Annotated in this window: 92 protein-coding genes (2 of these 92 cut by a window edge); 54 read left to right on the top strand and 38 right to left on the bottom strand. The window is 60.7% G+C overall.

Features of this window, described 5'->3' with window-relative positions; all coding sequences use genetic code 11:
• Window positions 1–190, bottom strand: the start of a protein-coding gene (locus ACFVTD_RS18540) for a LacI family DNA-binding transcriptional regulator (RefSeq protein ID WP_387565775.1). 806 nt of this gene lie to the left of the window's left edge; the window shows 190 of its 996 coding nt (coding positions 1–190); the start codon lies at window positions 188–190; its stop codon lies off the left edge, out of view.
• Window positions 191–1,447: 1,257 nt separating this feature from the next.
• Between ACFVTD_RS18540 and ACFVTD_RS18535 the strand changes: the two genes are divergently transcribed.
• The gene (locus ACFVTD_RS18535) at window positions 1,448–1,651 is read left to right on the top strand and encodes a hypothetical protein (RefSeq protein WP_387565772.1); all 204 of its coding nucleotides are present in this window, start codon (window positions 1,448–1,450) and stop codon (window positions 1,649–1,651) included.
• Window positions 1,648–3,330, top strand: coding sequence for an MDR family MFS transporter (locus tag ACFVTD_RS18530; RefSeq protein WP_387565769.1), 1,683 nt, complete (start codon window positions 1,648–1,650; stop codon window positions 3,328–3,330). Before ACFVTD_RS18535 ends, ACFVTD_RS18530 begins: the two co-directional genes overlap by 4 nt.
• 792 nt (window positions 3,331–4,122) lie before the next feature.
• Here the strand turns inward: ACFVTD_RS18530 and ACFVTD_RS18525 are convergent.
• On the bottom strand, window positions 4,123–4,887 hold the full coding sequence (locus tag ACFVTD_RS18525) for an SDR family oxidoreductase (RefSeq protein WP_387565879.1): 765 nt from the start codon (window positions 4,885–4,887) through the stop codon (window positions 4,123–4,125).
• A gap of 72 nt (window positions 4,888–4,959) precedes the next feature.
• On the bottom strand, window positions 4,960–7,251 hold the full coding sequence (locus ACFVTD_RS18520) for a beta-glucosidase (RefSeq protein WP_387565766.1): 2,292 nt from the start codon (window positions 7,249–7,251) through the stop codon (window positions 4,960–4,962).
• A 550-nt stretch (window positions 7,252–7,801) separates the two neighbouring features.
• Here ACFVTD_RS18520 and ACFVTD_RS18515 point away from each other — a divergent pair.
• The 4 genes from ACFVTD_RS18515 (at window position 7,802) to ACFVTD_RS18500 (ending at window position 15,146) form a co-directional block, all read left to right on the top strand.
• Window positions 7,802–9,226 (top strand): MFS transporter, encoded by a 1,425-nt coding sequence (locus ACFVTD_RS18515; RefSeq protein ID WP_387565763.1) that lies wholly within the window; start codon window positions 7,802–7,804, stop codon window positions 9,224–9,226.
• Between the two features lie 199 nt (window positions 9,227–9,425).
• Window positions 9,426–10,949, top strand: coding sequence for a family 43 glycosylhydrolase (locus ACFVTD_RS18510; protein ID WP_387565760.1), 1,524 nt, complete (start codon window positions 9,426–9,428; stop codon window positions 10,947–10,949).
• Between the two features lie 380 nt (window positions 10,950–11,329).
• Window positions 11,330–12,622, top strand: a complete 1,293-nt coding sequence (locus ACFVTD_RS18505) for an MFS transporter (protein ID WP_387565757.1) — start codon at window positions 11,330–11,332, stop codon at window positions 12,620–12,622.
• Window positions 12,623–12,668: 46 nt separating this feature from the next.
• Entirely contained in the window at window positions 12,669–15,146 is a 2,478-nt protein-coding gene (locus tag ACFVTD_RS18500; protein WP_387565754.1) for a family 78 glycoside hydrolase catalytic domain, read from the top strand.
• A gap of 678 nt (window positions 15,147–15,824) precedes the next feature.
• Here the strand turns inward: ACFVTD_RS18500 and ACFVTD_RS18495 are convergent.
• The 5 genes from ACFVTD_RS18495 to ACFVTD_RS18475 are packed head-to-tail and all read right to left on the bottom strand — an operon-like array spanning window position 15,825 to window position 20,136.
• Window positions 15,825–16,565, bottom strand: a complete 741-nt coding sequence (locus ACFVTD_RS18495; RefSeq protein WP_387565751.1) for an SDR family NAD(P)-dependent oxidoreductase — start codon at window positions 16,563–16,565, stop codon at window positions 15,825–15,827.
• A 13-nt stretch (window positions 16,566–16,578) separates the two neighbouring features.
• Window positions 16,579–17,586, bottom strand: a complete 1,008-nt coding sequence (locus ACFVTD_RS18490) for a zinc-binding dehydrogenase (RefSeq protein WP_387565748.1) — start codon at window positions 17,584–17,586, stop codon at window positions 16,579–16,581.
• Complete coding sequence (locus ACFVTD_RS18485) at window positions 17,583–18,443, bottom strand: fumarylacetoacetate hydrolase family protein (RefSeq protein ID WP_387565746.1); 861 nt, start codon at window positions 18,441–18,443, stop codon at window positions 17,583–17,585. Before ACFVTD_RS18485 ends, ACFVTD_RS18490 begins: the two co-directional genes overlap by 4 nt.
• Complete coding sequence (locus tag ACFVTD_RS18480) at window positions 18,440–19,348, bottom strand: SMP-30/gluconolactonase/LRE family protein (protein ID WP_387565743.1); 909 nt, start codon at window positions 19,346–19,348, stop codon at window positions 18,440–18,442. The genes ACFVTD_RS18485 and ACFVTD_RS18480 overlap by 4 nt, the downstream gene beginning before the upstream one ends.
• Window positions 19,345–20,136 carry an IclR family transcriptional regulator gene (locus ACFVTD_RS18475; protein WP_387565740.1) on the bottom strand — a complete coding sequence of 264 codons (792 nt, stop codon included), beginning with the start codon at window positions 20,134–20,136 and terminating at the stop codon, window positions 19,345–19,347. Before ACFVTD_RS18475 ends, ACFVTD_RS18480 begins: the two co-directional genes overlap by 4 nt.
• A gap of 84 nt (window positions 20,137–20,220) precedes the next feature.
• Between ACFVTD_RS18475 and ACFVTD_RS18470 the strand changes: the two genes are divergently transcribed.
• Together ACFVTD_RS18470 and ACFVTD_RS18465 are read left to right on the top strand one after the other, a co-directional pair.
• A complete protein-coding gene (locus ACFVTD_RS18470) occupies window positions 20,221–21,939 on the top strand; it encodes an IlvD/Edd family dehydratase (RefSeq protein WP_387565876.1) in 1,719 nt (572 codons plus the stop codon).
• Window positions 21,926–24,766, top strand: coding sequence for an FAD-binding and (Fe-S)-binding domain-containing protein (locus ACFVTD_RS18465; RefSeq protein WP_387565738.1), 2,841 nt, complete (start codon window positions 21,926–21,928; stop codon window positions 24,764–24,766). The genes ACFVTD_RS18470 and ACFVTD_RS18465 overlap by 14 nt, the downstream gene beginning before the upstream one ends.
• 494 nt (window positions 24,767–25,260) lie before the next feature.
• On the opposite strand, the gene ACFVTD_RS18460 is transcribed toward ACFVTD_RS18465, so the two are convergent.
• A complete protein-coding gene (locus ACFVTD_RS18460; protein ID WP_387565735.1) occupies window positions 25,261–26,436 on the bottom strand; it encodes an acyl-CoA dehydrogenase family protein in 1,176 nt (391 codons plus the stop codon).
• A 163-nt stretch (window positions 26,437–26,599) separates the two neighbouring features.
• Here ACFVTD_RS18460 and ACFVTD_RS18455 point away from each other — a divergent pair, with 163 nt between their 5' ends.
• The 4 genes from ACFVTD_RS18455 (at window position 26,600) to ACFVTD_RS18440 (ending at window position 29,946) form a co-directional block, all read left to right on the top strand.
• Window positions 26,600–27,172: a MaoC family dehydratase gene (locus ACFVTD_RS18455; RefSeq protein ID WP_387565732.1), complete on the top strand. Its 573-nt coding sequence runs from the start codon at window positions 26,600–26,602 to the stop codon at window positions 27,170–27,172.
• The gene (locus ACFVTD_RS18450) at window positions 27,169–28,041 is read left to right on the top strand and encodes an HpcH/HpaI aldolase/citrate lyase family protein (RefSeq protein WP_387565729.1); all 873 of its coding nucleotides are present in this window, start codon (window positions 27,169–27,171) and stop codon (window positions 28,039–28,041) included. Before ACFVTD_RS18455 ends, ACFVTD_RS18450 begins: the two co-directional genes overlap by 4 nt.
• Window positions 28,038–29,195 (top strand): CaiB/BaiF CoA transferase family protein, encoded by a 1,158-nt coding sequence (locus ACFVTD_RS18445; protein WP_387565726.1) that lies wholly within the window; start codon window positions 28,038–28,040, stop codon window positions 29,193–29,195. Before ACFVTD_RS18450 ends, ACFVTD_RS18445 begins: the two co-directional genes overlap by 4 nt.
• Window positions 29,196–29,256: 61 nt before the next feature.
• Window positions 29,257–29,946 (top strand): GntR family transcriptional regulator, encoded by a 690-nt coding sequence (locus ACFVTD_RS18440; protein ID WP_387565723.1) that lies wholly within the window; start codon window positions 29,257–29,259, stop codon window positions 29,944–29,946.
• Between the two features lie 704 nt (window positions 29,947–30,650).
• Here ACFVTD_RS18440 and ACFVTD_RS18435 read toward each other — a convergent pair.
• Window positions 30,651–32,330 (bottom strand): thiamine pyrophosphate-binding protein, encoded by a 1,680-nt coding sequence (locus ACFVTD_RS18435; protein WP_387565720.1) that lies wholly within the window; start codon window positions 32,328–32,330, stop codon window positions 30,651–30,653.
• A gap of 77 nt (window positions 32,331–32,407) precedes the next feature.
• Window positions 32,408–33,757 (bottom strand): MFS transporter, encoded by a 1,350-nt coding sequence (locus ACFVTD_RS18430; RefSeq protein WP_387565717.1) that lies wholly within the window; start codon window positions 33,755–33,757, stop codon window positions 32,408–32,410.
• Between the two features lie 299 nt (window positions 33,758–34,056).
• Here ACFVTD_RS18430 and ACFVTD_RS18425 point away from each other — a divergent pair, with 299 nt between their 5' ends.
• From ACFVTD_RS18425 to ACFVTD_RS18410, 4 genes are all read left to right on the top strand, one after another.
• Complete coding sequence (locus ACFVTD_RS18425) at window positions 34,057–35,145, top strand: zinc-binding dehydrogenase (protein WP_387565714.1); 1,089 nt, start codon at window positions 34,057–34,059, stop codon at window positions 35,143–35,145.
• Between the two features lie 22 nt (window positions 35,146–35,167).
• Window positions 35,168–36,583 (top strand): aldehyde dehydrogenase family protein, encoded by a 1,416-nt coding sequence (locus ACFVTD_RS18420; RefSeq protein WP_387565711.1) that lies wholly within the window; start codon window positions 35,168–35,170, stop codon window positions 36,581–36,583.
• Window positions 36,584–36,592: 9 nt separating this feature from the next.
• A complete protein-coding gene (locus ACFVTD_RS18415) occupies window positions 36,593–38,008 on the top strand; it encodes an MmgE/PrpD family protein (RefSeq protein ID WP_387565708.1) in 1,416 nt (471 codons plus the stop codon).
• A 503-nt stretch (window positions 38,009–38,511) separates the two neighbouring features.
• Window positions 38,512–39,735, top strand: coding sequence for a pyridoxal phosphate-dependent aminotransferase (locus ACFVTD_RS18410; protein ID WP_387565705.1), 1,224 nt, complete (start codon window positions 38,512–38,514; stop codon window positions 39,733–39,735).
• A 127-nt stretch (window positions 39,736–39,862) separates the two neighbouring features.
• Here ACFVTD_RS18410 and ACFVTD_RS18405 read toward each other — a convergent pair whose 3' ends face one another.
• From ACFVTD_RS18405 to ACFVTD_RS18380, 6 genes are all read right to left on the bottom strand, one after another.
• Window positions 39,863–40,399, bottom strand: a complete 537-nt coding sequence (locus ACFVTD_RS18405; protein WP_387565873.1) for a helix-turn-helix domain-containing protein — start codon at window positions 40,397–40,399, stop codon at window positions 39,863–39,865.
• A gap of 236 nt (window positions 40,400–40,635) precedes the next feature.
• Entirely contained in the window at window positions 40,636–41,850 is a 1,215-nt protein-coding gene (locus ACFVTD_RS18400; RefSeq protein ID WP_387565702.1) for an alpha-hydroxy acid oxidase, read from the bottom strand.
• 34 nt (window positions 41,851–41,884) lie between these two features.
• Window positions 41,885–43,564 (bottom strand): thiamine pyrophosphate-binding protein, encoded by a 1,680-nt coding sequence (locus ACFVTD_RS18395; protein WP_387565699.1) that lies wholly within the window; start codon window positions 43,562–43,564, stop codon window positions 41,885–41,887.
• A gap of 77 nt (window positions 43,565–43,641) precedes the next feature.
• Window positions 43,642–44,991, bottom strand: coding sequence for an MFS transporter (locus ACFVTD_RS18390; protein WP_387565696.1), 1,350 nt, complete (start codon window positions 44,989–44,991; stop codon window positions 43,642–43,644).
• A gap of 623 nt (window positions 44,992–45,614) precedes the next feature.
• Window positions 45,615–47,813, bottom strand: a complete 2,199-nt coding sequence (locus tag ACFVTD_RS18385) for a P-loop NTPase fold protein (RefSeq protein ID WP_387565693.1) — start codon at window positions 47,811–47,813, stop codon at window positions 45,615–45,617.
• Window positions 47,814–48,454: 641 nt separating this feature from the next.
• Window positions 48,455–49,024, bottom strand: coding sequence for a recombinase family protein (locus ACFVTD_RS18380; RefSeq protein ID WP_387565690.1), 570 nt, complete (start codon window positions 49,022–49,024; stop codon window positions 48,455–48,457).
• Window positions 49,025–49,212: 188 nt separating this feature from the next.
• On the opposite strand from ACFVTD_RS18380, the gene ACFVTD_RS18375 reads away from it, so the two are divergent.
• The 10 genes from ACFVTD_RS18375 (at window position 49,213) to ACFVTD_RS18330 (ending at window position 61,401) form a co-directional block, all read left to right on the top strand.
• Window positions 49,213–51,117 (top strand): ATP-dependent endonuclease, encoded by a 1,905-nt coding sequence (locus ACFVTD_RS18375; RefSeq protein WP_387565688.1) that lies wholly within the window; start codon window positions 49,213–49,215, stop codon window positions 51,115–51,117.
• A gap of 577 nt (window positions 51,118–51,694) precedes the next feature.
• A complete protein-coding gene (gene istA, locus ACFVTD_RS18370) occupies window positions 51,695–53,257 on the top strand; it encodes an IS21 family transposase (protein ID WP_387565685.1) in 1,563 nt (520 codons plus the stop codon).
• A complete protein-coding gene (locus tag ACFVTD_RS18365) occupies window positions 53,254–54,000 on the top strand; it encodes an ATP-binding protein (protein WP_387565683.1) in 747 nt (248 codons plus the stop codon). The genes istA and ACFVTD_RS18365 overlap by 4 nt, the downstream gene beginning before the upstream one ends.
• Window positions 54,001–54,363: 363 nt before the next feature.
• On the top strand, window positions 54,364–55,494 hold the full coding sequence (locus ACFVTD_RS18360) for a tyrosine-type recombinase/integrase (RefSeq protein ID WP_387565681.1): 1,131 nt from the start codon (window positions 54,364–54,366) through the stop codon (window positions 55,492–55,494).
• Window positions 55,487–55,840, top strand: a complete 354-nt coding sequence (locus tag ACFVTD_RS18355; protein WP_201433288.1) for a helix-turn-helix transcriptional regulator — start codon at window positions 55,487–55,489, stop codon at window positions 55,838–55,840. Before ACFVTD_RS18360 ends, ACFVTD_RS18355 begins: the two co-directional genes overlap by 8 nt.
• Entirely contained in the window at window positions 55,833–57,299 is a 1,467-nt protein-coding gene (locus ACFVTD_RS18350) for a Fis family transcriptional regulator (RefSeq protein WP_387565677.1), read from the top strand. The genes ACFVTD_RS18355 and ACFVTD_RS18350 overlap by 8 nt, the downstream gene beginning before the upstream one ends.
• 139 nt (window positions 57,300–57,438) lie before the next feature.
• The gene (locus tag ACFVTD_RS18345; protein WP_387565675.1) at window positions 57,439–57,630 is read left to right on the top strand and encodes a hypothetical protein; all 192 of its coding nucleotides are present in this window, start codon (window positions 57,439–57,441) and stop codon (window positions 57,628–57,630) included.
• A gap of 669 nt (window positions 57,631–58,299) precedes the next feature.
• Window positions 58,300–59,556, top strand: coding sequence for an ABC transporter substrate-binding protein (locus tag ACFVTD_RS18340; RefSeq protein ID WP_387565672.1), 1,257 nt, complete (start codon window positions 58,300–58,302; stop codon window positions 59,554–59,556).
• Between the two features lie 145 nt (window positions 59,557–59,701).
• Entirely contained in the window at window positions 59,702–60,544 is an 843-nt protein-coding gene (locus ACFVTD_RS18335) for a carbohydrate ABC transporter permease (RefSeq protein ID WP_387565669.1), read from the top strand.
• Window positions 60,541–61,401: a carbohydrate ABC transporter permease gene (locus ACFVTD_RS18330; RefSeq protein ID WP_387565667.1), complete on the top strand. Its 861-nt coding sequence runs from the start codon at window positions 60,541–60,543 to the stop codon at window positions 61,399–61,401. Before ACFVTD_RS18335 ends, ACFVTD_RS18330 begins: the two co-directional genes overlap by 4 nt.
• An 802-nt stretch (window positions 61,402–62,203) precedes the next feature.
• Here ACFVTD_RS18330 and ACFVTD_RS18325 read toward each other — a convergent pair.
• The 9 genes from ACFVTD_RS18325 to ACFVTD_RS18285 form a co-directional block, all read right to left on the bottom strand.
• On the bottom strand, window positions 62,204–62,656 hold the full coding sequence (locus tag ACFVTD_RS18325; protein ID WP_387565664.1) for a VOC family protein: 453 nt from the start codon (window positions 62,654–62,656) through the stop codon (window positions 62,204–62,206).
• A 132-nt stretch (window positions 62,657–62,788) separates the two neighbouring features.
• Window positions 62,789–63,538, bottom strand: coding sequence for an SDR family NAD(P)-dependent oxidoreductase (locus ACFVTD_RS18320; RefSeq protein ID WP_387565661.1), 750 nt, complete (start codon window positions 63,536–63,538; stop codon window positions 62,789–62,791).
• A gap of 130 nt (window positions 63,539–63,668) precedes the next feature.
• Window positions 63,669–64,442, bottom strand: a complete 774-nt coding sequence (locus ACFVTD_RS18315) for a Gfo/Idh/MocA family protein (protein WP_387565658.1) — start codon at window positions 64,440–64,442, stop codon at window positions 63,669–63,671.
• A gap of 346 nt (window positions 64,443–64,788) precedes the next feature.
• The gene (locus ACFVTD_RS18310) at window positions 64,789–65,976 is read right to left on the bottom strand and encodes an MFS transporter (protein WP_387565870.1); all 1,188 of its coding nucleotides are present in this window, start codon (window positions 65,974–65,976) and stop codon (window positions 64,789–64,791) included.
• A 124-nt stretch (window positions 65,977–66,100) separates the two neighbouring features.
• Window positions 66,101–67,093 (bottom strand): Gfo/Idh/MocA family protein, encoded by a 993-nt coding sequence (locus tag ACFVTD_RS18305; RefSeq protein ID WP_387565655.1) that lies wholly within the window; start codon window positions 67,091–67,093, stop codon window positions 66,101–66,103.
• The gene (locus ACFVTD_RS18300; protein ID WP_387565652.1) at window positions 67,093–67,992 is read right to left on the bottom strand and encodes a sugar phosphate isomerase/epimerase family protein; all 900 of its coding nucleotides are present in this window, start codon (window positions 67,990–67,992) and stop codon (window positions 67,093–67,095) included. The genes ACFVTD_RS18305 and ACFVTD_RS18300 overlap by 1 nt, the downstream gene beginning before the upstream one ends.
• Window positions 67,993–67,994: 2 nt before the next feature.
• Window positions 67,995–68,561, bottom strand: coding sequence for a VOC family protein (locus tag ACFVTD_RS18295; protein WP_387565649.1), 567 nt, complete (start codon window positions 68,559–68,561; stop codon window positions 67,995–67,997).
• Between the two features lie 8 nt (window positions 68,562–68,569).
• On the bottom strand, window positions 68,570–69,565 hold the full coding sequence (locus ACFVTD_RS18290; RefSeq protein ID WP_387565647.1) for a LacI family DNA-binding transcriptional regulator: 996 nt from the start codon (window positions 69,563–69,565) through the stop codon (window positions 68,570–68,572).
• Complete coding sequence (locus ACFVTD_RS18285; protein ID WP_387565646.1) at window positions 69,558–70,544, bottom strand: Gfo/Idh/MocA family protein; 987 nt, start codon at window positions 70,542–70,544, stop codon at window positions 69,558–69,560. The genes ACFVTD_RS18290 and ACFVTD_RS18285 overlap by 8 nt, the downstream gene beginning before the upstream one ends.
• A 146-nt stretch (window positions 70,545–70,690) precedes the next feature.
• Here ACFVTD_RS18285 and ACFVTD_RS18280 point away from each other — a divergent pair, with 146 nt between their 5' ends.
• The 7 genes from ACFVTD_RS18280 (at window position 70,691) to ACFVTD_RS18250 (ending at window position 78,346) form a co-directional block, all read left to right on the top strand.
• Window positions 70,691–71,338: a bifunctional 4-hydroxy-2-oxoglutarate aldolase/2-dehydro-3-deoxy-phosphogluconate aldolase gene (locus ACFVTD_RS18280; RefSeq protein ID WP_387565643.1), complete on the top strand. Its 648-nt coding sequence runs from the start codon at window positions 70,691–70,693 to the stop codon at window positions 71,336–71,338.
• The gene (locus ACFVTD_RS18275) at window positions 71,335–71,877 is read left to right on the top strand and encodes an AAA family ATPase (protein ID WP_387565640.1); all 543 of its coding nucleotides are present in this window, start codon (window positions 71,335–71,337) and stop codon (window positions 71,875–71,877) included. Before ACFVTD_RS18280 ends, ACFVTD_RS18275 begins: the two co-directional genes overlap by 4 nt.
• Window positions 71,878–72,241: 364 nt before the next feature.
• Window positions 72,242–73,651 (top strand): MFS transporter, encoded by a 1,410-nt coding sequence (locus tag ACFVTD_RS18270; protein ID WP_387565638.1) that lies wholly within the window; start codon window positions 72,242–72,244, stop codon window positions 73,649–73,651.
• Between the two features lie 155 nt (window positions 73,652–73,806).
• Window positions 73,807–74,628, top strand: a complete 822-nt coding sequence (locus ACFVTD_RS18265; protein ID WP_387565636.1) for a sugar phosphate isomerase/epimerase family protein — start codon at window positions 73,807–73,809, stop codon at window positions 74,626–74,628.
• Between the two features lie 154 nt (window positions 74,629–74,782).
• Window positions 74,783–75,583, top strand: coding sequence for an SDR family NAD(P)-dependent oxidoreductase (locus ACFVTD_RS18260; protein WP_387565867.1), 801 nt, complete (start codon window positions 74,783–74,785; stop codon window positions 75,581–75,583).
• A 443-nt stretch (window positions 75,584–76,026) separates the two neighbouring features.
• Window positions 76,027–76,845 (top strand): DeoR/GlpR family DNA-binding transcription regulator, encoded by an 819-nt coding sequence (locus tag ACFVTD_RS18255; RefSeq protein ID WP_387565634.1) that lies wholly within the window; start codon window positions 76,027–76,029, stop codon window positions 76,843–76,845.
• Window positions 76,846–77,242: 397 nt separating this feature from the next.
• Window positions 77,243–78,346, top strand: coding sequence for an ATP-binding protein (locus tag ACFVTD_RS18250; RefSeq protein ID WP_387565631.1), 1,104 nt, complete (start codon window positions 77,243–77,245; stop codon window positions 78,344–78,346).
• Window positions 78,347–78,443: 97 nt separating this feature from the next.
• Here the strand turns inward: ACFVTD_RS18250 and ACFVTD_RS18245 are convergent, their stop codons facing one another.
• From ACFVTD_RS18245 to ACFVTD_RS18235, 3 genes are all read right to left on the bottom strand, one after another.
• Complete coding sequence (locus tag ACFVTD_RS18245; protein ID WP_387565628.1) at window positions 78,444–78,881, bottom strand: PaaI family thioesterase; 438 nt, start codon at window positions 78,879–78,881, stop codon at window positions 78,444–78,446.
• Between the two features lie 420 nt (window positions 78,882–79,301).
• On the bottom strand, window positions 79,302–79,910 hold the full coding sequence (locus ACFVTD_RS18240; RefSeq protein ID WP_387565626.1) for a cysteine hydrolase family protein: 609 nt from the start codon (window positions 79,908–79,910) through the stop codon (window positions 79,302–79,304).
• 11 nt (window positions 79,911–79,921) lie between these two features.
• A complete protein-coding gene (locus ACFVTD_RS18235; protein ID WP_387565623.1) occupies window positions 79,922–81,034 on the bottom strand; it encodes an alcohol dehydrogenase catalytic domain-containing protein in 1,113 nt (370 codons plus the stop codon).
• Window positions 81,035–81,232: 198 nt separating this feature from the next.
• Between ACFVTD_RS18235 and ACFVTD_RS18230 the strand changes: the two genes are divergently transcribed.
• From ACFVTD_RS18230 to ACFVTD_RS18160, 15 genes are all read left to right on the top strand, one after another.
• Window positions 81,233–82,588 (top strand): MFS transporter, encoded by a 1,356-nt coding sequence (locus ACFVTD_RS18230; RefSeq protein ID WP_387565620.1) that lies wholly within the window; start codon window positions 81,233–81,235, stop codon window positions 82,586–82,588.
• 56 nt (window positions 82,589–82,644) lie between these two features.
• On the top strand, window positions 82,645–83,352 hold the full coding sequence (locus tag ACFVTD_RS18225; protein WP_387565617.1) for a GntR family transcriptional regulator: 708 nt from the start codon (window positions 82,645–82,647) through the stop codon (window positions 83,350–83,352).
• A 160-nt stretch (window positions 83,353–83,512) separates the two neighbouring features.
• Window positions 83,513–84,286 (top strand): IclR family transcriptional regulator, encoded by a 774-nt coding sequence (locus ACFVTD_RS18220; protein ID WP_387565614.1) that lies wholly within the window; start codon window positions 83,513–83,515, stop codon window positions 84,284–84,286.
• A gap of 152 nt (window positions 84,287–84,438) precedes the next feature.
• Complete coding sequence (locus ACFVTD_RS18215) at window positions 84,439–85,554, top strand: alcohol dehydrogenase catalytic domain-containing protein (protein ID WP_387565611.1); 1,116 nt, start codon at window positions 84,439–84,441, stop codon at window positions 85,552–85,554.
• Between the two features lie 14 nt (window positions 85,555–85,568).
• Window positions 85,569–86,186: a cysteine hydrolase family protein gene (locus tag ACFVTD_RS18210; RefSeq protein WP_387565608.1), complete on the top strand. Its 618-nt coding sequence runs from the start codon at window positions 85,569–85,571 to the stop codon at window positions 86,184–86,186.
• Window positions 86,187–86,345: 159 nt separating this feature from the next.
• Window positions 86,346–88,181 (top strand): FAD-dependent monooxygenase, encoded by a 1,836-nt coding sequence (locus ACFVTD_RS18205; protein ID WP_387565605.1) that lies wholly within the window; start codon window positions 86,346–86,348, stop codon window positions 88,179–88,181.
• A 30-nt stretch (window positions 88,182–88,211) separates the two neighbouring features.
• Complete coding sequence (locus tag ACFVTD_RS18200; protein WP_387565603.1) at window positions 88,212–89,075, top strand: alpha/beta fold hydrolase; 864 nt, start codon at window positions 88,212–88,214, stop codon at window positions 89,073–89,075.
• A 26-nt stretch (window positions 89,076–89,101) separates the two neighbouring features.
• Window positions 89,102–90,049, top strand: coding sequence for a 3-carboxyethylcatechol 2,3-dioxygenase (locus ACFVTD_RS18195; protein ID WP_387565601.1), 948 nt, complete (start codon window positions 89,102–89,104; stop codon window positions 90,047–90,049).
• A gap of 30 nt (window positions 90,050–90,079) precedes the next feature.
• Complete coding sequence (locus ACFVTD_RS18190) at window positions 90,080–90,868, top strand: 2-keto-4-pentenoate hydratase (protein ID WP_387565600.1); 789 nt, start codon at window positions 90,080–90,082, stop codon at window positions 90,866–90,868.
• Window positions 90,865–91,809 carry an acetaldehyde dehydrogenase (acetylating) gene (locus ACFVTD_RS18185; RefSeq protein ID WP_387565597.1) on the top strand — a complete coding sequence of 315 codons (945 nt, stop codon included), beginning with the start codon at window positions 90,865–90,867 and terminating at the stop codon, window positions 91,807–91,809. Before ACFVTD_RS18190 ends, ACFVTD_RS18185 begins: the two co-directional genes overlap by 4 nt.
• Window positions 91,806–92,849, top strand: coding sequence for a 4-hydroxy-2-oxovalerate aldolase (dmpG, locus tag ACFVTD_RS18180; RefSeq protein ID WP_387565594.1), 1,044 nt, complete (start codon window positions 91,806–91,808; stop codon window positions 92,847–92,849). Before ACFVTD_RS18185 ends, dmpG begins: the two co-directional genes overlap by 4 nt.
• Window positions 92,850–93,007: 158 nt before the next feature.
• Window positions 93,008–94,693: a thiamine pyrophosphate-dependent enzyme gene (locus tag ACFVTD_RS18175; protein ID WP_387565591.1), complete on the top strand. Its 1,686-nt coding sequence runs from the start codon at window positions 93,008–93,010 to the stop codon at window positions 94,691–94,693.
• A 56-nt stretch (window positions 94,694–94,749) separates the two neighbouring features.
• A complete protein-coding gene (locus ACFVTD_RS18170) occupies window positions 94,750–96,252 on the top strand; it encodes an NAD-dependent succinate-semialdehyde dehydrogenase (RefSeq protein ID WP_387565589.1) in 1,503 nt (500 codons plus the stop codon).
• A gap of 137 nt (window positions 96,253–96,389) precedes the next feature.
• Window positions 96,390–97,217, top strand: coding sequence for a fumarylacetoacetate hydrolase family protein (locus ACFVTD_RS18165; protein ID WP_387565586.1), 828 nt, complete (start codon window positions 96,390–96,392; stop codon window positions 97,215–97,217).
• A 139-nt stretch (window positions 97,218–97,356) separates the two neighbouring features.
• Window positions 97,357–98,589, top strand: a complete 1,233-nt coding sequence (locus tag ACFVTD_RS18160) for a TetR/AcrR family transcriptional regulator (protein ID WP_387565583.1) — start codon at window positions 97,357–97,359, stop codon at window positions 98,587–98,589.
• A 71-nt stretch (window positions 98,590–98,660) separates the two neighbouring features.
• Here ACFVTD_RS18160 and ACFVTD_RS18155 read toward each other — a convergent pair whose 3' ends face one another.
• From ACFVTD_RS18155 to ACFVTD_RS18135, 5 genes are all read right to left on the bottom strand, one after another.
• Window positions 98,661–101,573, bottom strand: coding sequence for a beta-glucosidase (locus tag ACFVTD_RS18155; protein ID WP_387565581.1), 2,913 nt, complete (start codon window positions 101,571–101,573; stop codon window positions 98,661–98,663).
• A 221-nt stretch (window positions 101,574–101,794) separates the two neighbouring features.
• Complete coding sequence (locus ACFVTD_RS18150) at window positions 101,795–102,442, bottom strand: ABC transporter permease (RefSeq protein ID WP_387565578.1); 648 nt, start codon at window positions 102,440–102,442, stop codon at window positions 101,795–101,797.
• Between the two features lie 125 nt (window positions 102,443–102,567).
• Window positions 102,568–103,383 carry an ABC transporter permease gene (locus tag ACFVTD_RS18145; protein ID WP_387565575.1) on the bottom strand — a complete coding sequence of 272 codons (816 nt, stop codon included), beginning with the start codon at window positions 103,381–103,383 and terminating at the stop codon, window positions 102,568–102,570.
• Window positions 103,380–104,228, bottom strand: a complete 849-nt coding sequence (locus ACFVTD_RS18140; protein WP_387565573.1) for an ABC transporter ATP-binding protein — start codon at window positions 104,226–104,228, stop codon at window positions 103,380–103,382. Before ACFVTD_RS18140 ends, ACFVTD_RS18145 begins: the two co-directional genes overlap by 4 nt.
• A gap of 25 nt (window positions 104,229–104,253) precedes the next feature.
• Window positions 104,254–105,333 carry an ABC transporter substrate-binding protein gene (locus ACFVTD_RS18135; protein WP_387565570.1) on the bottom strand — a complete coding sequence of 360 codons (1,080 nt, stop codon included), beginning with the start codon at window positions 105,331–105,333 and terminating at the stop codon, window positions 104,254–104,256.
• A 292-nt stretch (window positions 105,334–105,625) separates the two neighbouring features.
• Here ACFVTD_RS18135 and ACFVTD_RS18130 point away from each other — a divergent pair, with 292 nt between their 5' ends.
• From ACFVTD_RS18130 to ACFVTD_RS18120, 3 genes are read left to right on the top strand one after another with little or no spacing between them, the layout of a single operon-like run.
• The gene (locus tag ACFVTD_RS18130) at window positions 105,626–106,540 is read left to right on the top strand and encodes a PaaX family transcriptional regulator C-terminal domain-containing protein (RefSeq protein ID WP_387565567.1); all 915 of its coding nucleotides are present in this window, start codon (window positions 105,626–105,628) and stop codon (window positions 106,538–106,540) included.
• 29 nt (window positions 106,541–106,569) lie between these two features.
• Entirely contained in the window at window positions 106,570–107,727 is a 1,158-nt protein-coding gene (locus ACFVTD_RS18125; RefSeq protein WP_387565564.1) for a CapA family protein, read from the top strand.
• Between the two features lie 20 nt (window positions 107,728–107,747).
• Entirely contained in the window at window positions 107,748–109,145 is a 1,398-nt protein-coding gene (locus ACFVTD_RS18120; protein WP_387565561.1) for an MmgE/PrpD family protein, read from the top strand.
• A gap of 62 nt (window positions 109,146–109,207) precedes the next feature.
• Here the strand turns inward: ACFVTD_RS18120 and ACFVTD_RS18115 are convergent, their stop codons facing one another.
• Window positions 109,208–110,398, bottom strand: a complete 1,191-nt coding sequence (locus ACFVTD_RS18115; RefSeq protein ID WP_387565558.1) for a cytochrome P450 — start codon at window positions 110,396–110,398, stop codon at window positions 109,208–109,210.
• A 146-nt stretch (window positions 110,399–110,544) separates the two neighbouring features.
• Here ACFVTD_RS18115 and ACFVTD_RS18110 point away from each other — a divergent pair, with 146 nt between their 5' ends.
• Window positions 110,545–111,483, top strand: coding sequence for a PaaX family transcriptional regulator C-terminal domain-containing protein (locus tag ACFVTD_RS18110; RefSeq protein ID WP_387565556.1), 939 nt, complete (start codon window positions 110,545–110,547; stop codon window positions 111,481–111,483).
• A 113-nt stretch (window positions 111,484–111,596) separates the two neighbouring features.
• Here ACFVTD_RS18110 and ACFVTD_RS18105 read toward each other — a convergent pair whose 3' ends face one another.
• Window positions 111,597–112,097, bottom strand: a complete 501-nt coding sequence (locus tag ACFVTD_RS18105) for a MarR family winged helix-turn-helix transcriptional regulator (protein ID WP_387565553.1) — start codon at window positions 112,095–112,097, stop codon at window positions 111,597–111,599.
• A 284-nt stretch (window positions 112,098–112,381) separates the two neighbouring features.
• Between ACFVTD_RS18105 and ACFVTD_RS18100 the strand changes: the two genes are divergently transcribed.
• Both ACFVTD_RS18100 and ACFVTD_RS18095 read left to right on the top strand, forming a co-directional pair.
• A complete protein-coding gene (locus ACFVTD_RS18100; RefSeq protein ID WP_387565550.1) occupies window positions 112,382–113,224 on the top strand; it encodes an FUSC family protein in 843 nt (280 codons plus the stop codon).
• Window positions 113,225–114,274: 1,050 nt separating this feature from the next.
• Window positions 114,275–114,604, top strand: coding sequence for an Lsr2 family protein (locus ACFVTD_RS18095; protein WP_387565547.1), 330 nt, complete (start codon window positions 114,275–114,277; stop codon window positions 114,602–114,604).
• A 93-nt stretch (window positions 114,605–114,697) separates the two neighbouring features.
• Here the strand turns inward: ACFVTD_RS18095 and ACFVTD_RS18090 are convergent, their stop codons facing one another.
• Entirely contained in the window at window positions 114,698–115,138 is a 441-nt protein-coding gene (locus ACFVTD_RS18090; RefSeq protein WP_387565544.1) for a DUF4913 domain-containing protein, read from the bottom strand.
• Window positions 115,139–115,148: 10 nt separating this feature from the next.
• On the bottom strand, window positions 115,149–115,343 hold the final stretch of the coding sequence (locus ACFVTD_RS18085; protein WP_387565541.1) for a type IV secretory system conjugative DNA transfer family protein. It continues 1,575 nt past the right edge of the window; the window shows 195 of its 1,770 coding nt (coding positions 1,576–1,770); its start codon lies beyond the right edge, outside the window; it ends in the stop codon at window positions 115,149–115,151.

Here is a 115,343-nt window from a genome sequence, read left to right as displayed (position 1 = left end):
GGATCTGCGCCGAGGCGTTGGGCACGTAGCCGAGGCGTATCGCGGCTTCCAGTACTCGATCCCTTGTGTGGTCGGGGATGGTCTGACCAGGTGTGCTGTTCAAGACGAAGCTGACCGTGGACTGCGAGACACCGCTGGCAAGTGCGACGTCGCGCGCCGTTACCCGTTTGGATCTGCTGGAGACCTTCATAGCGCAAGTCTTCCATGAAGTCGTTCGACAAAGATAAAGCTGGACAATCGCTAATGCGCATTAGTAATATTGGCACTTGATTCACTCGTTCCGGACGCGGGCACCCTCGACTGGCCGGCGCCAACATGATCCTCACCGCGCTGTTGCGGCGAGCTTAGGGAGAATTTCAATGAATCCACTTAGCCTCTCCGGCACAACATCCATGACTTGGCAACCGGTAGACGACTGGATTACACTGCCGGGCTCCTACGTTGAGGTTCACTGTCGCGGACAGCTGGTAGACCTTGGGACCGTGGACTCCGTTACGCACGACGGCAATCTTCTATGGCTGCAACAGCACGGGGCGGACCCGCGCCGCATCATCCACAGAGGGCCCGACATCTTCGTTCTCCGCGCCAACGCAGAACCGCAGATTCCGAAGCTAAAACTCCACGGCGGCAGCGAAACTACCGAAAATCCATGACTGCCTAATTGCGCTATTAACTACCCCGAGCCGGATAAAACCGGTCCGCGCCCTGAGCGCACGGCGCAGCGTGCTCCTTGGTCGCGTGAGTCCGTCAAGCATCGCCCATAAACCCGCGTCCGGGGCACCATCAGCAGAAACGGCAACCGTTGTGGCCGCGAAAGCGGACCGGGGCGATGGAAGCGGGTGCTAACACCGCGACGACAGCATCTCCTGAGGCTGCCAGCTTGCGGGTTGAGACGCATCCTTTCTTCACCTGCAATACCCTTGACCGCGCGAACCTAGCGCACCCATAGGGATTAAGCAGCTAGCCGGAATGGGCCCGAGCAAAGCAGAATTAAGACAGAAACGCGAGAGCAAATATGATGCACACGACTACCACCATCCGGCGCGTTACCACTAGGGACGCGTCTCAGATAGATGCCCTTCTCAACTCAACAGTTGAACGACTCATTCCAGATGCACTGGCATCTAACAAAGGCATCAAGGTAACCAGAGTTGGACCCGGAGAATACACTGTGGAAACTTCCCCGGACGTTTCATGCGGCTATACAGTTTACGAGCACTGAACTAACACGGGCCGTCCACCGGTCAAGCGCCACGCCGCAGTCATGGCTAACTGAAACCCAAGCTCGTCGAGAAATAGAGATTCGTAAAACTCGGATTTACTTGCCGCGGATTGGCACCCGGCGACGCCTCGCCTGGTTAATCTTGGTCCCGTGCCGCCTGATTATTGGCGGTTCGCCAGTCGGGAATCCACGGGACCAAGCTTAGAGCAGCCGTCATCGCGAGCCATGCACCTACCTCTGACGTCGACACGCCTGCAGACAAACTCCCGCGCTTCTGCCCGGCGTCTGGAGGTTGGCACTGCCTACTTCTCCGACGGCAACACCCGCAGCTACTCGGACCTGCTGCTGGAAAACATCTCCGCAGCAAGCCTCCTCTTCTCCCAACCACTCGACAGCACGGCCACCGCCGCAGCAGAAGGAAACGCATGAGTACCGCAACCGCCAAGGCGCCGGCAGGGCCACTCCTGCTGACCCAAAAACGCATCTGGATCATTTTCTCGGCCCTGATCGCCGGGATGCTGCTGTCCAGCCTTGACCAGACAATTGTCTCCACGGCCATGCCCACCATCGTGGGCAAGCTGGGAGGCGTGGAGCACCAGGCCTGGATCACCACCGCCTACCTGCTGGCCACCACCATCGTGATGCCCATCTACGGAAAGTTCGGCGACATCCTGGGCCGGCGCAACCTGTTCCTCGTGGCCATCGCCCTGTTCACGCTTGCCTCGGTGGGCTGCGCCCTTGCCACCGATTTCTGGGGCTTCGTGATCTTCCGTGCCATCCAGGGCCTGGGCGGCGGCGGCTTGATGATCCTCTCCCAGGCCATCATCGCCGACATCGTCCCCGCCAACGAGCGCGGCAAGTACATGGGCCCGCTCGGCGCCATCTTTGGCCTCTCCGCCGTGGCCGGTCCCCTGCTGGGCGGCTTCTTCGTGGACCACCTCACCTGGGAATGGGCCTTCTACATCAACATCCCCATCGGCATCGCCGCCTTCGCCATCGCCTGGTTCACCCTGACGCTGCCGAACAAAAAGGCCGAAAAGCGGATCGACGTCCTCGGTGTCGTCCTGCTGTCAGCCGCCACCACCTGCCTCATCTTCTTCACCGACTTCGGCGGCAAGAAAGACGAAGGCTGGGACTCGCCGCTCACCTGGGCCTTCGGCGCCGGACTGCTGGTTTCCGCCGTTGCGTTCGTTATGGTGGAGCGCCGCGCCGAGGACCCGATCATCCCGCTGAGCCTGTTCCGCAACCGGATCTTCATCAACGCCACGGCCATCGGCTTCACCCTGGGCCTGGGCATGTTCTCCGCCATCGCCTTCGTGCCCACGTTCCTGCAGATGTCCTCCGGCACCTCAGCCGCTGAATCCGGGCTGCTGATGCTGCCCATGATGGCGGGGCTTATGGGCACGTCCATCTACTCCGGCGTCCGGATCTCCAAGACCGGCAAGTACAAGATGTACCCCATCCTCGGGGCCGCGCTGACCATGGCGGCCATGCTGTGGATGACCACCCTCGCCGCCAGCACGCCCATCTGGGTCATCTGCGTCCAGCTGTTCGTGTTCGGCGCCGGGCTCGGCCTGATCATGCAGGTAGTGGTCCTGGTGGTCCAGAACTCCGTTCCCGCAGACCAGATCGGTACCGCCACCAGCACCAACAACTACTTCCGCGAGGTAGGCGCAGCAATGGGTGTGGCGATCTTCGGCTCCCTCTTCACCACCCGGCTCTCGGAATCCCTCACCAGTGCCTTCACCGGAGCGGGCGCCTCGGCCGAGCAGGCGTCCCAGTCCACCAGCACACTGGATCCGCAGGCCCTCAACCAGCTTCCGGACCAGCTCCGTGATGCCATCGTCAACGCCTACGCCGACTCGCTGGCACCGGTGTTCTGGTACCTGCTCCCCTTCATCGCCGTAGCGCTGCTGCTGGCCATCACGCTGAAGCAGATCCCGTTGTCCGATACTGCCGGCATGGTGGCCCGCGGCGAAGCCATCGGCGGCGAAGAAGCCGAGCGGATGGCCGCCGGCCTGCCCGCAACCGGCGCTGCCGTGGACGGCGGCCCAGACCAGGACGGCGTGAAGGACGGCGACAACGAACTGGTCGCCCCGGGCAACTGACATGGCTGAAATGCTGGGCAGGGTGGCTTGATCGGCTGTGGGTTCAGCTGCGGTTCCATTCAAAGAACGCTAACCACAACGGCTACACGGGGGATTTAGGACCGAGGCGGACCGCAAGGAGCCGCACGAGCATTTTGCGGTACAACACCGAATAGAAATGGACGGCCAGCTTGTTTTTCGGCATAGCTGCCTCGCCGATTCGAAACACTGAGTCAGAGGAGCCGCGGCCGCAAAACTTGGTCGTCACCACATACTCTGAGCCCGTTGGGGAGTTCGAGTCCACCTCAAAGATTGCGAAGATGTCGCCGACCTTGTTGACCTATGGCCTCTGCTGGCCGCGATGTCAATGAGGCGGGGCAGGGCCCGATCTATAGCCGCGGTCTAAGTTTTAGCCGGCTCTCCGGAAGGTTCGTAGCCCGGAACGAGGTAGCGGCGACTGCTTCCCGTTGGCGTCCACTACGCCGATTGACTCCGGACTGCTTGGGCGCTAGCAGATACGTTCACGACATTGTAGTCGAGCTGCTTTGCGGCAAGTGTAGATTTCCGTCGCCGAGGATCACGTATCTACTTGGATGTTGTTTGCTGGCGGTGTGGTGATCAACAAGGCGAAACCGAGGCCCTCCTGCTACCGGATCTGCATCGAGTACGGCCGGTCCGCAGGGTGGGGGAGTGTCATGAGATTAGCGGGGACGCCCCTGCCCCGCTTCGTTCCAGCGCATTGGGCGCCCACCATGCGATTGCGTAGCCCTTTGTGTGTGGGATGCCCGCTTTGCGGGCATCCCACACACCGGTTTAGAAGACCACTCCTGCGGTGGTCCCTCCGTCAGCGATGAACTCTGCTCCTGTGGAGAACGACGATTCATCGCTCGCTAGAAAGAGCACCAGAGCAGTGATCTCTGACGGGTCGGCGGCACGTGTCAGAGAGGATTTTTCACGAGCTCTTAGATCATCGGAAGAAACCCCGGCGGCGGCCGCATAACCTTGGGTCATTGGGGTATTCACGTTGCCAGGGTGAACCGAGTTCACTCGGATCCCCTGCCCGGCAAGTTCCAGTGCAGCCGACTTTGTGAAGCCTCGAACTGCAAACTTACTTGCAGTGTATGCGTGCATGCCCGCGATGCCCTGCAGGCCGGCACCAGACGAGATGTTGACCACTGAAGAAGGTTGGGCACGGCGAAGGGCGTTAAGACTGGCTTTGAGTCCGAGAAAGCAGCTTTTCGCATTAATCGCCATCGCGAGGTCCCACTGCTCGGGAGTGAACTCATCGAGTGTTCCGCCACTGAGGATGCCGGCGTTGTTGACCAGCACGTTCATCTTGCCGAAGGAGCGTTCTGCGATTTCCACTGCGGCGCTCCAATCAGCAGGGTTTGTCACGTCGAGGTGCGTGAAGACGGCGGCATCCCCCAGTTCCGCCGCCAGGGCGGCGCCAGCATCATCAGCGATGTCACCGATCACTACCTTCGCGCCTTGTGCGACAAAGCCCCGCGCGTGCGAGGCTCCCATTCCTGAGGATCCCCCCGTGATTAGGGCTACCTTTCCCTCAAGTCGACCCGACATATCCGTCCCTTCTGTTGTCGATCCGGTTTTGCACGTATCTGCGGCTGCGTCCGCGTTGGCGATCTTCAAGGATCAGCGCGAGGCCGGTAGGGCGGCTCCGGCCTCCGCTACAGCTCGCTCCAATGCCGTGACTACGCCGTCCTGGTCGCCCCCGCCAAACGAGACGAAGGTGGAGAGCGTCACGTCTGCCGCCAACTTGAACACGTCATCCGTTGCGGGGACCGCCGATCCCTCCATTGCTACCGCGAGCATTTCCTTCATAAGAGGTGATCCGACAGGGTCGGCCAGCCATTCGGCAATTGTCGAGTCTCCCGTCAGAGGGTCCCGCAGGAGCGGAACGTCGAGGGTGACGACCTCAGTCAGCGGGAGCGAACGCGAAGAGGGGCCCACTTCGATGGTGTAATCACCCGGGTCGACTGTCCAGCCTTGCTTCCCCCAGTACGCGAAATCGCGATCGGAAAGTTCAAGTTCAACGACCTTATGCTGTCCAGCGGGAATCATGACCTTCTCGAACCCCCGAAGTTCACGAACGGGGCGGTCGACGCGTCCAGAGTGGGGTGCTACATAAAGCTGGACGACTTCCGAGCCGTCGCGCTTACCGGTGTTCGTGACCGTAACGCGGACAGTGACGTGCGGACTTTGCGGGTCGGGTACGACAACCTGGAGATCGGAGTACTCGAAGGTTGTGTAGCTAAGTCCGTGCCCGAACGGGAACCTTACATCCATCTCGCGCGCGTCATACCATCGGTATCCGATGTACGCCCGCTCCCCGTAGAGTACGGAGTCGTCGCCAGGCCAGTTCAAGTGTGCAGGGTTATCGGCAAGCTTGTTTGGGATCGTCTCTGCCAAACGTCCACCCGGCTCAGCGATACCAAAGAGTACGTCTGCCGCCGCTGAACCGGAGGCCTGGCCGCCCAGCCACAGCTCCAGAATCGCTGATGCCTTGTCAACGACTGGACCAAGATCTACGACTCCACCGTTGCTGAGGACGACGACGATGGGGGTGTCTGTGGTTGCGAGCTCGGCCGCAAGCTCGAGCTGCGCATACGGCAGGTCGATATGCTCACGATCGAATCCCTCAGACTCATCGCCATCCGGCAGCCCCAGGAAAAGTACGACTACCGAGGCGCCCTCCGCGACGCGGAGAGCCTCCGTGACGAGATCGCGATCCGTCCTGCCATCCAGATGGTAGCCCGCTGCGAAAGTAACTGGCCGAGTTGTCGAGGCGTTGATCGCGTCGATTGCGGAGTCCAACCGCGTGGGGTGAATGTGAGAGCTACCCGCGCCCTGATACCGGGGCGTTCGAGCAAGCTCGCCGATCACCGCAATTGCATCTGCGGAGTCGCGTTCCAGCGGGAGGATGTTGTCGTTGGTAAGGAGCACGCTACTAGCGCTGGCTGCTCGCCGGGCAAGCGCGTGGTGGGCATCGAGATCAGGCTTCTTCACAGGACCCCGGTGGGCGCGTAGTCGATCGTGAACCGTGAGGATCCGTGAGACCGCCTGTTCGAGCGCGGATTCAGTCAACAAGCCATCGTCTATCGCCTTGAGCAACGCCGGCTCACTACCGTTGCCGAGAGGCGGCATCTCCAAGTCAAGGCCCGCCGCCAGTGCGGCGGCGGGATCCTGCACGGCCGCCCAGTCCGAAACAACGTAACCCGCGAAGCCCCAGTCGCCTCGGAGAACATCGGTAAGGAGCCACTTGTTTTGCGAGGACAGCACTCCGTTGATGCGATTGTAGGAGCACATGACCGTCGCTGGATCGGCTTCTGTTACGATACGCTCGAATGCCGGAAAGTAGATTTCCCGAAGGGTGCGTTCGTCGACCTCTGCGCTCACCGTCATTCGTTTGGTTTCCTGATTATTCGCGGCGAAGTGCTTTACCGACGCTCCCACACCCTGTGTTTGAATCCCTCTCACCCACGCAGCACCAAGGACGCCCGCGTGTCGAGGGTCTTCAGAAAAGTACTCGAAGTTGCGGCCGCACAAGGGTGACCGCTTCATATTCACCCCTGGTCCGAGCAGGATGTCGACGCCGAGGTAGCGCGCTTCCACGCCTAGAGCGGTGCCGATTTCCTCCAATAGCGACACGTCCCAACTCGAGCCGAGGGCGGATCCGGTCGGAAAGGCCGTGGCGGGCGCGCTGTCAGCGATTCCGAGGTGGTCTTCTCCACTGTCCGAACCCTGTAAGCGGATGCCGTGAGGCCCATCAGTCAGCATCGCACCCTCAATGCCCGCGTGCTCTATAGTCGTCGTTCTCCAGAAGGATTCACCTGAGACAAGGCTGGCCTTCTCCAGGGGAGTGAGATTGCTGATAGCTGGATGAGTCATGTGCGACTGCTCCTCGATAGTGGTAGAGGCCGTCATTAGACGTCCTTGGTGGGAAATGAGAGTGAAGGTGCCGAGGATGAAGGCGGCAAGATGCGACAAAGAGAGCGCCTTGACAAGTCGGCTTCGCCGAGAAAAAGGAAGGTGCGTATCAGGCGTGAGAGCCTGCAGCAAGGCATTGTCCGCGGCAATTTCCATCTGCGTTGATCTATCGACGCAGGCGCCGATGGCGATTCCTTGTGATGACTCCACGAGGAACCTGACCACACGACTTGGACAAACAAAACCACTCCTTTGTGCTGTGCACTAATGCGCATTAGTGCATAACACTACAGTCTGCGGCCAGCCGATGGAAGACTTATGCGTCGAGAACTGGGGTGTACTATTGATAACTAATGCGCTTTAGCTACTCAAGTCTGCCGTACGGTACCCCAAACCGATACCGCCTCAGGGTGTCCCCGCGACATCAATATGCGATCGATAGGGAGGGCTTGGGAGGTATCACCACAAACGGCCGCCCGGCCCGCTCCACCAAGCGGCACATCGGGGCCATACGCCTGAGCAAATTGGCAAGCAAAGGAGCCTGACAATGTCCACCATCCCCCAAGATCTAGCGGGAGCATCCGACACCTCCGTGTCGGTCCGCTACGCGGCTAAGACCAAGAATTTCCGGCGATACACTGGCTTGTATTCACTGGCCTACCTCGGCGTCATGCTGCTGTGGGGCGGGATCATAGGCATCATCCTCCCGTTGCACGTCCAACAGATCGAATTCGCCAATTTCTTCACTGGGGCTGACACTGGCGTCAACCTGCAGCAACTGACCGCGCTCAAAGCGGAGGTCGCCGCGGGGACCATCACCCCCTCGACTGACCAATCCAGGCTTTTAGGGCTGCTGGCAAACTATGAAACCGCAAAAGCAACAAGCCTCTCCCTAGTGACGGCCATCGGTGCCGTCATCACCATGCTGATTCAGCCAATCGTTGGCGTACTGTCGGACCGTACGCGGTCCCGATGGGGCCGCCGTAGCCCCTGGATCGCAGCCGGCGCTGTCGGAGGCGGCGCACTTGCGGCGCTCATGCCCAGTGTGCCGAACCTTGCCGTAATGATCGTTATATGGTCACTCGCTCAGCTCGTGGTCAACATCGCTCAGGGGCCCGTTCTAACTACTGTGGCAGACCGCGTTCCAGACAACAGGATCGGCATTCTCTCAGCGATCTCCGGCCTCGTTGCCTACCTTGCCGCGATCATTTCCGCGGTGTTGGCCGGCATTTTGTTCAACGTCATCGGACTGGCAGCGTACTACCCGTTCGCAATCGTGTTTGCCCTCACGTGTCTTGCGTTCGCACTGTTCAGCCCTGACAAGTCATCAAGAAATATGTCAGTACCGCCGCTAAAGTGGATGATCTTCTTCACCTCATTCATCGCGGGTCTGCGAGACCGCGACTACAGGTGGGCCTGGATCTCGAAGGTGATCCTGTTCACCGGCTATGGCCTCTCGACCGTCTATGCAATCTACATGCTGCAGAGCTATATCACCCCCGCTCTCAGCGCCGAGGCGGCGGCCGCCACTGCTCCCTTACTCCTCCTCGTCGGTGCTCCCTTTGCACTGATCGCGATGTGGATCGTCGGCCGGTGGTCGGACAGGATCCAGCGCCGAAAGCCTTTCGTGATCGCCGCCGCACTGATCATGGCGTTCAGCCTGCTCATCCCTTTCTTCTCGCCGACCCTACCGGCCATGTTCATCCAAAGCGCACTTACGGCGGTCGGGTTGGCAGTGTTCACCGTCATTGATCAGGCGCTGTTCATCGATGTGCTGCCCGACAAGGCATTCGCTGGCCGTGACCTCGGCATGTCGGCGCTCGGACAGAACCTCGGGCAGGCTCTGGGCCCCATCATCGCAGGCGCGGTGGTCACACTTTTCGCCGGATCCTACGGACCCGTTTGGCCTGCCGGATTCGTCCTTGTGGCACTGGGGGCTTTTGCCGTCATCCCGATCAAACGCGCACGCTGAACACCCCAATGCAAGGAGAAATCACCACCATGTCCACCCAAGCCCAGAAAATCAACGGGGGAGGCGCCAGCGAGCTGCACGGCCGGCCCGGGAGTCACGATTGCCTCCGCAACAGTCGCGCTGAAGGACGAGCCGAGAGTAGCGACTTCGCAACGTACTCCTGCTTCGGCGGCGGCCGCATCTCCGGGTGGGAACGAGCATGAAATCTCAACAGCAGAGACCTGCGGTCGCCATGAACCCGTTGCTTCCAATTGACAGATACGTGCCAGACGGTGAGCCACACGTGTTCGGTGACCGTGTGTACCTGTTCGGTTCGCAGGACCGCGAGGGCGGGGACACATACTGCCAACTCGACTACGAGTTCTTCTCGGCTCCGGTCGACGACTTGTCGTCCTGGTCCAGTCGCGGCGTGAACTATCGAGCTGTTCAGGATCCGCACTACAGCGAGGACGCACCCCATCTCTATGCGCCAGATGTGGTGAAGGGCAATGACGGCCGCTTCTACCTCTATTACTGCCTCGGAGGGAAGAAACCTGCGCCTGGCTGGCGAGGGGACATTGGAGTCGCTGTCGCCAACGAACCAGACGGCGTATATGAATTCCTGGGCCATGTTCGCAACTCTGATGGATCGCTCCTGCGCGGTTATGTGCGATTCGACCCCGCCGTCATCAATGACGACGGAGTGATTCGTCTGTACTACGGAGCTGCCCTGCCGCTCGATGACGCTGCAGCTCCCCTCCAGCCAATTGTCCGGGCCTTGCAGAGACGCCTTTTCAGACTAAGCCGCGCCGAATTGCATGCCCTTGGAGGCACCGCTCAAGGCTTGGTGGGAACAGAACTGGACTCAGATATGCTCACCGTGCGACGGCCGCCTCGGCGGGTGATCCCACCACGGGTGAAGGGCACCTCATTTGAAGGGCATGCCTTTTTCGAGGGTGCGTCAATTCGCCGGATCGACGACCTCTATTACCTCATCTACTCCTCCGCAAATTCGCACGAGCTCTGCTATGCCACCAGCCGACACCCCGACCGGGACTTCACATACGGCGGCGTCATCATCTCAAACGGTGACATCGGGTTCGAGGGACGTGGGCCTGCCCAGCGGACCAACCGAACCGGCAACAACCACGGCGGCATCGAGAAAATAGGCGACCAGTGGTACGTCTTCTATCACCGCCCCACTCACGCGCGGGGAGTGAGCCGGCAAGCATGCGCGGAACCAATCGAGATCCTCCCGAACGGTGCCATCCCGCAGGTGCGGGTAACTAGTTCAGGGCTCCACGCCGCGGGCCTGCCGAGTGCCGGCGTGTACCCCGCAATCATTGCAAGCTCCATCAGAGGTGCGAAACTGCCACGTCTGAGCTTCTCCTCGCATGGAATGCCCTACGTAGCGCACGACGCTCACGACCGTTTCATCAGTGGGCTCACGAACTCGTCCACCCTGGAATACCGGTCGATCCACTTTGACGGACCGACGGCGTTTGCCCTCGACTACCGCAGCCCTTCCACCGTGCACGTCAGCGTTCTCGCTGACGGCGTCGCCATCGGAGCTATTTCGCTCATGCCTAGCAGCGCGTGGTACACCTCTGAACCTCTTTATATTGAACTTCACGGCGACTACACAATCACTCTAAAATTCTCGAGCAAGTCGACCGTCGAGCTCCGCTCCCTTGCGTTCCATCCCCCCGAACCCGCGATCCCCCATCACAGGCCGGGCGTTTAAGCTCATTGGGGGGACTCGCTGGGAGCAAATGCGTGCCAGCCAAATTAATGGCGCGCGTAGTAGAGGTTTGAGCGGTTTCTGGGCACCGGCGCTGCTGCAATCGCTGTCGCCCTGATCCCGAACAGATGACCTGTTCATGACCCGGGCAGTCGCGCCTGTTGTTGTCGTCGAACTCGGGATCGTCCTGCGCGGAGCGGCCGCATTTTTAGAATGCTTGTAGGACAGCATTTACCCACGCACGATTTCCCTCTATGCTTACGTAGCAACTAATGCGGATTAGTTGCTTCAATCGGAAGATTCGGACCTGACGACTGCCCCAGCGGGCAGAGCAGGGAACCGACTATTCGGGATCCCTTATCACAGTTTTCAAAGGAGAAGCAGTGACTGATGCAACTAAAACTCGCGCGGTACGACCCTGGTGGGTAGCCGTCGTTTCTGGGATGGCGTCGTATATCGATGCCGTGGCCATCGTGACTTTCGGCACAGCGATGGTGCTGTATCAGGGTGTCATCGGTCTTTCGCCTAGTGAAATAGGCCTGGCATCCGGTGGTCTGACGTTCGGTATCGCAGTAGGGGCCATGGTCGGCGGTAGGCTCGGCGACCGGTTCGGGCGTCGTCCAATCTTCATCGCGACGATGATGATCATCGTCGCGTCGGCCGCGGCTCTGGCTGTGGCGGACTCGTTCATGCCGATCATGGCTTGCGCGCTGCTGCTTGGATTTGCGACCGGCGCGGATTTGCCGGTCTCGCTCGCTTCCATCTCGGAAGCGGCAACGGATGCGAATCGCGGCAAGCTCATCGGCTTTTCCCAGGTTCTATGGTCGGCAGGTTTCATTGTAGGTTCGTTTCTCACGGCCGGAATCGCAAACCTGGGCCGCCTCGGCGCACAAATCCTGTTCATCCACATCGCCGTCGTGGCGTTGCTCGTCCTCCTCGGCCGGTTCACCATTCCCGAGTCTGCCGCTTGGACCCAGGCGCGCAACGAGCGGCGCCAGGGCATCAAGACCGTTCGTGCCGATCACGTCGCCCTGCTGGACCTGGTGCGAGGCTCCTACAGGGTCCCGTTTCTCGCACTTCTCGGCTTCTACGCTCTCACCAACCTTGCTGCCAATACCGGCGGACAGTTCGGTTCGTATCTGCTGGTGAACGTGGGCGGCGTGGATTTGCAGACAGCGGCATTGATCGGGCTCCCGCTCATTCCGCTGGGTATCTTCGCGGCAATCTGGTTTATGAAGATCGCTGACAGCCCCAAGCGCTTCAACTACTTTGTCATCGGCGCGGTTTGCTGGGTCATCGCTCAGCTCGTATATGCGGTCTTCGGGATCAGCCTCATTACTGCCGTAGTCTCCAGCCTGTTTGGCCTTATCGGCACCACGTTCGCGTTCGAGCCGATCATGAAGGTGTGGACGCAGGAGCAGTTCCCAGCGTTGTTGCGCAGCACGGCTCAAGGGACGATCATCGCGGTCGCCCGGCTGCTTGCCGCCGTACTGGCCATCTTCACGCCTCTGCTTATGCAGCTCAGCGCGAACGTGTTCTACCTTTTCCTGGCCATCGTCATCGCGGCTGGCTGCGGCATCGCATGGTACGCCTTCCGCACACGCGATCAGCATTCCAAGATTGACATCGAGGCTCAGGCCGAGATCGCCGTTGACGAACGCGCCGCTACGGCGTAATCGGGACGCGGCACGTTCAGCTCCACCTATTGTTGACAGGAAATTCATGACCACGACACGCCACGCTCCGCTTATTACCGCAGACGCACCTGACACGGGGCACGCCCCATACTTTCGGCGCCAGTTCATCGCTCGCGCCGGCATCGTCTCTGCGGTGCTGTCAGTTACCGGGCTGGGCGTCGTGGAGACGTATCTGAACGGTCACCGCATCGGCGACGAAATGCTTGCGCCGGGTTGGACCCCCTACGACCATCGGCTGCTCGTGAGTGACCATGACGTTACCGCGTTGCTGGCCCCTGGGGCGAACGCGGTCGGCGCGATCGTCGGAGAGGGCTGGGCGGTGGGCCGGCTCGGCTGGGAGGGCGGCCGCAATCTTTACACGAAGCGACCCGCTCTCTCGCTGCGCCTACGCATCGAGTACGACTCCGGCGACGTCCAGATCATCGATACCAGCGAGCAGTTCGCCGCCGGCACCGGGGCGGTACTTGAGCACAGCCTCTACGACGGAGAGACCTACGACGCAACGCTTGAGCCGGTCGGGTGGAGCCTGCCCGGCTTCGATGACTCAGGCTGGCAGGGAACGCTCGTCTTGCCGTGGAATGAAGATGCATTCCAGCCACCTAGTGGCCCACCGATCCGTCGGATCGAAGAACTCCCGACTGCGGAGATCTTAACGACCCCGTCGGGTCGCACTATTGTCGATTTCGGCCAGAACATCTCCGGGTGGGTGCGCCTTACCGTCACTGGTGAGCGCGGACGCACGCTGACTCTACGCCACGCCGAGCTCCTCACCCCCGAGGGTGAGCTTGAAATCGAGTCGAACCGCAGCGCGCGGGCAACCGACCGGTATACGCTCCGCGGCGAGGGACCGGAGACGTGGGAGCCTCGCTTCACCTTCCACGGTTTCCGCTACGTCGAAGTCGACGGCTGGCCCGGTGCACTACGTCCAGAGGACATCAGCGCCGTCGTCGTGCACACCGACATGCGTCGCACTGGTTGGTTCGAAACCTCCGACCCTCTCATTACCCAGCTGCACAAAAACGTAGTGTGGTCAATGCGCGACAATTTCGTCGGCGTCCCGAGCGACTGCCCCCAACGGGACGAACGTCTGGGATGGACCGGTGACATCAATGTATTCGGGCCCACCGCGGCGTTCCTTTTCGACGTGCGGGGCATCCTCGGGTCCTGGCTGGAAGACCTTGCCATCGAGCAACGCGCGAGGGGTCTCGTGCCCTGGGCCGTGCCTGACGTGCTTCGCAACGCCGTATCTCCGGCAGCATTATGGAGTGATGTTGCCGTTAGTCTCCCCTGGGCGCTGTACCAGGAATACGGTGAGCTCGAACTCTTGCGCCGCAGCTACGAGTCGATGAACGCGCATGCACGCCAGGTCGAGGGGCTTCTGGACGATTCCGGACTATGGAGCACCGGTTTCCAATACGGCGACTGGCTCGACCCCGACGCTCCGGCCAACAGCCCAGCCAGCGGCAAAACCGATAGTCGCCTCGTCGCTGCCGCCTGGGTATACCGCATTATGCACGAGATGCAGCAGACCGCGAAGCTCCTCGAAATCGACGACGACCTGGAGCATTACAGCGCCCTGGCCGCACGGGTACGAGCTGCATTCCGGAACGAGTACGTCACGGGTAGCGGTCGTGTCCTCCAGGAGTCCGCCACCGCATACGCGCTTGCGATCACGTTCGATCTGCTGGAGCCGGAGCAAGAAATTAAGGCTGGTCAGCGGCTCGCGAAAATTGTCGCGGAGCGCGGCTTCACCATCTCGACCGGCTTCGCGGGCACCCCTCTGGTCACCGATGCCCTGACCCGCACCGGGCATCTTGAGGAGGCTTATCTCCTTCTGACGGAGAAATCCTGTCCATCATTCCTCTACCCCGTCACTATGGGCGCCACCACCATCTGGGAGCGATGGGATTCTGTGCTGCCTGACGGCACCCTTAACTCCACAGGTATGACCTCCCTGAATCATTACGCGCTTGGTTCGGTCGCAGACTGGATGCATCGAACAATCGGTGGTCTGCAACGCCTCACGCCCGGCTACGGGCGTGTGCGCATCGCCCCCCAGCCGGGAGGAGGCCTTACGTCGGCGAAAGTTGCTCACGACACCGTCCATGGCCGCATCGAAGTCGCCTGGTCCATCGAGGCTGCCGGCCTGGTGCTGGAAGCAACCGTACCCGAAGGCATTGAAGCTGAAGTGATCCTCCCGTTGCAAGAGGTAGAGGAGACAATCGTCGTTGGCGCTGGAAGCCACCGTTGGCAGCGTGCCCTGCCTGCTGGATATGGACGCACCGCGATGACTCTCGACACCCGTTTGAATCAGATCGCCGCCGAGCCTCAAGCATGGGACGCGGTCTGCACAGTGATCACCAAGCACATACCCGCGATGCCAATGACAGAGACTTTGCCGACGATGGGTCACTTGTCGCTCAGCGCCCTGATAGAGCTCCTTCCTGCCGATCCTGGAGCGCTTACGGACGACCTCATGGTCGCTCTCGCCTTGGACGTATGAGCGCATCGAAATGCGTACCCGCCAGGTGTGGTCGCGCAGGTTCGCAAGCGGCTATGGCGTAATGGCGGGTCCGGTCCGGTGATTTTTCACTAAAGGCAACCCACAGCAGGCGGGGGGGCTCTCAGCCCCTCGCACTTCAACGGTCCGAAAGAATCGGCAAAGGTACGCCACGTAAAGGAGTCAGGGGCTGGAACTTTTAGTTCCAGCCCCTGACTCCTTTATTGGTTCTCGGAAGCTGCCTTGTTGGTTCTGCAAAATTTCGTCGTGGACGTTCCATGCTGTTGACCTGGAGACCGTACCCAGCCGCTCACAGTACGGATCGAAATGGGGCCCGGGCCGCCTTGCTCTGGAAATGATCCAGCGCTGGCAGCGCAGATTCGTTGATCCTCCCTGCCCCGCTAGGATGCAATCCGAAGAATCGGACGTGACCAAGCGAGGCCTTCGGAGCACCAGAAGATGTCGAAAATGCGGTTGACGTAAGTCCTGAATCCACAAATACCGTGCAGGACGGCTTGACTGATTTCCCTTCCGGGTCGCCTACGCCTCATGCCGCCGGCCCGCCTTGGAGCCTGCCGGGTATCTGACAATTTATGAGAAAAGGGGGGGCCGTTCGTCAGGCTCTCAAAAGCGATATAGCGGCCCTCAACGCCGACGTATCGCAGTGATGGACCAGAAGCCTCAGATGCGTACGGATGACATACCGCCATCCACGCGAAGCATAGTAGCGGTCGTTGATGCGGCGAGAGGAGTGGCGAGGGAAGCGATCGCGACCGCCACCTCCTCGGCCGTCACGAGCCGGCCGATGGGCTGTCGACGGCGGAGGGCGTCAGCCGCCTCTTGAGGCGCTTCAGTCGCCGCAAGAATACGGCCGACCCACGGCGTGTCGGCAGTGCCAGGGGCGACGGAATTGACGCGGATGCCTTCGCCGACGTAGTCGGCCGCCATTGCGAGGGTTAATGCTGCGATGGCACCCTTGGATGCCGAGTAGAGTGCACGATCCGCGACCCCGATGAACGCGACCGCCGAGCAGGTGTTCACAATTGCCGCATGCCGCGACGCCCGAAGCCAGGGGAGGGCGGCGCGGGTGACGCGGGCGATGGATACCACGTTCACATCGAGGACCCGATGCCACTCCTCATCGGAGTTCGCGGCGATGTCGCCGCTGGCGCCGATGCCAGCGTTGTTTACGAGCACATCGATGCCGCCGAGTTCCTCGGCGACCTGGGCGATTGCGGCGACGACGGCTGAGGCGTCTGTCAGGTCGGCGACGATGGAAAGGGTTCCCTCTGGAGCGCCGGTGGTGTCGCGGTCGAGCACCGCGACACGGGCGCCGCGGCCCAAGAGTTCGCGGGCAGTGGCGGCGCCGATGCCACTGGCGCCGCCCGTGATAACGGCGACGAGGCCGGTGAAGTCAGTCATGTGGTTCTCCAGTTCAGATGACGGCGTGGAATTTGGGCCCTGCGCCGGCACCGGCAGGGCGGATGCCGGACAGCACCGGAGCGAGGTGGTCCAGATCGACCTCGGCGGCGATAAGCGGGCGGGGGTCGACGGCACCGCTTGCGTATGCGTCGATGGTGCCTTTGAGGCCGCCGGAGGCGCTTAGCACGCCGACCGTGGTGACGTCCTTAAGGGCAATGAGGCGGGTGTCTACGAGGCTCGGGCTCCCGGCTAGGCCGACATACACAACCCGCTTGCCGGGCTCGACAAGGTCAACGGCACGGGCTGGCAGCGCGGGGTCGTTCGATGCGTCGATCACGGCGTCCCAGGGATGGTCAGGGAGCTCGTCGGCAGTCACCGCGTACTCGAAACCGAGTGTCCTGGCGAAGTCGAGGGATCGGGCGCTGCGACCGACGATGTGGACGTCTGCGCCTTCGGCGCGCGCGAACATTGCGACGAGCAGGCCGATTGTTCCAGCGCCGAGCACTAGTGCCCGGTCACCTGGGCGGATCCCTGCGCCACGAACCGCGCGGAGGGCGTTGCCGCCCGGCTCGACCATCGCACCCATGGCATCATCAACCGCGTCGGGCAACTCATGCAGGGCACGTGCTGGAATCGAGACGTTCTCGGCGAGAGCGCCATGACGACCACCACGGATTCCGAGTTCGGTACGGAACTCGCACACGTGCTGGCGCCCGTCACGGCACCGGCCGCAGACACCGCAACCGAGCATGGTGTCGCCGGTGACACGCCGGCCGATCCAACTCCGGTCAACGCCCTCACCTGCGGCGGTCACAATTCCGGCCCATTCGTGGCCGATCCGCATCGGAAACGCGGCATGGCCTTCATGGAGGTACTGCATCTCGCCAGTGAAGAACTCTATGTCGGTGCCGCACACGCCAGCGCGGGCGACGTCTACGACGACCTCACCTGGGCCTGCGACGGGCGGTGCGACATGCTCCACCCCTGCGTCACCGGGACCGCGGATGACGAACGCCCTCATCGCGGTCCCAGAACACGCTGGCGCTGGCGGCCGAGGCCGTCGATGCCTAGTTCCATAATGTCGCCGGGCTGGAGCCACACCTGCGGTGAGAAGCCCATGCCAACGCCGGGCGGGGTACCGGTGTTGATGAGATCGCCAGGTTCGAGCACCATGAACTGGCTAAGGTGGTGAACTATGAAATACGGGTCGAAAATCATCGTCGACGTCGACCCGGTCTGACGGCGGGTGCCGGAAACATCCAGCCACATTCCGAGGTCGAGGACGTCGGGGACCTCGTCGGTGGTAACGAGCCACGGACCGGCCGGGTTGAACGTCTCGGCCGACTTACCCTTGGCCCACTGGCCACCGCGCTCCATCTGAAACGCTCGTTCCGAAACATCATTGACGACGACCCACCCCGCAATGACATCCTTGGCATCGTCGACATTCGCGAGGTAGCTGGTGCGCTTCCCGATCACGATGCCGAGTTCGACCTCCCAGTCCGGCTTGGTCGACCCGCGAGGGATGCGAACATCGTCGTGCGGGCCGATCAAGGTGTTCGGCGACTTGGTGAACAGAATCGGTTCGGTAGGTACCGCCTGGCCAGTCTCAGCAGCATGGTCACTGTAATTTAATCCGATACAGAGGATCTGATGGGGGCGCGCGATGGGAGCGCCGATGCGCACGTCCCCCAGCGGCTGCAGTTCGCCGGCGGCGATGCGTTCGGCCACGATCGGCCGAATTCGCTCGAGGCCGTCAGCGCCGAAGAATGCCTCGTCAAAGTCGGCGACAACGTCGGAAAGATCGATGTAGTGCGCATCGTCAGCGAGGGCGGCGGGCTTCTCGGACCCAGCGGGTCCGACGCGGAGGAGTTTCATGAGGTCCTTTCGGTGGCATGGGGGATTCGTCCCGACCAGAGCGGTTGCGGTGCGCCGACAACGCCCGGCCGGATCGTGAACAGACGGCCGGCATTGGGATACGCGGTTCGGCCGGCCTCGTCGTGGTCGCGGTACGAAGTCGTGATCACGAGCGTGGCGAGATCGGCGCCGGCGAACCCGACGCTCGATGTGAACGGGGCAGGGACGTTGATCACCCGGACGAGCTCGCCTGCGGGAGAATAGCGGTGCACCTGGCCGAGGCCCCAGACCGCTATCCATAGGTGGCCCTCCGCATCAATCGTCATTCCGTCGGGGTACCCGTCGGCGAAATGGATGTGTGCTTCGCGAGTACCGGCTTCGCCAGATGCGACGTCCCAGAAACGCCGGAACACGGTCCGCCGCTCGGTGTCAACGCTGTAAAAGGTAGCCCCATCGGTCGACCAGGCGAGTCCGTTCGACAGGCTGAGGTCCTCGTCGATGATTTGCACACCGTGTTCGTCAACAACCCAGAGGTGCTCGGTGTCAGATGCGCCGTCCATCCGCAGCGACCCGACGAGGAAGCGGCCATGCGGGTCTGGCTTGCCGTCGTTGAGGCGGCGGCCGCTGCCCGCCGGGACGAGGTCGGGCCCAGGTTCGATCAGCCCGTCCGGTCGGCGACGGACCAGTGCGCCATCGAGGGCAATAATCCAGTCGCCAGGTTCGGAGGCTGCGACGGCGCCGACCTTGCCGTCGAATGAGATACTCTCCGCGACAGTGATGGTGCCGTCTTCGGCGAGCGTCCCCGCGAGTACAAGCCCGGCCTCGACGTCGATCCAGAGCAGTCGTTCGCGGGGGGCATCCCAGAACGGGCCTTCGGCGAGGACGTAGGGGTCCTCGGTAGCGACGAGCAGTTCGGTGGTGGTCATGCTCGGGCGGCCTCCACTCTCGTGTTGCGGTTGATGATCGTGTAGACCTCGTCGACCGCGTCGACGAGGTCTGTAAGCGGGGTGCGGTGCACGAGAGCACTGATGCTGACCGCGCCTCTCGGCTCACCCCCCGGTCCGGAGTAGAGAGGGACCGCGAGGCAATTGACGAGGTCCTCGTTTTCACGGTCGTCGACGGCGTACCCGACCTGCCGGATTCTCTCGAGTTCGGTGTGCAAGCCCGCCGCAGTCGTTATGGTCTGGGCGGTCCGCCGTTCGAGTTTTTCGGCCTGAACCCACTGCTCGACGGACAAGCGATCGTGAAGCCGGTGAGCGAGCAGCAGCTTGCCGACGCCCGTGCAGTGCGCCGGGTTGCGGCCGCCGATGGTCGAGGTCAGACGCACGGCGCCGGCAGGAGCGTCGAGCTTAGCGCGGTAGACGATGTCACGGCCGTCGAGGACGGCATAATGCACCGTTTCGCCAAACCGATCGGCCAAGGCGCGCAGGATCGGCTGAATGCGCGGGTCCTCGGGCCGGGCCTCGTGGTGCGAAAACGCGAGCCGCAGGAACTCGTCACCGAGGATGTAGTGTCCGCGCGCGTCATTTGTGGCAAGCCGGGCGCGACCCAGGGTTCCCAGCGCGTGGTGCACGGTCGCCTTGTTCTGACCGAGACGTCCAGCAATCTCGTCGAGCGTGCCACCCGTGGGCATCGACGCGAGCTCGACCAGTACGGCCAGCACACGATCCGCCCCGACCAGCCTGCGGGGTGTGCCGCCCTCGATGTCGTTCATGTTCCGGTACTTGCCTTTCTTGCCTGAGAACATATGCTTATCACAATTTCAGTTGTTAATACTATATTTCGAGAGTTGAAAAAGATGGCTCAAGACCTGCGAAGCTCAGAGTGGTACACGGGTGACGACCGTAACGCCTACATCCATCGAGCGTGGATGCGTCGTGGCGTCCCGGACAGTGCGTTTCAGGGTCGTCCGCAGATCGCGATTGCGAACACGGCGTCCGACCTGACGCCGTGCAATGCGCACCTAAACGAGGTTGCTCAGTCGGTGAAGAACGGCATCTACGAGGCAGGCGGGATCCCCCTTGAGCTCCCGGTCGTGTCCCTTGGCGAGACCCAAGTGCGCCCTACCGCAATGCTGTGGCGGAATATGGCGGCGATGTCGACCGAGGAAATGCTCCGCGCGAATCCGATCGACGGCGTGGTTCTCCTCGGCGGGTGCGACAAGACGATCCCGTCCCTGCTGATGGCCGCCGCTTCCGTCGACCTGCCCGCCGTCGTCGTGCCTGGCGGCCCGATGCTGACCGGGCACTTCCGCGGCGAGGCGCTCGGTTGCGGCACCGACGTCTGGCGCCTCAGCGAGGAGGTCCGCGCCGGCACGCTTAGCCAGGAAGATTTTCTGAGGTCCGAGTCCGCGACGATCCGATCCAAGGGGCATTGCAACACGATGGGTACGGCGTCGACGATGGCTCTCGTTGCCGAGGCGCTCGGGACGGTCCTTCCGGGACTGGCAGGCACACCGGCACCTGACGCCCGCCTTCTCGAGGCGGCACACGAGACCGGCCGGTTCTCCGTCGAGCTCATCAAGGCTGATCGTCGACCGTCAACGTTCCTCACGAAGGGGAGCTTCCACAACGCGATCGTCGCGCTTGCGGCGATCGGAGGCTCCACTAACGCGGTCGTGCACCTACTCGCGATCGCGGGGCGCTTGGGCATCGACCTGACTCTGGACGACTTTGATCGCATCGGCGCAGAAGTTCCGCTGTTGGTAAATCTGCGTCCATCGGGCGCTTTCCTGATGGACGACCTGCACCGGGCCGGCGGTTTTCTCGCTGTGCTCCGCGAGGTGCGGGACCTACTCGACCCTGACGCACTCACGATTACGGGCAAGCCACTCGTGCAGTATCTCGATGCGGCCCAGATCTGGGATCCGGAGGTCATCACCCCGCGGGATGCCCCACTCCAGCCAGCTGCCGGAATCAGCGTGCTGCGGGGGACTCTTGCACCGGGCGGGGCAATCATCAAGCCGTCCGCGGCATCCCCGCACCTGCTGAAGCACCGGGGCAGGGCGATCGTGTTCGACTCGATTGAGGACTTCCATGCGCGCATCGACGACCCCGACCTCGACATCGATGCCGACAGCGTGATGGTGCTCAGGGGTTGCGGGCCGAAGGGCTACCCTGGCATGCCGGAGGTTTCGAACATGCCGTTACCCAAGAAACTCCTCGAACAAGGCGTGCGCGACATGGTCCGCATCTGCGACGGCCGGATGTCCGGCACCGCCTACGGCACCGTCGTGCTCCACGTGACCCCGGAGGCAGCAGCAGGTGGCCCTCTCGCACTGGTACAGACCGGCGACTGGATCACTCTCGACGTGAGCGCCAGAAAACTCGACCTTGAAGTGCCCGCCGACGAAATCGCGGCCCGCAGCACGAACCAGGCGACCCTCGACGGATTCGCCAAGCCACGTCGTGGGTGGGAACGCCTCTACGTCGACCACGTACGTCAGGCCGACACCGGAGCCGACCTCGACTTCCTCGTCGGCGGCAGCGGATCGAAGGTCACCCGTGAGTCGCACTGAACCCGACACGCTGGCCGCGCCCGAAAGCGCGCTCCTCGCTGCGCTCCGGGATGCCGTCGGCAATGTCGGCGCCCGCGCCACAGACCGGCTGGCCTCAGCTCACGACGCTTCGCATTACCTACTTACCCCGCAGGCAGTAGTCACGCCGTCGAGCATCGAGGAAGTCGCCGCTGTACTCGCAGCGACCCGCCGGTTCGGTGTGCCGGTAACGTTCCGCTCCGGAGGGACCAGTCTTAGTGGACAGGCGGGAACAGACGGAATCCTTGTTGACACCCGCAAGCACTTCCGTTCCGTTCAGCCGCTCAGCGACGGCGAACGGGTCAGATCCGGACCCGGCGCGACCGTCCGCCAAGTCAACACTCGGCTGCTGCGCTATAAGCGCAAGCTCGGCCCCGATCCGGCCAGCGAGATCGCGTGCACGATCGGGGGCGTGGTAGCGAACAACTCCAGTGGCATGTGCTGCGGCATCGAGCAAAACACCTACCGCACCCTTGACAGCGCGATCCTTGTGCTGCCGTCCGGCACCGTCGTGGACACTTCGCTGACTGACGCGGACGACCTGCTTCAGCTCGCCGAACCCGGGCTGCATGCCGGACTGCTCGAACTCCGCGACCGAATCCGCGCGAACCCGGATTCGGTGGAACGCATAAACGCGCTCTACCGGATCAAGAACACGATGGGCTACGGGCTGAATACGTTCCTTGACCACGACCGCGCAATCGACCTCCTCGAACACCTCGTGATTGGCAGCGAGGGCACGCTGGCGTTCGTGGCCGAGGCAACGTTCCGCACTGTTCCCTTGAAGACCCACCTCGCGACCGGCCTGTTAGTCTTCCGCAACCTCGCCCTCGCTACCAGCGCGCTACCAGCGCTCGTGGCCGCAGGATTCGCGGCGATCGAGCTGATGGACGCGACGAGCCTGCGTGTCGCACAGCGAGACCCGGAGGCAACCAGTGACCTACTCGCTCTAGATGTGGTCAATCATGCCGCATTGCTCGTTGAGTACCAGGAGGAAACGGCCGAGGACCTTGCACTTCGCCTCGCCCACGCACCCGAGGTGTTCCGGGAGTTGCCGCTGCTCAACCCAGGTGAGCTCAGCGTCGACCCGTCCCGCCGCGCCGCCCTGTGGCATATCCGCAAAGGTCTGTTTACCCTTGTCGCCGGCAACCGACCGTCAGGGACGACCGCGCTGCTCGAGGACATCGCCGTACCAGTCGCGAACCTGCTGCCGACCTGCACAGAGCTGGTCCAACTATTCGACCGGTACGGGTACGAGGATAGCGTCATCTTCGGTCACGCCAAGGACGGCAACATCCACTTCATGCTCAACGAACGGTTCGACGACCCGGCATCGCTCGAACGGTACGAAGCATTCACCGAAGAGATGGTCGCGCTCGTGCTTGGGCAAGGCGGCACCCTCAAAGCCGAGCATGGAACTGGCCGCATCATGGCACCATTCGTGCGACGTCAGTTTGGGGACGAGCTCCACGACGTAATGCGCTCGGTGAAAAAGCTATTCGACCCGGCAGGGCTCCTCAACCCGGGCGTTATTCTTACTGACGACCCAAACGAGCACGTGCGAAATCTGAAGTCCGCTCCTACCGTCGAAACCGAAGTGGACCGGTGTGTCGAATGCGGGTACTGCGAGCCCGCGTGTCCATCAAAGGACATAACCCTGACCCCACGCGAGCGGATCGTACTTCGCCGAGAGCTCGAGCGAGCCAAGGCTGCCGGGGACACGGCACTTGTCGCCGAGTTGGAACGTGAATACCGTTACGACGGCGTCGAGACGTGCGCGGTCGATGGGATGTGCCAGACCGCGTGTCCGGTGCTGATCAACACCGGGGATTTAGTGCGCCGGCTCCGAGCCGAGGGCCAAAGTGGACTGGCGCAGGCAGGGTGGAGTGCGGCCGCTAAGCACTGGGATCTGGTCACCAGGGTTGGCGGCCTCGCTCTCAGCGTGACCGATCGAATGCCTGCCGCGTTGCCGGCTGCAGCTACGGCGGTCGGGCGCGCAGTGCTAGGCAAGGACATAGTGCCCAGCTACACCGCGGAGTTGCCACCGGGAGGTACTCGTCGCCGGGTGTTCGCGAACAACGACGCCGCAGCCGTCTACTTCTCAAGCTGTACCACGACGATGTTCGGCCCGGCCGGTGACAGCGACGGCGTCGCCGAATCATTCCTTCGGCTCTGCAGCCGCGCCGGAATCCAGCTCACGACGCCCGATGACCTGCCCTCGTTGTGCTGCGGCACTCCGTGGAAATCGAAAGGGCTTACGCAGGGCTACGCCGAAATGAAGGACCGAGTCGCGGCATCCCTGGCACGCGCGACTCTCGGCGGCGTCCTGCCGGTTGTCTGCGACGCGTCCTCCTGCACTGAAGGACTTGAGGTGCTCCTGGAATCCGCTGGTGAACTCGGTATCCACGTCATCGACGCCGTCTCATTCGTCGATGAATACGTGCTTCCATCACTGCCCGCAGGATCGCCCAAAATTGAGTCGCTCACCGTCCACCCGACGTGCTCCTCAACCAGGCTCGGGGTGAACCCAGCTCTCCTAAGAGTCGCATCCGCAGCGGCCGTCGAAGTAGTCGTCCCTGACGATTGGGGCTGCTGTGCCTTCGCAGGCGACCGTGGCATGCTCCACCCCGAGCTCACCGAATCGGCGACCGCCCCCGAGATAGCAGACGTCCAACGTGTTGCTTCAGTCGAACACGCCTCGCTGAATCGTACATGCGAACTCGGAATGACCCGTGCCGCAGGCGTGCCCTACCGGCACGTCCTGGAAGTGCTCGACGGTGTCAGCGGCCCGACCGGCAACCCTGCTTGAGCCAACCTCGCCACCACCGGCCACAAAGCCGCCCTCGTCGTATTTGATGCCGCCCCTTCTCGATGATGGCGCCCTGCTGGAACGCTCATAGCCGCACCCGGCAGCCCCGCAGAAGCTGAAAGGATAATGGGCGAAATCAGGTTGGGCGCGGCAGCCGGCAGCTATATCGCCGGCCCATTCAGTGCTAACCATCGACGTCAAAGTCCAGAACCGAGGTACAAGGCTGAAGAAGGAAGAGGTGCACTTGCGCTGGCTGCCTCATGGTTGCCGGAGCAGTGACTGCGGAGTGAGCGCGTGATGCTGAATTGTGCAGACGATGGCTCCTGCACAATTCAGCATCATCACCATGGTGACGACCCCCGCGCCTACCTTCCGCAACAGTCGCAACGCAATACGCACAGTTCGTTGTGTATAGCGACACCATCTCGACTGCGGCCTGACTCGGCTTTAGAAAGGTGCCGGTCGAAAGACGTCCGCATACTCATCAGCTGATGTCAGTACGAACGGGGGAGTCCCAGTACCTTGGTTGCGACGAATGATTTGATCATGTTGTTGTTGACGGGCGCGACCTGGAACATGCGGGTCTCACGGAACTTGCGCTCGACGTCGTATTCATCCACGAAACCGTATCCGCCGTGGGTGTCAAGGCAGGCGTTTCCTGCCGCCCAGCTTGCCTCCGAGGCAAGGTGCTTTGCCATGTTGGCTTCTGCGCCGCAAGGTTTTCCTGCGTCAAAGAGGCGCGCGGCTTCGTAGCGCATCATGTCTGCAGCGCGGACTTTCATATACGCGTCAGTGATAGGGAATTGGACGCCTTGATTGGTTCCAATCGTGCGACCGAAAACGGTCCGTTTGTTGGCGTAGTCTACCGCGCGCTCCGTAAACCAATACCCGTCGCCGATGGCTTCGGAGGCCAGGAGGATGCGCTCTGCATTCCACCCGTCGATAACATAGCGGAAGCCTTTGCCAATTTCGCCGATGACAGCTGAGGCGGGCACGCGCATTCCTCTATAGAAAATTTGGTTGGTCGCGTAGTTAAACATTGTGCGGACTTTGACAACCTGAAGAGTTTCAGGCTGTTCGGCACGGACCTGACGAAGGTCCACGAGGAAAAGCGTTAGGCCATGGGTACGGTCCGCACCCTGGCCGGAAGGCTTCTCCGATGTTCGAGCAAGGACGAACGCCAGGTCAGACTCATCAATCCGGCTTGTCCAGCTCTTATGTCCGGTGATGACAAAATCGTCCCCGTCCTTCAGTGCAGCTGTTTCAATACTGGTCGTATCCGACCCTGCCGCATCTTCCGTAATGGAGAACGCCTGCAGGCGCAGGTCTCCGGTGGCGATTCCCGGCAGGTAAGCGTTCTTCTGGGTTTCGTTTCCGTGCCGGAGCAGAGCGCCCATGGTGTACATCTGGGCGTGGCATGCGGCGGAGTGACCTCCTGACTTATTGATCTCTTCCATAATGACGCTGGCTTCTGCAAGCCCGACGCCCAGGCCGCCGTATTCGGCCGGGATCAAGGCTGCCAGTAGACCTTCCTTCGTCAGTCGATCGACGAACTCTTGGGGATACCGGCGGTTGCGATCCGTCTCGCGCCAGTAGTCGTCCGGGAAGAGTTCGCACAGTTCGCGTGTCTTCTGCCGCAGCTGCTCTGTCTGGGTGGAAGAAGTGGGCATCGTTGCTCCTTGTTTGATGGGTCAGAGCCCACTGTACAAAATATATTTAAGTTTCGACAGGGCTTCATCTAGCTCTGGTCTCGGGGAGATTTGTACTGGTTTACCTTGTTGGTGTGGCGCACTAGCCTCTAGTATCGCATCGGAAACAAAATATATTTGCTCAATGGAGAGGGTGATTGAAGTGCTTGAACAAGCTTCCGGGTCTGCGGGGCGCGTAGTCGAAGGGTGGGAAGGCCGACTGTTTGAAGATTTCCAGGAGGGGGATATCTACTATCACCCGTTTGGCAAGACCGTCACGGAGACTGACAACCAGTGGTTCACGTTGGTCACACAGAACGTTTCCAAAACCCACGTGGATGCAAACTTTGCTTCTAAGACGGAATTCAAGAGGCCCTTGGTGAACTCAACGTTCACCCTCGCGCTGGTTACCGGCCAGTCGACCATGGATCTGTCCATGAACGTCTTCGCAAATTTGGGCTGGGACGAAGTCCGCATGCCCACACCAGTGTACGAGGGCGACACCATCTATTCCCGGTCCAAAGTACTCGCCGTTCGTCCCTCGAGTTCACGTCCGCAACTGGGCCTGGTGACGGTAGCCACGGAGGGCTACAACCAGAATGGCGCCATCGTGATCAGTTACCGGCGGACCTTCATGGTCTACCGTCAGGGACATCTTCCCTCAGTTGCATCATTCCGCCCTGACGAGGCCTCGCTGCCGCCGGCGGTTTCGGCATGAATACCGTCTCCAAAGTGCCCGCCACTGCGCATGAAGTGGTTGCGTCCGCACTGACTGCCCTTTTTGTCCCGGGAGATCGTCCCGAAAGGTTCGCGAAGGCTTTTGGGTCCGGGGCCGATGTCGTCATCATCGACCTAGAAGATGCCGTCGCTCCCGGTGCCAAGTCTGAGGCGCTTTCCGCTGCGGTGGCGGAGCTTTCATCACCTTCATCCCCAGTACGGGCGCTGGTGCGGATCAACCCTCAGGATTCGGCACACTTTGAAACCGAGGTGAATGCTTTGTTGTCCCTCACGTCCACCGGCCACCATGGGCTGCTCGGCATTGTGGTTCCGAAGGCCGAAGACAGCGTAGATCTGCGCACTCTCGCGAGCCGCTGCGACCAGGCCGGGCTGGCGGTGGTTGCCTTGATCGAAACAGCAGCCGGCGTACTCGACGCCCCGGCGCTTGCCCTGATCCGCGGTATTTCCAGGCTGGCTTTCGGTGCCATCGACTACGCCCTTGATATTGATGCGGACAGTGACGATCGATTTCTGGACTACGCACGCAGTGCCCTGGTGGTGGCATCACGGGCGGCCGGCATCGCAGGGCCTTTGGATTCGCCGTCGGTCAGCATCCGGGATGAGGAAAAAACCGATCTGTCTGCACGCTTGGGTCGTGGTTTTGGATTCGCCGGGAAGCTCTGCATACACCCGGGTCAGATTTCCACCGTCAGGTCCGCTTTTCTCCCCACCGATGAGGAAGTGCAGTGGGCTAAGTCGGTTGTCGCCGCCAGCGACGGCGCCAGCCAGATCAACGGCCAGATGGTCGACCGGCCAGTCGTGGAACGGGCTCAAAGGATTATCACTCGCTCGAGGAAGGAAGTCGCGTGACACGTTTGCCACTTGAGGGAATCACCGTCGTTTCATTGGAACAGGCCGTTGCAGCACCCTTCGCTACGAGGCAGCTGGCAGACTTGGGAGCCCGGGTCATCAAAATCGAACGTGACACTGGCGATTTCGCGCGCGGCTATGACACCAAAGTCAAAGGCATGGCCAGCTACTTCGTGTGGCTGAACCGCGGCAAGGAGAGTGTTGTTCTCGACTTGAAGAGCGATGAGGGAGTCACGGCGTTGCGCCAACTGGTGGCGAAGGCCGATATTCTCGTCCAGAACCTTGTTCCTGGGGCGGTGGAGCGTCTGGGCTTCGGCCCTGACGACGCCCTTGCTTTGAATCCGCGGCTAGTCCACGTTTCAGTTTCGGGGTACGGGAAGGGCGGTCCTTACGAGCAAAAAAAGGCCTACGATCTTCTGGTTCAGTGTGAGTCAGGGCTCGCCAGCGTGACTGGAACGGAGCAAGATCCTGCAAAGGTGGGTGTCTCCATTGCCGACATCTGCGCAGGGATGTATGCCTTCTCAGGGATCCTGACTGCTCTGCTGAGCCGAACGAATACCGGCAGGGGGGATGTGCTGGAAATTTCCATGCTCGAAGCCATGGGGGAGTGGATGAGCCAGCCCTATTTCTTCGCTGAGTACGGCGGCCAGCCTCCCGGCCGCAGCGGCGCCCAGCACGCCAGCATCGCTCCGTATGGTCCCTTCGAGACATCGGACGGCACGGTATTCTTTGGCATCCAAAACGAGCGGGAGTGGACGAACTTTTGCTCAGGTGTTCTGGAGAACGCAGCCTTGGCCAACGACGCACGTTTCGCTGGTAATGCCGCCCGGGTAGACAACCGGCAGGCGCTCCACGAGGAGATCAATTCTGTTCTTGGAGCGCTCGGCACGAGTGTAGTGGTGGCCCGATTGGACGCCGCGGCCATTGCCAACGCAGAACTGCGGGACATGCACGGATTCTCGTCACATCCTCAGCTCTTCGCGCGCGACCGCTGGCGCGACGTTGCCTCACCCGTCGGACCTTTGCGCAGTCTCATCCCTCCCGTCACTGCACGCGAGACGGGGTATGAGATGGGGCCTGTGCCGGAGCTGGGGGAACATACAGATAAAGTGTTGGCCGAACTGGGTATTTCGGCCGCTAGACATAACGGTTAGGTCGGAAATCGCTCCGACACTCAGCGTGACCTATTCTGGGCGGAGACATCAGGAGAAACGAATGGCAACCAGCACCAGCGACGGACGTGGTCGCAGGCAGCTCAGCGATGAGGCTGCCGAGTACGTCCGTGGGCTCATCATGTCCGGTGAGTTGCCTCCCGGGGCGACAGTGCGCCCGGAGTTCATCGGGCAGGCATTGGCCATCTCGACCACTCCCGCCCGGGAAGCACTCCAGGCCCTCCGTGTCGAAGGGTTCCTGGAGTTGCTACCCCGCCGTGGTTTCCTGGTAGCACCGTTGACCGGGCAGGATATCCGCGATTTGTTTCAGGTTCAGGCCCTGATCGCCGGTGAGTTAGCGGCCCGCGCGGCGGCCAACTCATCGGCGAAAGATATTGCCGAGCTAGAAGCCCTGCACCATGAATTGATCGCTGCGGCTCACAGAAATGATCACGGGGTTCTGGAAGAGAAGAATCATGCTTTCCATCGGCACATCAACCGCATGGCAGGTGCCCGCAAGATCATCTGGGCGCTGAGTCTAATGACACGATACGTCCCCCGGAAGTTTTACTCTTCGATCCCCGGGTGGCCCCAGGCGACACTCGATGACCACGACGAGTTGCTAAACGGTCTCCGAAACAAGAACGGCGAAAAGGCCCGGGCAGCGATGATTAGCCACATCATCCACTCTGGCGAGCTTTTGGCCGCCAACTTTGATGACCGGGTTCAGACCTCCGGTCGGGCCAGTGCTTGAAGAACCGGCGGCCGGTCCGGTGACGGCAGCCGGCCACCGGCAGGACTTCCAGCCTGTCGCAACGGCAAGGACCGCACTACCGATGCTCGCTTATCAAGGCAGCAAACGTGTTATTTCGAGCGCTTCAAGAACGTGGAGGGTGTCGCCCGTATAGCGATCGCCTGCCTGAAGCTCTATAGCTACATCTGACGGCCTCGGAGAACAACATGACGTGCCAAACGTCTCCAACAGTGTGAGAGTCCGCCAACCGCGGTCGCCCCGGCTCTACATCCGCCACGAGGACGTCCCAACGGGATGCCGGCCACTGCCGGTGAAAGTAATGTTGCCCAAAGCTTGCCGCTTCTGCCATTCCCCGGGCTCCCTTTGCTGTTCGGATGAGAACAGACCCTGTCGGACTTGGCGCTATGAGTCCATCAAGAAGATTCCGAGCGCGGAGCCCACAGGGTTTCGATGCTGGGTTTCCAGTACCAACCTCCAGATGCGACTACGCCGCGAGCTAACGCTCCCGTCTCAAAGCCGACGAGATGATCGACATGGTTGCGCTGGGTGCGTCATTCACCGGTTATTCCTTAGATTCCCAGAGGACCAAGCGAGGCTGGTGTTTCAGCCGCGGTTTGGCCTTTGACGTCCAAAAAGCGTCGGGGGTGAGCGCGGCCCTGAAGCCAGCACTCACCCCGACCACAATATGGCGTCGATTTCGTCGTTCACACAGTTGATGGCGTTGAGTAGTAGGCGTTGCTCATTTTGAGCCAGTCGGCGACCACTTCTTTGGAGATTGCGATGTCCAGGACGAGCAGGCCCTGGGAGTCGCTCGAGAGCCACTGTTCGACGTCCGTCAGATCGGCAAGGCTGCGGACGTTGATTGCCTTTGCGCCCATGGACCGTGCGATCGCAGCGTAGTTGACTTCGTCGAATACCATGCCGGCTTCGTCGAGGCCCTTGACTGCGTACTGGTGAACTTCCATTCCGTAGGCTGCGTCGTTGAGTACGATCATGATTCCCCGGCGGACGTTGCGGATGAGAGTCTCGAGTTCTGCCAGGCCCATGGACGCGCCGCCGTCGCCGCAGACCAGGACTGTCAGCCGCTGCGGGTGTGCGTGGGCTGCTCCCACTGCGCAGGATATGCCGAGTCCAATGCTCTGCACCGCCAACCCTGGCAGCAGCATTCCTTCGGGGTCCGGAGATGGCCAGTATCGAGGGACCCAGCCCATGAAGTGCCCGGTGTCCTGGACTGCGGTTCGTTCGACCGGGAGGATCTCGGCCAGATGCTTGACCACCGCCCGCGGGTCCAGGCGCCCATCCGGGCCCATTTCGTTGACGGGTTCGGGTTCGGCCAAGAGATCCACGATGTCATCTGCCACGGCGGAACGCCATCCTGGGTCTTTCTCCGTGACTCGTTCCAGCAGTTTGCCGGCGAAGATCCATGCGTCTCCTTGAATGAACTCGGTGACTTGGGAGTGCGTTGCGGTCGGGAGCAGATCCAGCTGGAAGATGGCTTTCGCTCCGGTCAGAAGGGTGTTGTAGCGCATCTGGTAGAGGTTCAAGCTGGCACCGACAACTATGACCACGTCGGCTGCCGCCATCAACGCTGCTGCCTTGGGCGCCGAGAAACCACCCGCGATCCCGAGATCCCACGGTGAATCGAAAACGTTGCGAGCCATAAGACTCGTGGCGAAGAGGGCACCGACACGGTCTCCAACTTCCCGGAGAACCGCCCCGGAACCACTCAGATGTACTCCGCGCCCGGCGATGATCAGGGGTCGTTCTGCCTGCTCCAAGGCTGCGGCCACGCGACCAACGAGCACATCATCCGGCTCCGCCTGCCCTGCGCGCTCTCTCGGAGGAACCCCGCTGTAGTCGGTATCGCTAAACAGGTCGACCTGTTCTTCAAGGTCCTTTGCCACTTGGTCGTAGGGGATGGCGACGATGACCGGGACGCGGTCCTTTTCAGCCAGGTTGAACGCTTTCTCCGTGAGGACCTGGGCATTTTCCGGGCCGACGACGAAAGTCATTATCCCAAGTGCCCGGGCTGCCAGTACCTGGTCAACATCCTGGCCTCGCTTCCCGGAGGTTGGTGCATCACCAACGACGACGACCATCGGAACCCGCGCCAAGCGCGCTTCGGCCAGAGACGTCATCGCGTTGGTAAACCCGGGGCCGTACGTCGTGGTGGCTGTAGCCAGTTTGCCGCTGGCGAGGTTGTAGGTCTGGGACATCATCACCGTGCCGCTTTCGTGGCGGGCGCTGACATACTTAGCGCCGCGCGATGTAAGGCTGCTTACGAAATGCGCATTGCCGTTACCCATGACCCCAAATGTCAGGTCGCTGCGTTGTACGACGACGTCAGCGATTGCGTCAGAGACTGATTTCGAATGGACTTGCATATGGTTCTCTTTCAACTTTTGGTCTTTGAGCAGGCAAAGCGCCCCTCTTTTGGATGTTGCGGCACGGCGTGAATGTCTCAGTCTTTTCCGGCTTTTCCGTAACGGTCTTTGACGGCCAGGACGGATACCAACGTGACCACGCCGCAAAGCACCAGGTACCCGGCAACAAGCCACGGCGCCCCGTGAAGGGCCGCAACAAGGGCCGTCGCGATAAAGGGTGTTGGACCGGCTACGGCCATAGCGTTGAGTTCCCTCGTGATGGCGATGCCGCTGAAGCGGTATTCAGTCGGGAAAAGGTTGGCGAGGAACGCACCCTGACCACCGGCGCCGCACCCGAAGACGATGATCGAGCAGGCACCCATCGCGGCGCAGATGACGAGCATGTTTCCGGTGTTGAGTGCGGCAAACAGGGGGAAGGCCAGAACGGCGAGGGCCGCGCCGCTGAATGCGTACATCTTCCGCGCCCCGATCCGGTCGGCAATGTTCCCCATGATTGGTGCACTGAGGCAGGCGCAAAGGGATGCTGTCGCCATCGCCGCCAGACTTTCCGTTTTGGTCATTCCCACCTGGGTGGTCAGGTAGGTGACAGAGAAGGCAGTGAGCACGTAGAAATTGCCGTTATGCGTACTACCTGACAGAGCACCAAAAATGACCTCGCGTGGGTGGGTCCGGAGCAGCTGGACGAGCGGCACCTTGTGCTTGCTGGCTTCTTCGAGCGACTTCTCTTTGGCCTGGACAAATTCCGGGGTTTCCTCAAGCCGGTGCCTGATGTAGAGCGCGACCACGAAGAGAACACCCGACGCCAGGAATGGGATGCGCCAGCCCCAGCCCAGCATGTCAGCCTCAGGAAGCGAAGACACAGCCAGGTAGGCAAGAAGGGCAATGAAAAGAGCGCGAGCTGGTATGCGGTTAGGTATCGAGGTCAGGTAGGACCGGCGGCTGTTTGGCGGATTCTCAGCGACCATGGTCATTGCCCCGGCAAGCTCAGCACCGGCGCCTGCGCCCTGAAGCATACGAAGCACAACAAGGAGAATCGGCGCCCAGATCCCGATCTGGCCAAAAGTCGGAAGCAGCCCCATCAGGACTGTTGCGGCGCCCATCAGAACGATCGTGGCGATCAGGACAGGCTTCCGGCCGTACCTATCGCCGAAGTGGGCCATCACCAGCCCACCCAGGGGGCGAATAAAGAAGCCGACCGCAAAGGTAGCGAAAGCAGCGAGTACACCGGCGGAGCCGCTGAGTTCAGAAAAAAAGAGAGGACCGATAATGAGGGCGGAAGCTGCGCCATATAGCCCGTAGTCATACCACTCAATGAGGGTACCGACCGTTCCGGCCGCCAAAGCACGGCGGGCCATAGGATTCAGCTTTTCACGCTTCGTTAGCGAACGGTTCTCAAGAAGGTTGTGGTTGTCAAGCGAGACAGTCATTGTCACCCGTTGATCACTAGAAGGACAGTCGTCGACACCTCAGCGGACTGCTAGTGGCTGGTAGTCCGGGTTGTCGACCTTTTCTTTTATATCGGACCACTTTGTCCGATATAGTGAACAGCATGTGATCCCAATCTCAACTTGTCAAGCCCGTTTATGGATCGGCAGGACTCAGATCGCATCGTGACACCGCACGCCATCATGGAGGTTTTTCTCCCTGCAGCCGGTCGGCGCACGCAAGAAAAATTCACACAAGTTCAGGGGTCATTGGGCCTCCAATTGACCAAAAGGAGAAACCGATGAAGGGCATAACGACAGTGCTGTCGGCACCTGGCGAGGTTGATCAGCGCGAATATGATCTGGCCGACCCGGAAGCAGGCGAAATCTTGCTGAAAATGATCCGCGCCAACGTATGTGGGTCAGAGGTTCATATCCTGCATGGGCGTCATCCGCTGGTAACAGCTGGTTGCGTTCTTGGGCACGAGGGAGTCGGCCGGATTGATCGCCTGGGGTCCGGAGTTACCAGTGACTTTGCGGGCCATCATCTGGAGGAAGGGGACCGTGTCGTGGCGACCTACTTCCAAGTCTGCCGCCGCTGTCCCGAGTGCAACCGTGGCCAAGGCCACCTGTGCCGTAACAGCTATTCCGGATGGGCGACAAACGCCGACGTGGCTCCCCACTTCCACGGAACCTTCGGTACCCACTACAGCATCGGGCCCAACCAATTTGTCTACAAGGTCCCTGACAGTGTCTCAAGCAAGGCTGTTTCTGCCGCCAATTGCGCCCTGTCCCAGGTCTATGCCGGCTGTGAAACTGGAGAAATCAAGATGGGGCAAAAGGTCCTAGTTCTAGGGGCCGGCGGTCTCGGTGTCTGCGCGTCAGCGGTGTCGAACCGCATGGGGGCTGAAGTTTACGTAGCCGAGATGGCGCCCGGAAGGCTGGCGAAGGCAATGGAGTTCGGGGCGCATCACGCCGTCGATCTGACCCAAGCCGAAGACGGGGGCGGTCGCGTGGAACTGATGCGGGAAACAACAGGCGGCGGAGCAGATGTGGTCATTGACCTGACCGGAGTCCCGGACGCCTTCTCGGAGGCAGTCAAAGCCGTCCGGCCCGGCGGGATCATGGTCTCTATTGGCAACATCAGTCCCAACAAATTTACGCAGTTTGACCCGGGCCTTTTCACTAGGTCCGGGGTGCAAATCCGGGCAGCCATCCGCTATCCAGCGACTGTTCTTGGAAAAGCTGTGAACTTCATTGAGTCCAGCCCACATCTGCCGTGGGAAGACTTGGTTGACGCGGATTTCGCCTTCAACGACGTGCGAGACGCCCTTAAAGCAGCAGAGTCCCGGGAAGTGACCCGGGCCGGGCTTGTCATCGATGAAAACTAAGTACTAGCCAAGGAATACGAATATGAGCCACACTTCAAGTTTCATTGACGGCGAACACATTGACTCAGCCGCCTCGTACCCGAACATTGACCCCTCGAGTGGAAAGCCGCTGGGAACAGTTGCCCGGTGTGGCGCTGTCGAGGTCGACAGGGCGGTGGCCGCTGCCCGTGCGGCGCAGCACGCCTGGTCTCGGACTTCCCCCGAGGAGCGGGCAGCCAGGTTGACCCGAATGGCGGATCTGATTGTGGCGCACCAGGACGAGCTGGCGCGTACCGAATCCGAGGACACAGGCAAACCGCTGACCCAGGCAAAGGCCGACGCAGCCGTCAGCGCACGCTATTTCCGGTTTTACGGACACGCAATAGATTCGTACTACGGCATTACTATTCCCCTGCAGCCCGACATTCATGCCTACACACGTCGCGAACCCTACGGGGTCACCGGGCATGTCCTCGCATGGAACTACCCCATGCAGCTTTTCGCCCGTGCTGTGGCTCCCGCCATTGCGACCGGCAACTGCTCCGTTGTGAAGCCAGCCGATGAGACCCCTCGCACGGCGGTCCGGCTGGCTGAACTGGCAATCGAAGCAGGAATTCCGCGCGGAGTCATCAACGTGATCACCGGCATCGGGTCAGAAGCCGGCGCGGCACTGAGCGCGCATCCGGGCGTCGATCATCTGGGATTCGTTGGGTCTACCCAAATCGGCTCCGTAATCGCTCATGCAGCCGCAGAACGTGTAGTCCCCGCAGTCCTCGAACTGGGCGGAAAGTCGGCTCATATCGTCTTCGACGACGCCGACCTCGAGTCCGCCTCGTTCTACGCAACGAAGGGAATCCTGGCCAACGCAGGGCAGACCTGTTCCGCAGGCTCACGCCTGCTGCTGCACAGCAGCATCTATGAACAAGTACTCAACAAAGTAGCTGCGAATTTCCGGACCACAACCATTGGTGCTGGCCTTGATGACAAAGACCTTGGCCCCTTGGTTTCCTTCAAACAACAGGGCCGGGTCCGGGCCATGGTCGATGCCGCAGAAGGCGAAATCATTGTCGGCGGAGGCATTCCGGACGGGCTGGACGGCGGTGCCTACTTTGAACCAACCCTCATCGCCGGAGTGGATCCCACATCCAAGATCGCGCAAGAAGAAGTATTCGGACCAGTTTTGGTCGCAATACCATTCGACACCGAAGAGGAAGCTATAAACCTGGCCAACGGGACGGACTACGGGCTCATGTCCGCCGTTTGGACACGCGATGTCGCGAGGAGCCACCGCGTTGCAGCGGACATTCACGCGGGCCAGGTATACGTCAACGCCTACGGGGCAGGGGGAGGCGTCGAACTCCCATTCGGAGGCTTCAAAAAATCCGGATACGGCAGGGAAAAGGGCTACGAAGCCCTCGACGCCTACACCGAAACCAAGACCATCATCATCAAACTGTAGGAGCCATTCATGGAATCGACACAGAACGTGATCCATGCCAGCTTGTCGCGGACCCTCGCGGGACATGTTGCCGCAGATCATCAGCTCACACCCGCATACCGCAACTGGATGCAGCTTCTGCTGCTGGACTACTATGCAGTCACAGCCGGCGGGGCCGACCGTCCATCAGCCCACGCTGCACGTTCGTCAGTCGGGCTCACAGAACACCGTGACTCACTCCGCGGCGCTTCCATCCATGGCACCCGCTGGTGGGCCACCGCCGATGAAGCCGCCCTGATCAATGGCATCACCGCCCACGGGCTCGAACTGGACGATACCTTTGAGGAAGCCTCTCTTCACCCGGCCGTCGTCGTCTTTCCCGCCATTCTTGCCATCGCTGACACCGCCGGACACAGACCGGACGAGGTACTTACAGCGGCGGCGGTGGGCTATGACGTCATGTGCAGTGTCGGTGTCCTACTCGGAGCCAAGGAAAGCTATGGGCGCGGCTTCCACCCCACTGGAGTCGCTGGCGCGCTGGGAGCCGCTGCCGCAGTCTGTTCTCTCCTTAAACTGGATGAGAACCAGACCACGCATGCCCTTGGCCTTGCTGCGAACATGGCCTCTGGCAGTCTTGAATTCCTCTCAGACGGATCCTGGACCAAGCGGCTCAACGCAGGGCAGGCCGCCGCAACAGGGCTTCGAGCCACACGGCTGGCCGCCGCTGGCTTTACGGCACCTGACCTGGCTCTGGAAGGAAGAGACGGTTTCCTCAACCAGTACGGGCAGGGTTGGATCGAAGGCCGAGACTTGAACTTTGAATTCGGCCGCGGAGCATGGGATACAAGCATCAAGTTCTATCCCTGCTGCCGCTACATGCACGGCAATATCGACCTGCTACGGGACATTCACAGAGAAATGCCGAAGCTGCCCCTGGACCAGGTAGACGCCATCGAGGTTGCCGTCATAGCTGCCGGTGCAGCACTCGTCTCCGAGCCAGCGGAGCGGAAACTCATTGTTGAAACCCCTGTGGATGCCCAGTTCAACATGCGCTTCGGGGCCGCAGTGGCTCTCACAACGGGCACGGCAACTGTCGACCAGTTCGATCAGGCACCCACCCTTGCAAAGCAACTGGTGCCTTGGCTGGAGAAAGTTCATTGTTACGAGTCCGAAGCGCTGGAGCAGGCATATCCAGCCAGCTGGCAGGCTGAAGTCCGCCTGAAGCTCGTGGGCGGACAGGTGATAGAACGTCGATCCAGGGCTTTCCGCGGTTCTCCCAGAGCGCGAGCCAGCCGAGAAGATATAGAAATGAAGGCCGCTGGCCTTGTGGGGTCGACAGCAGCACAACGGCTGTCGGACAGTATCCATACCCTGGACCCGCACAGGCCGCTGGCAGCACAGATCGTGCTGCCAGCTCTTTTCGAGAGCGAAGCAGTCCGGGGCTAGAAAAACCCGATTGGGCAACTGCTCCACCACAGGCTCATAACGGCCCCGCGCTCGTGCACGCCGCATCATGCCGCGGTGGCTACGCTCTCAAAACAAGCAAGGGCACCCCGGCCTTGCCAACCGTTTTGGAGAACGGTCGGCAAGGCCGGGGTACCACTGTTTGAATTATCGACTGAATGAAATCAGGCTGCTTCCTCCCGGCGATAAGTCGAACGGAGCGATTTTGATCAGCGCATTACCGGAAGCTGCAGGAAGGTCACCCATGCAAGTCTGCGCGTGCAGTTGGAGCGATGCTCCTCCTTCCGCCGATGCTGTTCAAGGGATCCCCCGGCGGATCTCCGGCGATACAAAGGCGTGGAAACCGGACGCGAGGACCAAGCACCCAGAAGAAATACCTCGTCGGTTTCTTGCCTCGGATGCCAGCAGGAACCTCTCAGCGCCCCATTCAAACAAACCTCCATCTGCGGCGCTGATGCCGCACTTACTCCTTGGCAGGATCAATAATGCCTAGCCTTTCCAAGACTTCGCTGTCTGTCCCGGCTTCCGGAATCCGCCGTATTTTCGAGTTGGCAAACGAACTCGATGACGTCATACAACTCAGCATCGGCGAGCCGGAAATTGCGGTCGCCCCGCACATTCTAGAAGCCGGTTCCAGCGCATGGTCCGACGACGTTACCAATTACACTCCTAACAGTGGAATGGCCCTCTTGCGCACAGCTATTGCCGAAAAGCTTCAGAGCCATAACGGCTATGCCGTTGACCACGATCAGATCCACGTAACCGCCGGCGGGGCGCAGGCCCTACACATGGCGATGTGCATGACACTGAGCTCCGGTGATGAAGTGCTTGTTCCGAACCCGGGGTATGCCACATTCACGATGGCAGCCAAACTGGTCGGGGCGGTGCCTGTTCCGTACGAACTCACTTCGGAACGTGGCTTTACACCATCAATTGAGGGGCTTGAGAAGCTCGTCACAGCCAATACAAAGGCACTTCTTGTCAACAGCCCTTCAAACCCGTTGGGGGTCGTCTACAGCCGCGAGGTCCTGGCGGAACTCCTAAATTTCGCCGCGAGAAATGATCTCTGGATCATCAGCGATGAGGTTTACGAGTACCTGACCTTCGGCTCTGACTTCTTGAGTATGGCTGCCATCGATAGGTGCAACCGTGTCTTCGGCGTCTATTCCCTTTCCAAGACCTATGCCCTCACGGGCGCCCGTGTGGGCTACCTGGTGACCCCTCCAGGCATGGCAGAAGTTTTCCGTGCGGCGCAGGAGGCCATCGTTAGCTGTGTCAACACGGCGTCTCAGCTCGCGGCCGTAGCTGCCATCGGAGGTGATCAGAGCCATGTGGCTGAGGCAAGAAATCATTACCGATCCAATATCGAAGCTGCGTGCCGGCTCCTCGATGACCGGGGACTGAGGTACCAAAAGCCCGGCGGCGCCTTCTATCTCTGGATCGACGTGTCCCATGCTTCGCAAGGGGACGTTGCCGGCTGGGCAGAACAATTCCTGATCCAGGAGCGGGTCGCAGTTGCACCGGGTACAGCTTTCGGCTCCGCAGGAGAGGGCTGGATCCGGATTTCACTTGCCGGGCGGTCTAAGGCCCTGCTTGAAGCCCTGGGCCGGCTCCCCGCGGCTGCCGGATTGGGAGGTATCCATGTTGCATCCGGCAGCCCGGTGCAAATCAGACCGCTAAACCAGCGGCAAGAGGTACTTATTACGTAGGAGCAGATTCATGGCCCGACTGCCGCGGTGAAAGGGTCTTGGCTTAAGGCCAACCCTCACCTCATTCTTGATGAGAGGCCCAGAGGACTACTTGAAGTTATTCGTGTTGGCATTCATGGGTCCGCGGCTACCGATGCTCGCTTACCAGCACAGCAAAAGTGTTGGGTTCAAGAGCTTCAAAGAGGTGGGGCGTGTCTCCCGCATAGCATATGTAATCGCCGGGACTAAGTTCCACTGGCGCCTCGACCGGCCCCACTTTTGCACTGCCGGAACACAGTACAAGGTGCTCAATTTCTCCAGCGGTGTGGGCCTCGGATACTCGCGGCCTACCCGGCTCCACGTTTACGACGTAGACATCCCTACGGACACCGGGTGCAGCAGGGGCCAGCAAAGTCGCGCGGTAGTTCGATGCTTCCGCCATAACCTGCGTTCCCTCACCTGCACGGATGAGGACGGTTCCTGCTGTGCTGGGGGCGATAAGCTCAGTCAGGGAAACCCCCAACGCTGTTGAAAGTGCCCACAGGGTTTCAACGCTGGGGTTTCCAGCGCCACCTTCCAGTTGCGAAAGTGTCGACTTCGCAATCTTCGCTCGTGCAGCGACTTCAGTGAGCGACAGACCAGCGCGCTTACGTTCCCGTCTCAAAGCTGCAGAGATAGTCGACATAGTTGTGCTGGGTGTGTCGTTCATTGGTCATCCCTACTTTCCAACCAACGCGCGTGGACCGGATACAACCGACGGCCGAGCGTCCTCCTATGCAAGTCTTTGCTCCGTTGAGCCTATCTCAGCACTCGTGCGGTGGCTAAACCTAGCCTGCCCGGCCTCCTGGACACTATTCACCTTCCAGTTCCTCCGGCGGTCGGCCACAGTTAAGTTGCCGGAAAATTCGGTTCCTTTGGGCCTCAGCCTCCCAAGGCGACGTGATCTCGTGAAATACCCGCCGTGGACCTTACTCCGAGCAATTGCATTGACCGTACATATTGGGAACGCAAGATTTTCACTGCATGGTCGGCACCACGTTCACCGCCAGCCATCAGCCCGTATAGATAGGCCCGTCCCACCATTGCAGCGTCCGCGCCCAGGCCTACGGCGGCCAGGATATCGCTGCCGGACATAATTCCACTGTCGATCAGCACGGTGGGCTCAGTGCCCAGGCATTCTCGCACCTGAGGGAGAATCCGAAGAATAGTGGGCGAACGGTCCAGTTGCCGCCCCCCGTGGTTGGAAAGGACGACACCGTCGCATCCCAGCTCCACAACCTGTCTAGCATCTCTCACGGTTTGGACGCCCTTGACTAGCAGCTTGTGAGGCCACACGCGCCGCAGCCAAGCGATGTCCTCGAACGTCAGTGCAGGATCGAAAATCTGATCCGCTACATCTGCCGAGTTCCCCCCGAAGCCGCGCAGTGAAGCGAACTCGATGGGCGGGGTTGTGAGTTTGTCGAACCACCACCCCGGGTGGAGGGCCATGTCCGCAAAGGTCTTAGGCGACAGCGCGGGAGGGATGGTGAGGCCGTCACGCAGCTCCCTGACACGGGAACCGCCCACTTGCGTGTCGACCGTAACCATCAGAACTTGATAGCCGCTTTCCAACACACGATCCAGGAGGCCCTCGGTCTTAGTCCGGTCCTTTGCGATATAGAGCTGGAACCAGTTGTTCCCGTCGGGCACCGCTGCAGCAAGATCCTCAACCGTAGTGGTTCCTACCGTTGAGAGCGTGTACGGAATGTTGTTACGGGCTCCCACCCGGGCCACAGCTTTCTCGCCGTCGTTGTGCATCATCCGCGTATAGCCTGTCGGCGCCAACACCAGCGGAAAGTCAATCGTCCGGCCCAGGACCTCGGTGGAAGGGTCCGGATCGGAGACATCACGGAGCACGGCGGGGGAGAACTGCACGTCCCGATACGCTTGCCGGCACCTGGCGATGGTGATCTCCTCTTCGGCACCCCCATCTGTGTAGTTAAACACAGCATTCGGTGTGGTCTTCCGCGCCATCAGCCGAAGGTCCGAAATTGTGAACGCCTGGGCAAGCCGACGCTGTATGGGATCTCTTTCAAAACCGCGGAATTGAAGTAGTTCCCGTATCTCGGACCACTTAGGTAGTTGACGGTTTTCCATGCTGAGCACCCCCTTCATGTACGGTCGCGGTCGTTCACACAGTTGATGGCGTTGAGTAGTAGGCGTTGCTCATTTTGAGCCAGTCGGCGACCACTTCTTTGGAGATTGCGATGTCCAGGACGAGCAGGCCCTGGGAGTCGCTCGAGAGCCACTGTTCGACGTCCGTCAGATCGGCAAGGCTGCGGACGTTGATTGCCTTTGCGCCCATGGACCGTGCGATCGCAGCGTAGTTGACTTCGTCGAATACCATGCCGGCTTCGTCGAGGCCCTTGACTGCGTACTGGTGAACTTCCATTCCGTAGGCTGCGTCGTTGAGTACGATCATGATTCCCCGGCGGACGTTGCGGATGAGAGTCTCGAGTTCTGCCAGGCCCATGGACGCGCCGCCGTCGCCGCAGACCAGGACTGTCAGCCGCTGCGGGTGTGCGTGGGCTGCTCCCACTGCGCAGGATATGCCGAGTCCAATGCTCTGCACCGCCAACCCTGGCAGCAGCATTCCTTCGGGGTCCGGAGATGGCCAGTATCGAGGGACCCAGCCCATGAAGTGCCCGGTGTCCTGGACTGCGGTTCGTTCGACCGGGAGGATCTCGGCCAGATGCTTGACCACCGCCCGCGGGTCCAGGCGCCCATCCGGGCCCATTTCGTTGACGGGTTCGGGTTCGGCCAAGAGATCCACGATGTCATCTGCCACGGCGGAACGCCATCCTGGGTCTTTCTCCGTGACTCGTTCCAGCAGTTTGCCGGCGAAGATCCCTGCGTCTCCTTGAATGAACTCGGTGACTTGGGAGTGCGTTGCGGTCGGGAGCAGATCCAGCTGGAAGATGGCTTTCGCTCCGGTCAGAAGGGTGTTGTAGCGCATCTGGTAGAGGTTCAAGCTGGCACCGACAACTATGACCACGTCGGCTGCCGCCATCAACGCTGCTGCCTTGGGCGCCGAGAAACCACCCGCGATCCCGAGATCCCACGGTGAATCGAAAACGTTGCGAGCCATAAGACTCGTGGCGAAGAGGGCACCGACACGGTCTCCAACTTCCCGGAGAACCGCCCCGGAACCACTCAGATGTACTCCGCGCCCGGCGATGATCAGGGGTCGTTCTGCCTGCTCCAAGGCTGCGGCCACGCGACCAACGAGCACATCATCCGGCTCCGCCTGCCCTGCGCGCTCTCTCGGAGGAACCCCGCTGTAGTCGGTATCGCTAAACAGGTCGACCTGTTCTTCAAGGTCCTTTGCCACTTGGTCGTAGGGGATGGCGACGATGACCGGGACGCGGTCCTTTTCAGCCAGGTTGAACGCTTTCTCCGTGAGGACCTGGGCATTTTCCGGGCCGACGACGAAAGTCATTATCCCAAGTGCCCGGGCTGCCAGTACCTGGTCAACATCCTGGCCTCGCTTCCCGGAGGTTGGTGCATCACCAACGACGACGACCATCGGAACCCGCGCCAAGCGCGCTTCGGCCAGAGACGTCATCGCGTTGGTAAACCCGGGGCCGTACGTCGTGGTGGCTGTAGCCAGTTTGCCGCTGGCGAGGTTGTAGGTCTGGGACATCATCACCGTGCCGCTTTCGTGGCGGGCGCTGACATACTTAGCGCCGCGCGATGTAAGGCTGCTTACGAAATGCGCATTGCCGTTACCCATGACCCCAAATGTCAGGTCGCTGCGTTGTACGACGACGTCAGCGATTGCGTCAGAGACTGATTTCGAATGGACTTGCATATGGTTCTCTTTCAACTTTTGGTCTTTGAGCAGGCAAAGCGCCCCTCTTTTGGATGTTGCGGCACGGCGTGAATGTCTCAGTCTTTTCCGGCTTTTCCGTAACGGTCTTTGACGGCCAGGACGGATACCAACGTGACCACGCCGCAAAGCACCAGGTACCCGGCAACAAGCCACGGCGCCCCGTGAAGGGCCGCAACAAGGGCCGTCGCGATAAAGGGTGTTGGACCGGCTACGGCCATAGCGTTGAGTTCCCTCGTGATGGCGATGCCGCTGAAGCGGTATTCAGTCGGGAAAAGGTTGGCGAGGAACGCACCCTGACCACCGGCGCCGCACCCGAAGACGATGATCGAGCAGGCACCCATCGCGGCGCAGATGACGAGCATGTTTCCGGTGTTGAGTGCGGCAAACAGGGGGAAGGCCAGAACGGCGAGGGCCGCGCCGCTGAATGCGTACATCTTCCGCGCCCCGATCCGGTCGGCAATGTTCCCCATGATTGGTGCACTGAGGCAGGCGCAAAGGGATGCTGTCGCCATCGCCGCCAGACTTTCCGTTTTGGTCATTCCCACCTGGGTGGTCAGGTAGGTGACAGAGAAGGCAGTGAGCACGTAGAAATTGCCGTTATGCGTACTACCTGACAGAGCACCAAAAATGACCTCGCGTGGGTGGGTCCGGAGCAGCTGGACGAGCGGCACCTTGTGCTTGCTGGCTTCTTCGAGCGACTTCTCTTTGGCCTGGACAAATTCCGGGGTTTCCTCAAGCCGGTGCCTGATGTAGAGCGCGACCACGAAGAGAACACCCGACGCCAGGAATGGGATGCGCCAGCCCCAGCCCAGCATGTCAGCCTCAGGAAGCGAAGACACAGCCAGGAAGGCAAGAAGGGCAATGAAAACACCGCCAGCTGCTATGCCGTTAGGTATCGAGGTCACGAAGGACCGGCGGCTCTTTGGCGCATACTCAGCGACCATGGTCATTGCCCCGGCAAGCTCAGCACCGGCGCCTGCGCCCTGAAGCATACGAAGCACAACAAGGAGAATCGGCGCCCAGATCCCGATCTGGCCAAAAGTCGGAAGCAGCCCCATCAGGACTGTTGCGGCGCCCATCAGAACGATCGTGGCGATCAGGACAGGCTTCCGGCCGTACCTATCGCCGAAGTGGGCCATCACCAGCCCACCCAGGGGGCGAATAAAGAAGCCGACCGCAAAGGTAGCGAAAGCAGCGAGTACACCGGCGGAGCCGCTGAGTTCAGAAAAAAAGAGAGGACCGATAATGAGGGCGGAAGCTGCGCCATATAGCCCGTAGTCATACCACTCAATGAGGGTACCGACCGTTCCGGCCGCCAAAGCACGGCGGGCCATAGGATTCAGCTTTTCACGCTTCGTTAGCGAACGGTTCTCAAGAAGGTTGTGGTTGTCAAGCGAGACAGTCATTGTCACCCGTTGATCACTAGAAGGACAGTCGTCGACACCTCAGCGGACTGCTAGTGGCTGGTAGTCCGGGTTGTCGACCTTTTCTTTTATATCGGACCACTTTGTCCGATATAGTGAACAGCATGTGATCCCAATCTCAACTTGTCAAGCCCGAGACTCACTTGTCGCGGCGAGGTGCGGCCCCGGCGAGAGCGCCTACTTTCACGTAATCAGCGGTGGGGCCTACTTGAGAGGGGCTCCGATGTGAAAAAAAAATGAAACCCGATTCCGGCAACGAAGGACATCACTGTCCCCGTTGACCCCCTGAACGCCTGATCGTCGCGCCCGACCGGAGTGACATCGTCTCGTGCTCCCATGCGGGGCACCTGCAACTGCGCAAACGGGAAGAGCCAGACAGGCTTTCAGCAGGTTACACCGGCCCTTCTGCAGGCTCTGCCCCGCTTGTCCAGAACGCCGATAATGGAGATTCCGTCAACCTGGGGGAGTGCTCGGAACCGCCGTTCAGCTAGAGGCGAGGCTGTGTAAGGGCATTTGGCAGTCTCCCTTCGCGACTCCGGATGGCACTTTCCCGGTCACAACTGCTTCCTCGCTTCGTATGCCAAGAGTGCACCCGGGGCCGCTGGTCATCTCGTTCCCGTAGGCTCCGCTGGATCACTCGGTGCGCGCCGAGAACGTTCCAGCTTCAAAGATGCCAACGCAAAAGCTCGGCGTGAGTCGGGCGTCGCGCGAACTGTCCTCGACATAGGGAGCGTTCCCTGAAATTCGTCTAGTTCTTCCGAGAGAGAGCTGATGGCGAAATCCAGCCCGACTAAGTCCTCAACGGCTTCCAAGTCCAAGGCGTCCAAGGTCCATGTTGGTTCGGGCGTTCCTAGTGGCGCCTGTGCCCCGACGAGCCGGGCGATTATATCGAGTACGGGCCACGAATTGTCTCGGACTAGTTCTGCCATCCAACCGCCAACTCCGGATGGCTCAAGCCTTCGCCATTCCCAGATGAGAGCCCAGATGTAATCCGGAACTTCCAGCGGGTTCGTCTGCCGGTACCCGTCTAAAGTCTCTGCAATGAGTTGGATAAATCGCTTGCGTGCCGAAGCGAAGGAATCAGCTTGCGGCTGACTGGCAGTAACGTTTCGTGCCGCAGCGTCGATCCAGTGAGCAGCTAAGGATAGGCCCTCCTCTACATGGCCCGCCGCATCGATTGCCTTTACCGCCGAGCTACTATCCAACTGAATAAACAAGCGTTGCGTAGTCCAGCGGACATGGTGCCTCGGCGTGACGAAGGCCAATTCATCTTCCAGTTCGTGGTAGCGGGGCAGAAACCACTCGAGAAGCGGTAGCAAGTCCTCTGCACGAGAATTAGACAAGTTCTCCAGCTTGTCTACGATCATGGACGTCTTCGTGGGAAACTCCGTTTCAACACGGCTCCTTTCCGACCCGTCCTGGCGGGAAATGATCTGGTGAAAGGCGAGTTCAACCACCGTGTCGGCGATGTCCTCAGGCGGAACACCAAATGCGAAATATCGATCGAAGTAGTCCGGATGGGAGATCCTGCCCGGAGATGGGGAGTGAGATCTACTTCTTGATTCCACTTCTTTCCATGCATCCTCAAATCTGGGAAAGAGCTGGCTCAGCACATCAGCAACACCTGATAAATTTGCCTCAGTTACCCGTGCCTCCTCTAAACGGTCATGCCATACCTTCTTTTTCTCCTTGGGGTCTTCTTTTCCAAGAATAGACTGGACGCTCCATGCCGAGTTGGTGCCAAGGAGCTCTGCCCTTCGGGTGACCAGGAGCTCATATACCAGCGGCTCTGCGGTACGTAGCCAGGTCACAAGAAGGAAGTCGACAACATCAACTTCGGTCCTCACTGGCTGGAAGAAAGCCTCAACCTGACTAAAGTAACGTTTGATGGACCGTGGCGTGTTAAGCCGTGCACGTATGTGTGCGTGGTATGCACGGCTGAACCGAGAGCTATCCTCGGGACCCAAGCTGATGCTAAATCTATTCGCGAAGCGGTTAAGCGCATTATCGACCCAGGTCGACACTTGGTGTTCACGCAATGGCGGAAGGTCGAGCCGAATTTGGACGATTTTTTCGAGATAGTCAACCGCTCTACGGGGATCTTCCTTGCCGACAAGACCGGTCCTGCTCAGAGCGTCGAGAAGAGTGTCCTCGTCATAGGACACTAGGTAGTACAGGTGTGGCAAACGGCCGGTTAAGCGGATGAGTTTGAATACGAGTAAAAGTTCTTCCGGTGCTAGCCGGTCCAGATCATCGACTATAACTAAAACAGGTTGGCCTGTTTCGCGAAGGGCTGCTTCGGCTTCGTGACGAGCAGCAGCCAAGCTTTGGTCGCCTCCGACCAGGTCTGCGATGGCCTCCACCACCGGAGCAGCGTCCACGCCGACGATCGAGCCTAAAGAACCCAGCGGAGCCACTCGGCGGCCAATCTTTGACAGCGCGTCTCTGGCACGTGACCAGGCCGTCCCAGGTGGCAGTTCAGATTGGAGCTCGGTGAAGAAGCCTGCTTGCAGAGACGCGAGGTCTTGATAGTTCCACGGATTGAAGTCCACCGTGCGCCAAGTTACGTCGCCATTTGCTGTTGGAAGCCTATTGCGAATCATGTTTAAAACACTGGACTTGCCCGCCCCCCATGGGCCAATGAGTGCAACTACGGACGATTCGCTTTGTTCTCGGAGGCGGTCCAGCATCGAGACGGAGGCATCGGCGAAACCCTGCCGATCAAGCAAATCCAAAGCCGGATTTTCCGGGCTTATAGGATCATCGCTGAGCCAAGCATCTGTTTCCGGCAGAGTCCTTGTCATGGGGTAATGCTCACATGAAGCTACGTGCCCGGTGGAGAGGACACGGGGGCCATGGAGGAAGTCCTGCGGGTTTCTTGTCGGGGGTTTTCCACTTACCCAACAGAGTTTGCATTATGGTCAACTATCGAGTATATTTATTGACTCCGCTAGCTGAGCCTGCTAGTAGGTGCCGTTCAATTCGGCACTCTATTGGGGATGGCTGTAGCGATCCTGGTTCTGGCGCTTTTACGTCTGCTAAGTGAAAGAAAAATCCACTTCAAACGTCGAGGCAACAGGAAAGGAACGAAATGACCGGAAAGAACAATAACGGCAACACAAGCCAGAGAACTTTCGTGCAGTACCTATGCGAAACAATTTGGGCGATTGGCGCCGGAGCCTTGGTGGCCTACTGGCTTCCTGAACTAGCGGCAAAAGACAGGGTCTGAGAACGAAGTTTCTCAGACCCTTCTTTTATAAGTGCCACAACCCACGATACGGACGGTGAAGAACCGTGATTTGAACCCCCGCGACCGCTGGATCACGCGGAACCGCCCGTAATCGAAACAAGCTCTGTGACAGTCCTCCGTGCACGTTTCCAAGACCCGACTAGGTCGAGCGGGTAATTGACTGCCGTTATAACGACAACCCCGGCAGGGAAAGGCTCATTCCTCCAGCTTTGCGTGCCGGAGGTACTGGTAGACCGTTTCACGGCTAATCCCATAGTCGCGGGCAAGGAGGGTTTTGGGAACACCCGTGCCTGCGCGCTGGACGAGTTCGGCGGCGCGTTCTGGTGCGAGGGTCTTTTTCCGTCCTTTGTAGGCGCCGCGTTGCTTGGCCAGGGCGATACCTTCGCGCTGGCGTTCTCTGATGAGGGAGCGTTCGAATTCGGCGAAGGCTCCCATGACAGAGAGCATGAGGTTGGCCATGGGGGAGTCCTCGCCAGTGAAGACCAGACTCTCTTTGATGAACTCCACCCGCACACCTTTGCGTGTTAGTCCTTGGACAAGAGCACGCAAGTCGTCGAGGTTGCGGGCGAGCCGGTCCATGCTGTGCACAACGACAGTGTCCCCGTCGCGGGCAAACCGCAGCAGTTCAGTGAGCTGCGGCCGCTCGGTGTCCCGGCCCGAGGCCTTGTCCGTGAAGACCCGGTCCAAAACCTGGCCCTCGAGTTGGCGCTTCTCGTTCTGGTCGAGCGTGCTCACACGGACGTAACCGATTCGCTGTCCAGCCACCTGGGCCTCCCACCCTCATCCTGTCAGGTTGAGTTCTAGGCTCTTCTAAGCAGAAAGTCAACACAGCGGGTAGTGCCATCAGATGCGGAACTTCTTGGAAACTGGGCAGGGGGTGTTTCCTGCCGGGGGACATGTCAGTCCCACGTGCGAGACTTGCACTCACTGGTTAAACTTAAGCGGGGGTACAAATGAGGCTTGTTTCTGTCCACATCAAGCGGTTCAAGAGCGTAGATGATTCTGGGAAATTCGACTTAGAACCCGATGTAACAGCGTTGGTCGGGAAAAACGAGTCCGGAAAGACGGCCGCTCTGCAAGCCCTCTATCGAGTCAACCCGGTCGCGTCCGGTTACTCCCGCAAGTTTGACGCGCTCCGGGACTATCCCCGAGGGGATTACAACGAAGACGAGGCCGATGGAAACATCGCCGGACTGTCACCTGTTACGGCTATTTTTAAACTGGATGATGGTGACAAGGAAGCCATCGCTGAACAATTTGGGCCTAAGACGCTAAGAACTGATGTGATCTCGGTCAGTCGGCGCTATAACGACGACACGCTATTTATGGGTGTAGAAATCGATGAACTGGCCATGGCTAAGCACCTGGTCACGGCCGCGGGTGTCGATGAAAAAAAGTACGCTGCGGGAACGTCAGTAAAAGTCATAATTGATCGGCTCCAAGGCGAAGCGGAGGCTGCTGCGGTCATTGAACTTGGTGAAAAGTTGGCCTCAATGGACTTCAGTGCGGTAGTCCGAAAGTTCATTCGGCCGCGGATCCCCAAGTTTGTCTACTTCGACGAATGGGGGACGATCGGCGACGACATCCCTATTAACCGCCTCTTAGACGATGAGGCCGACCTAACTCCATCCGAGCGGACGGCGCTGTCACTGCTCAGGGTCGCGAAAGCAGACGCCGGGCGATTCACAGAGGAAAACTACACGATGCGGAAGGCCTCGATGGAAGGCGCCGCAAACAGCCTTACTCGAAAACTTTTCAAGTACTGGAGCCAGAACCAGGACCTTCGCATCACTCTAGACGTCGACATGCGCAAGACCGAGATTGACCCGATTGTGAGCAACCAGGGACGAAGCATCCCGCAATATGACTTTGACCCCTACTTGAAGATAGGGGTATTCAACAATCGCCACCAGGTCACTCTGGATATCGGCCAACGCTCCCGAGGGTTTCTCTGGTTCTTCTCTTTTCTCGCCGCCTTCAGCGAGTACGCAAGAGACAAGACACCCAAAATAATTCTGCTCGACGAGCCGGGACTAAGCCTTCATGCAACGGCACAGGCTGACCTTCTTCGGTACATTGAAGAAGAACTCGCCCCTCACCACCAGGTGATCTACACGACGCACTCACCGTTCATGATCGATGCCTCACACATCGAACGATGCCGAACCGTGGAAGACCGGCAATACGAGGGCACAAAGATAACTGCCGACGTCCTGCGCGCCGGACAAGAAACAATGTTTCCTCTTCTCGCGGCAATCGGTGTTGATCTGGCACAGACACTCCTCATAGGTCCACACCAACTGCTGGTCGAGGGACCGAGCGATCTGCTGTACCTAGCCGTCATGTCAGAAGCGGTGAAGACGCGGACAGATAATCCTTTGGCCGGGCTGGACCCCCGATGGAGCGTTGTCCCTGCCGGCGGCATCGAAAAGATGCCTGCCTTTATCAGTCTCTTCACCGGCAGCAACCTCAACATTGCGGCCATGATTGACGTCGCGGCTAAGGGCAACCAGCGAATCGACGACATCATCAGCAAGGGACTCATCGAGCATTCGGCCATTATTCGCCTGACCGAGTTCACCAACACCCGAGAAGCAGACATAGAGGATCTTTTTGATCGCGCTTGGTACTTGAACCTTCTGGATGAGTCCGGGATCGGCACTTTCACTGCCGATAGCCTGAACCCTGGCCGCATCATGCCGCAGGTCGAGAAACTATTGGGCAGTAGATTCGATCACTACCATCCTGCCAGCGTCCTCAGCCGCAACCCAACTTTCGTCGACAAACTTACAGAGGAAGACATAGCGCGTTTTTCGAGACTATTCACTCGCCTCAACAATATGCTGCCACCTGAATAGGCAGTCCAATGCGGCAGAAGGATCCGGTCGGATACTTCTGATGATCGGATCCTTCCGTGGGCCCTTCTGACAGGGCAAGACCAAAGCCGCCGCGCCCCGAACAGGTGGTAGAGAGTCGCGATCTTGATTGCCCTGAAACAGTTGTCGCGGTCGTGGTCTGCGGCGCAAGGTATTGTCCACAGAGGCTGCCGAAGCCTTCGGAGAGCCCCTTTCAGCCGCAGCCTTACAGATATCACTCGCCGACGGCACGCAGCTTCACAGCGAATCCTCAGGTTCACCGGCGCATAATGAACCGAAGCTCCGGTCAACCCGCTATTTGACTGGAGCTTCGCCAATTGCAGCGCCAGGGCATGGTTGAAACCGCATTAGGAAACGCGGTTGATGCAGTCCTTTCGGCGCCGTTCGGGGGTGGCTGAATATTCGCTCTTTTGGGGTCCATCCGTCGCGTGTTTGGGGGCCGGTAGGCTGCGCGCTCAGTCGCGGTCCTTGGTGCCGGTAGTGGCGTTCTTGGGGGCCACCCCGTTTTAGGCTCCTTCCGTCGTGTGTATAGGGCGCACGGCGGAAGGAGTAATCAGTAATGGTACGGAAGATCAGGGCGAAGCTGGTGTTGCAGTTGCGCGCCGAGGGCTTGTCAGGTCGAGCGATCGCTGCATCGCAAGGAATGTCCCGCAAGAGCATCACGGCGGTACTGGAGGCTGCCGACGCGGCCGGCGTGGTGTGGGATGACATCGCCAACAGTTCAGAAGGCGAGGTTTACGCCCGGCTGTTTCCCGGGCGTGGTGAGCATCAGAGCGTGTTCGCGCAGCCGGACTGGGACCAGGTCCACCGGGAGATGGCCCGGGTCGGTGTAACGCTGAAGCTGCTGCATGGCGAGTACGCCGATTCATGCGCCGCTGCCGGTGAGCCGGTGATGGGTTATGACCGGTTCTGCAGGACTTATCAGCGGCATGTGCTGGTCACGGGGGTGGCGTCCCGGGTCGGGCACAAGGCGGCGCAGACGGTGGAGGTCGACTGGTCGGGCCCGACGATGCAGCTGGCCGATCCGGTCACGGGCAAGCCCAGGACCGTTTACTTGTTCGTGGCGTGTCTACCTTTCAGCCGGTATGCGTTCGTCGAACCAGCTCTGGACATGAAGCAGGACACCTGGTTGCGGGCCCACGTGGCGATGTTCGAAGCCTTCACCGGATCGGTGCCACGGATCGTGCCGGACAACCTGAAGACCGGCGTCATCAAGCATCCCCGCGAAGGCGAAGTCGTCCTCAATGACGCTTACCGCGAGATGGCGGCACACTATTCCGCAGCCGTGCTGCCCGGACGGGTCAGGGCGCCCAAGGACAAGGCCAGCGTGGAAAACACAGTCGCCCACGTGGCTACCTGGGTCATCGCCGGGCTGCGCCAACAGCAATTCACCTCGTTGCCGGAGCTCAGGGCCGCCATCATCGACCGGGTAGCTGCGTATAACGCGGAGCCATTCCAGAAGCGGCCAGGGTCCAGGGCCAGCGTGTTCGCAGCCGAGGAGCAGCCGCTCCTGACAGGGTTGCCGGCGGCGGCTTACGAGATCAGCAGGTGGGTTTACGGGCGCCGGGTGGGTCGGAATGGGCACGTAGTCTGGGAGAGGAACTACTACTCCGTGCCCTTTGCCCACATCGGCACCACCGTGGACCTGAGGATCACCGACCGGGTGCTCCAGGCCTACCGGGGCAGCGAACGGTTGACCAGCCACTTGCTGCTGCCCGAGGGCGCGGCCAACGAGTACCGCACCAACGATGCTGACCTGCCCGCCGGCGAGAAGTACAGGCAATGGGACCCGGACCGGGCACGGGAATGGGCCGGACGGATCGGCCCGGCAGCTGTGACCGTGGTCAACCGGATCTTCGAGTCCGTCCCGGTCGCCGAACAGGGCCTTGACGCGGCACTGGCCGTCTTGCGCCTCTCCCGGCGCTACTCAGCCGAACGCCTCGAAGCGGCCTGCCGGCTTGCGTTGGCAGGCCATGTGAGATCCCCACGGTATGCGCACCTGCAGCCGATCCTGGCAACAGAGCAAGACAAGGCCGCGGGGTTCAGGCCACCCCGGGATGAACCGGCCGAACACGGCGGCTACGTTCGAGGCGCCGAGTACTACGCAGGTGGTGCCAAGTGAGCGGGATCGATACGGAAACCAAACGCAAGCTCCGTGAGATGGGAGCCGTCCCGATGCTCGAAGCACTCGAGGCCCAGGACGAGACGCTCGTGCTCGGCATGGCCTTCGAGGAACGGCTCCGCCTGATCGTCGACGAAGCCCACTCCGGCTTCAACCACGCCAAGGTCGAGGGACTCATCCGGCGGGCCGGGCTCCGCTACCCGGGCGCGGACCTGCGCCGGCTCGACCTCATCGACGAACGCGGCCTGGACCGGAACCTGATCGCCCAACTCGGCACCTGCTCGTTCATCGAACGGCAGCAGAACGTCGTGTTTCAAGGATTTACCGGGTCCGGGAAGTCCTACCTCGGGTGCGCTCTGGCCAAGCAGGCCTGCCAGCACCGGATCCGGGCCCACTACGTTCGCATGCCCGACCTCGAGGAAGCCTGGGCGCTGGCGAAGGACAAGCCTTTGGGGGCCACGAAGTTCCTGAAGAAGTACGCGTCCTTCACCCTTCTGGTGATCGACGAATGGCTTCTCGACCACCCCGACGAGGGTATGCGAAGCATGCTGCTGGAGCTACTCGAGCGCCGATACGACATAGCCTCGACGGTGTTCTGCACCCAGTACGCCAAGAAGGACTGGCACCAGCGGCTCGGCTCAGGGGTCCACGCCGATGCGATCATGGACCGCATCGTGCACAACACGATTTGGGTCGATACCGGCAACCACAACATGCGTGAACACGCCACAATGACACAGTGAGAACGCCGGTGGAGGCCGGTGGCCCCCATAGCCACGGTCACTGGCCCCCACCGGCAATATCAATGGCCTCGACAGGCAATATCGTCTGGCCTCCAAGCCTTCAAATACTCAGTGGCGCAGGAAGCCTTCCGGGAACCCCTGCCAGCCGCAGCTTTACATAACCTATATTATCGGCGCTCGAGTGGGACGAGTAGAAGTAGATGAGAGAACACGTCTCATCCTGCTTTCGCAGTGTTTTCGCAGGTCCACTGGCTGTTGGGAGGCATGGATGCCAGGTACCCGTCGGGAGCAACTGCGCGTGGTGGTGCGGCCTAGCGGCGTAATCTCTCATTAGATGAGAGATTTTTGCGTACAGTTTGGTTAGTGAGCATTGAACCTGGGCGGATTCCGGCCTTTTTGACCAACGTGAATGTCGGGCTGCTGCGTGCCGAGGATCGTGTCTTTGAGGCGATGTTGGATGGCTGGCGTGCGCAGATGCTGGCGCGTGGCCTGTCGACGTCGTATATCAAGAGTTCGTGCGGGACGGTCCAGAGGTTCCAGGAGCATGCCAACGAGTATCCGTGGACGTGGTCGGCGCATCATGTGGATGAGTTCATGGCGGACCGGCGCAGTTCCGAGAAAGGTTTGGCGATATCAACCCTGAGGGCCAATTCCGGGGCTATTAGGGCGTTTTGCTCCTACCTGACGGATGGACGTTACGGCTGGGCGACCTTCTGCGAACGGGTCTTTGCGGACATTCCGGTGCAGGTCGTGTTCGAGTGGAACTCGCCCCGGCACACGACGGACGATGCCATGCCGGCCCGCCGCCGGGCGTTCACCAAGGCTGAGCTGCAGACGTTCTTCGACGCCGCGGACGACCTGGTCGACACCGAGTTCGCCAAAGGTTCCAAGCGCTTGCTTCCAGCCTTGAGGGACTCGACAGCCTTCAAGGTCGCCTACGCCTACGGACTGCGGCGGCGTGAACTGGCGATGCTCGAGTATGTCGACTTCGGCCCTAACCCGCACGTTGAGTCTTTCGGCCGGTTTGGGGCGCTGCAGGTGCGGTGGGCGAAGGGAACTAAGGGCTCAGGCCCCCGCCGCCGTACGGTGCTCACCGTCCCGGAATTCGATTGGGTGGTCGGGCTCCTTGAGTATTGGCTCTCCCCTGTCGGCCGGAAACGTTTCCCCACCGCTGACCGGTCCGCCAGCCTGTGGCCCTCTGAGCGCTCGGGTTCCACTGCCTTCCGCAACTTCGACCGCTCTTTCCAGCGGGTGCGGAAAATCGCCGGACTCCCGGAGGAACTGACCCTGCACACGTTGAGGCACTCGTACGTGACGCATCTGATCGAGGCCGGTTACGACCCGCTGTTTATCCAGCAGCAGGTCGGGCACAGCTACTCCTCCACCACAGCCCTCTATACTTCCGTGTCGGCGGACTTCAAACAGAAGACCATCCAGAAAATGATCGCCCAGCGGCTGCGCAAGGGCGACGGCGAGGGGAACACCCATGGCTGAACAGCGACGGATCGGCTACCGCTGGAACCTCCGGCAGCTGATGGCCCAACGAAACCTCTGGAAGACCACCGAGCTGCTCCCTCTCCTAAAGGCCCGGGGCATCAACCTCTCCAACGCCCAGGTCCACCGCCTGGTCACTGGAACACCCGAGCGCATTCCTGCCCAGACCTTCGCCGCCCTCTGCGACATCCTCGAGTGCACGCCCAACGACCTGTTTGAACCCTTCGTGCAGATGCGCGCGGCCAAGACCGCGAACGCCCCGAAGCGGCCAGAAGATCTGGGCATCACTCCCGGGGCGCCGATTGCCCGCCGGATCCGGGTTCTGCCACCGGACGAAGATGACTAGGCCCCGTAAAGCCGGCGATCCTCAGAAGTGGCCTGAAGCCTGCGCCCGCTGCGCTGAACACCACAAAATCGCGGTCCGTTGGCCCGACGGCGGAATCTGCGGCTACTGCTACCAGCAAGCCAAACGAACCCGCGGCACCTGCGCCTGCGACCACCAAGGTGTCCTGCCCGGCTGCGTCGACACCCTGCCGGCCTGCCGGAAATGCTCCGGCGTCCGCCTCAACGTCGACTGCATCGGATGCGGCAAAGAAGACGAACTCCATTCCGGCAACCGCTGCTGGTCATGCATCCTTGCTCTGACCGTTGACCGGATCCTCAACCCGTCGGAGAACCAGCCGTCCTCCCCCGAATTCCAGGCAATCGCGACCGCTCTGAAATCCATGAAACGCGCCAACAGCGGCCTGACCTGGATCCAGCAGCCACACGTCACCGAGTTCCTCCAACAACTCGCCACCGAGCCGGTGATCACCCACGCCCGCCTTGACGAACTTCCGGCATCGCGCACCCGCGAATACGTCCGCGGACTGCTGGTCGAACACAATGCACTGCCGCGACGCGATGAACTCAGCGCAAGGTTCAGCGACTGGGCTGAGCAGGCCCTCGACCGGATCACCAGCCCGAGCCACCGCGACATCACCCGCCGATACATCCGCTGGCACCACCAGCGCCGCATGAACCAAATGGACGAAGTCACCCGAGGAACGTTCCTGCGCGCCAAACAAGCAGTCACCGTCGCCATCGACCTGCAGAACTGGCTCAGCGAACAAGGCATCGAACTTGCCGAAGTGAGCCAGGCGCACCTGGACCGATGGCAGGCAGAAGGCCCCACGACACGAGGCATCGCATCACGATTCCTCGACTGGGCAATCAGGACCAACCTCATCGATCCCTCCCTGAAACTGCAGCCCCACCGCCGAGGCACCAGCCCCCGGCTCGACGCCGCCGCCCAGACCGAACTCGTCACCAACCTCAGCCACACGGCCGACATGAACCCGAGAGACCGCGCAGCAGCCATCCTCATCCTGGTCTTCGGCCAGCACGTCTCCGACATCGTCCAACTAACCTGGGACGACGTCATCGTGACAGAGGAACTCGTCACCATCACCCTTGGAACCGTCGAAATCGCACTGACGTCGCCCCTTGATGAGCCCTGGCGCGAACTCGCAGCCAAGCCAACCCATCACCAGACAGCAGCGCACCCCAACAGCAACTGGGTATTCCGGGGCGGCTCACCGGGCCAGCACATCCAAGCCTCAACCCTCACTCAACGGTTGAGCACGGCGTTCAGTAGTCGCGCGGCCAGGCTCGGTACCCTCCACGAACTCACCAAACTCGCCCCCGTGGCAATCATCGCCGAAGCCCTCGGCTACTCCCCGGCCACAATCGATCGCCACGCCATCGACTCGTCAGCCAACTATGCGCAATACGTCTCTGCTTTGGAATCAGCCATCTCGAGGTAGAAAGCACCGGGACACGCAGAGTTGGTGACGAGAGTGAGGACGAAACTCAGACTGGCCCGTACAGGATGGGGCCACTATGCTGAACTCGCGCTGAGAGTCTCCTTATCGAGGAACAGCAAGGTGATCCAGAGAGGTCGACATGGCGGACGAACGAGGCTTTCGAAAGCTGATTCTTCTCTGTATTACTGGCTTAGTCGCTGGCCTTGTCGTCACCTTTATTCTTCGGGCGATCTTCCCAGAAGCAGAGATTTTATACATCGCAGCTGGAGCGGCGGTCACCGCAGCGATTGCGGTACCGCCGCTGGCTAGATATTTCCAAAAGTGGATGTGAAGAGCGGAAGCTACACGCACAGCCCTCCACAGATTTTGATGGTTGCATCGGAAGGATGCCCGTCACCCCGCGACTAATGGCCGCCTGTCAAGCACAATCTCGCCGACTGGTCCCACATCAACACGTCCCGCTGCCAGTCAGAGCACCGGAGTAGAAGTGGCTGCCAGAACGCTAATGTCCGTTCTCATTCCAGATGTCAGTTTTCGCATTGAACGTGTCAGTGTGCGGATCCTTGGACAATTCCCACTTGAGTTGTCAGCGTTCCCCATACGGCTCACTTGGCTGATGCCCCCGGCGTCCCGGTCGCCCGAGAGTCGGCTAATGATCTGAATTTGCGGTCTGGTCCTTGCGGCACACCTAGGACATATCCCCCCAGTCAAAGATGCGAGGGTGATCGGGATCGGTGCACGGCGCGCCTCACCACCCAATCGGGAGCCGCGAATCTCCCACGTTCAAAGTTTCTCTTGACACCGGCTTCCTCCCCTCCTACATTTATTGCAACCGATCTCAGCAACCGATCTCACTGCTAATCGTATAAATGCAACCGATCTCAAAGGAGAGACTCGATGATTCAGTGGCTTCTCCCACCCATCGGCGGCCCTCGCTTAGTAGGCGTCGAGTGAGCACGGCATGCTCCCGCACCAGCAACCCAGTTCACAGGAGAAATTCATGATCAAAAAGCGATGGGGCCTGGCGCTCTTCACAGCCGTCGTAGCCAGCCTTGCCCTCAGCGGCTGCGCCCCTTCAACTCCGCAGTCTGAGGGCCCGGTTACGCTTAACTACTGGGACTTCCTCGATCCCAGCCAGAACAACCCGCGCTCAAAGGCCCTAAAGGAAAACGTTGCCAATTTCGAGGCGGCAAACCCTAACATCAAGATCAATCTTTCCGTCGTGTCACTAGGCGATATGTTGAACAGGCTGCCTCAAGCCGCGGCAGCAGGCCAGGCCCCCGATGTCTTCAAGATGTACACTCCCGTCGTTCCTCAGATGGCCGCTGCCGGCGTCTACTCACCGCTTCCTGATGCTGCCTCCAAGGTGACTGACTGGCTGCGTCCAACCGACGCTCTTGCCGGTCCTGACGGCAAGCAGGTGGCCGTGCCCTATGAGTACCGGACCTGTGCCCTCTACTACAACCAAAAGATTCTTTCTCAAATCGGCGCGACCGTTCCTACCACCTACGACCAGGTAGTCGACGTTGCACGAAAAGCGGCCGCCGCTGGATTCACCGGCTTCGGAACGGGCTTCTCGGACAGTGACAATTCAGCCATCATCGGCACCTTCTTCGACTGCTTCATGACACAGGTTGGCCAAGAGCTGTGGAACAAGGATGGGCAGGCAGATTTCGCGACATCAAAGGGAGAGGACTTTGGCAACTTCCTTACCAAGCTCAGGGACGCAAAAGCCCTTGGCAGCAACGTCGTTTCGGATACTTACGGCACCGTAGCTGACGGAATGGCAAGCGGCACGGTCGCGATGGCGGTCATGGGCACGGAACGAGCCGTCTCCTATGCCTCACAGAATCCGGACCTTAAGTGGACCGCGTTGCCGAAAGCAAACACCGGCGACACGACAGGCACCACCATTGGATGGACCTTGGGCATAGGCAATGGCAGCAAACACGCTGAGGCGGCCTGGAAGTTTATCGAGTACATGACCGGGCCTGAAGCCGGCGCGAAAATGGCCACCGGAGGCGAGGTACCCACGCGTGCCGGCACCTACCAGCAGCCGTTCTTCTCCTCGCCCGAGTCCAAAACTGTGAATGACATCGCCACTTACGTCAAGAGCAATAGCAAGCCACGCACATACTCCAGCAACTGGACTTCCCTCGCCAGAGGGCTTTCCCAGAGCGGGCAGAAACTGATCCTCAACGGCTCGTCGGGGAGCGATTTTATCCGTTCCGCGCAGGATGCTGCCAACAAAAAGTAGCAGCCCGATAGCAGGGGAGCCTGAGACATCAGGCTCCCCTCGGAAGGGACAGATAATGTCAACAAAAAGCCCCACCCGCAGCACACACAGGACCGGAGCTGCGCCCTCAGCCACCCAGACTTTCCGCCGGGTCCGAAGGGACCGCATGGTCTGGCTCTACGTCGTCCCAGTCAGCACCATCTTCCTCTTTGTTTTTGTAGGGCCGCTCATCTACACAGCATGGACCGCCCTCCACGAGACGACTTACTACCAGATCGGTAAATTCTCGGGTCTCAACTCCTTTGTCCGGCTATTCGCGGACGCCGACCTGCCCAGCAGCATCCGGACAACCCTGGTGTTCTCGCTGGGGGCCTTGGTTATCGCGCTGCCGGCGGGGCTTTTGTCTGCGATCGTGCTCAACAACCTTCACCGCTTCAAACGCTCCGTCCGAAGCCTCTTCCTACTGCCCTGGCTGATGTCACAAGCCACAGCAGGAACAATCTGGCTGTGGTTCCTCAACCCCAACTACGGTCCAGCATCAGCCATTACCAAATCCCTCGGATTCGGTCCCACTGATGTGTTCTCGTCCCCGACCAGCGCCCTTGTTGCCGTAACCCTCATGACGGCCTGGTGGTCCTATCCGCAGGCAATGCTCCTCTTCCTGGGCGCCCTCCAAACGATTCCAGAAGAGCTCCGCGAAAGCCTCAAGGTCGATGGCGGCGGCATCTGGCACGCATTCGTGAACATCACCCTCCCCTACCTGCGCAACACCATCGTCTCCGTCGTAGTCGTTCTTCTCATGCTCTACGTACAAATGGTCACCATCATCCTGGTCACCACAAGAGGAGGCCCGATCGGCTCCACGGAGACGCTGTCCATGCGGGTCTACAACCAAATGTTCGACAAGTTCGACCTCTCCGGAGCCTCAGCCACGGCCATCCTGCTTTTTGCAGTCAACATCGTCCTGACACTTGTCGCCATTCGCTTCCGACGGAAGGAAAGCCTGTGAGCACCACCGCCCCGCGCCGACAGCGACCCGTCACCGCCGTCATCAAGGCCGTTCCGGCCTGGGCGTACATCATCCTCTCAGCGGCGGTCGTGCTGCCGCCCGTTGCGTGGATCGTATCCACATCGCTGAAAACCGCCTCGGAGACCCTAGAGTTCCCGCCAAGGTGGATCCCGGAACCCTTCTCATCCGAGGGCTACATTGGTCTGCTGACGTCGACCAACATCCGCTTCTTCGTCAACTCGCTCATCTATGCCGGCGGCTCCATCGTGCTTGCCCTGGCCATCTGTATCCCGGCCGCTTATGTTGCCACGAGGTACCGGAGCCGGCGCATGGAAACCCTGATGACCGGGATACTGGTGCTGTCCATGGTCCCGGCGATCGTGGTCTTCATCGCGCTGTATTCCATGTTCGTCAAGACCGCCCTGATCAACACCTACCCCATGATGATCATCGTCTACACGGCCATTATCTGTGGACAGACCATCCTGTTCCTGCGCAACTTCATCGAGAACATCCCCGTTGAAATCGAGGAAGCGGCGGCAATTGATGGCTGCTCCCGGATACAGATCCTATGGCGCATCATCCTCCCGCTCATCCGTCCCGGCATCGCTGCCGTAGCCATCTTCATCTTCGTATTCGTGTGGAACGACTTCCTTGTCGGCACCGTCCTCGCCACGACGGAAGACATGAAGACCGTGCAGAACGGCATCGTGCGATACATAACCACTGGGTTCGGTAGCTTCTGGGGACTCTTTGCCGCATTCATCGTCGTTGCCTTCATCCCCGTGCTCTCCATCTTCCTGGCTTTCCAGCGCTGGTTCGTAGCCGGCATGACATCCGGTGGCGTCAAGGGCTAGCCGCCACAACAGTTCAGCCACCAGCAACAAGGGCCCCGTGACCGTATTTGACTGACGCTCACGGGGCCCACATGCGCTCAAGAGCTGCACGTGCCATGAGAGGACATCCCGTTCGCCAAGTGCGTTCTCGGACCTGACACCTACAGAAAGGCTTTCCTCCGTCCGTCCTTGTCCGAATGAACTGCCGACGTGCCGATGGCTCATCCAAGACTTGTGGCCAAAGACAGTGGTGCCATGAACGTTGCCAGCGAAGTGCCTGGTGGAGACCATATCCGATGCGCCGGTGCTGGAAGCCCGGAGCCAACCCGGCAGACAAATGGTTGCGGCGCTCCCCCCACTTCTGAACCAGCGGCCGAATGCCGGATCTGCCAGGGACGTGGTTTCCGGTCTGCTCTCCCGCGTTAGGGGCGCCAGCCTCAGCCGCCAGTCCGTTCAGGGCAGAGCTGACGATTCTCGATTCTGCGGGAGCCGGCCGTGTCTCGTCGCTTTGGCTGGCGGCCGCTGTTGCAGAGCGACGATCATGGCGGATTCTGGCTGTCATTGGAGACCTTCGCCGGACAGGCAAGCTCTCGAGCGTGAGACCTGGTCCGGCTACTGCCGGGGAAACAAGCTTTGAGGGCACTGATGCTCCACGCCGGCGTCGTACGCAGGTTAAATGCAGCGTGGGCGGGCAGGATGCCCACCCACACTCCATCCAGAAGACTTAGACCAAAATGCGTTCTACCGGAATTTTGGCCGGACGCGCCCTGTATCTTGTCCCGAAACGATAAGGACTGACTAGGCACGACCTTCAGCGAGTGGCCTATGAGTCCTCGCCCGGCCGCCAGTCTGGCGGCTGAATCAGCTCCACACGGTTTCCGTCAGGATCGAGGAGGTAAACCAGCCACCCTCCCGCGATGGGGCCTGAGGTTGGGGCAATGGGTTCGGATACCGCGCTGTAACCAAGCGCTGTCATTCTTGCGTAAACCTGTCGCACATCGATATCCGTAAAGGCCACGTGAGCCGTCCCAGGCTGCGCCTCAGAGGGATCGACGACTGGCAGTAGCGGCTCTGCGTGGGCGAGTTCCAGCCGAAAGGACCCGTCACTGGTAGCTAGAAGTATGGCTCTGACCTTGACGTTGGGACGGCCGTAAAGATCTCCGACGTATGGCCCCGAGGTCCAGGCATCCAAACGTGTCAGTCCAAGGCCATCCACGTAGAATCGCTCGCTGCGGTCCATATCGGTAACGTGCAGCGCGGTGTGATGATGTTGCATTGGGTTTCTCCTTAGTAGAGCAAGCTCTCCCCCAGTTGCTGAATTGCTTCTCAGGAGGGGGTAGCCCTGAAGCCTTGATGGTGGGTCGCTGCGACATTAGGCACAGCGGCACGAAAAGACCTGGCGGGTTTTTTAGGTTCCGATTCCCAGATGCGCTCCGCCTGCCACGTCGAGAGACACTCCCGTGATGTAGCGGTTGTCGGGGTCAGAAAGGAACAGGATGGCCCGGGCAATTTCATCGGGCTCAGCGAACCGGCGCATCGGCAGTTGCGCTGCCCTCTTCGCCCGGTTGGCTGCTGCGTCGGGTCCGGAGTCCCTCGCAAATTGTGCCCACATGGGGGTGTTGACCGGCCCTGGTGCGATCGCGTTCACTGAAATGCCGTTGGGTCCAAGCAGTTCGGCGAAGGACCACATGATGTGGAGGACCGCAAGCTTGCTCGCGTTGTAGGGCAGGTAATTGAGGCGCGCTTCTTTGGCCGCAACCGAGGACAGGACCACGATGGCGCCGGCTGTGCCGGTCTCAAGCATCGATTTGGCGGTCTCCCGGACCAGCGTGAAGGTACCGGTGGCATTGATCCTCAGGATGGAGTCGAACTCTTCGGACGTTGTTTCCATGATGTCCGGGGTGGGGCCAAGCACTCCTGCTGCATGCACGAGGACGTCGATCCCACCGTGTTTGGCTTGGATGTCCTGTATGACCGTTGCGCATTGTTGTTCCGAGGTGATGTCGAGGGAGTAAAACGACTCCACAGACTGGTCCTCTTTTGGGGACCGGTCGGCGCCGACGACGATGGCTCCCGCGGCTATGAATGCCGTGACTGCAGCGTCACCGATCCCTCCACTTGACCCCGTTACCAAGACCACCTGTTCTTTGAGGCTCATCTGCTCGCTCCGCTCTGCGCGAAGCCTGACTGCAGTGCTCCTGTGGTCGGAGCGTGAGGTGCATGCTTCATGTTCGTTTTCCTTAGTTGAAGTTGCTCGGCCGGTGTAGGCAGTTCAGGTTTCATCGGTGCTAAGGGGTTTGGCACCTTCCGGGCTTCAAAGACCGCGCCTTTCGGATTCCATCGGCGATTTGCGTTGCGCGGAGCGCCTGGGCGAAAGTGACCGCGGGCATTCCACCCGCGCAGAATCTCAGGGCCGCTTCTGCCTGACGCAAGAAGAGGTCGGATGGTTCAAAATCTTGCTCGTGTTGGCCACCGTCGCGGTCCCATAAGCGAAGGGAATCGTTGGACCACAACATCCGGCCGTCAGTGGCCAGAACATCGATGGTGAGGCTCCAATCTCCCTGATTGAGCCCTTGGGGTTCCTGCCAGGGAGACCAATAGCTCTGCAAGCTGAACACCGGTCCACGGGGAAAATCGAGAATGGACAGAACGTGTTCCGGTACTGCAGACCCGTAAAGGCTGCTGCTCGCGCTGGCGGCCAGGACGTCCGGATCACCCTCGAACCACGAAGAGACCAGTTCTATGGCGTGGATCCCGTTTACCACGGCAACGCCGCCCTCTTTCGGATCAGAACGCCATGAGTCAATGTTGTCCTTATGGGCGACCGAACGAACATTTACAGCGATCACGTCGTTGTCTCGTACCCACTGTGAGAGGATTTCGACGGCGGGATGCTGGTGGAGTGTGTACCCAACCATGAGCCGTTCGTTTACTCCCGAAGCGGTAGCCAAGACGGCCGCACCTTCGGCGTCCGCCGCAACCGGCTTTTCCGTCAGCACCCGAATTCCCCTGTTCAGCAGATCAGCGCAGATGGCGGGTTGCAAAGTAGTGGGCAGCGCCACGACGGCCAGGTCCAGGTCATCGGAAGGGAGCTCCTGAACGGTGGCACCACCTGGGCTCCCAGTTCCGGGGCCAACAGGGCGGCCCGCTCGTCTTTCTCCACAAGATGGGTGACACTGGCACCCGCCTTGGCGAATGCTCTGGCATGCCGAGATCCTGCCCATCCGGCCGCGCCGACCACTGCCACCCGCAGGGGCCGTGCCGACCGCGTCACGATGCTGGCCCCACGACAATTAGGGCAACGGTGCAAGGGGTGTGCATGAAGTCTCTCCTTCGAGTTAATTTCAAGAAATCGATGGGATTGGTTACGGACATTCGTGGCGCAGTACTCCATGTCTTCATGTGCCGTTATGGACCTTGTCCTTTCAGTGCCCGCCGCGGGACCGGCGTGTGATTTTCAAGCATCCGTGCCTTGTTGACCATGATGGCCCCCGTCACCAGCACCAAGAGCCAGGCACCGAGCATGGCGAACGAGGGCAGCCAGCCCTCCCCTGGACGGTGCAGGAGCCCGAACATGAATGGTCCGGTGCTTGCCAGGGCGTAGCCAGTTCCCTGGGCAAAGGCGGACAAGCTCCCGGAGCCGGATTGCGTTCGAGTTCGCTTATTGATCATGGCGAACGCAAAGGAATAGGCACCTTGGCCCAGCCCCGCAATGATGACCCAGACCGCTGCGGTAGCTGGTGGAGCGAAGATGATGCCTCCGTAACCTATGGCGAAGGCGGCGACAAATAGGACGGCCACAGGCAGCGGGCGGGACATTCTTTGAACCACCACGGGCACAATCAGAGCGAATGGTAAGGCCAGGATTGAATAGACCGCCAGCATGGATCCAGCAGTTTCCTGTCTCATTCCTCTATCGACGAGGACAGCCGGGAGCCAAGTGAGCGCCGCGAAAGTATTGCTGGAAAATCCGGCGAATATCAAAGCCATGCCCCATCCGATTGATGATTTCCAAGGCCTGACAGCGTTCGCCCGGGACGGCAGTCCATCCTTGGTTGGAGGGGTTCCGGCGCGCCCAACCGCTCGTTTGACGCCAAGAAGGCTCAGCCATGGGATCGTTGCCACCGCGCTGAGGGCAGCCCAGATACCAATGGAGAATCGCCAGCCATAAAGAGTGCCCAGAGGAATGGCCAATTGGGCGGCCACAGCCGTGCTGACCCCCAGGAGAGTGACATGGAGCGCTCCGACCATCCCGATCCTGTCGGGAAAATATTTCATCAGGAGAGGCGGCGCGACGACATTGCCCAGACCAATCCCGAGCATGGCGACACACGTGAAGACCAAGAATGTCAGGACGCCCCCCACTGCGCGGCCGAGCTGCCCCAATGTTGTTAGCAGGAGGGCAACCAGCAGGAGGTGTTCCAAGCGCATGCGGCGCAGGAGCGGCAGCGCAAGGAAGCCCATCACTGCGAAGCTGGCGGTCGGCAGCATCCCGAGGATCCCTGTGGTCAGGGCGTCGAAGGGAAGGTCCGCGCCTATTTGACGTAAAAGCGGGGATGCCGCCGAGACGGCTTCCCTGGCGCTGAAGGCAACCAGCAGGATGCCAACAAGCGCGGTGAAACGCCCCCGAAGCGGCGGCTTCCCCGCTCCCCTGGCTTTTGGCGCACTCTTATGCAGACGAAGGAGAGCGATGTTGGCACCTCCATGTGTCCGTCGGAATTTAGCTTGCGTTGACTGCGTGGCTTGCCCATTCGCGCCCGGTTTGCTCCTCTGTGGGCAGTCCGGCGGCGGCGAGGATCTGGTCCAGCAGGCGCTGGGTGCGTACAGCTTCGCGGCCAGAAGTAAGGGGCTGAGCCCTGTCTGCGACCCGGTCCAGGAAGTGATGAACGGCGGCAGAAAATCCGAGGGTGTCGGTGGCGGTAGCCCAGCCATACGCTTCGGCGCTCAGTTCCCGTGACGTGGTGATGCCGCTGATGGTGGTGGAGACCGTTTCCGGCGCCCTGACTTCGACGGTCTTTCCGTCCCCGTAGGCGTCCAGCTTCTCATTCCATGCTCCCGCTGTGCGGGCTGCCATCAGGACACCGGTATTTCCGGTGCTGAAGCGGATGGTTGCGGCGAGGCCGTCTTCTTCCCAGGGGTCCTCGCCCGCGGCGTGGGCGGCCACATCCACGGGCTCACCGCCGCAGTACCAGCGGAGGAGATCCACCATATGGATCGCGTTCTCGAATGTCGCACGATATTCAGAACCCGGGCGGTTCTTCTGGGCAACGCAGAAGGTGGCACCTTTGTCACCGAAAACTTCCCGGCCGGCCGTATAGACGGGCGCGTACCGGCGGTTGAAATCAACCATCAGTATTCGCCCCCGCTCGTCAGCGAGATCGGCCAGACGTTCTGCCTCATCGGTTGCCGGGGCAAGCGGCTTCTCGCAGAACACGTCGACATCACGGCTGAGGCACAGCTGCACGGCATGGGCGTGCTCGGAGCGTGGCGTCAGGACGAAGACTGCATCCAATTCCTGCGCGGCCAGCATGTCCTCTGGCGTCCTGTAGGCGGCGTTGAAGCCCCAGCGCCGGACCAGGTTGCTGGGGTCCTCGCGCCGGGACACAAGCGCGGCCAGTTCGACGTCGTTGCGTTGCACTAGGGTGGGCAATTGGGCGATGGTAGCGATGTTGCCGGCGCCGATGACGCCGACGCGGAGGCGGTTGTTGGTCATCATACATTCCTTACTTCAGCCAGCTCAGTGAGCATTGAGCGCAGGACGGTGGCGGATTGGCGGAATCCGTCCTCGGGTACGGGGAGATCCTGGGGGTGCCAGCGGTACTCGAGCTCGATGCTCAGCACGTCGTCGTAGCCGTGACGGAGCAACGCAGCGAGGATTTGGGACCACGGTACGACGCCGCTTCCGACGACGCGGGAGCGGACGGCGCGTTCGGAGGCGTTGACCCGGGCTGTTTCGGTCGCGCGGAAGGCCGCATTGGGGTCCGTGAAGACGAGGTCCTTCACGTGGACGTGGCCGATCAGGTCCCCTTGAACTGCGAAGGCTTGTTCGTAGTTTTCGTCGTGTGTGAAGGTCAGGTTCGCCTGGTCATACAGGACGCGGACGGATGGTTGGGCAATTTCCCGGACCAGCGCGGCGGTGTCTGCAGCGGTCTGTGTCATGGTGCCGAAGTGGTTTTCCACGCAAAGGCGTACACCGGCCTGGTCCGCTTCCGGGGCAAGGGTTTCCAATGCTTTTCGCAGTTGTGCCCATCGTGCCGCGTGGTCGGTGTCTCCAGGGTGCCAGGATCCGGCGTAAACACGGACCCGGTCAGCGCCCAGCAGGTGAGCGGTCTCTATGGCGCCGCGGAATTCATCGACTGCAGTGCGCCATTCCGTGCCGTCCAGGGAGTTGATGGCGGTCGTGTAGGGCGTCAGACCTACGATGGGTATCCCGGTGTTGTCGGCGGCCTTGAGGGCCTCCATCGCGGCCTGCCGGTCGCCCGTTGGCAATCCGGATTTGTAGTCATTCTGATAGATGACTTCGGCGGCGTCGAGCCCTGCGGCCCGGAATAGATCAAGTGCCTGGGGAACCGTGTGGTCCGGGGTGCCTAGCGTGTGACCGGCAAGCCGCATGTTCATGTCCTTTCTGAAGTGTTTGGGGATGCTGCCCAGTCCGCGGGACCGACCAGCTGGGGCGGCGCCGCGACGCGGGACCGATCCACGATTTCCATCAGCAATCCCCACGGGGTGATGAAGTAGGTCCAACGATTGCCCGCTACCCGGGGGCTGTCGCCGGCGACTTCTTTGCGCTCACCGAGCACACGCACCCCAGGTATATCCCGCAGCACTGCGATCGCTTCATCGACGTCGTCCACGACGAAGCACAGGTGGTGGCCGCCGGCGTCGCAGTGTCGCGGCGGCGTCGTACGCCGCTCAGTGCTGCTCCATTCGAAAAGCTCGATGTTGAGGTTAGGCGGCAGGCGCAACATGGCTAGCGTGAGCTTGGCATCTGCCGGGACTTCGAAGTTTGTCGGCATGAAGTCTTCATCGGGCCCGCGTTCGGAGCGGTAGAGCTCTTCGGCTCCAAGGACGTCGACGAAGAAGCGGACACCTTCCTCAAGGTTGGGGACGGTTAAGCCAACGTGGTCCGTGTGCTGGAGCCCGGGCAAACGCCGGAGCGTCGACTCCTGTGCCCCTCTCATTGGCGCGGTCATGCTCGTGGTCCTGAGGTGGAGGCACGGACCAGAAGCTCAGGTTCGAGGACGATGTGGTCCACGGAACCGTCCGCGTTCTGCTTCTCGGCCAGTTCGATGGCGATGTGTCCCATATCGGCGATGGGCTGCCGGATGGTGGTCAGGGCCGGGTTGAACCGGGCCCCCAAAGCCAAGCCGTCGAAACCGATGACCGACACGTCCTCCGGTACACGCACGCCGCTTTGGCCGAGGGCCGAGATGACCGCAAAGGCCACCATGTCATTGGCCGCGATGATGGCCGTTGGGGGGTTGTCCATCGCGAGGTAATGTTCTGCCCCGCGTGTGCCCGCATCCAGGTCCGATCCGCTGTCCAGCACGACAGGTGCGCTGCCGCTCTCGGCAGACAGCTCCAAATAGGCGTCCATACGGTCCTGGGCGGTGTGCGTGCCGGCGATGCCGGAGACGTAGCCGATCGAGGTGTGCCCCAAAGAATGCAGGTGATCCAAGGCCAGCATGATGCCGCGGCGGCTGTCGACGGTTACCGTTGGGACGGCGTCGTCCCCTTCCACACGGTCGATCACGACGACCTTGTGGCCGAAGTCGAAGCGTTTGAGAGCCTCCGTATCGACCTTCGTGGACGGTGCGACGATACCGAAGGGGGCATACATGGCCTGCATGGCGGTGAAGTAGCCGTCGGTTTTGGCCGGGTCGCCGTTGGTGACGCAGAGCAGCAGCTGGTAGCCGCGCTCGTCCGCCGCCTGCGTCATTGTCTTGGCAAGTTCTGCAAAGAACGGGTTGGTGATGTCAGGGACGATCAGCGGGATGAAGGTACTGGTTTTCCGGCGGAGCGCCTGGGCGAGTGGGCTCATCGTGTAGCCGAGTCTCTCGGCGACGCGAAGGATGTGCTCGCGTGTTTCGCTCTTTACGGCTTCGGGGCGCGAGAATGCACGGGACACCGTTGACCGGTGAACACCGGCAGCTTTTGCAACGACGTCGATACTCAAATCAGGCATGTTCTCTTCCTCCGTGCTGGTTGTCATAGGCCCGCCAAATGGGGCGCATGACGTTTTCGAGCTGGGCCAGCGTAGTCAGGCCCCGGAATCCATCTTCCAGCGTTCGGGCGACGCTCCGCACGAAGGGATCGTAGAGAGGGTCGCTGTCCACGTTGATCTTGTCGACCTCAGTGGTGCCGTCCACCGCGGTGAAGGTAGCCGAACCGTCGGAGTCCACTGTCGCGAATCCTGCCTCGCCGACCGAGGTGAAGCTGCAGTAACGCTTCAGTGGGGAGTTGGGGAAGGCGTAGCCAACTTCGACGATTGCTTCGCGTCCTTCCGGTGTGGTGATGATGAGACTGGCGTGATCCTCGACGCTCAGGTGGTGAAGAGCCGATGAGAGTCGGGAATCCACGTGGGTTTCTGTCTCACCTGTGCCCCTGAGGAACATGTCGATAAAATGCGGTCCCAGATTTGCCAGGCAGCCTCCGCCCGCCTTGACCGGGTCGAGCATCCAGGGATTGGCATTGCCGAGATACCGGGCCGGTGGACCGGCAATAAACGACGCTCTTTGGTAGGTGGGCCGGCCGGCCTTGGCAAGCCATAGCTCTGTGGGTCCGCCGCGCTGAACCAGCGGGACGGTGGCAGGCACGCCAGCTGCCTCTGCGGCCTGACGCACGACAGAAAGCTCGTCCAGGGAAGTGCCCAACGGCTTTTCAACGACGAACGGAATGCCGCGCTGGATCAGGGCAAGACACTTTTCGGCCATACCGCCGTGGGGGCCGAAGACATAGGCGAGTCCGACGTCGGGCAGATCCACCAACTTCCGCCAGTCGGCTTCAACCGGGGCACCCCATGCTTTCGCCAGGTCCTGCACCTGCACGCGGGAGACATCGTCGTCACAGACTCCGACCATGTCGTGCTCTTCGGCCATCGCTGGCGCGCATAACGGAACATGCCAATGGGAAGCACCAAGAATGATTGTGCGTACTTTAGTCAACCGCAATACCCCCTTGTATGAGATCGGTTGCTGAGATCGGTTGCAATAACAGTATGGATGGTGGGAAAGTTTGTCAACGAACACTTCAACGGCGGCCCGCCAGCGGTGGAGGAATTTCACCAGCCCGGGCCAGAAGAAAGGCAAGCATGTACAAGAAACTTCGCACCCTGCAGACCATCGATGAATCGGGCGCAATCCTGATCGTCCGCCTCGAAAACTCTCAGGTGGCAGAACAAGTTGCGGAAGCAGCCATCGCCGGAGGCTTCCGGGCCCTGGAAATCACCCTGTCCATTCCCGGCGCCGTTGAGGTGATCCGCCGGCTCTCAGCCAAACATGGGGCCAACGGAGTCGCGATTGGCGCCGGAACGGTACTGGACGAGCATTCGGCCTACGAATGCATCCGCGCCGGAGCGGAATTTTTGGTCAGCCCCCAATTGAACCCGGCCATGATCCGGACCGCGAACCGATACCAGGTCCCGACCGTCAGCGGCGCCTACACACCAACCGAGCTTGTTAATTCCGCGGAGGCGGGAGCCGACATCCTCAAGCTCTTTCCCACCGAGGCCGGCGGCATTCCCTACGCCAAGTCAGTTCTCGCCCCACTCGCCCATCTGCCGATCATGCCCGCAGGCGGCGTGACTGTTCAGAACGTAGGCGAATGGTTCGCGGCCGGCGTGGCAGGTGTCGGCGTGGGCAGTTACGTGACCAAAGCATGGCAGCAAGATGGCGACTTCAACCGCGTCACCAATGCAGCCAAGGAGTTCCTGGCGGCAGTGGCAGAGGCCCGCCGATGACGGTCCCCAGCGTCTTCGTTGTTATTGGCCCAGCCGGCTCAGGCAAAACGACCGTCGCCCAAAAAACAGCAAGAGAAAACAACGCCGCATACCTCGACAAGGACCGGGTCTGCGGACGCTTTGTCGAGTTCGCCCTGAAAGCAACCGGGCACGACCCCACCGACCGTGAATCAAACGACTACTACCGCGAGAACCTGCTCCCCCTCGAGTACGACACCCTCATGGACGTGGCCGGCGCCAACCTGCGCCTCGGCCGCTCCGTGGTGCTCGATGCCCCTTTCGGCGCCTACTTCGACGTACCGGACTTTTTGATGCGCGCGGCAGAAAAATTCCATTGGCCACCATCCGAAACCACGGTGGTCCGGGTAAGAGTCCCACAGGACCTTCTGCGGGAACGGCTCACCCGCCGCGGCCTGGAGCGGGACCAATGGAAGCTTGCCCACTGGGACGAGTACTGGTCCGTCTACGGCAGCATGGAATGCGCATGGTCCGGGGTGCGGTACCAGGACTTCAACAACGAAACACCGCTTCCTGCATGAGGATATTGACTGAGCCGGTTGCCCAACTCGGTAGAGCCGGTTCTGGGCGTATCGTTTACGCAACTCGCCGCATGGATAGGCCGTGCCCGCCACTGAACTGACTGGCGGCAGGCGTCTGCCTCCACTGTACGAAGCGGATCGCCCTTAGGCATGGCCAGCAATGCCGGCAGCTGCGACGCGGCTCACAAGGAGACGTTGACAAGCTCCTTTTGTCGCCCGTAATCTGGTTGCAACCGATCTCAGCAACCGATCTCATTGGTGATGGTGATCTTAGAGACCCGGCGGTAACAGCAACTGTGAGAGGCATGGATTGCCCTGCATAGCGTTACCGCTCCTCAACAAACGTGAAAGTATGGAGAGTTCAATGAAGACCTCAAAGGAAGCGCTCGACAGCCCGAGCCCTTCGGCAGTGCCCGAGGAGCCCCGCCGCCGCATCAACATGGTGGCAGGCACCATCGGCCACTTCGTCGAGTGGTACGACTGGTACATCTACGGCCTGCTAGCGGCAGTGTTCTCAACACAGATTTTCCCCAGCGACTCCCCGTTCGCATCCCTGGTCGCAGCCCTGCTGACCTATGCCGTCGGGTTTGTCGTACGCCCGCTCAGCGGAATCATCATCTCCCCCCTGGCCGACCGCTTCGGACGCCGGCTCGTCCTGACGCTCTCCATTTCCGGAATGGCCCTCGGCGCGCTGATCATCGGCCTCACGCCGTCGTTTGCGACCATCGGCTATGCAGCACCGATTCTCTTCCTGGTTGCCCGGGTTCTTCAGGGGATCTCTGCCGGCAGTGAGGCGCAGAGCGCAATCGCGTTCATGGTCGAACACGCTCCCGCAAACCGAAGGGGCCTGTTCGGTTCGTTCTCCAACATGGCCAGCGGCCTTGCGACCCTGGCGGCGACCGGCGCGGCCGCAATCGTCACATCATCCTTCGCGCCTGCTGACCTCGCCGCATGGGGGTGGCGCATCCCGTTCGTGGCAGGCGGCGTCCTCGGAGTCGTCGGCCTGATTTTGAGGGCGCGTGCGGAGGAGACCCCTGAATTCGAGGCAGGTGTCCTCGTCGATCAAAAGTCCGCGGCGGCCCGCCTGTGGGACCTGCTTCGTGAACACCCGAAGGCTCTGCTCCAGGCGGCGGCTCTCTCCGCCCCGGCGGTGGCCTACTACACCTGGGCCACATTCCTTCCCACCTACGCCAAGTTGACCTCCGGTAGGGACCTGTCCTCCACCCTGGCCGGCAGCGTTATCGGGCTGGCCTTGCTCGTCATTATCGTTCCGGTCTGCGGTGCGCTCTCTGACCGACTCGGCCGACGCAAAATCTTCCCCATTATCGGCGCCATCGGAATGATCGTTCTCTTCTACCCCTTGCTCCTGCTGCTGAACCAGCCGGGCTTTGGCGTATACGTTCTGGTATCGGCGTCCGGGTGGGTGGTTCTGGGTATCTGGCAGTCGATCTACCCGACCATCCAGGCCGAACTGTTCCCGGCATCAGTCCGAGTATCCGGTATTGGCTTCGCACATCAGATCGTGATTGCCGTCTTCGGCGGTACCGCGCCGCTGGTCGCCGCCGCCTTCGTCGGTGCCGGACAGCCGATGCTCGTCGCGGTCTACATGATCGTCATCGTCGCCCTCTGCCTCGTCGTCTACTTCACGTTGCCCGAGACCGGTACCCGCGGTGACCGGGTCACCGTGGCGCTGGCTGACCCTGAGGTCCTTGAAGGCGAACACTTGGTTGCCAGCACTTCAACAGCCACCCAACAGCCAAAGCGTTCCCTGTAGGCACGCTGGTACCCAAGGCGCCCGGGGGCTCGACAAGGCAAGGAGGGCATACCTGCCAAAGGCCTCGGGCCGCCTGGCCAGGGCTTCTTGCGATCCGTTCGCAGGATCTAATCTCCTGGCGCGCTATATAGGCAAAGAGCAGAAAGATGCCTTCAATGAACCAAATGATTATCAATACGTTTTCCTACCTCTGGTCGGCTACGGCCATCGATGCCATAGCCCAACTGGTCGACAGTGGGTACAAAACCTTCGAAGTTCCCATCAGCTCCCCGCATTGCTGGCCCGACGAACTTTCCGTCCAGGAACGTTCGGCGAGCCGTGCAAGGCTCGACGGATACGGGGCGACCATCAGGTCACTGAACGCGGGCGGGTACGACATCAACCTGGCCAGCCCCGGCGCCAACATGCGTCGTAAAAGCATCGACCACATCAAACAGGTGATCGAGCTGGCCGAAGCGTGGGATGTACGCGACGTCGTGATATCCCCCGGCACGAGACGCCCCATGATCTCACCTTCACTCGAAAAGGTGTACGGGTGGATGTACGAAAGCCTGGAGGCTCTCATCCCGCTGGCCAAACAGGCCGGCACGCGATTGCTCTTTGAAAACACTCCCTACTGCTTCACTCCTACCATCGAGGACCTGGCAGGCGTCGTGAACACTATCAACGACGAAGCAGTCAAGATCGTTTACGACGTCGCGAACGCTGCCTACATAAAAGAAGATCCTGTACAGGGCCTGCGCTCCCACCACGAGTCGATCGGACTTGTGCATATCTCGGATACGGGCACGGACACGTGGGGCCATGATCCCATCGGCACCGGAGTGATCGACTGGAAGGAGCTGGGCAATGCCGTAAAAGACACTTGCGGCGCTAACAACGTAGTCCTTGAGATCATCCGCGAAGAGAACCCCCTACAGGAATTCAACAAGGCTATGCAGGACCTTGAGAATCAAGGCTGGGATCTGGGACATTAGCCCACCGCTCAAGGTATGTAACCCCCACGCAAGCCAAGACGTGGGGTATCCGATCGGCGCGGGTTAACCTCCAAAACAAACCCGCTTCACCGCCTCTGGCAGCTATAACCGCGGGCAGTCGAAACGATTTCTATTGGAACCACTAGTAAAGGAAATGTGTGCAATGAGAGCTTTGGTGACTGGTGGAAGCAGCGGCATAGGCGCCGCTACCTGCGTGAGAATCGCAGAGGCGGCTCTGGCCCGGGGTGTGCACCCCATGATTGCCGTAGGTGGACACGAACCGAACAGCAGCCAAGACCAAGTTGTTCGTTCAATCCAGTCCATGGGCGGCACCGCCATCGCGCTGGCGGGTGATTTGGGTGACCCCGACGTGCCAGAGCAACTGGTTAAGGCTGCTGTAGCTGAGTTCGGCGGCTTGGACGCCTTGGTGGCAAACGCAGGAATCGCTAACCCGGGTGCCATCTGTGACGTGTCCCTTAAGGACTGGGACAACATGTTCTCCGTTAACCTACGCGGCGCCTGGCTTCTTGCCAAAGCAAGCTACCCACACCTAAAGCAGAGCCACGGCGCCGCCTGCTTTACCTCTTCCATGTCCGGCCAACTACCACACGCCGGATCAGGCGCCTACAGCCCCAGCAAGGCCGCCTTGACGATGCTGGCCCAAACACTCGCACTGGAATGGGCACCTGACGGAATCCGTGCAAACGTCGTATCCCCGGGCATGACGCACACCAGGATGACCGAAAAGATGTATGAAGATCCCCAAATCAAAAGGGCAAGGGAGGACATCATCCCGCTGGCTAGAATCGGCGACCCCATGGACATAGCCAATGTCATCGAATTCCTTATAAGCCCGCTATCCAGCTATGTCACCGGCCAAGACATCTGCGTCGATGGCGGATTCTCAAAATCCATTCTTAGCCACATCCCCGGTCGACCCAGCTCCAAATCCTAACGACCGGTCTGTGCAGGCTCAACGGAAAGCGACGTAGGCACTCGTACAACAAGGGCAGCGCGCCACCGCATCGCTCTCCCGCCGACGCCGGACGTCAGCAGATAACTTTGCCCGACAGCAGGGGACAGTGCCGTTGCGCTCGGCGGCGCCGCCCCCTGCTGGAGGTCCCGTCGTCCGCACCGGCTCGACGGTGCGGCGCCTGTCCCGCGCGGCCAGCGAAAGCCCACGGCAGTAGACTCCTCTGTGCCCCCGAGTGTTCCCGCACTAGCGCCGCGGGTTACCCGTCGAACCTAGAGCGAGACTAGAAATGCGGGGAGTGTCCTGGATCACCGGGTCTCGGGAGATCAGTGCTTGTTGGTTAGGGAGTTGTTTGTCGCTGCCGACGGGTCGGAAAGGCCGAATCGACCCTCGCGTAGGCGAGCGTGCGCAAAAAGGATCCCGACTTGAATCAGACAGCTAGGCCTCTCATCCCGGAGCAACGCCATCAGGAAATCCTGAGGCTCCTGCAGCAAGAGGGCGTGCTCAGCATCCGCAGCCTCACCGACCACATGAACGTTTCCCATATGACGGTTCGGCGCGATATCACGGCTCTGGAAGACATGGGACATGTCGTCTCCGTACAGGGCGGAGTCCGTCTGGCGAAAAGGGCAGGCCCGACTTCTCTCAAGGGACGGGAGCTGAAAGCACGTCGCGAACTGCCCCGCAAAAAAGCCATAGCCGAACTGGCTGCGCAGTTCGTCGAGGACGACATGGTGGTCTTCCTTGACTCGGGTACCACGTGCCAGTCCCTGGTACCCCACCTTGGCCCACGCAGGAATCTCACGGTCGTCACTAACAACTTCCACGTAGTGAACGGCCTCTTCACCCACACCCACATCGAGGTCATTCACACCGGGGGTGCCGTAGATCCATACAGCGGTTCCAGCGAGGGACGCCTGGCAGCGGACGCCATCAAAAGCGTCAATATCGACCGGTCCTTTCTCAGCACCGAAACCTGGAACATGTCCCGAGGCGTCACGAGCTCGTCGATGGAAAAGGTTGAAGTCAAACTCGCTACCCTGCAGGCCTCCACCTCCTGTTTCCTTCTGGCAGACAGCACGAAGTTTGGAACAATCTCGAAGTTCTGTGTCGCTGCGATCGACCAACTAGACGCGGTTGTCACTGACGAACAGCTTTCCCACCAGGTGCAGGAGAACATCCGGGACCGAGGTGTTGCGGTCCATGTGGCCGCACTCCGCAAGCGCACCCCTAGTGGATCCTGATCCTGCGAAAAGAGGCCGTCTACATAGGGCACACCCCAACCTGACGTCATAACCGCCTGACAAGGGATGACTTGGCCAACGGATGGAGCCCCCACTCGTTCTCCGATGCCCGTCCCAGGTGCAATTGGTGACAGATGAACCAAATGCGCCAGGCGGACTCTTCAAAGCAAGAATCTTAGGATTATTCCGATCATTCCCAAGCTTCGCCACACGTATTCCTTGCCAGCCACTGTCAGCGTGAGATCTGAGGAGGCCAAGAACTGGTGTCAGTAAAACAGGACCTCGTACTATCCTGACGCCGCCACAGCCGCTGCCGTCATAGGGATCAGCCGGGGTTTAGCCACTGTACTGAGGGAGTAGACTCACAGGGACTCACAAGACTCACAAGGACTCACAGATGCCGCTGCACAATCCCTTCCGCCCCACGGCGGGGGCCACTCCCCCGGAACTCATCGGACGCCAGGGAATGCTCGACGAGTTCGAGTACGGCCTTAGGCTCGGTTCGGGCGCCCCAGGATTGCTGACCATCATCACCGGCGCCCGCGGCATCGGCAAGACGGCGCTGCTCAGCGAGGCCCAAGAAAAAGCCCGCCAGCAAGGCTGGATCGTCATCTCTGAAACAGCCACGCCCGGCTTCCTCGGCCGGATCGGCGAGACGATGCGGCTTCATCTGGAGGAACTCGGCCCCGGCCCTGCCGGCCGCCGAATCACCGCCCTTGGCGTGGCCGGCTTCACGGTAACGACGCAACTGCCGCCCGAGCGGCAGGTAGATTGGCGCCGGCTGGGCGAGCAACTCCTGAACGTACTCGCGGAGAAGAAGACCGGGCTGCTTTTCACCGTTGATGAGATCCACTCGGCTGACCGGACGGAACTGTCCCAGCTGGCCGCGGACGTCCAGCACTTCATTCGCGACGGGCTGCCGATAGGCCTGATTTTCGCCGGCCTTCCGGCAGCGGTGTCGGACCTGCTCAACGAAGGCGTCGCCACGTTCCTGCGCCGGGCAGAACGAATCGACCTGCATGCCGCGACCATCAACGAAGTTGAACGCTCCTACGAGGACACGTTCCGGCGGGCAGGAATCCGAATCCCTAAGGAGCAGATCCGGCGCGCAGCTGAGGCGACCGGGGGCTATCCCTTCCTGATCCAGCTCATCGGCTACCAGCTCTGGCGCCAAGCCGAGATCAACGACCTCACCCTGGAAGCGGAGAACGTCGCCCAGGCCATCGCAGCAGCCAGTCGCCGTCATGAAATGACGGTAATAGAAGCAGCTCTTTCGACAGCCTCGGAGAAAGATAAGGACTTCCTGCGCGCCATGGCCGAAGACGATGGCGCTGTTGCCGCCGGGGACATCGGCAAGCGGCTCAACGCGAAAAGCAACGTCGTGGCCAACTACCGGGCCCGGCTCATCGCCGCAGGACTCATCGAGGCCCCCGCGTACGGGAAGGTCGATTTCGCCATCCCCGGCCTTCGCGAATACCTCCGCAAAAGTCGAGACACGTAGCCCCCGCCCATCAGGCACCGCCTCATCTGCCCAGCCAGCCTTACAGAATCTGCATTATCGGCTCTTTGCATGGCCGGCGAGAGATAGCTTGAACAGGTCAGCTGGCGGTGGTTGCTTTGCTTAAGTAGGTGAATGTGGAGGCAACCAAAAGCTTGCCGTGCGCATCTCCAACCTCTACCGACGCCACGATGGTTGACCGGCCAACCCGTAGTGGTCGGGCAGTAGCAATCACGGGCCCGACGAGCGTGTTGCTGAGGAAGTTCAGGTTCGACTGCACAGCTAATGGAAATGATCCAGGGCGAGCCACCTGCATCGCTAAGAATGTCCCTGTCAGATCAGCGGCACCGAAAAGCGATGTAGCAGAGAACATCCCGCCTGCTTGGCGGAGATGAGGTGCGAGTTCCATGCTCATGGACATCGTGTTCTCCCCGCAGCTGTGCGGGACGAGGCCGAGGGTATCGCTGATTTCTTCGAAGTCTATGGTGGCACGAAAGGCGTCCCAGCTTTCCTGGAACTGCTGGATTGAGGTTGGCATTGGCAATTTGGCCTCCTCTTTCAAGCTCGCACGGAGTGGATGCACTTCCATGTTCCGCCGCATCATCAGTCCAGCCTCGCCCTGCAGCCCTCGTTGCAAGGCATTTGTCGAGTCCTTTTTCGGACTATGCCCATTGGTAGCGAATCCAGGCCTCGTACCCGGCCGCCCGCTCAACCATTGAGCGCGGAGTAGTTGCTTCGGCAGCGAGCCATAGGATCGATCCGTCGGGCATAACTGCATCGACTACGCCGTTCCGGACCTCTTTTCCATGGCGGACAATACGGATTTCCTGCCCCAACAAGGGAACCCAATCTTCCTGTAGCTGTAGAGACAAGCGACTCGCCCCTTCCCAAAGTAATGCCACGGCTACGCCGTGAATCCTGGCGACGTGCGGATGCACGCCGCCAGGATCCATGGTTTCTAGATCGGCTGCTTGGCCAAGATAGTGTTTTCAACGTCCTGCACCGTGGTGATTCCAGCAAGCATCGAAAGGGAATCGATGGATGCCTGATGAGCTTCCTGCGTAGCCGCCGAGCAGGCATCCTCCACCAGGAACACCTTGTATCCCAAGTCGACTGCCGCGCGGGCTGTTCCTTCGACACTCACGTTCGTTGCGACACCGGCGAAAAGCAACGTGTCGATGTTGCGCTCGGAGAGAATGGAATGCAGTTCTGGTGTCATTCCGCCTACCGTCGTGTGGGTGATTACCGTGTCACCCGCCTTTGGCGCGAGAGGCGGAATGATCTCGGCGAGGGCGCTGCCCTCCTTCAGTGAGCCGCCCTGTTGGACCCCCTGCAGCAGCGGGGAGTTGGGTACGAGGTCGCTGTATTCGGGGCTGAAGGCAACCCTCGTGTAGACCACATGAATGCCCGCGTGGCGGGCAGCTCCGAGCAGGCCCGATATCTTCTCGGTGACACTGCGGCGCTTGACTTCGTCGAAGAAGAAGGGGGCGAAGGCTCCTTCCTGAGAGACGATGTCACCCTGGCAGTGAATGGCGATGACGGCGGTGCGTTCTCTGTTGAGTTCCATGACTCGTTCTCCTATTTCCCTGGCACCACTACGACGTTCGTGAAACCGCCCCGGCGTTTCTCCACGGCGTCAAGAGCCTCATTTACTTCGGACAATGGGAAGGTCTCCTGCTCGAATACCGAGAGGTCCAGAGTGCCGGCGGCTGCCATCTCCGCCATGTCCTGGCCATCCCCGACCGTGAACCAGAGAGAGCCGATGATGCTTATCTGGAAGCACATGAGCCGGAACATTTCCACGGGCAGCTCTTCGGACATGCCACCGATGCTGGCCATACGCCCGCCCCGACGCAGCGACTCAATCCCAGCCAGAGTGGTCTCCTTGGGAGCGCCCGGACCAATCGCGTCGATAAAGATGTCTGCGCCCAGACCATCCGTGTGCTTTCGAACCCAGTCCCCGACGGGCTCATCCCCATAAGACAGAACATGGACCCGGCGCGGATCCAATTGACGGACCTGCTCCAGCAGCTCGCGGTCGCGGGCGACGGCGAAAACCTTCGTCGCCCCCATGCCAAGCGCGTTAAGCACAGCACCGAGGCCGAGCGTTCCGGTGCCTCCGTGGATCAGGACGGACGTTCCGGCGGCGGCACCCGCCTTCTTCAGCGCGGAGTAGGACGTTCCCAGGTAGCCGAAGCGGCAGGCCTGCTCAAAGGAGATGCTTTCGGGAAGAATAACCAGCCCATCAGCGGGTGCCTTCATGAACTCGCAGAAGCCGCCGTGCGGGTAGTCCTCGAACACCTGCTGTGAACCTGCCCCGAAGCCAAAGTAGCCCTGAAACGTGTAGGCGGGATCATTGATCCGCTCGCCCCGGCGGGAGGCATACGAATCACCCGTGTCACGGCCGGGGTTGACGTAGACCCTGTCGCCCGGCTTTACATTCCGAACATGTGATCCTACCTCTGAGACGATGCCTGCTGCGTCCAGGCCGTAGATGGCCGGCAGCTTCGGCAGTGGCAGGAACGGAAACCACTCGGGGTAGGTCGTGATGACGTTGCGCAGGTTCGGGACCACGTTGCATGCCTTAACTTCGACGATCACGTCGTGTGGTCCTGGCGTTGGCTTCTCAATCTGGTCGACCTGAAACGGCTTGCCGACTTCGTGAAGACGGGCGGCCTGCATCAAACTCATTTCTGCTCCCTTGCAGCAATAGGAAAGAGCACCACTAACGGCGCCGGTGTGAACCACGCTACATTCTTAGCGGGCTAGCATGCAAGCATTCCTATGACTTGAATCACGTTGCAGCTTCACGTACCGTTGTTGGCGGGCTAGCATGCTAGTCCGAAGTTGGCCTTCTACCATTTCTCTTTCCTCCACCAGGAGCACATTATGTCGACGAAGACATCGAGCCGCGCCGTCGGCTCTCCGGCCAAGGTTGCAACCGCCAGCCTTATCGGGACAACGATCGAGTATTACGACTTTTTCATCTACGGCACAGCCGCCGCCCTTGTATTTCCCAAGCTCTTCTTCCCGGAAGCCTCTCCCCTGATGGGATCTTTGCTGGCATTCGCTACCTTCGGGGTGGGATTCTTGGCCCGCCCCCTTGGCGGTGTCGTTTTCGGCCACTTCGGTGACCGCGTTGGCCGGAAGAAGATGCTCGTGATCTCCCTGGTGGGCATGGGCGCTGCAACATTCCTGATGGGCATTCTTCCCGGCTATGCGCAGATTGGGATCGCTGCCCCCATTCTGCTGACGGTACTCCGCCTTTTCCAGGGCTTCATGGTCGGCGGGGAATGGGGTGGCGCGACACTGATGGCAGTGGAGCACGCACCCTTGGGACGCAGGGGATTCTTCGGCGCCTTCCCTCAGATGGGCGCCCCTGCCGGAACCAGCCTTGCCACCGTCGCCTTCCTCATTACGGCGCAGCTTCCTGACGCACAGTTCCTGGCCTGGGGCTGGAGGATTCCCTTCCTCATTAGTTCCCTGCTCGTTGTGGTCGGACTCGTCATCCGCTTGACCATCGCTGAAAGCCCTGCGTTTGCAGCCGCCAGGGAGAAGCAGGAACTCGTCCGACTGCCAATCGCTGCCGCATTCCGCCGCCACCCGAAGGAAATATTCCTCGTTGCCGGCACCTACCTGAGCCAAGGCGTCTTCGCATACATCACCATGTCCTATCTGGTGAGCTACGCAACCACCGTGGTGAAGATCGATCGCCCCTCGGTGCTGTTGAGCGTATTCGCGGCCGGCATCGTCGCCGTCATCCTCTACCCGATCTTCGGCTCCCTATCGGACCGTATCGGACGCAAGACCGTCTACTTCATTGGTGCAGCAGCCATGGGAGTCACTATCTGGCCGGCATTCCTCCTGATCAACACTGGAAGCGCCTTTAACTTCCTGATCGCCGTGGTCCTCGTCTTCGGCATAGCCATGGCTCCCGCCGCTGGCGTCACCGGTTCACTCTTTGCGCTGGTCTTCTCCAGGGAAGTCCGGTACACGGGCGCTTCCGTGGGATACACCATCTCTCAAATCCTGGGTTCTGCCTTCGCACCCTTGATCGCCACTGCGCTGCTGGCAGCAACCGGCACCAGCAACTCCATCGTGCTCTACATGGTTGCTGCCTCTGTCATCTCCGTCATCTCGGTGGCCCTTCTCCCAGGTGGGTGGGGCAAGCGCGAAGCCCAGCGCCAGATCGAGCACGCCACAGAAGAGGACGATGCTCTGCGCGGAGCGGCAGCGGGCGCCTAACCTCAAAGTAAGCCGAATAGCCGGTAACCGTTTTGAAAGGCTGGCATACTAGCATTATGGCGAGTGAAAATCAGCAGACTGGTACGGGAAGAACATCCGGGGCCGGCGGTCGCTTGTCCGGGCAAATGTACCAAACGGTGAAGAAACGGCTCCTGGACGGAGACATTCCGGCTGGTGCCCGTCTCTCTGTTGAGGCGCTCCGCTCCGAATTCGGTGTCAGCAAGCAGCCGGTCATGGAGGCATTGCGGCTCCTGGCGGGCGACGGACTCATCGAGATCCTGCCGCAAATTGGTTCCGTCGTCTTGTCTTATCCGCAGCATGAGGTCCACGATTTCTTCAAGATGTTCGCAGGCTTTGAAGGTGCCATCGCCGCGGTAGCAGCAACCCGGGCCACTCCGGCCGGAATCAGGGACTTGGACGCGATTTCACAACGCATCAAGGACCTTGGCGCACATCCCGATGAACAGGTCCGCTCATACGGGTACCGGGAGCTGAATCGGGAGTTTCACGAACAGATTCATAACATGGCCGGGTCCAGGATTATCAGTACCACCAGCAGGCGTATGTGGGATCTCAGCGATTTTCTAATCAATACCCATGGGTTGCCCCGGCCCCTGGCCAACCACATCCCGGAACGCCAGGAGGATCATGACAAGATCCGCGATGCGTTGGCGGCAGGTGATGCCGAAACCGCCAAGGCTCAGATGGAGGCACACATCCTGGATACCACGTCACTCTTCGAAGAGCCGGTATCGGCGGCTTAGTGGAGTCGAAAGGCGCCCGTCCCCAGCAGGGGGCGGGTGCCTTTCGTATCCTCGAGGCCTCCCCTGCAAGCAAATGTGCTGCCCGCCCACTTGGGGCGCCACTTGTTCATAGATTACCTGTGGCCAGTAAGGCGGGCGGCTGAAAGGCAATACCCAGGCAATGCGTACCGCTGAATGGAACAACTCGTCCTCGGTGATGGAACGCGCCAGTCTCATCCTCGGTGCCTTCCGTATGGAGGACCAACACTTGGGCGTCTCCGAGCTAGCCCGACGAACGGGACTGGCCAAATCCACTGTCTCCCGGCTTGCCGCCGAACTTCTGCGACTGCAGTTTCTGGAGCGCCACGGGCCGGGCTTTCGTCTCGGACTTACTTTGTTCGAATTGGGACAGATGGTGGTCACCCCTAAGGAACTTCGCAGGCGGGCTATGGGGATCATGGTGGACCTGCGCAACGCCACGGGCCATACCATTCACCTTGCGGTCCTGGACGCCGCGGACGTGGTCTATGTCGAGATTCTCCGCGGCCGTGGCACCCCTGTACTGCCGTCCCGCGTAGGTGGAAGGGTGCCGGCCCACGCGACAGCGGTAGGAAAGGCCATGCTTGCTTTCTGCCCGACGACCGTCCTGGACCGAGTCATCGGGTCCGGTCTGCCGCCACTCGCCCGCAACACGATTACCGACGAGCAGATGCTGCGGGCCGAGCTCATAGACATCAGCGCCAGAGGCCTGGCCTTCGAGGAAAACGAATCCGCGCCCGGTAGTGCATGCGTAGCCAGCCCTGTTATGGACTCCGGAGGAGCGCTGGTGGCCGCCTTGTCCGCCTCAGGCTCAGCAGGCTCACTGGAGATTGAACGCGTCGGCCCGGCAGTGCGTACCGCTGCTCTTGCATTGGGTCGCCAATTGCCCCGAAACAGCGCCCTGACTAACGACTGAAGAGCAGTTCCACACCCGGCGGGTCGGCCGCGGCAAGGAGTTTAGCCGTCCGACCCGCTCAATGGCACAAAGGTTTGTCTTCCAACTCCTACTCTCTGAGGATGGGACTCACGTCACAACGCGGTGGCGGTTACCGAGCGAAGAGAAACAAAATGACAAACACCATGCGCGCTGCCCGGCTTCACGAAGTCGGCGGGAAGTTCCAGATCGATGAGGTCCCAGTCCCCGTCCCCGACGACTATGACGTAGTGATCAAGGTCGAATCAGCCAACCTCGTCCAGAACCTAAGGAACGTGATCTCCACCTACCCCTCGCAGAAGCCGTTCCTACCCCTGCCGGAACTCCCTGCAATCTTTGGAATGGACACGGCCGGAGTGATCAGCGACGTGGGTTCACGTGTACGGAACTTGAAGCCGGGTGACCGTGTCTACCTGAATCCTGGCCGCCACTCAGGCGACTCATGGGCGTCCCGGACGGGAGACCCCCTAAGTGACACCGCCTACACATTCCAGGGATATTTCGGCTTTGGGCCGGGCTCAAGTGAGATTCATAAGGACTACCCTCACGGGGGAATGTGTCAGTACGTGAAGGCACCGGCTTCCGGAATTGTCCGAATACCGGCAAACGTTCCAATGGACCACGCGGCGCGGTTTGGGTATCTCGGCACCGCGTACTCGGGTCTTCGTAAGGGCGATGTTCGCGCGGGGACCAACCTTCTGATTCACGGCGTAACGGGCACACTCGGTCTAAGCGCTGTGCTGCTGGCGCTGGCCATGGGCGCCACCAAGATTTTCGGGGTCGCCCGAAACCGGGAACTGCTCGAGCGGATCCGGCAAATCGCCCCTGACCGTATCCAAACCATGGCGTACGGCGATGGCGACGTCGGGGATTGGGTCCGGGAGAACACTGACGGCCTTGGCGCCGATGTCTACCTGGACGCCCTTGGTGACAAGGCAACGGCAAAGGTCAGCATGGCCGGGATCTGGGCCCTACGGCGGGGAGGGCGAATGGTCAGCATTGGCGCCATGCCTGAGGACCTGCCAGTGCCGGTATACCGTCTCATGACCATGCAAATCGATCTGCTCACGTCCCTATGGTTCAGTGTGGCGGAAGGCGAGGAAATGGCCCGAATGGCTTCCGCCGGCACCTTGGACCTGAGTCATTTTGAGGCATGGCACTACAGCCTCGAAGAGGCAAACCAAGCCATCGACGCAGCAACTGACCGCGCCGGGGGCTTCACATCCATCATCATCAAGCCAAACGAATAAACCGGGAGCGCACAGTGAACACCCTCAACCCTGCTTCCACGGCACTCTTAGTTGTCCACCTGCAGCATGACATTGTCTCTCCCGGCACAGCCTTTGGCGCACTGTTCAGCCCGGAAGTGTATTCACGCAACATCCTCGCTAACTGCGACAGCGCCATGGGAGCTGTCCGAGAAGCAGGAGGCCTTGTCGTTGCGCTGCGGATTGCCTTCGCCCGTGATTACTCAAACCTTGACCCCACTATTCCTCTGCTGCAACTGGCTAAGGAAGCGAACTGCCTGAAGGAGGGTACCGCAGGCTCTGCCATCGTTCCGGAGATAGCTGTCCTCGGCCAAGACATCGAGATTACCCATCAATCGCCCGGCCCCTTCAGCCGCTCACTGTTGAACGACCTACTCAAGTCCCGCGGCATTGAGAATGTAGTTGTATGCGGCGTTGCTACCAATGCGTCAGTGGAGAGTGCAGTACGGCAGGCTGCCGACCTTGGATACAGGACGTACATTCTGTCCGACGCCGCCTCCGCAGTGGACGAAGCAACGCACCAGGCCTCTGTCGCTTCCATGGCCTTGTTTGCCCGCGTCATCACGCTCCCCAAACTGCGAGCCGCCCTGCTTTCCGGGAGTGACAAGAGCTAGCCCCGGTCCTTTCGTGCCGCCGCGGCTTGAAAAGACCAGGGGTGGCACAACCTATGCCACCGCTTCGCCTCACCCACCAAGGCTATTGCATTCACCTGCTTGCATGCTAGCATTTATACAGAGGTGCCCCACATCACACAAAGACGTGAAGGATTAGCAATGTCTTCAAATTTCACCGACATCGTCGGTGCCGCAGATCTCCGGGACAGGGAGGCGGATCCCGCCTCCGCGTATGACACGGACGTGGTCATCGTTGGAACCGGACCCACCGGAGGAACGGCTGCCCTGGCATTGGCTTCCTATGGAATCAGGACCATGATGGTCTCCCAGTGGTCGTGGCTGGCCAATACCCCCCGGGCGCACATCACCAATCAGAGGGCCGTCGAGGTCCTTCGCGACCTTGGTATCGAGGAGGAGGCCCGGCGCTACGCCGTGCCGTGGAAGGAGATGGGCGATACCCTCTTCACTACTTCACTGGCCGGACCGGAGATCGCCCGCCTGCAGACGTGGGGCACCGGTGACGCCAGGTCCGGTGAGTACGTCCAGGCCAGCCCCTGCACCATGCTGGACATTCCCCAGACGTACATGGAACCACTGCTGGTCAAGAACGCCGCAGAACGGGGAGCGAAGGTTTCCTTCTCCACCAAGTACCTTGGCCACGCCCAGGATGAGCATGGCGTCACGGTACGCCTGCTGAACCGGAACTCCGGCCAGGAATACTCGGTGCGTGCCCGTTACCTCATCGGGGCTGACGGAGCGAAGAGCCAGATCGCCGAAGAGATTGGGCTGGAAATTGTTGGCCACACGGCACGGGCGGGCACCGCCTACGTGCGATTCCACGCCGACTTGACGCGATACGTCGAGCATCGCCCCAGCATCCTGCACTGGATCATGAACCCGGCGGCTTCATTTGGTGAAATCGGTATGGGACTGCTGCGTTGCGTCCGGCCCTGGAACGAATGGATTGCCGGTTGGGGCTTTGACAAGGATGCGGGAGAGCCGGACCTCAGCATCGACACCGTAACTGCCCAAATCCGGACCCTGGTTGGCGACCCTACTCTCGAACTGGAGGTTGAGGGAGTTTCCACCTGGTACGTGAACCAGCAGCATGCGCTGTCGATGTCGAAGGGCCGGGTGTTCTGCGGTGGAGATGCTACTCACCGGCACCCGCCAAGCAGCGGACTGGGGTCCAACACCTGCATGCAGGACGCCTTCAACCTCGCCTGGAAGCTGGCCTTCGCAATCAAGGGGTACGCCGGGCCGGGGCTGCTGGAAACCTATTCGACAGAGCGGGTTCCCGTCGGCGCACAAATTGTTGCACGCGCCAACCAGTCCCGCATGGACTACGCACCCCTGCGTGACTGCTTTAACACCGACGCCGGAGACGGAACGCGCACAGTGGAAGCGGGCCTGGCCAGGCTCCGCGCCACCACAGCCGAAGGGGCAGAACTGCGCGAACGCCTCAGCAAGGCTCTCGAGCTGAAGAATTACGAGTTCAACGCTCATGGAGTGGAGCTAAACCAGCGCTACGCCAGTGCAGCTGTCGTCCCCGACGGCACGCCAGATGAAAAGTTTGAGCGCGATCCCCAACTCCATGTCCAGCCGACGACGCGTCCCGGCGCCAAGCTGCCCCACGCCTGGCTGGTTGACGCATCAGGCCGGCGCGTATCGACACTCGACGTTACCGGCCATGGAAAGTTCTCCCTCGTCACCGGGCTCTCCGGCCAGGCCTGGAAACAAGCTGCAGAACGACTTAACCTGCCATACCTGCGCACAGTCGTGGTCGGCGAGGCCGGCTATGAGGACCCCTACGCGTACTGGGCCAAGGCACGGGAGACCGAAGAAGCAGGCGCGCTGCTTGTTCGCCCGGACGGCTACGTCGCCTGGCGCCAACTCTCATCAGTATGGGAGGCAGATGAGGCTGAGGCGCAGCTGCGGGAAGCACTCGAAAGCATCCTCGCCACTCCCCTTCGCCACCCCGTGCCCGCACACTAACCCATCACAAAGCTTTCGAAAGGATTCACCATGCCCACGGCACAAATTCCCGCTTACACCACAGACAAGTTTTTCGGACTGGACGATAAATGGCTCGAAACAGCGCCCGGCGAGCTGACCCATTACCACGAACTGGGTGAAGGAACACCGATCCTGTTCCTCCACGGATCCGGCACCGGGGTCACCGCGGCAGCAAACTGGTGGCTCAACCTTCCCGAGCTTGCCGAGCTCGGACGGTGCATCGCCATCGACACCATCGGCTACGGCCAAAGCGTCGTCGCCCCGGGAACCCAGTACGGGATCCGTGAATGGGTACGCCACGCAGTCCGCGTCCTCGACGCCCTGGGCATCGAAAAGACATGGATCGTAGGAAACTCTCTCGGCGGATGGCTCGCGTTCCAGTTCGCCATCGACTACCCCGAACGGCTGCTCGGCATCGTCTCCATGGGCACAGGCGGAGCCAAACTGACAGGGGCCCTGGCCGCACACTCAAAGCCTGATCTTTCGGAAGCCGGCGTCCGCCGGACCCTGGAAATGTTCGTCGTGGACAAGTCTTTGGTCACCGATGAACTCGTCGCGCTGCGCTACCAGGCGGCCCTGAACGACACCGCCTCGGACCGACTCAGCGAGGTCGTCGCAGCACGTGACCGTGACCGCACAGAGCTGCCCTTGGATTTTGATGTTCTTTCGAAACTGGACATCCCGGTCCTGCTCATCCATGGGGTCCAGGACGTCGTCATTCCGGTCGCCCGAACGTGGGAGCTGCTCAACATCATTCCGAACGCCGACGCCCACATCTTCAGTCAGTGCGGTCACTGGTCGCAGGTGGAGCGGGCCGAGGAATTCAACACCATCATCAAGCAATATCTCACCGCCCGCGGCGTCGGACGCTGACAAGAGCCGGATAGAGAGGAAAGACAATGACCCAGGCACTCGTGTGCATGTCACACAGCCCCCTGCTTGAGCACGCCAACCCCGATCCGGAGGTAAAGGCACAGGCCGAGGCTGCCTTCGACCAAGCCCGTCAGTTCGTCAGCGATTTCGACCCCGACCTGGTGATCAATTTTGGACCCGACCACTACAACGGGTTCTTTTACGATCTGATGCCGCCGTTCTGCATCGGTTACGAGGCCTATGGAACCGGAGACTATGACTCGTTCGCCGGGAAGCTGGACGTCCCCACCGAGATCGCAGAAAAACTTGCCCAGCACGTGATCGACCGGGACCTTGACGCAGCCATCTCCCGCCGCATGGAGGTGGACCACGGAGCCGTCCAGCCCATGGAGATCCTCTACCGGGGTGAAGTCACCGCCAAACCCGTCATCCCGATCTTCATCAACTCCGTCGCCCCACCCTTCTCCAAGGTCCAGCGTGTGCGCAAATTCGGCGAGGCTGTCGGTGACTACTTCAAGAACTCGGACAAGAAGGTGCTGTTCATCGGCTCCGGCGGTCTCTCCCACGACCCGCCCGTCCCGCAGATCGCAACGGCGACACCCGAACAACGCGCCTTGCTGACCAACGGCCGCAACCCCACCCCGGAGGCACGTGCAGCCCGACAGGCACGCACTATCGCAACCGCGGAGGCCTTCGCCCGTGGCGAGGCCGACATCATGGACCTCAACCCGGAGTGGGACCTTGCCTTCCTGGACGTGTGCCGCTCCGGCCGGGTGGAAGGCTTCGACGCCTACGATCCTGAAGAGATGAACCGGGTCGCCGGGCATTCATCCCACGAGGTACGGACTTGGGTCGCGGCGTACTCCGCTCTGCGCGCGTGCGGTGAGTACGAGGTGACCTACGAGTTCTACAAGCCCATCAAGGAGTACATCGCCGGTTTCGGCATCACCACGGCGGTGCTCAAAAATGCCTGAACTGAACCTTCACCCCTGCGAGGCAACAAAATGACACTCACCCATTCCCCTGTGGCCACAGCTGATGAGCAGCTGGCGGAGGCTCTCCTTACCGCCGTCGCCTGCGCCCCTGTTCGGGATGTCCTCGATGACTTGGCATCGGCCTATGCGGTCCAGGAGCTGGGTATCCAGCGCCGCACCGAACGTGGCGCCAGGCGCGTGGGCAGGAAGGTCGGGCTCACTTCGCCGGCGGTTCAGAAGCAGCTCGGGGTGGATCAACCGGATTTCGGTGTCCTTCTGGACGAAATGCAGGTGCCTGCTGACGGAATCGTTACCGGGCACCGGCTGATCGCCCCGCGGATCGAGGCTGAGATCGCCTTCGTCCTCGCTGAGGATATAGACGATCCGGATCCCGAAACGGTGCGGCGCGCAGTCGATTACGCAGCACCGGCCCTGGAAATCGTTGACAGCCGGATCAGTAACTGGGATATCGGCATCGTCGACACCGTCGCTGACAACGCCTCCAGCGGCCTGTTCGTCATCGGCGAGCAGAGGGTAAAGCTCAGTGACTTCGTCCCCGCAGAGGTAACCATGACGCTGACCTGCAACGGGGAGGAAGCATCGCGAGGGAACGGGGCAGCCTGCCTCGGAGACCCTTTGAACGCGCTGGTCTGGGTGGCCCAAACAGCCGCCGGCCTAGGCAGGCCGCTTCGCGCCGGGGAGATCATACTCTCCGGCGCCCTGGGCCCCATGATCCCCTTCCTGCCCAACGAACCAATCGAAGCGACCATCACCGGTCTCGGCACTGTCCGGGCCGTACTCAACCAGGAGAAGCCATGACCGCAAAAGTCGCGATCATCGGATCCGGAAATATCGGAACCGACCTCATGTTCAAAATCAAGAGGCTCTCGCAGCACCTTGAAATGGCGGTCTTCGTCGGCATTGACCCCGCCTCCGACGGCCTCGCCCGCGCCCGCCGGATCGGTGTGGCCACCACGGCCGACGGCGTCGAAGGCCTGATCGCCATGCCCGAGTTCCAGGACGTCGAGGTCATCTTTGACGCCACCTCAGCCGGTGCCCACCGGTACAACGCCGAGAAACTCGAACCCTACGGCAAGAGGCTGATCGACCTTACGCCGGCCGCGATCGGCCCCTTCGTCGTTCCACCCGTAAACCTGGACGAGCACCTGGACGCCCCGGACGTGAACATGGTCACCTGCGGCGGCCAGGCCACCATCCCGGTGGTCGCGGCAGTCGGCAAGGCAGCCCCTGTCCACTACGCCGAAATCGTCGCCTCCATTTCGTCCAAATCAGCTGGCCCCGGCACCCGGGCCAACATCGACGAGTTCACCGAAACGACATCCGAAGCGATCGTGAACGTCGGCGGAGCCGCCGCGGGCAAAGCAATCATCGTCCTGAACCCCGCCGACCCGCCCGTCATCATGCGCGACACGGTCCTCTGCCTGGTGGACCGGCTGGATGAGGCCGGACGGGCCGCGGTCGAGGAATCCGTAGCCCAGATGGTCAGATCAGTTGCCGAATACGTGCCGGGATACCGGCTTAAGCAAAGCGTCCAGTTCCAGGACGAGGGGACCGACGTCGAGGCCCTCATCCCGGAAGAGCGCCGGACGGGAAGCTACACACGCGTCAGCGTTTTCCTGGAGGTGGAAGGGGCGGCCCACTACCTGCCCTCCTACGCCGGCAACCTGGACATCATGACCTCGGCAGCGCTGCGCGTCGCGGAACGCCTGGTCACAGCACGAGAGGGAGCAACCCGATGAGCAGCCACAACGACACAACCAATCCCGCCAAGGTCTTCCTTCAGGACGTGACCCTCAGGGACGGCATGCACGCCGTCCGGCACCGGATCTCCATCGAAAACACCCGCAAAATCGCCGCAGCCCTCGACGCCGCGGGCGTCGACGCGATCGAGGTCTCCCACGGTGACGGACTGGCAGGCAGCAGCCTCACCTATGGCCCGGGGAGCCACACCGACTGGGAATGGATCGAAGCAGCGGCAGACGTCGTGAAGAACGCGCGCCTGACGACCCTGATCCTGCCCGGCATCGGCACGGTCAAGGAACTCAAGCACGCCTACGACCTGGGTGTGCGGTCAGTCCGCGTGGCCACCCACTGCACCGAAGCAGACGTTTCCGCCCAGCACATCGCCACGGCGCGGGAAATCGGCATGGATGTCTCCGGCTTCCTGATGATGTCCCACATGATCCCCGCTGAGGAACTCGTCAAGCAGGCCCTGTTAATGGAGTCCTACGGCGCTAACTGCGTTTACGTCACCGACTCCGGCGGAGGCCTCACCATGGATGGGGTCCGATCACGTGTCAAGGCATACCGGCAAGCCCTCAAGCCCGAAACCGAGATCGGCATCCACGCCCACCAGAACCTGTCCCTGGCCGTGGCGAACTCAGTGGTCGCCGTCGAAGAGGGCGCCTACCGGGTCGACGCCTCCCTGGCAGGGCACGGCGCCGGAGCCGGCAACACCCCGATCGAACCGTTCGCCGCGGTTGCCACCCTGCAAGGCTGGCAGCATGGGGCCGATCTGTTCGCCCTTCAGGACGCAGCCGACGAACTCGTCCGCCCGCTGCACGACCGACCCGTGCAGGTCGACCGGCAAACACTCACACTGGGCTACGCAGGCGTCTACTCCAGCTTCCTCCGCCACGCCGAACGGGCAGCCGACACCTACGGCCTGGACGCCAGAGACATCCTCGTCGAAGTAGGCCGCCGAAAGCTGATCGGCGGCCAGGAAGACATGATCGCCGACGTCGCCCTCGACCTGATCAAGTCAGCAGCACACGCCTAACCACGCACATAGGCCCGCAGGCACACCAGTGCCTGCGGGCTCGCCGCACCACCCATACGCCCCTTCCCCGACAGGAAAGCAATGACGCTCCCCTCTCCCCCGCGCCCCGCCCAGCTTCCCTCTGACGCCCACACGGCGACCAACAGGAAGGCAGCACGATGACGGAAGCACTGCTGCAAGACGCTATAAACATCCAGGCTGCCCCGGAAACTGGCCGGAAATCAGCCGGGCACGTCATTGTCGATACCCTGGTCGCCCACGGCATCAGACGGACCCACGTCGTCCCGGGTGAGAGCTTCTTGGACGTCCTGGACGGCCTCCACGGCTCGCCAATAGAGACGATCGTCTGCCGTCACGAGGGCGGGGCAACGTATATGGCCGAAGCAGACGGCAAAATGAATCAGCTGCCGGGTATAGCGATGGTGACCCGGGGCCCTGGCGCGGCTAATGCCCACGTCGGTCTGCACACGGCGTGGCAGGACTCGACCCCGATGGTGCTGTTCGTCGGGCTGATTCCCTTCGCGCATCGGGATCGCGAGGCGTTCCAGGAGTTCGATATCAAGGCATGGTTCGATACCGGGGCCAAGCGCGTCATGGTCCTCGATCACGCCGAAAGGGCATCGGAGATCGTCGCGGAAGCGCTTTTCGCGGCCATGAGCGGCCGGCCCGGCCCGGTCGTAGTGGGTTTGCCGGAGGACGTGATCCGGCAGCAGGTCAGCGCCGAGCTGCATCCCCCGATTCCTGTGGCCACCGGCGGCATGACAACAGTTGATTCGGAGGCCCTTGCGAAGGCGCTGGCCGCGTCCAGCAAGCCCCTTTTCGTCACCGGCGGCAATGACTGGACACAGGAAGGCGCAGACCAGCTCACCCGCTGGCTGGAAAAGCACAAGATTCCGGCGGCTGCCGAATGGCGTACCGAAGGCACCGTCCCGTTCGATTCCCCCTCCTATGTTGGACCAATCGGCTACGGACGTCCCCGCCCCACATATGACCTGCTGGAGGAAACCGACCTGCTGGTATTTGTGGGCACCGTTCCGGGGGACGTCATCACCGACGGGTTCCTGTGCCGTCAGGACTGGACCAAGAAGAACTTCCTGGTCACCATCGACCCGTCGCTCCGGGGCCGTTCCGGCCCTGTGTCCTACCAGATCGTTGCCAAGCCCGATGTCTTTGTTCGGGACCTGGCCAGGATTGAGCTCCCGGTCAAGAGTGAGTGGCAGGCCTGGACAGCGAGGATGCGCGGGGAGCAGGAAGCTTTCGCAGCCCTTCCGCCATCGGCGCCCAGCGACGGCCAGGCCCGCATGGACACCCTGATGGCGAATCTTGTCCCCACGCTTCCAGTGGACGCGATGGTCACCCTCGGCGCCGGCGAGCACACCAACTGGGCCCACCGCTACTTCCCCACCCAGCGGTATGCGTCTATGATCAGCGCGCGCAATGGCTCCATGGGCTACTCGGTTCCTTCCGCAATCGCTGCCTCACTGGAATACCCGGGCCGGCGTGTTGTCACCATCGCCGGAGATGGCGAATTCCTCATGAACGGGCAGGAACTGGCAACAGCAGCCCAGTACGGCGCGACTCCTTTGGTGATCGTGATGGACAACCAGGAATACGGAACTATCCGCACGCACCAGGAACGCCACTACCCGGACCGGGTCTCCGGAACGCAGCTCACAAATCCCGATTTCGCTCTGATGGCACAGGCGTTCGGTGGTTTCGGCATCAAAGTCGAACGCGATGCCGATGTTCCCGATGCCATCAGCGCCGCCCTCAGCGCGATAGACGAGGACAAGGTGTTCGCACTCATCCACCTCGTGGTCGAGCAACGGGTCAAGGCCTACTAGAGGCGCCCCTCCGGTGTTTCAGCCTCTTGAAAACCCTACATTTGAAGGATTTCCTTATGACTGTTTCTGAGCTGTCGCCTGCTGTCTCGCGTGAGCGGGAGGCTTCCCTCCTGGCATCCGTGCCCACCGGTTTGCTGATCAATGGTGAGTGGAGGGAGGCATCCGACGGCGGCACGTTCAATGTGCACGATCCCGCCACCGGGGAGGTGCTCGCGACGCTCGCCTCGGCCACGAGCGAGGACGCGTTAGCGGCACTGGATGCGGCAGACGCCGCGCAAGCCTCCTGGGCGCGGACCGCGCCGCGGGTGCGGGCCGAGATCCTGCGCCGTGCCTTTGACCTGGTGACCGAGCGGGCCGAGGACTTCGCCCTGCTGATGACCCTGGAAATGGGCAAGCCCTTGGCCGAGGCCCGCGGCGAAGTGACCTACGGGGCCGAGTTCCTGCGCTGGTTCGCCGAGGAAACCGTCCGCGACTACGGCCGCTACCTCACCACCCCCGAAGGCAAGAACAAGATCCTAGTCCAGCACAAACCCGTCGGGCCCTGCCTGCTCATCACCCCCTGGAACTTCCCCCTCGCCATGGCCACCCGCAAGGTCGCCCCGGCTGTAGCGGCCGGCTGCACCATGGTCCTCAAACCCGCCAAACTCACCCCGCTCACGGCGCAGTACTTCGCGCAGACCATGCTCGACGCAGGCCTCCCCGCAGGAGTCCTGAACGTCGTCGCCTCATCTTCAGCTTCCGGGATTTCCGGGCCGCTGCTTGCAGACTCCCGGCTGCGGAAAGTCTCCTTCACCGGCTCCACCCCGGTCGGCAAGCGCCTCATGGCCGACGCCGCCCAGAACGTGCTCCGGACCTCGATGGAGCTCGGCGGGAACGCCCCCTTCATCGTGTTCGAGGACGCGGACCTCGACGCCGCCGTCGAGGGCGCGATGGCGGCGAAAATGCGGAACATGGGCGAAGCCTGCACCGCCGCCAACCGGTTCCTCGTCCACGCATCCGTAGCCCAGGAATTCACCCGCAAGTTCGCTTCCGCCATGGCAGCACTGACCACGGGCCGCGGCACCGATCCGGACACAAAGGTCGGACCCCTGATCGATGGCGGCGCCCGGGATGACGTGCACGCCTTGGTCAGTGCCGCGGTCAACGCCGGAGCCGTGGCCCTGACCGGCGGTGCACCGCTCGACGGGCCAGGCTACTTCTACCAGCCCACCGTCCTTGCCGACGTCCCGAACGATGCCGCGATCCTGGGCCAGGAAATTTTCGGCCCCGTCGCGCCGGTGACCACGTTCGCCACTGAAGAAGACGCCATCAAGCTCGCCAACGCCAGTGAGTACGGGCTCGCGTCCTACCTCTACAGCCGCGATTTCAACCGCCTGCTGCGGGTGGCCGAGCAGATCGAGTTCGGAATGGTTGGTTTCAACGCTGGCGTCATCTCCAACGCAGCCGCCCCCTTCGGCGGCGTGAAGCAATCAGGTCTCGGCCGCGAAGGCGGCTCCGAAGGCATCGCCGAATACACCACTACCCAGTACATCGGTATAAGCGACCCCTACACCGCGTAGACAGGCATGGGAGCTGCAACCGCTTGGGCCCGAATGAGGCTACCTGGACTGAGTGCCTGGAAACCAACTAGCCGCGGGGCACTCCCAGGACCTGGGTGCCTTTCGCACCGCACCTACTTTGAAGGATGCAGCAAGCAATGAAACTCCTCACTCTCCGCATTGGCAACGGCGCCACCACTGCGGTCCGGCAGGACGGCGACACCCTCACCGAAATTTCCGGCTTTTCCGATGTCGGGTTCCTGCTGAAAGACCCCAACTGGGAGACCACGGCGAAGACAGCCAAAGGCACAACGCACCCCTATGACGGCGCCGATCTCGCCGCCGTCATCCCGTCCCCGGGCAAGATCATCTGCGTGGGCCAAAATTATCGGAACCACATCGAAGAGATGGGGCATGATTTACCGGCGTACCCCACCCTGTTCGCCAAATACGCCGAATCCCTGACCGGTCCGAACGACGACCTGGTCCTGCCGCAGGAATCAGACACCGTGGACTGGGAGGCTGAGCTCGCCGTCGTGATCGGCAAGGCCGGCCGCCGCATCCCCGAAGCCCAGGCGGGGGATCACATCGCCGGGTATTCAGTGCTGAACGACGTCAGCATGCGTGACTACCAGTTCCGCACCATGCAGTGGCTGCAGGGCAAGACTTGGGAAAAGTCCACCCCGTTCGGCCCGGCACTGGTCACCCGGGACGAATTTAGTGCCGGCCCGCTGATGACCTCGGCCGTGGACGGCGAAGTCCAACAGAGCACCCCGACCTCGGACCTGGTGTTCACCCCTGAGTTCCTGGTCTCCTACATCTCCACGATCATCACACTGAACCCCGGCGACGTGATCGCCACCGGCACCCCTGGCGGCGTGGGCCACGCCCAGGACCCCAAGCGCTACCTGCAGGAGGGCCAGGTCCTGGTCACGGCCATCGAGGGCCTGGGCCAGCTGACCAACCGCGTGGTCAAGGAGGCATGATCAACGAGCCAGCAGGGTCCGGGGAGTAGCCTTTGCAAGGTACCCAGAGCCGACTTCCGTCCGCCAAGTAACTCTCCAAGGTCCTTTCACGGGCCCGGAAACGGCGCCCAGTGAAAGTGAGACGTGAGATGGTGTACGGGTGAACAGCCCAGTGCGCCGTACCCGCAGCGGGGCAGCCCGCCATGACGCGATCGTCAGTGCTGCCGGTCAACTTTTTGCACAAAAGGGTTACTGGAGCATCTCCTTGCGACAAGTCGCACGTGAAGCCGGGATCTCGATGCAGGGGTTGTTGCGCTATTTCCCTTCAAAGGAAGATCTGCTCACAGCCGTGCTGGACAGCCTCCGGGAGAAACGAGCCGAAACGGGCGGTCCGATCATTGCAGACACCATGGCAAGCCTCGACGTATTTGCCGACCTCGCCGAGCGCAACCAGCAATTGGAAGGGTACTCGGAGGTCTACAGTGTCCTTCTGGGCGAGGCGAGCAACCCGGATCATCCTGCCCATCTTCGCTTCGTTGAACGGACAAGGCGCGTGCAGGACGTGATCACAAACCACTTCCTCAGCGCCGTCGACCGCGGGGAGTTGCCCCAAGGCATAGACGTGGTTGGAGAAGCCAGGCGTTTTCAGGCTGCGTGGGATGGCCTGCAACTGCACTCCCTATATTCGCCTGACGTCAACGTCCCGGCGATGCTTCGCCGACGTCTGGAGCAGATCGCAGGGAGAATCCCAAGCGGATTCGGCAGCTCACTTCTAAATATCGCACCTGCTGCCCCGTCTCGGGTCCCCGAGCTAGACAAGGACGGGTATTCAGCAGGCAGGCAAACCCGCGATTGCCTCTTGAGCGCAGCCGTTGACCTCTTTTCGAACGAGGGCTATCACAACACCAGCCTGGCCGACATCAGCCGCCGAGCCGGCATCGCAAAGTCCACCGTCTTCCACCACTTTGCCACCAAGGAGCATCTGCTCATCGCGGTCATAAACCGCTGGCGCCACTTTTTGGACGACGCCCGGAACAGCGAGATTGAGACTGACAGCATTTGGGAACATCTCGTCAAAACCGCAACCTACGAATTGAGTTCCGCCCGTATGCTCAGGCTGTACGTCGTTCTGGCAAGCGAAGCCCGCCCGGCAGATCATCCCGCTCACGACTACATAGATGAGCGGCTGCAACGATCCAGGTCTGACTTTGCACTCGCCGCTGGTGGTTTGGGAATTTCCGACCCTGCTACCGAGGGGGTTTGGCTGGCCGCGCTACTGGATGGGTTGCGAATTAACTGGCTGTACGACTCCACGTCCGTCGACGTGGCCTCCGACATGGAGGCGCACCTCGGCGGTCTGCCGAAGACCGCCCTTCACGATTCAGGTTCCTGAAGCAGCCCTGAGGCCGGGCGAGGGCCCGGACCTGCTTCCGCAGTTCCGGGCCCTCGCCTGTTGGCCTCGGGTTACTTCAACGCCGTGGTGGTTTGCAGGCGGAGGTCATCGGACGCTGCCCCGACGGCTACGCTGCGGGTGCCGGTCCCCCGTACCCAATCCCCCTTCGCTGCATCCCAAGACGAAAGGTCCTTGGGGTCGACGTGCAGCGAGAGCTTCTGACTGGTACCTGCCGGGAGATTAACCTTGCCGAACTGAACCATCTTCATCGCCGTCTGGGCGACACCGCTGGGGAGGTCAGGGGACTTCCCCAGATAGACCTGGGCGGACTCAGCGCCATCCTTGGTTCCCCGGTTCGTCACCGTAAAGGAGACCTCTAGGCCGCCGTCCCCGGCCGGGGCAACCCCCAGACCGGAATAGGAGAAATTGGTGTAACTCAGTCCGTGGCCGAATGCGAACAGTGGTTTAACCGCGGTCGTGTTGGCTGCCGGGTCGGTGAACCACCGGTAGCCCATATTGAGGCCTTCAGACCACTTGATGGTTTTCTGGGCTTCGCCCGCGTCCTGAGTTCCAGCGGACCGTTCCGGGTGTCCTGCAAACAGGGTCTGCTTGCTATCGACAGGGAAAGACATTGTGAGCTTCCCGGAGGGGTTTACCTTGCCGTACAGGACATTGGCTGTTGCTGTTCCACCTTCCTGGCCGGGGTACCACATCTCCAGAACAGCATCAACGTCGTTGATCCACGGCATTTGCACGGCCGAACCAGTGTTGAGCACGACGACGACCTTGTGGCCGACAGTATGTGCGGCAGCAGCGACGGTGGAGACCAAACGATTTTGCGAGGCGGCGAGCTGTGCAACGTCAGTGAGGGGGGAGCTTCCGCCATCGCCGGTTGTTGTGTTCGCGTCATCGACGAAGACCACTGTCGTGTCGTTGGACTTAGCCGCCTCGGCAGCGGCGGAAAGCGCCTTGTCCGTGTTGGACCATGCGAACCGGATGGCAGGGTCGGATGCCAAGCCGCCATGAGGGGTATAGCTGATTTCCACCTTGTGCCTGCCGGGAGTCAGGTTCGTCGTGCCGGCCTGATTGGCGACGCCGAGGTACTGCCCGTTGGCTGCGACAGTCTTGATGTTTTTGTCCGTTGAAACTGCAGGGTAGTCGTTGGGTGTCATCTTGCTGTCAGGGTCTGACAGTTTAAGCGCGGCGCCATCAACGGTGAGGGTGACTGCCCTAGGAGGTGCAGTCGTGGCCGGAGGTAAGCCGAATCCCTGGGGGACCGCTGTTGGTTCCACGTTCCGAATCCCATGGTTGAAGGCGTTTCGGTCCCCTGTGTCGTAGCCGTAGGGCCGCTGGACGAGGAGCCGGTAGTTGCCGCCCTCCGGGACGTTCATGTAACCGGTCCACGTGTACGTATCGCCCTTGACCAGTCCCTTGATGTTTCCGTCCAGGACGGGGTCCGTGGCGGTAGTGACGGTACCATCAGCACTCGTACGGGTACGGGTCAGGCCCGGCTTGTCGCCGGTGGAGTCCTGGCTCAATGCAGACGCCGGCACCGGCTCGCCCCAAATGTCGTCACCGGGTGTGTGGGTGACGTTGCTGCCGGCCATGGAAGTCATCGCGTCGAAAGGGCTGATGGCGACTCGGTCACTGAACCCGGTTGACCGCTCACCTCCAGGGCTTGCAGGCAGCAGGTTGGCCGAGACTCCTGTGACTGCGACTTTGCCGCCGGTTCCGAGAGGGAGGGTGGTGTTGTTGTTTTTGAGCAGGACGGCTGCGTCTTCAGACAGTTTCAGCGCCTGCTTGATGCCTTCGGCTTTGTCTACGTTCGCGTTCAGGTCGGATTTTTCAGAGTTTCCGTGTTGCTTGACCTCTGAGCGCTGTGCGGCGGGGATCTTTGCATTGTCGAGGAGCCCGAACCGTTCGTACTGGTAAACGATCCGTGCGACGGCTTCTTTCGCCGCGTCAGCATAGGCCTTGTCGTACGACGGGGAGGCCGGGTCAATGAGCGGGATAAGGTTCTTCCCGCTCAGGAAGCTGGTAAGGAATTCCTGGTCGGTCCCGGCCATAAGGTCCGAGGTGCTCTTGGCAGCGTTGTAATCGGTGGTGACCCACCCCTTGAAGTTCCACTCCCCCTTAATGATGCCCTGGAGCATTCCTTCGTTGGAGCAGGCATAGTGCGGGCTGTCCTGATAGTCGAGGATCTGGAACGTGGCGTAGGAGCACATCAGGGATGACACTTTGCCATCCTTTACCGCGGCCTCGGCAGGTGCGAGATACATCTCCCTGGCCGCCTGTTCTCCTACCAGCGACGGTGTGGATTGTTCCTGTCCGTTGTACATGCCGACGTGCTTGACCTGGGCCATTAGCCCGGTCCCTTGGATGGCATTGATCTCGTCCGCGGTGAACCGTTTGGCAAGATATGCGTCTTCGCTGTACGCGGTCATGTTTCGGCGCCACGAAGGAGTTCTGGCGATGTCAGTCTGGGGTGCATAAATCAGGTCCTGGCCCAGATCTAGGCCCTCCCGGGCTGAGGTTTTGCCGAAAGCAGCGATTGCCTCCGGGTCGAAGGAGGCGGCAAGTCCTAAGCGGGTAGGGAATGCAGTTGCTTCAGCAAATACTTCGATTCCCTGGGCATCTACATGGCGTGCCTCGGGCACGCCCAGCCGGGGAATGCCCTTCACATATCCTGCTTGACCGTGGGGATCGGGGTCGGTGGTGGCGTCGATGCCGAACTTGTTCGCGAAGCTCCCCTCGATCAGATCGATTTCCTCGCTGGGGGTTGCATTGCCGGCGATCCACTCAACGGTTTTGGTCCATGGAGCGTCGGCGGCTATGGGCGGGGATGTCGGTTCAGGTGTAGGGGGCGCGGCCATTGCAACGGCCGGGGCGAGGGTGGTAGCGACGACGATACTCCCAACGACAGATGTGACCACCTGTCTGTGCCTGTGCCGCTCAGCCGGAGCTGAGAATAGGAACTTTTTCACGGAGTCCTCCTTGACTGTGGGGTTGCGAGATCTGCCAGCTGCGGCTCAAGGCCACCAGGAGTGCGGGAATCGGTATCTGCTGGCATGTCCATTAGCGCACATACCAGGGAGCTTTTGCTAACAATCGGTCGGTTTTTGCGGTGGCGGTGTCGTCACGGAACGTAACGCCTTTATCGGCAGCGGGCATGACTGCAGTCTGCGCGGGATGTCCGGCTCGGCGGTTAGCGCTGGTCGGATTGCCAGCGGGAAAAGTAGTTTTGGACGAGCAGGAGGCTGCGATCCACAACTGCAGCAACCACGATCGCGGCGACTGTTGCAGCCCAAACGACGTTGACGTCGAAGCTGTTCTGTCCAACCACCATGAGGTACCCGAGACCGGAGCCGGCGCCGGTGAATTCGGCCACGATCGCGGCTTGGATGGCGAAGCCGAAAGTGATGCGGGCGGAGGTTCCCACCCACAGGACGGCGGCAGGGAGTCTGGTATCCCTGATCACCTGCCACCGGTTTGCCCCCAGAATACGGGCATTGTGCCGGATGTCCGGGTCAACGTCTGCTACCCCGGCAGCGGTGCTGACAATGATGATGAAGATGATGACGAAGGCGACGTGGATCATCCGCGAAGCGATAGTGTAGCCCAGTGCGACCGCGAAAAAGGGGTAGAAGACGAGTCTCGGAAATCCCTGCCAAAAGGTGATGAAGGGTGAGATGATCCTGCCCACGCCGGGAAAGGTTCCCGCGACGGTGCCCACGGCTACTCCTGCAGCCAGCGCTGCACCATAGCCCACCAGGGTGACTATCACTGTTGCTGCTGTATGAGCGACGAGGCTTCCATCCTGCAGCCATTGCCATAGGTTGGCGCCAATCTTCATTGGCGTTCCCACTACGAAGGCATTGAGGGCTCCATTCGTTGCGAGAACCTGCCAGGCGGCTAGCAGGCCTGCAACGAAGAGGATTTGGGCCACGACCATGAGTGCCTTCGAACTCCTGCGCGCACCTAAAATAGCCGCCACTGGGTAAATCTCCTTTCAATGATCGCCAGAGCGCGGTCTGCTAACAGCGACAACATGGCTATAACAACGGCGGCTCCAAGCAGGAGGTCCGGCTGGCCAAGGATGTTGCCGCGCGCGAGATAGGAGCCAAGGCCTCTCGAGCCAGCCAGGTACTCGGCCAGGGCGGCTCCGAGGATGGCCCATATGAGGGCGAGGCGGAGGCTGCTCATCAGCCAGCCCGTGACGGCCGGGACGTACACGGAGGTTGCACGCCACATCCTGCCAGCACCAAGGACGCGGGCATTCTGGTCATAAATCGTGTCGATCGAGGACAAACCGTTGAAGACGTTGAGGTAGACGATAAGGAAGATGATGGACGTCACGAACATCGCCGCTGACGTTGTTCCGATGCCGAACCACAAAATAAACAAAGGTGCCAGCGCTACACGGGGCACCGCGTTGGCGATGATGAGGAACGGCGCCAGAAACCGGCGCATCAGGGGGAACGGCCAGGTAATCGCCACCACAAGGCAGGCGGTCGCAGCGCCTGCGACAAAGCCCGTCAGGGCACTGGTGACTGTTGTTCCTGCATTGGACCAAAATGCAGGGTCTGCAGTCCACTTGGCGAGTCTTTCGACGACCAGTTGCGGCGATCCGATCAAGGACGCCATGCCGGGGACAGTGACGGCGGTCAAATGCCACACCAGAATAAGCGCACCCCAAATGAGAACCTGGGCGGTGACGACTTGCGCCGCCGGGTGAGCGCGCCTTTTGATCCTCGCTGCCGCAGTCACCTGGCTATCGACAGGTGCGGCAGTCACGCGCCGCTCCTTAGCCCGGACCCCATGACCTGTTCCCGAAGGTCACTCCAGAGTTCCTCGTGCATATGCGTGAACTCAGGATCGAAGCGCAGCTCCAGGAGGTTCCGCGGGCGGGATATGGCCACTTTCCGATCGGTGAGTACGGAACCCGGCCCTCGCGTCATGGTAACCACGCGGTCGGACAGACCCACCGCTTCCTCCAGGTCATGGGTTACGAACACAACGGTCTGCCGGTCTTCCTCCCACAGTTTCAGGAGGTCGTTCTCCATCAGGTTGCGGGTTTGCGCGTCGAGGGCACTGAAAGGCTCGTCCATGAGGAGGATTTTGGGTTTCAGCGCCAGACTTGCTGCGATCGAGACCCGCTTTCTCATGCCTCCCGAGAGCTGGTGCGGATAGGAGTCTCCCCGGCCGTGGAGGCCAACCCGCTCCAGCCACTCGCGGGCCTGGGCGTTGGCCTCCTTTTGCGCCATTCCGCGGTAGCGCAGGCCGAGGGCGACATTCTGGAGTGACGTCTTCCACGGCAGGAGCGCGTCGCGTTGGAAGACAAAGCCGACATCCGGGTGGGGTCCTTTTCGCGCATCGACCGCACGCCCCAGGACGCTGATGCGGCCCTCGGAGGGTTCCCTTAGCCCTGCGACCAGGTACAGGATGGTGGACTTTCCACATCCCGAAGGGCCGACGATTGAGACAAATTCACCTTCCCCTATTCTGAGGTTGACGTCCTGGATGGCGGTGTGGGTGCCAATCTTGGAGGTGTACGTCTGTGTAAGGCCTACAATGTCGATTGCTGGGGATGTGGTTTCGGTTGTTTGCGCGGGAGCGTGCATTGCCTGATTCCATGCCATGGGACTGCTTTCGTTTCGCTGCGGGTTAGGAGAGGTCCGACGGCGTCTTAAGGGACAACCTGTCATAGGCCTTGCGAACGTAGGAGTTGTCAAAGAGCCCGGAAGCCGGATTGAAGTCTTCCTTGACGACATTTACGAGTTTGGCACCCGCAAGCGTCTGGTCGACTTCCTTCTGTGAGAATCCGCCGGTTGCCCTGCTGAAGCCCGACTTCGAGTACTGCCACTGAAGGTCCCAGGACTTACCGACGGCGTTCTTGAAGTCGCCGCTCATGGGAGCTAGGGAGTCGGCCGGCGACTTTGCCGATGCCAGCACGTTGAGTTCCTTGACCAGGGCGGTGACGATGTCCTGGGTCAGCTCTGGATGCGCCTTGGTGAAAGTGGGAGATGAGGCAAAGACGGCGTTCAGCTGTTTCGCAATGGGAAGTAATTCATCTTCCTGGGGATTGGCCACGAGATAAGCGGCGCCCGATTCGACGGCGGTCGCGGCATTGTTTGGCGAGGTAGAGAGAACGTCAGCCCTGCCTGATTCAAGCACTGCCTGGGTTTCCGATCCGCTGCCCAAGGGCAGGCGCTCCTGGTTCGTCCAGCTTAGGCCGGCACTTTCTGCCGTAAGTTTGGCACTTATCTCAGAGATCGAACCGACGCGGGTGAAGGCCCAGCGCTTCTTGTCGAAAACCTTGATGTCGCCAGGGCCGCCAAGCTTGGACGAAGAGTTGCCGATGATCTGCTGGGAAGGACCATCGAACATGTTCATCAGCGGGACCATCTGTCCGCCCTGGGAAGCAACTCCCAGGACCGAGGTGCCGGGAACGATGGCGGCATCAACTGAGCCACTGGCAAGAGCAGCGACAAGATTTGAACCTGAAGGGATCGTTTCGATTTTCAGTTCGACGTTTCGGTCCTTGAGGACTTTTGTGAGTTCACCGTCTGGGCCGATAGCCGCGTAGAAGGCCCCGAAGGTCACGTCGGGCGAGAACAGTCCCACCTTCAACTGCTGCGGATCTGCGCTTTTTTCGCTTGCGGATCCACCCGCACAGCCAGTCAGAACAAGAGCTGAGGCGGCGATTGCTCCGAGGAAAGCGGGCAACGTTGACCGTTTTTTCACAACTACTCCTAGATCAATGTGATGTGCACGACATCATGAGGGTCCAGCAACTATCGCAAATGTCGTAACGATCGTCAACAAGTCCGGTGAGGATTACGCTTCCGCTCGAAGGGGTTCCGCGTGGACTGGAGACGGCAATATTCATCAGAACAATTGACGTTCGTTACAACTAATGCGAGCCTTTGAGCTGTTCTAAATAAGGAGTGTGAAGCATGTATGCGCTAAGACCGGTCCGGTTGCTCCCCTACGACCTTGAGATGTTCGCTGGGATGACTTACGTGAGCAGCGTCTAATGGCTGGTCCCGGCTCACAGGACCTGCTGCTGACCCTCATTGGAACCTATTTCCTTGGTCAAAAGCGGCCCATACCCTCCGGCTTCCTGGTGAAGCTGCTGCAGGAGTTCGATGTCACAGCGGTGGGCGCCAGGAACGGGTTGAGCCGTCTGGCCGGACGGGGCCTATTGGAAGTACACAAGCCAGGCAGGAACACCTTCTATCACCTGAGCCCTGAGGCTCATGCCCACCATGCGGAGCGCCTCAGTGAGATCGTCAATTTCGGGGACAACCCTGAGACCTGGGACGGTACCTGGACAGTTGTCTTGTTCTCTGTGCCGGAGAACCTTCGGGCACAACGCCACGTTGTACGTTCCCGCTTGGCGGCCATGCGATTCGCCGTACTGTATGACGGCGTGTGGGTGCGCCCAGGCGCGCTGCCTGAACAGGCGCGCAAAGCTCTTGTAGATCTCGACGCCCCGAAGCTCACACTGCTCTCCGGAGCTGTTGGGGACGCGGCGTTTGGTGGCATTGATCCCGTGAGCGTCTTCTCCTTGGAGGCCCTTCGAGAGAAGTATGAAAATTTCATCGAATCCTCGCGGAGCCTGAGGGCGGACATCCGTGCTGGCAGGGTCGGTTCCGCCGAGGCGCTCCGGCAGCGGGCGCGCGTGATGCACCAGTGGCGTTTCTTCCCGGATCACGATCCATTACTCCCAGCCGGACTGCTCCCCCACGACTGGCCGGTACAGAGAGCGCGGGAGGCTTTCGTAGAAATATATGACGGCCTTTCCGAACTCGCTGATCACCGGTTTCGCACCCTCCTTGCGGAGTTCTCCGCGGATCTGGCTGGAGAGGTTCGCTCGATGACGAGCGTTGAACTGCTCGATCTGCACCTGCCGGCCCGGGGCCTGGGCCCCTTGACCGGCAGGACCTGATGTACGTCTTTGATCAAGAAAAGGAACACATGACAACCACTACACACACCGAAAACGAACCGCTGACTGTTCTGGCAGTGGGGGACATAGGGCCGGACCGGGTGGACGCCGCAGAACTCTTTGAACTGAACCGGGAGGTTCTACAGTCAGCAGACGTGACCTTCGGCCAACTTGAGTTCGTCCTCTCGGACCAAGGCTCTAGGCTGCCGCAGGTGCGGCATACGGTAAAAGCAAAACCCAGTGACGCGAAAGCATTGGTGGAGGCAGGGTTCGATGTCATTTCCTTCGCAGGAAACCACTGCATGGACTTCGGGGCTGAGGCAATGCTCGACACTGCAGAGCACCTTGCCGCAGCCGGAGCCAAAGTAGTGGGCGTTGGCGCCGACATCAGAGCAGCACGGCGTCCCGCAGTAGTCCAACACGGAAGAACCGAGATTTCTTTTCTTTCCTACAGCTCGGTGCTGCCCCACAGTTTCTGGGCAACTGAAAACCGGCCCGGATGCGCCCCGATGCGGGCTTTTACCGTCTATGAACAGGTGGAGCACGATCAGCCGGGTACGCCGGCGCGTATCCACACGTTTCCGCATCGGGAAGACCTGGACAACCTCGTGCAGGACATCAGGCGCGAAAAACTGCTGGGACGCTTTGTCGTAGTGTCGGTCCACTGGGGAATCCATTTCATCCCGGCACAGATCGCCGACTACCAGCGCGACGTGGCGCACGCAGCCGTTGACGCCGGTGCCGATGCGATCATCGGGCACCACGCCCACATTCTCAAAGGGATCGAGATTTACCGCGGCGTGCCCATCTTCTACAGTCTCGCCAATTTTGCGATGGACACCCGCGTGACGCCGGAGCAAGTTGCCACACCTGCCTTTCAGGAGATTCTGGCCCTTAACCCTGGCTGGATTCCCAACTTCCATTCCACCTTCAACTTCCCCCCTGACTCACGCAAGACAATCGTTGCGAAACTCATGGTCGAGGACGGAAAGCTTGTGGGATTCGGTTTCTTACCTGGCTGGATCAATGACAACTCGCAGACGGAATTTCTGCGCGGTAAAGACGAGCGGTTCGAACAGGTTGTGGACTACATGCGCACCATCAGCAAAGAGGCCGGACTCGAAACGGACTACAGACGCGAAGGTGATGAGGTACGCCCGGTGGACCTGTCACAGGTCAACCTCTGATGGAGAGCACACACAGAGGCTTGACTGAGGAACTTGCAGTCTTTGCTGCCGGCCTTCGCTGGGAAGACGTTCCCGGCGAGGTGCGCGAGCAGGCAGCCGGTCAGGTGTTGGACGGTTACGGGGCGATGCACGCAGGCAGCAACCGGTCCTGGACGAAAGCGGCACGGCGCTACGCCCTCGAAGAAGGAAGTCCTGGGCGGAGCTCTGTCATCGGCATAAACAAAAGGCTTCGGCCCGCACTGGCCGCTTTTGTCAATGCAACAGCGATGCATGGATTCGAGCTCGATGACTACCATGTGTCCGCCGCCGTCCACGCCGGGTGTGCCGTCGTTCCCACCGTCCTTGCCCTGGGAGATGACCTTAACGTTGGGAGCCGGGCAGCGCTGACTGCCATTTCCGCCGGAACAGAGACAATAATCCGGCTGGGCCTCGCGATGTCTCCGGAAATGACACAGGATCGGGGCTTTCACGTCACCAGTGTGTTCGGGGTCATCGGGGCAGCGGCTGCGGCCATTAGCCTGCTTGGCTTGGAAGAACGCACCGCCCAGCACGCACTTGGCATCGCCGTGGCCCAAGCGGGAGGCACGACTGAGTTCACGCGCACAGGTGGTGAGATCAAGCGCATACATGCAGGATTCGCCGCCTCAAATGGAATTAGGGCGGCCTACTTGGCGCAACTTGGTCTTACGGCCCCCTTTGAATCGATTGAAGGACAAAGGGGATTCGCTCAAGCCTTCGGTGGCAGGAGGGTGTCCTTGGACAGGGTGAGCCGCAGGCTCGGGTACGACTGGCATCTTGACGGCCTCGGAGTGAAATCATGGAGCACCTGCACGGGTAACCACGCACCCATTGCGGCACTCGAAGAACTCCGGCGGCAGGGACTTGAACCCGATGACGTAGCGGGCATCACCGTTTATACAGACAAGACCACAGCTGAGCACTGCGGCCGGCTGGGACCCCACGTCACTGACATGACTGGAGCCCAATTCAGTCTCCACCTCAGCCTGGCCATGCGACTTGTCCTGGGAGGCAACGATCCCAGCCATTACGCAGCGTTGGAAGCGGCTAATTTTGCCATTCCCGAGGTGGTTCGACTCGCCTCGCTCGTGCAGGTGGCTGTCGGGGAGGAAGAAGAGAGGTCCTTCACCATCGCTCCTTCAGCCAGGGTCGTTGTCCAACGGAAACACGGCCAGGATATGGAGGCGCGCGCCGTTGCGCCCGGAGGGCCGTCACAGCCCTTCACGTGGCATGACTTGCAGCAGAAGGTCCATGCATGCGCTGATGAAACTGTCGGACCGGACGAAGTGGACAGTGTTGGCCGCCAAATCCGGTCATGGCTCCACAGCGATATTCCCGTCACAGGCCTGCTTTATGCGGGCACTTCCCGCATCACTGGCCAAGCCTCAACCCACGCCTAAAAGATATGTCCGTGCCCTGCTGTCTTTTTGCGGGGCACGGACATTTCCGAGCGCAGGAACGGTCAGGCGGCGATGACCTTCAGCGGCGTCGATGAGGGACCGAACTCCAGCCAATCCGTCATCTTAATCTCTCCGTCCAGCTCGAAAGAGGCAGTCTTCGACAACAGTGCCTCAGTCGCAACGCACAGTTCGAGTCTCGCCAGCGATGAAGCCGGGCAGCGGTGGGGACCCCTGCCGAAGGCAATGTGCTTGTTGGGCTTGCGGTCCATGCTGAACTCGTGGGGGTTCTCGAAGACGTCTTCATCCCGGTTCGCCGAGGGAAAGATCATGGCGATGGGCTCTCCGGAGGGAATGGCCCTGCCGCGGATATCCACGTCGTGGATAGCTGTGCGCGCGAATACGCGGTAGGGGGAATAGAGGCGAAGGAACTCTTCCACTGCGTCAGGAATACGATGCGGATTATCCCGGAGGTTTTGCTGCAGCTCCGAATCCTGCGCCAGATGCGCCGCGATACTTCCCAGGACTGCTCCTGGAGCGGCTTGCGATGCGGACAGGAATTGTCGGATGCTCGCCACTACCATCTCCTCAGAGATGGCCTCCCCGTTTTCGCCGGCAAGCAGCAACGCCGAAATGAGGTCTTCATTGGGATCAAGAAGGTTCTCTTTCCGGTCATTCACTAAGTCACCGGCAAGGCGGTAAAGCTCATCGCTCCACCTGATCACTCGTTCCTTGTCCATCGCCATCTGCGCCCGGTAATACTGCACCTGCACTTCCCTTGCGCGCAGCATCATGTCCAAAGGTAGTTTCAAGATCAAGCCGAACGCCCTCGCCGCGAAGTACTCCGCGAAATCCAGGGTGAAGTCGAATCTTCCTGCGGTTACCAGGGGGTCCATCAACTCGTCGGCGAAACGGTGGAGCTCGGGCTCAAGAACAGCCATTCGACTCTTGTTGAACACAGGTGTAACGGGCCGCCTGTACACATCGTGCTCCGGCGGGTCGAAGTGCAGTGGTGGCCTCTTTCCCTGATTGCGCGTCGCCGGGGGAACTACGTTTTTCTCAGCAGTGCTGAAGTTCTCATGCTCTGTCTGGACCCTAACGATGTCCTCGTACTTAAAAAGTGCCCAGAAACCGCCGAATGCCTCGCTGTGAGCCACGGGGCATTTCTTCCGCATCTCTTCGTAGTAGATGTGCGAATTATCAAATGTCTCGACATAGAGAGGATCGAATTCGTTCGGATGTTTGGGGTGAGCCATGGTTGCCTCCTTCACGGCGGCCGTTCGGGCCGACCAACACTGGGGTTTGCAGTTCACCCTCAAGGTTCGCAGTTGTTGTAACTAGCGTCAAGATAAGTGGCAAGGATAGAGTTGCGGTCAGGTGTTCCAGATGGAAGAACTGACGTATGACTAACGCAAAGCCGGTGCATGGCTCCCAGCAGTTCCTGCTGACGCTCCTGGGCACTTACTTTCTGGGTGTTGAGGACAAAGTCCCTTCGACCTTTTTCGTAGATGTTCTGGGTGACTTCGGCCTAAGCGAAACAGCCTCACGGAATGCTCTAAGCCGCGTCGCCCGGCAGGGGTTCCTTGAACCTTCTAAACGAGGTAGGTCCACCTACTATGCCCTGACGGAAGCGGCCCACAGCCGTCAGCGGCGCCGCCTGAAGCAAATAGTGGACTTTGGCCGGGTCCTTACCGAATGGGACGGCACTTGGACCGTTGCGACGTTTTCAGTGAGCGAGGACCAGCGCCACCTCAGGCACCAGGCTCGGCAGATTCTTCGGCAGTCCGGATTTGGGCTTTTGTATGACGGAGTCTGGGTCAGTCCATGGCCACTAGCGGAAGATTCCCGTCAGGCAATGCTCAATATTGGAATTGACCGCATCACCGTCTTCACTGGCGCAGCCTCTGTTACCTTCGGCGGGGAGGGTGACCCTGTTTCGGCCTTTGAGTTGGAAGCTGTAAGGCCGCTACTGGAGTCTTTCATCGCACGGACAGCACCAATTGTTGATGCATTGCGTAGTAACAAAATCTCTCCCACAGACGCGCTCCGATTGCGGATCGAGACACTTCGAGATTGGCGAAACCTGGGTGAAAACCATCCCGACTTGCCATCGGATCTTTTGCCGGCGGACTGGCCACTGACTATGGCGCGAAAGCTGTTCGAACAAGCCTACGATGGCTTAGCCGCGGCCGCGGAGGCGCGCATGCGTCACCATGTGGGACAGAGCGCGGCTGAACTTATACCGTCAGTCAGATCGCTCAGCACCGCCGAAGTCGCAGACTTGGAACCGGCGATCGGAGACCCGCGCAAAATGACCGTGGGGACCGGCGGCCTATCCTAGCCTTCCTTGATATCGTCGAACGTCCCGCGGCGCCCGGCAGCTTTCCCGCAACCGGGCAAAAACGCCGCAATGCCTACGGCCCGGCGCTAGCAAGAAGCTGGCGGGGTAGCTTCTCAGGCGCCTCCAGGCCCCTTGGACTCCAACTCCACCAGCAAGACTCTCAGTGCGTGGTTGAGGCGACTGGTTTCATCCCGGGGCAATATTGAGAGCAATTCTCGCTCTATGCCGGTGATCGCTTCGAGTAGCGGGGGTATGGCCTGCCGGGCCCTCGGAGTGAGATCCAATAGCGCGCTGCGTCGGTCACTTTCGTGTGGTCTCCGGGTTAACAGCCCAGCCGCGAGAAGTTTCTGCACCCTCTTGGTCGTTCCGGCCGGAGAAGCCGAGAGTGCGGCCGCGATTTCAGTGGGAGCCAGTGGGCGTCCGTGCCTCATTAGAACTGCCAGGACGTCAAATTCGCCCCGCGTCAGGCCGGCCTCCTCAAGAACCGCTTCGCTCTGCAGCTGGACAATACGGGATATGCGGTGGACGCGCCCTAAGACGGCGGCCGCCTCCACCTCAATCGAAGGCAGCCTTAGTCGCCATTGCTCCACAACGCCATCCACCGAGTCCTTCATGTAGCAACCGTACTGTAAAGTAAAAGTACTTCGCCAGCGAAATACTTTCTAATTGGAGGATCGTGACCTCACCATCAGTCGCTGCAATTCCGCGAGTGAGACAGCTCCTTGCCGTCGGTCCCCATGCGGGCGCCCATCGGGTCGCCGTCCGAGCCGGGGCATCAGCCCTGCTGCCGCTCCTTATGCTGTGGTCACTCAACAGGATCGAGTTATCCTCCTTTGCGATACTTGCAGCGACGGCAGCAGTTTTTGGGCGCAACGCCTCTTTGCCCCGACGTCTTACAATGCAACTGCAGACCTCGACTGTTCTGGTCCTGTTGATTCTTATCGGGGCCGCCGTATCGGCCGCAGACCTTCCTGGTTGGACCACCGTTCTGGCAACAGCCCTTGTCGCCTGCCTGTGCTCTGCGGCAGCCGACCTGCTCCAATGGGCACCCTCCGGCTGCCTCTTCTTTGTCTTCGCGTTCGCAGTAAGCGCCTACACCCCTCCGGGAAACGCCGGGCTACCACTGATCGCCGCAACAGCTGCCGGCTCAGCTGTTCTTACACTGCTTGTAACCATCGTCGGAGGAGCCCTTGAGGCCGTCACCCGCCTACGTCGAGGCGACGTCCCGGCCCGGCAGGCACCAGCAGCTTCCCGGCGCCTGCCCCTGCCCCTGATTGCCGCGCACTCCCTTGCCTGCCTGCTCGCTGCAGCTACGGCAGGCATGTTGAGTCTCGCAGGCGGTCTCGCGCACCCTTACTGGGCTATGGTTACTGCCATCGTGCCCGTGATCGGGGCGACAACGTCAGGGCAGCTGGCCAGGGCAACCCACCGAATGATAGGCACCTTTCTGGGCATCGGCGTCACCGGCCTTTTGCTCTTTTGGGCGCCCGGCGGCGCTGTCCTCATCGTCGTATTGGCTTTGTTGACTGCCCTGACAGAGCTCATGGTGGCCCGCAATTACGGACTGGCGATGCTCTTCCTCACACCCCTGACCATTGGCATGATGTTTCTAAACCATCCACAGCCACTCGGCCCATTGCTGGCCGACCGCGCTCTTGAAACCTGCATTGGTTTGTCCGTTGTGATGGTCTTGATTGTCGTGACACACAATCTAAGGCACCCGGAGGAACAATCGGGATAGCTTTCGGGGCGCGAGAATGAGGACTTGCGGGGGAACTAAATATGGAACCATCAGGTTGAATTACACCCCACCCTGACGTCAGACAGCACTTCAAATTTCGTCAGGATAGGTTCTCGAAATCGGTTCCTACACAAGGCCGCTGATCGGTCTTAGATCTGAACCTGACATTCGCGCCGCCACAGACCACGCCGTGCGGATATTCCGAGTTCCTGCTACTGGCATCGGTCATTGCACCCTCTTCCACCCTTACTGCTCTCATCTAGCTTCTAGACGGCCCCCCCCTTCCGTGAGGGGCCTTTTTCGGCGCCATGAGGTTCGTGCAGACTTTAGGCAGTGAAACCTAGCGCCTCCGTGAGGTTGAGGGGCACTTTGACGGTGGATGGAAAAGGGAGACGTAAATGGCTGGTGATGACAAGCCTGGGAAGGCGCCGTCACAGTCCGAGCTACCTCTGAAAATGCGACGCAACAGAGCACGGAGGCCGGAGCCGTTGCCCCCGTGGAAGCCGGAGTGGTCCACGGGGGAATGGGTGGCGGACGACCCTCGTCACTTTCTGATGAGTGACAAAAAGCGGCCCGCACGGTGCCCCTACTGCGGCACTAAGTCCCATCTTCTGCCCAACGCGAAGGGCGTCCGGATGTACCCGGAGTGCGAGCCAACGACCGGTGACCCGGTATATACCTATTGATAACCAGGTTCCACAAGTGAGTAGGCAGGCCTTGGCATCGGAACGCGTCAGCAATTGCGCTACAGGCTGTTGCGCAATTGTCCAGAGACCGTCTGGGCGTGCTTCCGCTGCCCACAGCCTGGGACAATCCTGGTGGGTTATCCACCGCTACTGCTGTTGAGGGAGCTACCTCAAGGGCTCCCGATCCCAGCCGTGGACAATCCGGATTGACCCCAACTGTGGACAGCTCAATTGCTACGTACTCGCCTTGGTGCTGTAATGCTCAGTGCAAGATGTAAAAGCATCATCACGAGGTGAGAGTGTTGCTGAGCCACCGCTTCTAATCGATGAATCTGGTTACTCATAGGACTGCTAGCCTTAATTCATGGCAAAAAAGACAGTCGTGCTGCTGGAAGATGATATTGACGGCTCGGAAGCAACCGAGACTTTGTCTTTCGCACTCGATGGCAGTGATTACGAAATTGACCTCAATGAGGGCCACGCTCAGGAATTGCGTGACGCCTTGGCCCGCTTTACCAACGCCGGGCGCAAAGTATCGGGTGGACGTGGCCGTCCCGCGGGGCGTAGCAAGGCTTCGCAGGGCGGCCCGGACGCGAAAGCGGTACGGATGTGGGCGGCTGAGAATGGCATTCCGGTGAATACGCGAGGGCGTATTCAGGCGGACGTCGTGGAGAAGTACGAAGCCGCTCACTGAACCAGAGCAAAGAGAAATCAGGGCTGGAACCTATAACTGGTTCCAGCCCTGATTTTTGTTTGGCTCGTTAGGTAATCCTGCAGGATGTTGCTGTTAGGCAGGAATGGTGCGAACGTCGGGAAACCACCCGGCCGGGGCTTTTTTGGGCTCCAAGTGTTCGGGGTCGCGGTGTTTTTGCATATCGCATTTGAAGAATGGTCCGCGGGGGTCCATAAGTACGCTCATGTGGTGGTCTGCGTGGTCTCTGAACCACACACTGATGCCGGTGGCTCCGTCGAGCCGAAGGTGTTCCCATGCCCGCCACAGTGCTTCCACCCTGGAGACTGCTTCTGGGTGGAAGTACCACTCGAGGCACCATTTAGCGGCGCGTCCATCGACGTCGCGGACGTAGGTGGGCAGCAGCTGCTCGTGCAGGAATTCCTCTGCCGAGCCGTAGACCAGTTCTGGCTGCTTCTGCTGCTGGCCAGAGTCGGCCCCGGGTGCCTCTACGTCCGGGCCGGGTGCTTCGCCGAACCGGCCGATGTCGATCGTCATGCCTACTCCCCTACCCGGTTACCCATGGATTCGCGTTCGCCGCCGCTGCCACTGGTGCCGGCTCTTCCTCGGGCCGGGGGCTGTATTTTTTGATGGATGTTTCGACGGCTTCTTTGTGGGGTCCGGTGTACCAGGGCATGGTCCGGACCAGTGTGGCGGGTGCACCGGAGGCGAGGATGACGGCGCGGCCGCGGTCCAGCTCGGC

Origin of the sequence: Pseudarthrobacter sp. NPDC058119 (assembly GCF_042884655.1) — a bacterium.
In the GTDB taxonomy this organism is placed as follows: Bacteria; Actinomycetota; Actinomycetes; order Actinomycetales; family Micrococcaceae; genus Arthrobacter.
This window is presented reverse-complemented; position numbering and strand designations above follow the sequence as displayed.

Coding starts and splice junctions, on each gene's coding strand:
- ACFVTD_RS18245 (WP_387565628.1), bottom strand. CDS start 78,881: ATGCCAACCTCAATCCAGCAGTTCCAGGAAAGCTGGGACGCCTTTCGT.
- ACFVTD_RS18340 (WP_387565672.1), top strand. CDS start 58,300: ATGATCAAAAAGCGATGGGGCCTGGCGCTCTTCACAGCCGTCGTAGCC.
- ACFVTD_RS18170 (WP_387565589.1), top strand. CDS start 94,750: ATGACTGTTTCTGAGCTGTCGCCTGCTGTCTCGCGTGAGCGGGAGGCT.
- ACFVTD_RS18205 (WP_387565605.1), top strand. CDS start 86,346: ATGTCTTCAAATTTCACCGACATCGTCGGTGCCGCAGATCTCCGGGAC.
- ACFVTD_RS18290 (WP_387565647.1), bottom strand. CDS start 69,565: ATGCCTGATTTGAGTATCGACGTCGTTGCAAAAGCTGCCGGTGTTCAC.
- ACFVTD_RS18250 (WP_387565631.1), top strand. CDS start 77,243: ATGCCGCTGCACAATCCCTTCCGCCCCACGGCGGGGGCCACTCCCCCG.
- ACFVTD_RS18375 (WP_387565688.1), top strand. CDS start 49,213: ATGAGGCTTGTTTCTGTCCACATCAAGCGGTTCAAGAGCGTAGATGAT.
- ACFVTD_RS18115 (WP_387565558.1), bottom strand. CDS start 110,398: ATGGCTCACCCCAAACATCCGAACGAATTCGATCCTCTCTATGTCGAG.
- ACFVTD_RS18165 (WP_387565586.1), top strand. CDS start 96,390: ATGAAACTCCTCACTCTCCGCATTGGCAACGGCGCCACCACTGCGGTC.
- ACFVTD_RS18110 (WP_387565556.1), top strand. CDS start 110,545: ATGACTAACGCAAAGCCGGTGCATGGCTCCCAGCAGTTCCTGCTGACG.
- ACFVTD_RS18350 (WP_387565677.1), top strand. CDS start 55,833: ATGACTAGGCCCCGTAAAGCCGGCGATCCTCAGAAGTGGCCTGAAGCC.
- ACFVTD_RS18410 (WP_387565705.1), top strand. CDS start 38,512: ATGCCTAGCCTTTCCAAGACTTCGCTGTCTGTCCCGGCTTCCGGAATC.
- ACFVTD_RS18435 (WP_387565720.1), bottom strand. CDS start 32,330: ATGCAAGTCCATTCGAAATCAGTCTCTGACGCAATCGCTGACGTCGTC.
- ACFVTD_RS18415 (WP_387565708.1), top strand. CDS start 36,593: ATGGAATCGACACAGAACGTGATCCATGCCAGCTTGTCGCGGACCCTC.
- ACFVTD_RS18440 (WP_387565723.1), top strand. CDS start 29,257: ATGGCAACCAGCACCAGCGACGGACGTGGTCGCAGGCAGCTCAGCGAT.
- ACFVTD_RS18500 (WP_387565754.1), top strand. CDS start 12,669: ATGACCACGACACGCCACGCTCCGCTTATTACCGCAGACGCACCTGAC.
- ACFVTD_RS18490 (WP_387565748.1), bottom strand. CDS start 17,586: ATGAGGGCGTTCGTCATCCGCGGTCCCGGTGACGCAGGGGTGGAGCAT.
- ACFVTD_RS18475 (WP_387565740.1), bottom strand. CDS start 20,136: ATGAACGACATCGAGGGCGGCACACCCCGCAGGCTGGTCGGGGCGGAT.
- ACFVTD_RS18225 (WP_387565617.1), top strand. CDS start 82,645: ATGGCGAGTGAAAATCAGCAGACTGGTACGGGAAGAACATCCGGGGCC.
- ACFVTD_RS18275 (WP_387565640.1), top strand. CDS start 71,335: ATGACGGTCCCCAGCGTCTTCGTTGTTATTGGCCCAGCCGGCTCAGGC.
- ACFVTD_RS18150 (WP_387565578.1), bottom strand. CDS start 102,442: ATGAAGATTGGCGCCAACCTATGGCAATGGCTGCAGGATGGAAGCCTC.
- ACFVTD_RS18295 (WP_387565649.1), bottom strand. CDS start 68,561: ATGAGAGGGGCACAGGAGTCGACGCTCCGGCGTTTGCCCGGGCTCCAG.
- ACFVTD_RS18140 (WP_387565573.1), bottom strand. CDS start 104,228: ATGGCATGGAATCAGGCAATGCACGCTCCCGCGCAAACAACCGAAACC.
- ACFVTD_RS18265 (WP_387565636.1), top strand. CDS start 73,807: ATGAACCAAATGATTATCAATACGTTTTCCTACCTCTGGTCGGCTACG.
- ACFVTD_RS18090 (WP_387565544.1), bottom strand. CDS start 115,138: ATGACGATCGACATCGGCCGGTTCGGCGAAGCACCCGGCCCGGACGTA.
- ACFVTD_RS18335 (WP_387565669.1), top strand. CDS start 59,702: ATGGTCTGGCTCTACGTCGTCCCAGTCAGCACCATCTTCCTCTTTGTT.
- ACFVTD_RS18525 (WP_387565879.1), bottom strand. CDS start 4,887: ATGTCGGGTCGACTTGAGGGAAAGGTAGCCCTAATCACGGGGGGATCC.
- ACFVTD_RS18320 (WP_387565661.1), bottom strand. CDS start 63,538: ATGAGCCTCAAAGAACAGGTGGTCTTGGTAACGGGGTCAAGTGGAGGG.
- ACFVTD_RS18105 (WP_387565553.1), bottom strand. CDS start 112,097: ATGAAGGACTCGGTGGATGGCGTTGTGGAGCAATGGCGACTAAGGCTG.
- ACFVTD_RS18460 (WP_387565735.1), bottom strand. CDS start 26,436: ATGCCCACTTCTTCCACCCAGACAGAGCAGCTGCGGCAGAAGACACGC.
- ACFVTD_RS18130 (WP_387565567.1), top strand. CDS start 105,626: ATGGCTGGTCCCGGCTCACAGGACCTGCTGCTGACCCTCATTGGAACC.
- ACFVTD_RS18260 (WP_387565867.1), top strand. CDS start 74,783: ATGTGTGCAATGAGAGCTTTGGTGACTGGTGGAAGCAGCGGCATAGGC.
- ACFVTD_RS18220 (WP_387565614.1), top strand. CDS start 83,513: ATGCGTACCGCTGAATGGAACAACTCGTCCTCGGTGATGGAACGCGCC.
- ACFVTD_RS18405 (WP_387565873.1), bottom strand. CDS start 40,399: ATGTCGACTATCTCTGCAGCTTTGAGACGGGAACGTAAGCGCGCTGGT.
- dmpG (WP_387565594.1), top strand. CDS start 91,806: ATGAGCAGCCACAACGACACAACCAATCCCGCCAAGGTCTTCCTTCAG.
- ACFVTD_RS18420 (WP_387565711.1), top strand. CDS start 35,168: ATGAGCCACACTTCAAGTTTCATTGACGGCGAACACATTGACTCAGCC.
- ACFVTD_RS18515 (WP_387565763.1), top strand. CDS start 7,802: ATGTCCACCATCCCCCAAGATCTAGCGGGAGCATCCGACACCTCCGTG.
- ACFVTD_RS18300 (WP_387565652.1), bottom strand. CDS start 67,992: ATGCGGCTTGCCGGTCACACGCTAGGCACCCCGGACCACACGGTTCCC.
- ACFVTD_RS18235 (WP_387565623.1), bottom strand. CDS start 81,034: ATGAGTTTGATGCAGGCCGCCCGTCTTCACGAAGTCGGCAAGCCGTTT.
- ACFVTD_RS18520 (WP_387565766.1), bottom strand. CDS start 7,251: ATGACGGCCTCTACCACTATCGAGGAGCAGTCGCACATGACTCATCCA.
- ACFVTD_RS18400 (WP_387565702.1), bottom strand. CDS start 41,850: ATGGAAAACCGTCAACTACCTAAGTGGTCCGAGATACGGGAACTACTT.
- ACFVTD_RS18385 (WP_387565693.1), bottom strand. CDS start 47,813: ATGACAAGGACTCTGCCGGAAACAGATGCTTGGCTCAGCGATGATCCT.
- ACFVTD_RS18480 (WP_387565743.1), bottom strand. CDS start 19,348: ATGACCACCACCGAACTGCTCGTCGCTACCGAGGACCCCTACGTCCTC.
- ACFVTD_RS18395 (WP_387565699.1), bottom strand. CDS start 43,564: ATGCAAGTCCATTCGAAATCAGTCTCTGACGCAATCGCTGACGTCGTC.
- ACFVTD_RS18230 (WP_387565620.1), top strand. CDS start 81,233: ATGTCGACGAAGACATCGAGCCGCGCCGTCGGCTCTCCGGCCAAGGTT.
- istA (WP_387565685.1), top strand. CDS start 51,695: ATGGTACGGAAGATCAGGGCGAAGCTGGTGTTGCAGTTGCGCGCCGAG.
- ACFVTD_RS18345 (WP_387565675.1), top strand. CDS start 57,439: ATGGCGGACGAACGAGGCTTTCGAAAGCTGATTCTTCTCTGTATTACT.
- ACFVTD_RS18200 (WP_387565603.1), top strand. CDS start 88,212: ATGCCCACGGCACAAATTCCCGCTTACACCACAGACAAGTTTTTCGGA.
- ACFVTD_RS18530 (WP_387565769.1), top strand. CDS start 1,648: ATGAGTACCGCAACCGCCAAGGCGCCGGCAGGGCCACTCCTGCTGACC.
- ACFVTD_RS18430 (WP_387565717.1), bottom strand. CDS start 33,757: ATGACTGTCTCGCTTGACAACCACAACCTTCTTGAGAACCGTTCGCTA.
- ACFVTD_RS18190 (WP_387565600.1), top strand. CDS start 90,080: ATGACACTCACCCATTCCCCTGTGGCCACAGCTGATGAGCAGCTGGCG.
- ACFVTD_RS18485 (WP_387565746.1), bottom strand. CDS start 18,443: ATGAAACTCCTCCGCGTCGGACCCGCTGGGTCCGAGAAGCCCGCCGCC.
- ACFVTD_RS18510 (WP_387565760.1), top strand. CDS start 9,426: ATGAAATCTCAACAGCAGAGACCTGCGGTCGCCATGAACCCGTTGCTT.
- ACFVTD_RS18495 (WP_387565751.1), bottom strand. CDS start 16,565: ATGACTGACTTCACCGGCCTCGTCGCCGTTATCACGGGCGGCGCCAGT.
- ACFVTD_RS18280 (WP_387565643.1), top strand. CDS start 70,691: ATGTACAAGAAACTTCGCACCCTGCAGACCATCGATGAATCGGGCGCA.
- ACFVTD_RS18305 (WP_387565655.1), bottom strand. CDS start 67,093: ATGACCAACAACCGCCTCCGCGTCGGCGTCATCGGCGCCGGCAACATC.
- ACFVTD_RS18535 (WP_387565772.1), top strand. CDS start 1,448: ATGCACCTACCTCTGACGTCGACACGCCTGCAGACAAACTCCCGCGCT.
- ACFVTD_RS18240 (WP_387565626.1), bottom strand. CDS start 79,910: ATGGAACTCAACAGAGAACGCACCGCCGTCATCGCCATTCACTGCCAG.
- ACFVTD_RS18325 (WP_387565664.1), bottom strand. CDS start 62,656: ATGCAACATCATCACACCGCGCTGCACGTTACCGATATGGACCGCAGC.
- ACFVTD_RS18455 (WP_387565732.1), top strand. CDS start 26,600: ATGGAGAGGGTGATTGAAGTGCTTGAACAAGCTTCCGGGTCTGCGGGG.
- ACFVTD_RS18355 (WP_201433288.1), top strand. CDS start 55,487: ATGGCTGAACAGCGACGGATCGGCTACCGCTGGAACCTCCGGCAGCTG.
- ACFVTD_RS18450 (WP_387565729.1), top strand. CDS start 27,169: ATGAATACCGTCTCCAAAGTGCCCGCCACTGCGCATGAAGTGGTTGCG.
- ACFVTD_RS18390 (WP_387565696.1), bottom strand. CDS start 44,991: ATGACTGTCTCGCTTGACAACCACAACCTTCTTGAGAACCGTTCGCTA.
- ACFVTD_RS18100 (WP_387565550.1), top strand. CDS start 112,382: ATGCAACTGCAGACCTCGACTGTTCTGGTCCTGTTGATTCTTATCGGG.
- ACFVTD_RS18195 (WP_387565601.1), top strand. CDS start 89,102: ATGACCCAGGCACTCGTGTGCATGTCACACAGCCCCCTGCTTGAGCAC.
- ACFVTD_RS18270 (WP_387565638.1), top strand. CDS start 72,242: ATGAAGACCTCAAAGGAAGCGCTCGACAGCCCGAGCCCTTCGGCAGTG.
- ACFVTD_RS18215 (WP_387565611.1), top strand. CDS start 84,439: ATGACAAACACCATGCGCGCTGCCCGGCTTCACGAAGTCGGCGGGAAG.
- ACFVTD_RS18425 (WP_387565714.1), top strand. CDS start 34,057: ATGAAGGGCATAACGACAGTGCTGTCGGCACCTGGCGAGGTTGATCAG.
- ACFVTD_RS18125 (WP_387565564.1), top strand. CDS start 106,570: ATGACAACCACTACACACACCGAAAACGAACCGCTGACTGTTCTGGCA.
- ACFVTD_RS18185 (WP_387565597.1), top strand. CDS start 90,865: ATGACCGCAAAAGTCGCGATCATCGGATCCGGAAATATCGGAACCGAC.
- ACFVTD_RS18175 (WP_387565591.1), top strand. CDS start 93,008: ATGACGGAAGCACTGCTGCAAGACGCTATAAACATCCAGGCTGCCCCG.
- ACFVTD_RS18470 (WP_387565876.1), top strand. CDS start 20,221: ATGGCTCAAGACCTGCGAAGCTCAGAGTGGTACACGGGTGACGACCGT.
- ACFVTD_RS18095 (WP_387565547.1), top strand. CDS start 114,275: ATGGCAAAAAAGACAGTCGTGCTGCTGGAAGATGATATTGACGGCTCG.